General features: G+C 42.2%; 99 protein-coding genes, 6 tRNA genes and 1 other RNA gene (2 of these 106 running past the window's edge). 38 read left to right on the plus strand and 68 right to left on the minus strand.

Annotation, left to right across the window (positions count from 1 at the left end; all coding sequences use genetic code 11):
* The 3 genes from PQR79_RS06055 to PQR79_RS06065 form a co-directional block, all read left to right on the plus strand.
* Positions 1 to 177, plus strand: the 3' end of a protein-coding gene (locus PQR79_RS06055) for a bifunctional metallophosphatase/5'-nucleotidase (protein WP_238107056.1). Its footprint begins 1578 nt before the window's first position; the window shows 177 of its 1755 coding nt (coding positions 1579-1755); its start codon lies off the left edge, out of view; it ends in the stop codon at positions 175 to 177.
* A gap of 123 nt (positions 178 to 300) precedes the next feature.
* A complete protein-coding gene (locus PQR79_RS06060; protein WP_188923696.1) occupies positions 301 to 603 on the plus strand; it encodes an NrfJ in 303 nt (100 codons plus the stop codon).
* A gap of 57 nt (positions 604 to 660) precedes the next feature.
* Entirely contained in the window at positions 661 to 1161 is a 501-nt protein-coding gene (locus tag PQR79_RS06065) for a GNAT family N-acetyltransferase (RefSeq protein ID WP_238107055.1), read from the plus strand.
* A 14-nt stretch (positions 1162 to 1175) separates the two neighbouring features.
* On the opposite strand, the gene PQR79_RS06070 is transcribed toward PQR79_RS06065, so the two are convergent.
* Positions 1176 to 1388: a DUF3820 family protein gene (locus tag PQR79_RS06070; protein WP_124730169.1), complete on the minus strand. Its 213-nt coding sequence runs from the start codon at positions 1386 to 1388 to the stop codon at positions 1176 to 1178.
* Between the two features lie 422 nt (positions 1389 to 1810).
* Here PQR79_RS06070 and PQR79_RS06075 point away from each other — a divergent pair, with 422 nt between their 5' ends.
* The 4 genes from PQR79_RS06075 (at position 1811) to PQR79_RS06090 (ending at position 4567) form a co-directional block, all read left to right on the plus strand.
* Positions 1811 to 2557: an AAA family ATPase gene (locus PQR79_RS06075; RefSeq protein WP_238107054.1), complete on the plus strand. Its 747-nt coding sequence runs from the start codon at positions 1811 to 1813 to the stop codon at positions 2555 to 2557.
* Entirely contained in the window at positions 2517 to 2918 is a 402-nt protein-coding gene (locus tag PQR79_RS06080) for a CopG family transcriptional regulator (RefSeq protein WP_238107053.1), read from the plus strand. Before PQR79_RS06075 ends, PQR79_RS06080 begins: the two co-directional genes overlap by 41 nt.
* A gap of 166 nt (positions 2919 to 3084) precedes the next feature.
* Entirely contained in the window at positions 3085 to 3909 is an 825-nt protein-coding gene (locus tag PQR79_RS06085) for a M90 family metallopeptidase (RefSeq protein WP_238107052.1), read from the plus strand.
* 52 nt (positions 3910 to 3961) lie between these two features.
* A complete protein-coding gene (locus tag PQR79_RS06090) occupies positions 3962 to 4567 on the plus strand; it encodes a nuclear transport factor 2 family protein (protein WP_238107051.1) in 606 nt (201 codons plus the stop codon).
* 75 nt (positions 4568 to 4642) lie between these two features.
* Here PQR79_RS06090 and PQR79_RS06095 read toward each other — a convergent pair whose 3' ends face one another.
* From PQR79_RS06095 to PQR79_RS06120, 6 genes are all read right to left on the minus strand, one after another.
* On the minus strand, positions 4643 to 6097 hold the full coding sequence (locus PQR79_RS06095) for an HDOD domain-containing protein (protein ID WP_238107219.1): 1455 nt from the start codon (positions 6095 to 6097) through the stop codon (positions 4643 to 4645).
* Positions 6098 to 6452: 355 nt separating this feature from the next.
* Complete coding sequence (gene aceA / locus PQR79_RS06100; protein WP_238107050.1) at positions 6453 to 7769, minus strand: isocitrate lyase; 1317 nt, start codon at positions 7767 to 7769, stop codon at positions 6453 to 6455.
* Positions 7770 to 7866: 97 nt separating this feature from the next.
* Complete coding sequence (gene aceB, locus PQR79_RS06105; protein WP_238107049.1) at positions 7867 to 9519, minus strand: malate synthase A; 1653 nt, start codon at positions 9517 to 9519, stop codon at positions 7867 to 7869.
* A gap of 879 nt (positions 9520 to 10398) precedes the next feature.
* Entirely contained in the window at positions 10399 to 12186 is a 1788-nt protein-coding gene (locus PQR79_RS06110) for a tetratricopeptide repeat-containing diguanylate cyclase (RefSeq protein ID WP_274408421.1), read from the minus strand.
* Positions 12164 to 12376: a hypothetical protein gene (locus PQR79_RS06115; protein WP_238107047.1), complete on the minus strand. Its 213-nt coding sequence runs from the start codon at positions 12374 to 12376 to the stop codon at positions 12164 to 12166. The genes PQR79_RS06110 and PQR79_RS06115 overlap by 23 nt, the downstream gene beginning before the upstream one ends.
* Positions 12377 to 12406: 30 nt before the next feature.
* Complete coding sequence (locus tag PQR79_RS06120; protein WP_238107046.1) at positions 12407 to 13222, minus strand: SAM-dependent methyltransferase; 816 nt, start codon at positions 13220 to 13222, stop codon at positions 12407 to 12409.
* Between the two features lie 484 nt (positions 13223 to 13706).
* Here PQR79_RS06120 and PQR79_RS06125 point away from each other — a divergent pair, with 484 nt between their 5' ends.
* Positions 13707 to 14216, plus strand: coding sequence for an outer membrane protein assembly factor BamE (locus tag PQR79_RS06125; RefSeq protein ID WP_238107045.1), 510 nt, complete (start codon positions 13707 to 13709; stop codon positions 14214 to 14216).
* A 63-nt stretch (positions 14217 to 14279) separates the two neighbouring features.
* On the opposite strand, the gene PQR79_RS06130 is transcribed toward PQR79_RS06125, so the two are convergent.
* Positions 14280 to 14615 carry an RnfH family protein gene (locus tag PQR79_RS06130; protein ID WP_238107044.1) on the minus strand — a complete coding sequence of 112 codons (336 nt, stop codon included), beginning with the start codon at positions 14613 to 14615 and terminating at the stop codon, positions 14280 to 14282.
* On the minus strand, positions 14605 to 15042 hold the full coding sequence (locus tag PQR79_RS06135; protein WP_238107043.1) for an SRPBCC family protein: 438 nt from the start codon (positions 15040 to 15042) through the stop codon (positions 14605 to 14607). Before PQR79_RS06135 ends, PQR79_RS06130 begins: the two co-directional genes overlap by 11 nt.
* Before the next feature lie 265 nt (positions 15043 to 15307).
* Between PQR79_RS06135 and smpB the strand changes: the two genes are divergently transcribed.
* A complete protein-coding gene (gene smpB, locus PQR79_RS06140; protein WP_238107042.1) occupies positions 15308 to 15805 on the plus strand; it encodes an SsrA-binding protein SmpB in 498 nt (165 codons plus the stop codon).
* Positions 15806 to 15876: 71 nt separating this feature from the next.
* Positions 15877 to 16232: a transfer-messenger RNA gene (ssrA, locus tag PQR79_RS06145) on the plus strand.
* Positions 16233 to 17520: 1288 nt separating this feature from the next.
* Here the strand turns inward: ssrA and PQR79_RS06150 are convergent.
* Both PQR79_RS06150 and PQR79_RS06155 read right to left on the minus strand, forming a co-directional pair.
* Entirely contained in the window at positions 17521 to 18543 is a 1023-nt protein-coding gene (locus PQR79_RS06150) for a radical SAM protein (protein WP_238107041.1), read from the minus strand.
* A 48-nt stretch (positions 18544 to 18591) separates the two neighbouring features.
* Positions 18592 to 19113 carry an Rv1289 family protein gene (locus PQR79_RS06155; protein ID WP_238107040.1) on the minus strand — a complete coding sequence of 174 codons (522 nt, stop codon included), beginning with the start codon at positions 19111 to 19113 and terminating at the stop codon, positions 18592 to 18594.
* 233 nt (positions 19114 to 19346) lie between these two features.
* On the opposite strand from PQR79_RS06155, the gene PQR79_RS06160 reads away from it, so the two are divergent.
* Positions 19347 to 19571 (plus strand): hypothetical protein, encoded by a 225-nt coding sequence (locus PQR79_RS06160; RefSeq protein ID WP_238107039.1) that lies wholly within the window; start codon positions 19347 to 19349, stop codon positions 19569 to 19571.
* A 261-nt stretch (positions 19572 to 19832) separates the two neighbouring features.
* Here PQR79_RS06160 and PQR79_RS06165 read toward each other — a convergent pair whose 3' ends face one another.
* The 4 genes from PQR79_RS06165 to PQR79_RS06180 form a co-directional block, all read right to left on the minus strand.
* A complete protein-coding gene (locus tag PQR79_RS06165) occupies positions 19833 to 20177 on the minus strand; it encodes a zinc ribbon domain-containing protein YjdM (RefSeq protein ID WP_188917732.1) in 345 nt (114 codons plus the stop codon).
* A gap of 200 nt (positions 20178 to 20377) precedes the next feature.
* Positions 20378 to 20569: a ribbon-helix-helix protein gene (locus PQR79_RS06170; RefSeq protein WP_188738798.1), complete on the minus strand. Its 192-nt coding sequence runs from the start codon at positions 20567 to 20569 to the stop codon at positions 20378 to 20380.
* A 134-nt stretch (positions 20570 to 20703) separates the two neighbouring features.
* Positions 20704 to 22026 carry a protein kinase gene (locus tag PQR79_RS06175; RefSeq protein ID WP_238107038.1) on the minus strand — a complete coding sequence of 441 codons (1323 nt, stop codon included), beginning with the start codon at positions 22024 to 22026 and terminating at the stop codon, positions 20704 to 20706.
* Between the two features lie 402 nt (positions 22027 to 22428).
* Positions 22429 to 23472: an alkene reductase gene (locus tag PQR79_RS06180; RefSeq protein WP_238107037.1), complete on the minus strand. Its 1044-nt coding sequence runs from the start codon at positions 23470 to 23472 to the stop codon at positions 22429 to 22431.
* Between the two features lie 145 nt (positions 23473 to 23617).
* On the opposite strand from PQR79_RS06180, the gene PQR79_RS06185 reads away from it, so the two are divergent.
* Positions 23618 to 24202, plus strand: a complete 585-nt coding sequence (locus tag PQR79_RS06185) for a TetR/AcrR family transcriptional regulator (RefSeq protein ID WP_238107036.1) — start codon at positions 23618 to 23620, stop codon at positions 24200 to 24202.
* A 49-nt stretch (positions 24203 to 24251) separates the two neighbouring features.
* On the opposite strand, the gene PQR79_RS06190 is transcribed toward PQR79_RS06185, so the two are convergent.
* The gene (locus PQR79_RS06190) at positions 24252 to 24500 is read right to left on the minus strand and encodes a TIGR02922 family protein (protein WP_238107035.1); all 249 of its coding nucleotides are present in this window, start codon (positions 24498 to 24500) and stop codon (positions 24252 to 24254) included.
* A gap of 415 nt (positions 24501 to 24915) precedes the next feature.
* On the opposite strand from PQR79_RS06190, the gene PQR79_RS06195 reads away from it, so the two are divergent.
* Positions 24916 to 25641, plus strand: coding sequence for a YebC/PmpR family DNA-binding transcriptional regulator (locus tag PQR79_RS06195; protein WP_238107034.1), 726 nt, complete (start codon positions 24916 to 24918; stop codon positions 25639 to 25641).
* A gap of 60 nt (positions 25642 to 25701) precedes the next feature.
* Here PQR79_RS06195 and hpf read toward each other — a convergent pair whose 3' ends face one another.
* Positions 25702 to 26058, minus strand: coding sequence for a ribosome hibernation-promoting factor, HPF/YfiA family (gene hpf, locus PQR79_RS06200; protein ID WP_160053720.1), 357 nt, complete (start codon positions 26056 to 26058; stop codon positions 25702 to 25704).
* Between the two features lie 405 nt (positions 26059 to 26463).
* Here hpf and PQR79_RS06205 point away from each other — a divergent pair, with 405 nt between their 5' ends.
* Both PQR79_RS06205 and PQR79_RS06210 read left to right on the plus strand, forming a co-directional pair.
* Positions 26464 to 27114: a DsbA family oxidoreductase gene (locus tag PQR79_RS06205; protein WP_238107033.1), complete on the plus strand. Its 651-nt coding sequence runs from the start codon at positions 26464 to 26466 to the stop codon at positions 27112 to 27114.
* A 357-nt stretch (positions 27115 to 27471) separates the two neighbouring features.
* On the plus strand, positions 27472 to 27924 hold the full coding sequence (locus tag PQR79_RS06210) for an OsmC family protein (RefSeq protein WP_238107032.1): 453 nt from the start codon (positions 27472 to 27474) through the stop codon (positions 27922 to 27924).
* 142 nt (positions 27925 to 28066) lie between these two features.
* Here PQR79_RS06210 and PQR79_RS06215 read toward each other — a convergent pair whose 3' ends face one another.
* The 4 genes from PQR79_RS06215 to PQR79_RS06230 form a co-directional block, all read right to left on the minus strand.
* Positions 28067 to 31351 (minus strand): S41 family peptidase, encoded by a 3285-nt coding sequence (locus tag PQR79_RS06215; protein ID WP_238107031.1) that lies wholly within the window; start codon positions 31349 to 31351, stop codon positions 28067 to 28069.
* A 167-nt stretch (positions 31352 to 31518) separates the two neighbouring features.
* The gene (locus PQR79_RS06220) at positions 31519 to 32379 is read right to left on the minus strand and encodes a hypothetical protein (RefSeq protein WP_238107030.1); all 861 of its coding nucleotides are present in this window, start codon (positions 32377 to 32379) and stop codon (positions 31519 to 31521) included.
* On the minus strand, positions 32376 to 32921 hold the full coding sequence (locus PQR79_RS06225; RefSeq protein ID WP_238107218.1) for a sigma-70 family RNA polymerase sigma factor: 546 nt from the start codon (positions 32919 to 32921) through the stop codon (positions 32376 to 32378). Before PQR79_RS06225 ends, PQR79_RS06220 begins: the two co-directional genes overlap by 4 nt.
* A gap of 91 nt (positions 32922 to 33012) precedes the next feature.
* The gene (locus tag PQR79_RS06230) at positions 33013 to 34839 is read right to left on the minus strand and encodes a vWA domain-containing protein (RefSeq protein ID WP_238107029.1); all 1827 of its coding nucleotides are present in this window, start codon (positions 34837 to 34839) and stop codon (positions 33013 to 33015) included.
* A 295-nt stretch (positions 34840 to 35134) separates the two neighbouring features.
* On the opposite strand from PQR79_RS06230, the gene purE reads away from it, so the two are divergent.
* Both purE and purK read left to right on the plus strand, forming a co-directional pair.
* A complete protein-coding gene (gene purE / locus PQR79_RS06235; RefSeq protein ID WP_238107028.1) occupies positions 35135 to 35626 on the plus strand; it encodes a 5-(carboxyamino)imidazole ribonucleotide mutase in 492 nt (163 codons plus the stop codon).
* Entirely contained in the window at positions 35626 to 36708 is a 1083-nt protein-coding gene (gene purK, locus PQR79_RS06240; protein WP_238107027.1) for a 5-(carboxyamino)imidazole ribonucleotide synthase, read from the plus strand. Before purE ends, purK begins: the two co-directional genes overlap by 1 nt.
* 54 nt (positions 36709 to 36762) lie before the next feature.
* Here purK and PQR79_RS06245 read toward each other — a convergent pair whose 3' ends face one another.
* The 5 genes from PQR79_RS06245 to PQR79_RS06265 all read right to left on the minus strand — a co-directional run bounded on the left by PQR79_RS06245 (position 36763) and on the right by PQR79_RS06265 (position 43307).
* Positions 36763 to 37365, minus strand: coding sequence for a transglycosylase SLT domain-containing protein (locus PQR79_RS06245; protein ID WP_238107026.1), 603 nt, complete (start codon positions 37363 to 37365; stop codon positions 36763 to 36765).
* A gap of 133 nt (positions 37366 to 37498) precedes the next feature.
* The gene (locus PQR79_RS06250) at positions 37499 to 37951 is read right to left on the minus strand and encodes a hypothetical protein (protein ID WP_238107025.1); all 453 of its coding nucleotides are present in this window, start codon (positions 37949 to 37951) and stop codon (positions 37499 to 37501) included.
* Between the two features lie 2 nt (positions 37952 to 37953).
* A complete protein-coding gene (gene gshA, locus PQR79_RS06255; protein ID WP_274408422.1) occupies positions 37954 to 39579 on the minus strand; it encodes a glutamate--cysteine ligase in 1626 nt (541 codons plus the stop codon).
* A gap of 366 nt (positions 39580 to 39945) precedes the next feature.
* On the minus strand, positions 39946 to 42801 hold the full coding sequence (locus tag PQR79_RS06260) for a M16 family metallopeptidase (protein WP_303648329.1): 2856 nt from the start codon (positions 42799 to 42801) through the stop codon (positions 39946 to 39948).
* Between the two features lie 86 nt (positions 42802 to 42887).
* Positions 42888 to 43307, minus strand: a complete 420-nt coding sequence (locus tag PQR79_RS06265; protein ID WP_238107215.1) for a YqaA family protein — start codon at positions 43305 to 43307, stop codon at positions 42888 to 42890.
* A 309-nt stretch (positions 43308 to 43616) separates the two neighbouring features.
* Here PQR79_RS06265 and PQR79_RS06270 point away from each other — a divergent pair, with 309 nt between their 5' ends.
* Positions 43617 to 44867, plus strand: a complete 1251-nt coding sequence (locus tag PQR79_RS06270; RefSeq protein WP_238107024.1) for a dicarboxylate/amino acid:cation symporter — start codon at positions 43617 to 43619, stop codon at positions 44865 to 44867.
* Between the two features lie 81 nt (positions 44868 to 44948).
* Here PQR79_RS06270 and PQR79_RS06275 read toward each other — a convergent pair whose 3' ends face one another.
* The 17 genes from PQR79_RS06275 to recA form a co-directional block, all read right to left on the minus strand.
* Positions 44949 to 46112: an alginate export family protein gene (locus PQR79_RS06275; protein ID WP_372942834.1), complete on the minus strand. Its 1164-nt coding sequence runs from the start codon at positions 46110 to 46112 to the stop codon at positions 44949 to 44951.
* A gap of 169 nt (positions 46113 to 46281) precedes the next feature.
* A complete protein-coding gene (locus tag PQR79_RS06280) occupies positions 46282 to 47154 on the minus strand; it encodes an ABC transporter ATP-binding protein (protein WP_238107022.1) in 873 nt (290 codons plus the stop codon).
* Between the two features lie 10 nt (positions 47155 to 47164).
* Positions 47165 to 48097, minus strand: coding sequence for an ABC transporter permease (locus PQR79_RS06285; protein WP_238107214.1), 933 nt, complete (start codon positions 48095 to 48097; stop codon positions 47165 to 47167).
* Between the two features lie 72 nt (positions 48098 to 48169).
* Entirely contained in the window at positions 48170 to 49558 is a 1389-nt protein-coding gene (locus PQR79_RS06290; protein ID WP_238107021.1) for a CmpA/NrtA family ABC transporter substrate-binding protein, read from the minus strand.
* Between the two features lie 405 nt (positions 49559 to 49963).
* Entirely contained in the window at positions 49964 to 51094 is a 1131-nt protein-coding gene (locus PQR79_RS06295) for a sodium ion-translocating decarboxylase subunit beta (protein ID WP_238107020.1), read from the minus strand.
* Between the two features lie 9 nt (positions 51095 to 51103).
* Entirely contained in the window at positions 51104 to 52894 is a 1791-nt protein-coding gene (oadA, locus tag PQR79_RS06300; protein WP_238107019.1) for a sodium-extruding oxaloacetate decarboxylase subunit alpha, read from the minus strand.
* Between the two features lie 13 nt (positions 52895 to 52907).
* Positions 52908 to 53150, minus strand: coding sequence for an OadG family transporter subunit (locus PQR79_RS06305; protein WP_238107018.1), 243 nt, complete (start codon positions 53148 to 53150; stop codon positions 52908 to 52910).
* A gap of 1011 nt (positions 53151 to 54161) precedes the next feature.
* A tRNA-Arg gene (locus tag PQR79_RS06310) sits at positions 54162 to 54238 on the minus strand.
* A gap of 67 nt (positions 54239 to 54305) precedes the next feature.
* A tRNA-Ser gene (locus PQR79_RS06315) sits at positions 54306 to 54397 on the minus strand.
* A 7-nt stretch (positions 54398 to 54404) separates the two neighbouring features.
* Positions 54405 to 54481 (minus strand) — tRNA-Arg (locus tag PQR79_RS06320).
* Between the two features lie 26 nt (positions 54482 to 54507).
* Positions 54508 to 54584 (minus strand) — tRNA-Arg (locus tag PQR79_RS06325).
* A 27-nt stretch (positions 54585 to 54611) separates the two neighbouring features.
* Positions 54612 to 54688 (minus strand) — tRNA-Arg (locus PQR79_RS06330).
* Between the two features lie 23 nt (positions 54689 to 54711).
* Positions 54712 to 54803, minus strand: a tRNA-Ser gene (locus PQR79_RS06335).
* Positions 54804 to 55053: 250 nt separating this feature from the next.
* Positions 55054 to 55251 (minus strand): carbon storage regulator CsrA, encoded by a 198-nt coding sequence (gene csrA / locus PQR79_RS06340; RefSeq protein WP_238107017.1) that lies wholly within the window; start codon positions 55249 to 55251, stop codon positions 55054 to 55056.
* 426 nt (positions 55252 to 55677) lie between these two features.
* Positions 55678 to 58302, minus strand: coding sequence for an alanine--tRNA ligase (alaS, locus tag PQR79_RS06345; protein WP_238107016.1), 2625 nt, complete (start codon positions 58300 to 58302; stop codon positions 55678 to 55680).
* A gap of 245 nt (positions 58303 to 58547) precedes the next feature.
* The gene (locus PQR79_RS06350; RefSeq protein WP_238107015.1) at positions 58548 to 58790 is read right to left on the minus strand and encodes a regulatory protein RecX; all 243 of its coding nucleotides are present in this window, start codon (positions 58788 to 58790) and stop codon (positions 58548 to 58550) included.
* Positions 58791 to 59013: 223 nt separating this feature from the next.
* Positions 59014 to 60075 (minus strand): recombinase RecA, encoded by a 1062-nt coding sequence (gene recA, locus PQR79_RS06355; protein ID WP_238107014.1) that lies wholly within the window; start codon positions 60073 to 60075, stop codon positions 59014 to 59016.
* A 284-nt stretch (positions 60076 to 60359) separates the two neighbouring features.
* On the opposite strand from recA, the gene mutS reads away from it, so the two are divergent.
* Positions 60360 to 62936, plus strand: coding sequence for a DNA mismatch repair protein MutS (gene mutS / locus PQR79_RS06360; protein WP_238107013.1), 2577 nt, complete (start codon positions 60360 to 60362; stop codon positions 62934 to 62936).
* 94 nt (positions 62937 to 63030) lie between these two features.
* Here the strand turns inward: mutS and rpoS are convergent, their stop codons facing one another.
* The 13 genes from rpoS to rlmD form a co-directional block, all read right to left on the minus strand.
* Positions 63031 to 64002, minus strand: coding sequence for an RNA polymerase sigma factor RpoS (gene rpoS / locus PQR79_RS06365; protein WP_238107012.1), 972 nt, complete (start codon positions 64000 to 64002; stop codon positions 63031 to 63033).
* A 78-nt stretch (positions 64003 to 64080) separates the two neighbouring features.
* Complete coding sequence (locus tag PQR79_RS06370; protein WP_372941847.1) at positions 64081 to 65013, minus strand: peptidoglycan DD-metalloendopeptidase family protein; 933 nt, start codon at positions 65011 to 65013, stop codon at positions 64081 to 64083.
* 244 nt (positions 65014 to 65257) lie between these two features.
* Positions 65258 to 65893, minus strand: coding sequence for a protein-L-isoaspartate(D-aspartate) O-methyltransferase (locus tag PQR79_RS06375; protein WP_238107213.1), 636 nt, complete (start codon positions 65891 to 65893; stop codon positions 65258 to 65260).
* A complete protein-coding gene (surE, locus tag PQR79_RS06380) occupies positions 65890 to 66639 on the minus strand; it encodes a 5'/3'-nucleotidase SurE (RefSeq protein WP_238107008.1) in 750 nt (249 codons plus the stop codon). The genes PQR79_RS06375 and surE overlap by 4 nt, the downstream gene beginning before the upstream one ends.
* Before the next feature lie 3 nt (positions 66640 to 66642).
* A complete protein-coding gene (gene truD / locus PQR79_RS06385) occupies positions 66643 to 67740 on the minus strand; it encodes a tRNA pseudouridine(13) synthase TruD (RefSeq protein WP_238107006.1) in 1098 nt (365 codons plus the stop codon).
* A 22-nt stretch (positions 67741 to 67762) separates the two neighbouring features.
* Positions 67763 to 68248 (minus strand): 2-C-methyl-D-erythritol 2,4-cyclodiphosphate synthase, encoded by a 486-nt coding sequence (gene ispF / locus PQR79_RS06390; RefSeq protein ID WP_238107004.1) that lies wholly within the window; start codon positions 68246 to 68248, stop codon positions 67763 to 67765.
* A 36-nt stretch (positions 68249 to 68284) separates the two neighbouring features.
* On the minus strand, positions 68285 to 68986 hold the full coding sequence (gene ispD, locus PQR79_RS06395; RefSeq protein ID WP_238107002.1) for a 2-C-methyl-D-erythritol 4-phosphate cytidylyltransferase: 702 nt from the start codon (positions 68984 to 68986) through the stop codon (positions 68285 to 68287).
* Between the two features lie 48 nt (positions 68987 to 69034).
* The gene (gene ftsB / locus PQR79_RS06400; RefSeq protein ID WP_238107000.1) at positions 69035 to 69337 is read right to left on the minus strand and encodes a cell division protein FtsB; all 303 of its coding nucleotides are present in this window, start codon (positions 69335 to 69337) and stop codon (positions 69035 to 69037) included.
* Positions 69338 to 69435: 98 nt separating this feature from the next.
* Positions 69436 to 70737 carry a phosphopyruvate hydratase gene (gene eno, locus PQR79_RS06405; RefSeq protein ID WP_238106998.1) on the minus strand — a complete coding sequence of 434 codons (1302 nt, stop codon included), beginning with the start codon at positions 70735 to 70737 and terminating at the stop codon, positions 69436 to 69438.
* 277 nt (positions 70738 to 71014) lie between these two features.
* Positions 71015 to 72652: a CTP synthase gene (gene pyrG, locus PQR79_RS06410; RefSeq protein ID WP_238106996.1), complete on the minus strand. Its 1638-nt coding sequence runs from the start codon at positions 72650 to 72652 to the stop codon at positions 71015 to 71017.
* A 114-nt stretch (positions 72653 to 72766) separates the two neighbouring features.
* Positions 72767 to 73588 carry a nucleoside triphosphate pyrophosphohydrolase gene (mazG, locus tag PQR79_RS06415; RefSeq protein WP_274408423.1) on the minus strand — a complete coding sequence of 274 codons (822 nt, stop codon included), beginning with the start codon at positions 73586 to 73588 and terminating at the stop codon, positions 72767 to 72769.
* A gap of 93 nt (positions 73589 to 73681) precedes the next feature.
* A complete protein-coding gene (gene relA / locus PQR79_RS06420; RefSeq protein WP_238106995.1) occupies positions 73682 to 75889 on the minus strand; it encodes a GTP diphosphokinase in 2208 nt (735 codons plus the stop codon).
* A gap of 183 nt (positions 75890 to 76072) precedes the next feature.
* The gene (gene rlmD, locus PQR79_RS06425) at positions 76073 to 77440 is read right to left on the minus strand and encodes a 23S rRNA (uracil(1939)-C(5))-methyltransferase RlmD (RefSeq protein WP_238106993.1); all 1368 of its coding nucleotides are present in this window, start codon (positions 77438 to 77440) and stop codon (positions 76073 to 76075) included.
* 120 nt (positions 77441 to 77560) lie between these two features.
* On the opposite strand from rlmD, the gene barA reads away from it, so the two are divergent.
* From barA to PQR79_RS06455, 6 genes are all read left to right on the plus strand, one after another.
* Complete coding sequence (gene barA, locus PQR79_RS06430) at positions 77561 to 80395, plus strand: two-component sensor histidine kinase BarA (protein ID WP_424532311.1); 2835 nt, start codon at positions 77561 to 77563, stop codon at positions 80393 to 80395.
* Entirely contained in the window at positions 80385 to 80984 is a 600-nt protein-coding gene (locus PQR79_RS06435; protein ID WP_238106989.1) for a YjaG family protein, read from the plus strand. The genes barA and PQR79_RS06435 overlap by 11 nt, the downstream gene beginning before the upstream one ends.
* A gap of 109 nt (positions 80985 to 81093) precedes the next feature.
* Positions 81094 to 81267, plus strand: coding sequence for a DUF3319 domain-containing protein (locus PQR79_RS06440; protein ID WP_238106987.1), 174 nt, complete (start codon positions 81094 to 81096; stop codon positions 81265 to 81267).
* 201 nt (positions 81268 to 81468) lie between these two features.
* On the plus strand, positions 81469 to 82437 hold the full coding sequence (locus tag PQR79_RS06445; protein ID WP_238106986.1) for an AEC family transporter: 969 nt from the start codon (positions 81469 to 81471) through the stop codon (positions 82435 to 82437).
* A 129-nt stretch (positions 82438 to 82566) separates the two neighbouring features.
* On the plus strand, positions 82567 to 84225 hold the full coding sequence (gene recN / locus PQR79_RS06450; protein WP_238106984.1) for a DNA repair protein RecN: 1659 nt from the start codon (positions 82567 to 82569) through the stop codon (positions 84223 to 84225).
* Positions 84226 to 84291: 66 nt separating this feature from the next.
* Positions 84292 to 85428 (plus strand): hypothetical protein, encoded by a 1137-nt coding sequence (locus tag PQR79_RS06455; protein ID WP_238106982.1) that lies wholly within the window; start codon positions 84292 to 84294, stop codon positions 85426 to 85428.
* A 93-nt stretch (positions 85429 to 85521) separates the two neighbouring features.
* Here the strand turns inward: PQR79_RS06455 and PQR79_RS06460 are convergent, their stop codons facing one another.
* The 9 genes from PQR79_RS06460 to glyA form a co-directional block, all read right to left on the minus strand.
* Positions 85522 to 86013 (minus strand): phosphatidylglycerophosphatase A family protein, encoded by a 492-nt coding sequence (locus PQR79_RS06460; protein WP_238106981.1) that lies wholly within the window; start codon positions 86011 to 86013, stop codon positions 85522 to 85524.
* A gap of 10 nt (positions 86014 to 86023) precedes the next feature.
* A complete protein-coding gene (gene thiL, locus PQR79_RS06465; RefSeq protein ID WP_238106979.1) occupies positions 86024 to 86980 on the minus strand; it encodes a thiamine-phosphate kinase in 957 nt (318 codons plus the stop codon).
* 87 nt (positions 86981 to 87067) lie between these two features.
* Entirely contained in the window at positions 87068 to 87472 is a 405-nt protein-coding gene (gene nusB / locus PQR79_RS06470) for a transcription antitermination factor NusB (RefSeq protein ID WP_188917351.1), read from the minus strand.
* Positions 87473 to 87485: 13 nt separating this feature from the next.
* Complete coding sequence (gene ribH, locus PQR79_RS06475) at positions 87486 to 87962, minus strand: 6,7-dimethyl-8-ribityllumazine synthase (RefSeq protein ID WP_188917349.1); 477 nt, start codon at positions 87960 to 87962, stop codon at positions 87486 to 87488.
* A 123-nt stretch (positions 87963 to 88085) separates the two neighbouring features.
* Positions 88086 to 89189, minus strand: a complete 1104-nt coding sequence (gene ribBA, locus PQR79_RS06480; RefSeq protein WP_238107211.1) for a bifunctional 3,4-dihydroxy-2-butanone-4-phosphate synthase/GTP cyclohydrolase II — start codon at positions 89187 to 89189, stop codon at positions 88086 to 88088.
* 61 nt (positions 89190 to 89250) lie between these two features.
* Entirely contained in the window at positions 89251 to 89907 is a 657-nt protein-coding gene (locus PQR79_RS06485) for a riboflavin synthase (RefSeq protein ID WP_238106978.1), read from the minus strand.
* 59 nt (positions 89908 to 89966) lie between these two features.
* The gene (gene ribD / locus PQR79_RS06490; RefSeq protein ID WP_238106976.1) at positions 89967 to 91112 is read right to left on the minus strand and encodes a bifunctional diaminohydroxyphosphoribosylaminopyrimidine deaminase/5-amino-6-(5-phosphoribosylamino)uracil reductase RibD; all 1146 of its coding nucleotides are present in this window, start codon (positions 91110 to 91112) and stop codon (positions 89967 to 89969) included.
* A 72-nt stretch (positions 91113 to 91184) separates the two neighbouring features.
* Positions 91185 to 91634 (minus strand): transcriptional regulator NrdR, encoded by a 450-nt coding sequence (gene nrdR, locus PQR79_RS06495; RefSeq protein WP_188917341.1) that lies wholly within the window; start codon positions 91632 to 91634, stop codon positions 91185 to 91187.
* A 109-nt stretch (positions 91635 to 91743) separates the two neighbouring features.
* Positions 91744 to 92997 carry a serine hydroxymethyltransferase gene (glyA, locus tag PQR79_RS06500; protein WP_238106974.1) on the minus strand — a complete coding sequence of 418 codons (1254 nt, stop codon included), beginning with the start codon at positions 92995 to 92997 and terminating at the stop codon, positions 91744 to 91746.
* Between the two features lie 263 nt (positions 92998 to 93260).
* Here glyA and ettA point away from each other — a divergent pair, with 263 nt between their 5' ends.
* From ettA to PQR79_RS06540, 8 genes are all read left to right on the plus strand, one after another.
* The gene (gene ettA, locus PQR79_RS06505; protein WP_238106973.1) at positions 93261 to 94928 is read left to right on the plus strand and encodes an energy-dependent translational throttle protein EttA; all 1668 of its coding nucleotides are present in this window, start codon (positions 93261 to 93263) and stop codon (positions 94926 to 94928) included.
* Between the two features lie 300 nt (positions 94929 to 95228).
* Complete coding sequence (locus PQR79_RS06510) at positions 95229 to 96464, plus strand: hypothetical protein (RefSeq protein WP_238106971.1); 1236 nt, start codon at positions 95229 to 95231, stop codon at positions 96462 to 96464.
* Between the two features lie 200 nt (positions 96465 to 96664).
* Positions 96665 to 97768 (plus strand): efflux RND transporter periplasmic adaptor subunit, encoded by a 1104-nt coding sequence (locus PQR79_RS06515; protein ID WP_238106970.1) that lies wholly within the window; start codon positions 96665 to 96667, stop codon positions 97766 to 97768.
* Positions 97768 to 100872, plus strand: coding sequence for a multidrug efflux RND transporter permease subunit (locus PQR79_RS06520; protein ID WP_238106968.1), 3105 nt, complete (start codon positions 97768 to 97770; stop codon positions 100870 to 100872). Before PQR79_RS06515 ends, PQR79_RS06520 begins: the two co-directional genes overlap by 1 nt.
* An 18-nt stretch (positions 100873 to 100890) precedes the next feature.
* On the plus strand, positions 100891 to 101364 hold the full coding sequence (locus PQR79_RS06525) for a LabA-like NYN domain-containing protein (RefSeq protein WP_238106966.1): 474 nt from the start codon (positions 100891 to 100893) through the stop codon (positions 101362 to 101364).
* A gap of 119 nt (positions 101365 to 101483) precedes the next feature.
* Positions 101484 to 105314 carry an EAL domain-containing protein gene (locus tag PQR79_RS06530; protein ID WP_238106964.1) on the plus strand — a complete coding sequence of 1277 codons (3831 nt, stop codon included), beginning with the start codon at positions 101484 to 101486 and terminating at the stop codon, positions 105312 to 105314.
* 98 nt (positions 105315 to 105412) lie between these two features.
* Positions 105413 to 106225, plus strand: coding sequence for a substrate-binding periplasmic protein (locus PQR79_RS06535; protein ID WP_238106962.1), 813 nt, complete (start codon positions 105413 to 105415; stop codon positions 106223 to 106225).
* 23 nt (positions 106226 to 106248) lie between these two features.
* Positions 106249 to 106698: a thioesterase family protein gene (locus PQR79_RS06540; protein WP_238106960.1), complete on the plus strand. Its 450-nt coding sequence runs from the start codon at positions 106249 to 106251 to the stop codon at positions 106696 to 106698.
* A gap of 13 nt (positions 106699 to 106711) precedes the next feature.
* Here PQR79_RS06540 and PQR79_RS06545 read toward each other — a convergent pair whose 3' ends face one another.
* Together PQR79_RS06545 and PQR79_RS06550 are read right to left on the minus strand one after the other, a co-directional pair.
* Entirely contained in the window at positions 106712 to 108193 is a 1482-nt protein-coding gene (locus PQR79_RS06545) for a putative bifunctional diguanylate cyclase/phosphodiesterase (protein WP_238106958.1), read from the minus strand.
* A 151-nt stretch (positions 108194 to 108344) separates the two neighbouring features.
* A complete protein-coding gene (locus PQR79_RS06550) occupies positions 108345 to 109187 on the minus strand; it encodes an HDOD domain-containing protein (RefSeq protein WP_238106957.1) in 843 nt (280 codons plus the stop codon).
* A 249-nt stretch (positions 109188 to 109436) separates the two neighbouring features.
* Here PQR79_RS06550 and trhP point away from each other — a divergent pair, with 249 nt between their 5' ends.
* Both trhP and PQR79_RS06560 read left to right on the plus strand, forming a co-directional pair.
* The gene (gene trhP, locus PQR79_RS06555; RefSeq protein WP_238106955.1) at positions 109437 to 110801 is read left to right on the plus strand and encodes a prephenate-dependent tRNA uridine(34) hydroxylase TrhP; all 1365 of its coding nucleotides are present in this window, start codon (positions 109437 to 109439) and stop codon (positions 110799 to 110801) included.
* A 7-nt stretch (positions 110802 to 110808) separates the two neighbouring features.
* On the plus strand, positions 110809 to 111057 hold the full coding sequence (locus tag PQR79_RS06560) for a YfhL family 4Fe-4S dicluster ferredoxin (protein WP_238106954.1): 249 nt from the start codon (positions 110809 to 110811) through the stop codon (positions 111055 to 111057).
* 58 nt (positions 111058 to 111115) lie between these two features.
* Here the strand turns inward: PQR79_RS06560 and ubiT are convergent, their stop codons facing one another.
* Entirely contained in the window at positions 111116 to 111622 is a 507-nt protein-coding gene (ubiT, locus tag PQR79_RS06565; RefSeq protein ID WP_238106952.1) for a ubiquinone anaerobic biosynthesis accessory factor UbiT, read from the minus strand.
* Positions 111623 to 111762: 140 nt separating this feature from the next.
* Here ubiT and ubiU point away from each other — a divergent pair, with 140 nt between their 5' ends.
* The 3 genes from ubiU to PQR79_RS06580 form a co-directional block, all read left to right on the plus strand.
* The gene (gene ubiU, locus PQR79_RS06570; RefSeq protein WP_238106950.1) at positions 111763 to 112764 is read left to right on the plus strand and encodes a ubiquinone anaerobic biosynthesis protein UbiU; all 1002 of its coding nucleotides are present in this window, start codon (positions 111763 to 111765) and stop codon (positions 112762 to 112764) included.
* 8 nt (positions 112765 to 112772) lie between these two features.
* Positions 112773 to 113732: a U32 family peptidase gene (locus PQR79_RS06575; RefSeq protein ID WP_238106948.1), complete on the plus strand. Its 960-nt coding sequence runs from the start codon at positions 112773 to 112775 to the stop codon at positions 113730 to 113732.
* Between the two features lie 478 nt (positions 113733 to 114210).
* A protein-coding gene (locus PQR79_RS06580; protein WP_238107210.1) for a YjiH family protein crosses the window boundary here: on the plus strand, positions 114211 to 115343 show its 5' portion. Its footprint extends 145 nt past the window's final position; the window shows 1133 of its 1278 coding nt (coding positions 1-1133); its start codon is at positions 114211 to 114213; its stop codon lies beyond the right edge, outside the window.

The raw sequence follows: 115343 nt of genomic DNA on the forward strand, positions 1-115343 counted from the left end.
GGTAAAGAAGGTTACGACGCCTTACTGCACGCCCATTGGCAACAAGCCATGACCAGTCAAACCTTGCCAGAAGCCTTTATCGACTTTGTCAGTTTGCACGGACATCTAATTGAAGATCAATTATTTACTAATGTGCATTACATAAGCCACCGAGAAGACAAATCAAAGCATGAGTAACACGCTGCTCATTTAGCATTAACTGTAATACGCTCACGATAATTGGCGTTTGATCACAGACCACATGTCACTTAAATGATTAAATGCTGAAGTATCTTCTCAATCGTATTACAGGAAACCAATATGAAAGCTAAATTAATCGCATTTGCTGCCGCCGCTACCCTAGCGTTAGGGATTTCTTCTGTTTGGGCACAAGGCGCATTACATCAAGGCGAGGTGCTAGACACAATGAATGGCGGTGGTTACACCTACGTTCAAATTAAAGAAGCAGACAAAACCTATTGGGCTGCTGGTCCACAAACTCAAGTTAGCAAAGGCGATACTGTCGAAGTGTCTGAGCAAATGTGGATGACCGATTTTGCGAGTTCAAGCTTAAATAGAACCTTTGATAAAATTATGTTTGTTGGCAACATCGACAAAAAATAGTTCGTTTTACGCTTAAAAAATACCATAATTGACCAATCTTCAGGATTGGTCTTTTTTATGCAACATTCATTGCCTTACCACATTGTTGATTTTAGCCCAGCGTATGCACATCAAGTCAGCAAGTTATACCATCAGGCGGTACAGCACATACGCCATCCAAGATACCCTCAAGCCAAACTCGACGCTTGGTCATCATCGCCGCGTTCAAACAAATTTTGGCAATTAAAATACCAACGAAACCGCGCCTGGTTAGCATTAGATTCAGCACAACAAGTGATTGGATTTATCGGGGTTGAAACTCACTTTAAGCAGCAAGGTTACATTGACTGTTTGTATGTTGCACCGACTTGGCAACATCAAGGTATCGCACGGGCGCTATATCAACAATTACAATCTTGGGCACAACAACAGAATTACCCCCTGTTGAGTGTCGACGCTTCATACTTGTCTAAAGGTTTATTTGAACAACATGGCTTTGCCTTAAAACAGGTATGCTACCAACACAAACTCGGCCACAGCTTCACAGGGTTTTACATGCAAAAAGTATTAATGGAATAGCGTGTCATTGATCATTAGCGTTTTAACAATGGCTGCAGCATCTCTTCTAAACCATTGAGTTTAACTTCATACATAAGAGCCAATTGTTCACCTAATTTTCCTTCAGGGAAGCCTTTAGAGTGAAACCACACCAGATATGGTTCAGGCAGTTGCAACAACTTACGCCCAGCATATTTGCCAAATGGCATCGTTTGATTAATCGCGTCTAATAGTTGTTGTTCATTCATCACGTGGCCCTTCTGCTGTTTTTTAACGATCTTAACACGGGCAATGTACGCTTTTGCCCTGCTTTATGTTTACATTGACTATATTTATTAGCTATATAAAACAGGTTAAATAGCAAATTTAGCTATATAAAGTAAATTTACAACCGTACTGAAGCCAGTGATATCAGACAACTCAACACGGCTGCGGGTTAAATAAGGGGGGTAAGTGACTCTCACATTTAACTTTTAAGTAACATTGACGCTTAACCGCTATTAGCGTCAACTTTTTGCTACTCCAACAAAAACCGTCAATAAAATTTCGCAATGCCATTTATAAAAAAACGTCAAAAATCAGCTAATTGACGAAACTTAACAGAACTTTTACAGTTAAGTTATGTATTACTTTTGGCGGTGTATGCGGCCTGATAAAGAGGACAGTTTCGATGATCATATTAGTCGGCGGTGAAAAAGGCGGTAGCGGTAAAAGCTGTCTTGCACAAAACATTGCGGTGTTTCTCACCCGCGAAGCACAAGCTAGCGTGATAATGGTGGACTGCGACCCACAGCGAACCACATCAGACTGGATCCAAGCGCGTAATAATAATCCAGACTTACCAACCATCAACTGTGTGCAATTATACGGCAAAATCCGCAACGACCTACTCAGCTTAGAACAACATTATGATTATGTGATTGTGGATTGCGGCGGCCAAGATAACCTCGCATTGCGCGCTTCAATGTCGGTAGCATCACATGTACTCATGCCATTGAGACCCAAACGTCGTGACTTAAAAACGGTGAGTCACATGGACGATATTGTCGCAACCTGTTTAATGATAAATCCCAAAATGAAAGCATCATTTGTCATTACCCAATGCCCAAGCTTACCCAACCAAGCCAATCGTATTACCGAAGCTAAAGATGTTTGCCGCACTTACGACATCAATGTACTTGAAGCCGTAAACTATAGCCGAAACATTTACGACGACAGCGAAGAGTCTGGTCTATCTGTGTTTGAGTTAGAACCCAAAGGGAAAGCCACCGAAGAAATGCGCAGTATTGCTTGCGAACTACTCGAAATCAGCGATGCAAAACAGCTTATTGAACAACGAAACAAAGTATCTAACGTAACGACATTGAGAGGACATTATGGGACTAGCCGATCTCAAGAAAAACGCTTCGTTATGTAAAAACGAGCGCCCAATCGCAGTGTCGGTTGATGACTTTATCGCAGCCGCCGACTTATATGCCGCAGGCGTAAAAACTCACTCAGACTTCTCCCCCAAAGTACTGACCGAGTCTTGTAACGTGGTTGATTTTTTACAACGCAAATATCAACAACCTGATACGACGCAGTCAAATACTCAGGCGATAAAAAAGCCATACAAGCGTTGTACCTATACCTTAAGTGAGGCGGCAATAGAGCAATTAACAGTATTGAGCCAAAAAGGACAAGTGGCTAAATCAAAGCTCATTAGGCAGCTTATTGCTCATTATTTTTCATTAACACCTGAACAACAAAAACGTATTGACGCTAATTTTAACGACTAAACACAGCAAACTGTAAACCGTTTTCACCCTCTCTCCCCACCCTTCGCTGGCAGCAAATTGACCACTGTTATTTGTATGCCAGTATTTTTATCTTTAGGTCTCTCGCTTGAATTTAACCTAAGCCTCCCCCATAAATAGCTTATGAGTGTATTCATTAGGAAAGTCAATGGAAGCGATTGTCATTGTGATCACCGTGTCAATACTAGCAATCGCATGGATTGGTAGTAGCCGCTGGCGTAAACAGCGTCAACGAAAACGCATTACCTCAACGCCCTTTCCACATGCATGGCGCGCCATACTTAAAGCTCGATTTCCGTACTTTAAAGCCATGCCAACCGATCTACAGCTACAATTAAAAAAGCATATACAGGTATTTATTAAAGAAAAACAATTTGTTGGTTGTAATGGTTTTGTCATTAATGATGAAGTCAAAGTCACCATTGCCGCGCAAGCTTGCCTGCTTTTACTTAACCGACAAACCGATTACTATCCAAAACTGAAGCAAATTTTAGTGTATCCGGCCGCCTTTATTGTTGAGAACAATCGCACTGACATGGCAGGAGTGCAGTCAACACAACGCAATGTGTTATTGGGTGAGTCTTGGGGATATGGCAAAGTGGTGTTGTCTTGGAATAGCACGCTAGAAGGTGCTGCGGATCCGTTTGATGGTAACAATGTGGTGATTCATGAGTTTGCCCACCAGCTCGACCAAGAAGATGGCAGCGCGAATGGTGCCCCACCACTGGGTGACATTACGGCTTATCGTTCTTGGTCGCAAACGCTAGGCGACGAATTTAAACAACTTCAGCATTGCGCAGCGCACCATATGCCGTCATTATTTAACTATTATGGCGCAACCAACCCGGCAGAGTTTTTTGCCGTAATAAGCGAAACCTTTTTTGAACGCCCTGTGGAGTTTTACCAACAACATCAAAAACTATACCGAGAGTTAAGTCAGTTTTATCACTTAGATCCAATCCATTGGCATTAACGGTAACCCTATTGGCCAACGCGAAAATGCAATTATTAACGTAAGGGACACTATGCAATCTATTATTCACCGACTTGGCTTTATTGCCATGTTAGTTACGACAGCCGCAGCGTTCGACATACACGCAAGTCAGGCAGACGAATTAAGTGCAGATCAAGCACAAACAGAAAATAAAAATCAATCTATTAGCCAACAAGTGAGCTCAGAAAGCCCTGCCGTGATTAAAGATCTCAACCACGCCACTGATATAGTCGACAGTCAGGGATTATCTGCACAAGACAGTCAAGCAGTGAGTGCCCTGCTTAATAAGCTGCATGAAAGTGCAGCAAGTGCTGACTGGGCAACCTATTTCAGTTTATATCATCCACAAGCGGTATTTATCGGCACCGACAATACAGAGCGTTGGAACATGGTTGAATTTGAACGTTATGCTCAGCCGACAAAAGGCTGGCGTTATGAGCTTCAATCACGCCATTTATTGCAAATAGACGACACCATTTTATTTGATGAGCAATTATTCAGCCCAGCCTATGGTGTAAGTCGCGGCACTGGCGCATTAGTTCACACAGAACAAGGTTGGAAAATAGCCCAATATCATTTAAGTTTTCCAATCCCTAACGACAAGGCAAAGCGCATTACCAGCCTAATTATGCAGTAGTAAAGCATTAACAAAAAAGAGATGGCCATTTATTCGCAAAGATGAGCCATCTCTTTTGTTCACCCCCCCTCAGGATTAGCTCATCGATACGGCAAAACACACATTAGCTAGCTGGCAAAAGTGAGTAAAACTGTCGTTGTCTTGCTGTTCAAAATATCGACGAGTGCTGTGCCGATCAGCATAAAATAAACCTAATACTTTATGCCCAATAGCCAGCGGGGCAATTAAAAAGCCAAATTTTGACAGCTTTTCAACCAATACATCATCCATTTGAACAGTACAGTCTTTCGATGAAGGAGCATTCACCCAAAAACTGCGCTTTTGCTCTATACATTGGCTAAACACCGAGGCGTGATCATCGAGCGCTATCACAAACGCTTGTTTTAGCATTTCTGCATCGTCCCCCATCATCACTCTAGGTTGCAGTAGTTTACGGCTTGGCGACAATAGCAACACACCGCAACGATCAACGCCTACCCCACTTAAAATGCCTTCTAAAGTGGTTTGCATAATCTGATTAAAATCGGTTTTAACCACAGCATATTGGGTTAATTGCCGCAACTTTGCGAGCTGGTAACCTTGGTCGACTTGGCGAGTGACAGCCTCAATAACCGGTGACACAATGCCATCTGCGACTCTCGAAGGTTCTGGTAAATACGATACAATGGCTTTCGCGCCATATTCGATAGCCAACTTATGAGTCACCTGATTACATTGAATCACCCGCTGGGTCATATCATCAACACTGATATCGAGCATTTCTGCCGCTTGGGTTAAGCGTTTCTGTAATTCAACAGGATCAACCTGAGGTAACGACAACAATTCTGACAACTTATCCGCTAAAAAAATACAATGTATTTCAGGCATGCGTTCATCTGGTTGTGCTAACGACTTTTGCAACACCTCGCCTAAGCCCCAGCTTCTAGCAATACCTTGCGTAAGTTGTACAAATGAAGCCCCAAGCTCCGCTCTAATAAGGGCATTTTGCTCCGCTTTATCGTCGATAACAGAAAGCTTTCGATGCAGTTGATCGGGAATTTCACCGCCCATGCTCCAAAACGCACTTTCACCAATACGGTACAATAATGACGCAATAAATACTTCTTCACGCAATGACTCCCCGCGATCACTCATCATCATCCGCGCAAGCATTGCGGCTTGAAAAGACTGTGCCATCAGCTTTAGTAACCGGGTATAAACACCTTCAGATAAGTGCTTATTTTCTAGCAGACTAGTTAATAGCTTTGCGGTAATACAAATATTACGAATGGTATCAAAACCAAGCACTACCGCTGCGCGGCTAACGGTAGAAACCTGGTTAATGCCTTTATTGTATATGGCGCTGTTGGCCACACGTAAAATACGTGAAGTTAATGCGTTATCGTGCATCACACTGCGCCCGAGCAAAGCTAACGAAGACACATCATCTTTAGCAAGCTTTTCTAAGTCTCGTACGGTAGAGCATAATGCAGGCATTTCTTGGTCACTGATACGCTTAGTCCAGTAATCGGCACCTTTTTGTTGGGTCATCGACTTCAAAAACAATTAACCTAAATGTAACAAACCTGAATTTGAGTATACTCAATTTCAATAAAGAGTCGTAAATTGATTGCTGTTTGTTGTACGCAGGTCTAATAAATTGAAGTGTTCGATACTTTTTATACGCTGATGTTAAGGCAAAAAAAACGGCTCTAAGAGCCGCAATCACAAATATGTGGTTGGAAAAGCTTACGGGTAGGAAGTACCCAAACAATTAGAATCAACAACTAAGCGTTTGCTTATGATCCAACAGATTGGATAAAAATCCCGTGCGACCTGTAGGTGAGCCGCACGGGGTTACAACAGCCACAAAGTGACTAAACTTGTAAAATGGTAAAACTAACGATTAAAACTGTTCTTCTTCAGTTGAGCCTGTTAACGCTGTAACTGAAGACTTACCGCCCTGAATACAAGTCGTCACTTGGTCAAAGTAACCAGTACCCACTTCTTGCTGATGCGATACAAATGTATAGCCTTTTTCAGCGGCAGCAAATTCAACTTCTTGTACTTTTTCAACATAGTGCTTCATGCCTTCGCCACGAGCATAGTCATAGGCTAAATCAAACATGTTGTACCACATGTTGTGAATGCCCGCTAACGTGATGAACTGGTACTTATAGCCCATGTTTGAAAGCTCTTGCTGGAATTTCGCGATAGTGGCGTCATCCAAGTTCTTCTTCCAGTTGAATGAAGGAGAACAGTTATAAGCTAATAATTGGTCTGGGTATTGTGCATGAATCGCATCAGCAAATTTTTTCGCTTCTTCAAGACACGGTTTAGCCGTTTCACACCAAATTAAATCAGCATAAGGAGCATAAGCTAAGCCACGAGAAATGGCTTGGTCGATACCAGCCTTAACACGGTAAAAACCTTCACTTGTGCGCTCGCCGGTGACAAAATCACGGTCGTATTCGTCGCAATCTGATGTCATCAAATCAGCGGCGTTAGCATCGGTACGTGCAATAACCAGAGTTTGTACGCCACTCACGTCAGCCGCTAAACGTGCAGCAACTAGTTTTTGTACCGCTTCTTGAGTCGGTACTAATACTTTACCGCCCATGTGACCGCACTTTTTAACTGAGGCTAATTGGTCTTCAAAGTGAACCCCTGCCGCACCAGCATCAATCATAGATTTCATTAATTCGAATGCGTTAAGCACCCCACCAAAACCTGCTTCTGCATCAGCCACAATCGGTAAGAAGTAATCTGTGTAGTTATCATCGCCAGGATTAACGTCCTTGCTCCACTGAATTTGGTCTGCACGGCGGAAAGAGTTGTTAATACGACTAACCACTGCAGGTACTGAGTTAGCTGGATATAACGATTGGTCTGGGTACATTGTGCCCGCTAAGTTAGCGTCAGCAGCAACCTGCCAGCCTGAAAGATAAATCGCTTCAATGCCCGCTTTTGCTTGTTGTACCGCTTGGCCACCTGTTAGTGCGCCAAGTGAGTTAACGTAGCCTTTTTTAGCACCACCGTTAACCAAATCCCACAATTTTGCAGCCCCACGCTGTGCAATTGTGTTTTCTGGAACAATAGAACCACGTAATGCCACTACTTCTTCTGCTGTGAAAGGACGTTTAACCCCTTTCCAACGTGGATTTTCAGCCCAATCTTTTTTGATAGCATCGATTTGTTGCTGACGAGTTAATTGTGTAGTCATGGTATTGCTCCTTCCTGAGTAAATAAGTTGGCAAAGTGAATCAATTCAGCCTTGCGCTATATAATTGTTTTACAATAAATGGATTATTACATTGCCATTAAGCTGTTAATAATTCGTAACCAGGTAACGTTAAAAAGTCGACCAATTCATCTGAGGTCGTAATTTGTTCAAACAGTGCTGCGGCTTGCGTAAACTTGCCAGCATTAAAGCGATCGCTGCCCAACTCTTGTTTCACATTGGCAGTTTCTTGTTTCAGCATCGCTTTGAATAAGTCTTTAGTGACTAACTTGCCGTTAGATAAACTCTTTTGATGCTTAATCCACTGCCAAATTGACGTACGAGAAATTTCAGCGGTGGCAGCGTCTTCCATCAAACCATAAATAGGTACACAACCATTACCTTGGATCCACGCCTCGATGTACTGCAGTGCAATGCGAATATTTAAACGCATCCCCTCTTCGGTACGTTCACCTTCACAGGGCTCAAGTAATTCACTGGCTAAAATGGGGGCATCAACATCACGAGTAATGTGCAATTGATTGGTTCTGTCGCCGCCAATGTAATCATTAAAAATAGCCATAGCGGTATCAGCTAGTCCAGGGTGAGCTACCCAAGTACCGTCATGACCATTACGGGCTTCAAGCTCTTTATCACCACGTACTTTTTGTAAAACTTTGGCGTTGGTTTCTTCATCTTTTGCAGGAATGAAGGCCGCCATACCTCCCATTGCGAGAGCGCCGCGTTTGTGACAAGTTTTAATCAGTAGACGTGAATAAGCACTTAAAAACTTAGTATCCATCGTGACGGCTTGGCGATCTGGCAGAACACGGTCTGGATAATTTTTTAACGTTTTAATATAACTAAAGATATAATCCCAACGCCCGCAGTTAAGTGCCACAATGTTTGAACGAAGCTCATAAAGGATTTCTTCCATCTCAAACACTGCCGGTAGCGTTTCAATTAGGCAGGTACATTTAATGGTGCCTGGCTTTAGGCAAAAACGTTCTTCAACAAAAGCAAAAACCTTTGCCCACCAGCGCGCTTCAAGATGACTTTCTAGCTTAGGGATATAAAAATACGGTCCAGAGTTTTTGGCTAACAATTGACGGTAGTTGTGGTAGAAATACATGGCAAAATCGACCAGGCCACCCGGTACTGGGGTACCTTTATAAAGCACATGCTTTTCAATTAAGTGCAAACCACGTACCCGGGCAATAAGTACCGCAGGATCTGGATTAAGCGAATACTGTTTGCCGGTTTCTGGCGCAGTAAAAGAAATATCGCCATTGACCGCATCGCGAAGGTTAATTTGACCTTCAACCACTTTTTGCCAACTTGGTGCTAATGAGTCTTCAAAGTCAGCCATAAACACTTTTACATTGGCGTTTAATGCATTGATGATCATCTTGCGGTCTACAGGGCCGGTGATCTCAACTCGACGGTCGGTTAAATCTTCTGGCATGCCACGGATAGTCCAATCACCATCACGAATAGCACGTGTTTCAGGTAGAAAGTCGGGTAACTCACCATTATCAATTCGCGCTTGTTTTTGTTTACGCTTTGCCAATAACTCTGGTACTTCAGCAGCAAACTTGGCACAAAGTGAATCTAAAAACGCCACTGCACCAGAATTAAACACTTGTTGCTGCCCTTCAATTGTTGGGCCTACAAAAGTGATGTCGGTGTTTACCGTCTCTTCTGTTGCTGTTGTGGTCTTACCGTATTGAGCTACCAATTGTTCGGCGGTCATAATTTGGCTCCCTATGTGCTGCATGCGCTTGTTTGTCACTGTTAAAGGCATTTAATGACGCTGACGCTATATGGTTTGGGTAGTGACCCATTGATTATTTTATGTAGCGCTAAGTCGCTGTGCATATAACCAATGTCCATATTGTTCTGTGCAAATAAATAATCACCCTTTAACGCTCAAACAAACTTTCATATGTTTGTTTCGTACTAAAAACTAACCAGAAACGTTTGTAATTGCAACAGTCTTGAGTTGACCAAAATGGATGAAAAACTAGGCTGAACAACACAATCAATTGGTCTTACCAACACCAAGATTTAACGATAAGCAACTGATTATAAATAAAATAAATAATCAGCAAGCATTTAAAAAAATCACTTATAAAAATTCATCTTACCAATTGACCACAAATTAATAATGGTAAAAATAGTTGTTGCAAAATTACACCGTGCAAATAAAAGTTTACAGCACTTTAGTCTAAACCCCCTAATCAAACATTTTGCTCACGTTTTGAGCTTACCTAGGCGTAAAGGCAAAAAAGCACTTAAATACATATGGTTAACACCACAACCGTGCGAAGCGAATTCAAACAACTGTTTTAAATTGACGCTTACGTTAACGTAATAAAAAATAAGCAAATTGACATAAAAAGTGTGAGTTACGTCACCCGATCAACAAGCTGCAGTCGTTTGGTTTTTTTGAAAAAAAATTCACTTTTTTAAAAATAAATTTAAAAAAATGTCATAAATGGTGCATGTAAGAGGTTTTTAAGATTCAAAATGGTGCAGGAGCCATGGCACTAAGTGACACCGTGGAGGAAATATATTGATTTAATCTCGACTAAACTGAAGCATAGAACAATACAGTCTGTTGATTGAGGAGTTAACTCTGTGGGTGTTTCATTGACTCGTTGTAGCACACAACACAATTGCGGCCGTTATGCTTAGCACAATATAAGGCTAAATCAGCGCGGTGAATAAGGGGGTCAAGACTTAAGTCGTGTTTGTCGGCACAGCTTATGCCACAGCTCACCGTAATCGAAAAATCATGACCAGAGAAACGCGTATTGATAGCCTCTACCTCTGCTCTTAAGCGTTCGGCAAAGTCTGCTGCTGATTTAAGATCTTGTTTGGGCATAAATATCGCAAACTCCTCACCGCCCATGCGGGTAAATACATCATTAGGCCTGAGTAGCGACTCAATCACACTGGTAAACTTTTTTAATGCCCAGTCACCTGTAGCATGACCAAATTGGTCATTAATGTTTTTAAATAAATCCAAATCCATCAACAGCACAGAAAAAGGCTCGGCTACCGCTTGAGTTTGAATAAATTCGTTTTCAGCAAGCTCCTGGCCAGTACGGCGATTATAAATACCAGTTAACCCATCACGCTGTGCTTGCTTCATAAATTGATTGCGTTGCAGCCAGGCTGAAATCAGCAGTAATAATAAACCAACTGACACACCAACGAGCAATGTCGAAAACATAATTGACGAGCTTTTGTCTTTTATAAACAGATCTTTTTGCTTCATCAACAACTCGTGGTCTTGCATCAGACTGTTGTTTTCTCGGTTTTTCTCTACGCTGTCAAAACGAGCCATCTGATAAGCGTTTTCTTTCACTTTTTGCTCGTTTAATATCTGTAAACTCAGTGCATTAGCAACCACTTGGTACTGATAAGCTTTATCAAACTGACCACGTTTTCCTGCAACCAACGATAAGGTTTCATTAGCACGCTTTTTTACTAACAGGTTATTGGGTGCTATCGGCTTGTCATTGACTTTATTAGCATACTGCTCGGCTTCTTCAAAACGGTTTAAATAGAAGTAGGTCATGCCTAAAAACGAGTGAACTTCGTTAATCTCAACTTCAAATTTAAACTTTTTGTAGTTGGCTAACGCGTTTAATAATAATGATTCGGCTTTATCATAGAGGCTGTTTTCATATGCAACAATTGCCTGCCCTTTTGTGGACATTACGGCAATTAACGGGAAACCATGTTCACTACAGTACTGTTCTGTGTCGGTAAATAAATTTGAAGCCAAATCGAATTGTTTTGTGCGTAGATTCGCCACGGCATAATACAACATCGAATAACACTGGTTTTTAGGATTTTCACCTTGATTTAAATTCAGGGCCAATTGCGATATTCGCAACATTTCATCATAAGCTTCGAGCTCAAGATACACATTTAATAGCCGGTTGTAGGTCGCAATTTTAATGCTGTTATCTTGATAATTATCAATACGAGCTAAATTGGTTTCTAACAAAGTAAAGGCGCGTTTGTAGTCTTTTAAGCCAATACTGGTTGTTACCCGATATAAATATATACGAGTGATGATATCTTCAGTCGGATTAAAAGTTAACGCGGTGTCTAAAGCGTCATCTGCAGCAGCATACTCGGCTAAATAGATATGTTTTAAGCTAAGCAGCATGTACAAACGGCTTTTTTGTATCATCGACAGCTGGTCTTGACGCGCTAACATTGAATTTAATTTGGCGATGGCACTTTGAGTGTCAGTGTGCATAAAGTTTTCAACAATATCGAGCTCATCATCCATTTCATTGGCGAGCACAATTCCTGAGCTGTATAATATGAACAGCACAGTGATAACGACTTTAATGAACACTTGCATCAACAAGGTATTACGGCTTAGGTGTTGTAACAATCTGGAACATTTTCATCTCTTCGTCACCCGCTAATTGGCGGATACGCGCTATGTCACCCGACATTACCGCTTCAATTTCTTCTTCGGTAATGCCATTTGCTTGCATCACCCCAATAGGATCGTGTTGATACGCTTCTAATAATTCTGCATCTGTCCCTAACTGAGTAAAAAATTGACTTAAATTCGACATATCGTGCCCTTAGTGTTGTAGAAGTATTCTCTAACCAAGATCCATTTCACTGATGCCTAACTTTGCAAGCATGGCAGGGTTTAATGCTAATGCTTGCTGAGGCGGGATCAATAATGTGCTGATGGTCGTTAACCGAGCATCAGGTAAATCAGCCAAGGCAATATGCTCTACTCTTGGCGATTGCACTGCTAAGTTTGCAGCTTCATATATTATCACTTGATGATCAATAGGATACCACTGTGATAAATGTTCAACTAAAATATGTAATCTCTGCTTGGTTGTGGAAAATTGTGTCAATGTATGTTCGCCCGCGAGCGCTATTTGCCACAACACTACGTGAGTACAAGGGTTGGGGACATGTTGGTACAACATAAACTGGGTGGCTTCATAGCTTTGATAACCACTATTGCCGGGATCGATACCTAAATCCGCCCATAAACACGCCTCAGCTGAAACACCTGCAAGCATTTTAGCGCTAAAACCTAGCTGTTTAGCTTGTGCTATTGCTAAATGTGATACGCAAGAAAATACCCCCGGATGGCCGTACAAAGCACATACCACCCTTTTATTTGCTCGTACCTCATCTAACATAGCATCAACCATCTGCTGATAGGTGTTGCGACGGTTTTTTATTTCCCCTGCTTGTGCGTAATATCCTTGTAGCGAGCGCACATCAGCATTCAAGGTTGACAACCATCTATCGGCGAACCCATCGGGCACCAATGAAAAAACCACGTCAGCAAGCTCAATATAACTCATGGCTAACTGGCCTACTTGCCCAGCAAGTTGTACTCCAGTCCCCACACACACTAGCTGACCTTGTCCTTTTACGGCAGTTAGCTGCAAGTTACACCTCAATATGTCATCCTATTTTTGTTGATAATCAAAGCAACTAAATAGAAATAAAACAAAGACTAAATCACATATTTATTATACGAATATTTCAATTGATTATGCTTTTAAATTAAACAATTTAATGATTATTTACCAACTTTATTAACATATAAGTGGTACAAAACACGCTTTTGAAGGAATTGTGCTCATCACGATTACTGGATAAGCTATTTTCCAACATGTAAAAATGGCCTGAAAAGCCTTATAAAACTGAGTTTTTCAGCTACAAAACGATGACGTTAAAACTGACGTCACGTCTCACCGTAATATGTTGCGCGTAGAGAGTAACCATGAATCAGGATGGGTATTATTACAAAAAAGAAGGAACTTACGTCGCGATATTCACTCAAAGCCACAACATCTTCTAATCGGCCCTTGTCAGCATAGGGACAGCTTGGGTATGATGACCGACAGAATTTAGGAAGTAGCGCAGACAATGATAAACAAAAAACAAAGTCTTACCCTTGTAAGCGCAGTAGCGCTTTCACTCTCAATGAGCGGATGTAGTGTTTTCGACTGGTTAATTTATAAGCCTGATATACCGCAAGGTAACTACATGGAAACCCAGCAAGTTGAAAAACTTCGCATCGACATGACCAAAGAGCAAACGGAGTACATTTTAGGTCGTCCGGTTTTACGTGATAGTTTTTCTGATGACACTTGGTACTATGTATACCACTTTAAAAGTGGCCGTGATGCCAGCATTACCCATAAAGAGCTAATCATTCATTTTACGGATGATAAGATCGCTAGCGTCACAGGCGATTACGAACTAAGCAGTGAGTTTAATACGCCGCTTGAGCTAAGCTCTTTGCCAACAGTCAATGAGCCTGATTTAAAGCCATTACTGCCAGAAACACGCCCAGACTCAAAACCATTGGTTGAAGAAACGCGACCAACGTTAACCAACCAGCCTGAAAAATCTAACGACCCTGATAATCGTTAATCAATCAGAGCCAAGAAAAAAGCAGAATCAATTGATTCTGCTTTTTTGTATAGCGTTAAACAATTAACTGACCTTCGCACCAGTGATTTTATTGATCCGGCCTTCATCTTTTGCTTTTTCAGCCCGTTTGCGGCGCACATCTTTAGGGTCGGCAATCAAGGGACGGTATAACTCTACCCGCTGACCAGGCTGTATCACTTCATCATGTTTAACAACCCGGCTAAACACGCCTAATTTGATGTTATCTAGATCGATTTCGGGAAAAAATTTCACTATATTGCTTTGGATAACCGCATCAATAAACGTGGTACCTGGCGCAACCATCACAGTGATAATTTTTTGCTGCTTGGGTAATGCATAAATCACATCAACGGCAAATTGGTCTGTTTCACTTGTCACGATAAATCACCTTCGCTCTGTCGGTAAATGCCACCACCATTGACGACATTAACTCTTTAAAAATTTTACCAAATGCCAAGTCGACTAATGCGTTTGAAAATTCAAAATGCAAATCAAACTCCACCTTACAAGCTTCTTCTGTCAGCGCTGTAAATTTCCATAAGCCGTGCAAATGTTTAAAAGGCCCGTTTTCTAACTCTAGCGTAATGGATTTAGCTTCAACAACTTGGTTACGAGTAGTAAAGGTTTTACTGATCCCCGCTTTACTCACATCAACCGATGCCACCATGGTTTTACCGTCAAACTCTAATACTTTACCGCCAACACAGCCGGGCAAAAACACATGATACGACTCAACATCGTTGACTAAATCATACATTTCTTTGGCACTAAATCTAACCAGCATACTTTTGGAAATTTTGGGCATCGGACATCACTATCATTAAAACAATGTGCGGATTTTATCACGTTAAACAAAAAAGGCATCCGCCATAACGCTAAATCTCACCCTTAATAACACAATAGGCAAGAAACTAGGTATAATCGTTGAAATATCATAAATCTCCCCCATATCTTTTATATCAATGGTGTTAATTTATAACCTTAATATAATAGCGTTTATTAAATGGGCTCAGAGCTGATTACAAGTCGCCTTTTTATAGGCCGCGGCAGTAATCACAACGGTAAATATAATGGTAAAAAAGAATTCTAAATCAGCAAAAAATGCCCCAGCGACCATCGCACGCAACAAACGCGCGACCTTTGAATACCGCATAGAAGACAAAATTGAAGCGGGTTTAGAGCTCATGGGGTGGGAAGTAAAATCGATCCGTATGGGCAAGGTCAATCTCGCTGATTGTTATGTATTTATTAAAGGCGGTGAAGCCTTTATGCACGGTTGTACTATTCAACCATTAAACACTGCATCCACTCACGTGGTGTGCGATCCAATCCGTACTAAAAAGCTATTGTTAAAACGTAGCGAAATTGACAAACTAGCAGGCTTAATTGAACGCCAAGGCTACACTTTAGTGCCACTGTCGATGTATTGGCGTAAAGGAGCCTGGGTAAAAGTTGAAATTGGCTTAGGTAAAGGTAAAAAAGATCACGATAAACGTGAAGACACCAAAGAGCGTGAATGGAAAGTTGAACAGTCTCGTGTCATGAAAAAGAGTAGACTGAACGGATAATAACCAAACGATGATATTTTGTTAATAGTCACTAGGTATTCGCGAAACAACACGTTATGATATAACCAATTGGGGGCGATTCTGGATTCGACAGGATTCACGAAACCCAAGGAGCATGTCGAGGGGCGGTTGGCCTCGTAAAAAGCCGCACCGTTATAGTTGCAAACGACTCTAACTACTCTCTAGCAGCTTAGGCTAGCTAGCCATCAGCCACACGTTTAGCACTTGGGCAGTGGATTTTGATGGTCACCTTACATTGTGCTAGCGAGGGAACTCCGTCCGGGGGTGAACCGCGAAACAGTACCGGACTCACCAAGTAGCATCCTGTCTTTCGGAGACTGCTTGGTTAAATAAAAGAGAGACTAAACATGTAGCGCCGAGGATGTAGGCTTTCTGGACGCGGGTTCAAGTCCCGCCGCCTCCACCAAATACCGAAAGGGCTTAGCAGCAATGCTAAGCCCTTTTTCTTTGTCTAATAGCGACAAAGTGACGTCAACCACAAAATGTTCAAACTTCGTTTGAAATAGAATCGCAAGGTTCCACCCTGCACTGGCCAAAAGGGGATCAACAGCAATCCCCTCTTGGATCTGTAGCGGGTCGCGAGGTTTGAGAAATCAAATCGGTTGGTTTGAGACAAACAACATTGCTCAAATCTCATATTGAGTGGTGCCACTTGGTTTGAGAAATTGCCAGTATAAACGATAGAAGTTAACTACTTTTCTTCATTTAACTGATTATAAAAATCACTTTAAACGTTCTTTGTTAGCTTAATGCAGAACTTTCTTACCACACTTTACTAACCCCGCAACCTTATCCTAAATCAATTTTTCAAAACATTTATTAGCGAGCGTTCCCCTTATGATTAACGTTAAATTCCTTGCCGAATTTAAGCCGGTTGCGCGTTTTTATTTCCCATTTAAATTAATGAGAGTGACTTACTTGAAGCAAATAATTTTTAGGTTACTGTTTTGAATAACAACTTTAGGAGAACCTATGAAAAACGAGTACAAGAACCCTTTCGATCACTTAGATGATCTGCTTGTGATGTTATTAGACTTCTTTGAAGGTAAGTAGGTTGAACTGGTGTATACAATATTAACACCAACAAATTTCAACAACGCACTTAACTATAAAGCATTGAATTAATTCTTTAATTATTTCAAGCAAACAAACTTAAAACGCTTCTTTTTCACCCTTTGTATTAATCCAACCCGCTGCACTACTTTCATTAAGTACAACCTTGCCATCGTTGAACACGTCCGCACTTACAAGCAAATAGTTCAATGAACCCGTGTATGTTTCACTCCTTTAACCAGTTGCTATTATTGATTGTCTCACCTCAAAATTTGTTAGTCCCGAATGTGCTTTATTAAAACCATCATTTAAGCAATCAACAAAGTATGGGACTTTTCTGCGGGAGTAGTGCCAGAATCAACAAAAAAACTCATCGTGAACAGTCCGGGTTGGTGCTGTGCACGAAGTAAGAATTATAATGAGAGGCACTATGAGTAATTTTTCACGAATATACATCCATATTTTGTTATTAAATTTTTACTATACATGACCATCACTTCAGGCTTTCATAAAAACCCTTAACACTAACCGTTTCTTTGAATTTATTTAAAAGCCGTTTAAATAGTCCCAGAGAGACAGACATAAGATTAAACGCACCCCAGAGTTGCAAATGAATTTTATAAATTATTTCGATAATACCTCTATTTGGATAAAAAGGATATTGGTATAGCAAATTCAGACTTTTTTGTTAGAGGGCAAGACTGTGACTGACAAACAGAACCTGTATTTTGAGGGGCACCATAATTGAGAAGGAACTTACGACTTCTTTGGTAATTTACATTATTCCAGACATCGATAAGTTCATTCTCTAACATGTTGCCAATAACATATTGGTCTCCAGTTACTGTAGTACAAGGGGTAACTGAACCATCCCAATTAATCACCATACTATTGAATGGCTGCCTGCAAGCACTAATTACATTCTGTACGTTTTGATGGAACTTAATATCGTCAAACTGAGGGTGATGAGGCAATGGATAATATTGAGTTACCCAATCAGGAATATCAAAATAATGACTACTAGTATTATGCAGTGATGATTGCCAATCTGAACTACAAGCCAGTAACTTAAACCAAACCTTAATATTAAGTTCGTCTGCTAATCTTTTTGCTGACTCTATTTGATGTTCATTATACTTATGAACATAAAATGCAATTGCGAGGTTAGGTGTCGTTTTTCCAAGTTTTTTCTTGGCAGCAATTAAGTTACGTATATTTTGTAAACTACGATCTAAGCTAGCACCCACTCGATATTTTTGATAAATATCTTGAGTTGTGCCGTCCAATGAAATAAAAATTGATGATAGACCAGACTTAACTAACTTTTCACAATAATCACTATCCATATCCATTGATGATAAAGTACTATCAATATGGGTATGGATATTTTTTTGAGAGCAAAGGAAAACAATATCTAAAAAATATTTATTTAAAAATGGTTCACCCCAACTATATAAATCAATTTGACGAGCAAAAGGTTTTATTTTATCGAAAATAATTTTAAAATTATTTAAACTCATCGTTTTACGTTTAATACCAGGTGACCTTACTCCTGTAAAACAAAATGGACATTGTAAATTGCATATGTTGCCAATATCGATAACATAGTGCAATGGTAAAAAACAATGATAGTCATCTGTAACAAACTTAATTATTTCTGACATTTACTATTGAGCCTTGTAAAATAAATTAGGAGTAAAAGGTTAAAATGATCATATATACAAAACCTTATCAGGTTCACCCCATAAATCATTTACTCTACGCAGCTTTCCCGCCAAGTTAATTAACAAGTTCTGATTAACTTTTTGCCGTTTATTAATAGGTGCAACAATAACGACAACAATTAAACCAATGACATATGAAACTGGTAATTCCAAAGAAACACCATCGTCACCAACTTTAAAAAATTGATTATTATGTAAAACTAATCTTGCATCTAATTCCCCCTCATGCGCGATTGAACATCGAATATATTTATATACAATTTCGGGAAATGTCATATCACCAAAAACAATTTTTCCTCTTAAAGGGTTGTTCGACACTGCATGAATAATTTCTTCATTAGCTTCAATAAAAGCTTTTATCCTGTCTCCTACACGTTTGGTCTTTGGATATGTCAACTTAGCAGTTTTATCTAAAGCAGCGATTAAGTTTAACAATGCTTCTTCAGCATTTTTCCGATGTAAAGCATCTATAGCGGATTGAATCCTTCGACTAATACTTGAGTTTTCCATATTTAAAAATCCCTTTAAAAATTTGTCTAAACAAGTAGATACTAATAAATCTGATATGTAAACAATCATCTATATATCGATAACTTCTGAGAGTCAACTTATTCTCAATCAAATGAATAATTTCATTTATCCCAAATGGCGCGATACCCAAGAACGGCCTTGCCAACCCTCCCTTAAAATCAGAATGTTTTAAATAGAGTTTTCCATTTACACTAAACCAAATGGAGAATTACATGAAAAAGACACGTTTTACTGAAAGCCAAATTATCAACATCCTCAAAGAAGGCGAGCCCAAAAATTCGTTAGATTTTTTGATTACACTAGGTTACATCGAAGATAACGATACGACGGATGTAATCGCGACTATGACCTTCGAAAACATGGATGTTTTCACAGAGCGCCCAGGGATGGGTTTACCGCGTGTCATAGAAGTGATTTCATTTGAGTATCGCCACTAGACACCTAGCACCTAGCACCTAGCACCTAGCACCTAGCACCTAGCACCTAGCACCTAGCACCTAGCATTTCTCAAAATATCCTAAAAAGTAACATTTTTATAGATTATTGACGGCTTTCCCAGAAGTGGGTTCATATGAGGCGGCGGGACTTGAACTGGCGTCCATAAAAAATCCCCGTTGATATTGCTATCAGCGGGGATTTTTTTGTTAATCAGCCTGAAGCTGATTAATGGTCACTTATAACAACTAGGTTAATCGCTATCAGCTTTGTTTTTTCACAAACTTTGATTTCAACATCATTTGACCGTTGCCATCAACTTTACAATCGATGTCATGATCGCCGTCGACAAAGCGGTTGATCACGGCTTTGGTGCCGACTTTAAGCACAAGTGATGAACCTTTAACTTTAAGATCTTTAATTAAAGTCACTTTGTCGCCTTCTGCCAATAGATTACCCACGGCATCTTTTAAAATGATGGCGTCTGGATCAACCACTTCTTCATTTGGGTTCCACTCATTTGCACATTCTGGGCAAATTAATAATGTACCGTCTGAATAAGCATAAGGAGATTCGCACTTTGGGCATGGCGGGATGACATCACTCATAAATTCACTCTCTGTTTTTTAGCTTAAATCGAACAAGATAAAGGCACTAAGGCATTGTTCAAAAAGCGTTATCGATTGGCATGAGACAGCCACTAAAACCACCTCACCTTTAATTGTAATAGTATTATAATGCTATTATCACAAATTGACTAGCCTAAGCCGTTAAGCCCAGCTCACACTCCACCATAAAAAGTGATAGATTAGCTTTTCACTTGAGGGTTTGGTCGGCCTTGATTGTCACCAAAACTGACATCGTGTTTTTCAAGGTATTCACGAATAAGCTGACGGGTAACTTGCGATGGAGTGAGATCTTGAGCCGCACACAATTGCTCAAATGCCTGCTTTTTTAGCGGGTCCATTAATACAGTAAAACGTGCAGTTTTGTTTTCCACTGGTGATGACCTTTTATTGGAACATGATAATTTGATTATAATGCAGTGATAGATTAAAGGCCATATTTCACAGCGGATATTCAATGGCACTCAGCAATACGAGTCATATCGCTAAGCAAAATCATAGTGGCAGCTTATGCCATGCTGGTTAACTGTTGTTTCAGGGCATTAAAAGTCGGTCTTGCGCTTAAGCTAGGCTGTAAGCAATCTTGTACTAATTGATGTAGCACTTCCGTCTTGGGACTATGAGCGGGCTCAATTAGATTTAGCATGTCTTCAATCATGTACCCAAACGCCCTAACCTCAATAGCTTGCATTAACACACGACGTTCGGGGCTAAACTGGTTTAAGTTAGATGCGGCGCCAAAGTCACCAAATAACACATTGCCTTGCGGATTTATCATTGTGTTATGCGCATAAATATCACCATGACTTATTCCATTTTGATGTAAATGCGCCAAAATATCGGCCATCTGAGTTGCTATTTTAATGATACGTGGCTCACTAAATCGCGTGTTTGGCTCAAAGGTATCGCGGCTACAGGTTTGCAGCGATGGCGGTAAACCTAAATTGGCGTAACTTGGCGGAATAAGTTGCATCACTAGGCCTAATTGGTCGGCCTGGTTAATTTGTGCCAGTACATTGATTAAATTAGGATGCTCACCTGCGGTTAAACAGCAATCTAGCTCGTCAGCCGGATAACCATCACTGGTGACCATGCCTTTGAATAGTTTGACAGCAACCTCATCAGTACAACGAAATTCGCCAGTTCCGTGCTGCAAAGCGATATGTGATGCTTGATAAATTAAACCAGAAGCGCCCTGCCCGAGCAATTTACCTAACTGAAATTGGTTTAGCGGTACCGTTGGGACTCGTGTGTTATCACAATGCTCAACATGACTAAAACGATTACCCGAAAAAGCCAGCCAGGCCAATTGGGGTAATTTAAATAACCATTGCGGTAATTCAGCGAGTTGATTGGCAGATAACCTGAGTAAAGCCAATTGATGACACTTTGCCATACTGGCTGGCAATGAAGTTAAACGATTACCGGCTAGCGCGAGCTTTTCAAGACGATAACATTGCCCGATACTGTCTGGTAGTTGCTCAATCTGATTATCGGTTAAAATTAACCAGCGGGTTTGTGTTGGGATTGATGCGCTTGATACCGTTCTAATTTGGTTAGCTTTGAAGCCAATCATTTCTAAGTTGGGGCATTGGCCTAGTACATCAGGTAAATGTTCAAACTGGTTATTCGACAAAAACAGGATTTTTAATTGATGTAAATCGGCAAAGTTGTCAGGAAGCGACGACAATTGATTGTCGGTTAAATCGAGCACTTCTAACGTCTCTGCTAACTCAAATAATTTAGCTGGAAACTCACTCAGTCCTTGGGCGATTTTGACTCGTGTTTGTCCGTGCAATAAACCATCATTTAATTGTTGCAGTGTGTGCATAACGCTTCTCTGTGCCTAAAATTGTCGACATAGTAATAGACAGCACTCAGGGAGACAAATTTATGGCAAAAAAAAGACCACAGCAAAAGCTGTGGCCAAGACGGATGCTAAAAACACAAATTGGGGTTGATCATTTAGCGCCACTTATTGGCATTAGCATGACAATAAGTGGATTCCTACAAAAATGCGCTTATACGCAAACAACAAAAAGATTACCCTGTACCCAAACAACCTGAAGATGCTCGATTTCAGCAATAATTTACACGCGTTTAGGCAAGACATTGATTGCGGGTAATGGTTGTTCCCTTTCCAAAATCAATAACGCTGCATTAACGCGCCTAGCATTGAATACACGGTGAAACTCTGAAACACGTTTATTCAAGTTGATTGAATATAATTAGGTTAAATTAACTCGGTTAACATGGTGTCAGCGTAAGCAACTAGCTCATCACCGTTGCGCACCTTTGCCACATAGTCTGGGTTGGCAATAAACGGACGGCCAATGGCTAACAAGTCAAACTTGTTTTCGCTAATAGCTGCGCTGCCGGTTTCTGCGGTGTAACTTCCCACACCGACCAATGTGCCGGTGTAAACGCTACGAAGGTATGCCGATATGCTACCGCCTAGGTAATCAAACTCCATTGAGTCGTCAAAAATACCGCCATGTAAAAACGCTAAATTACGTTTAGCCAACTCAGGTAGTAAATAGTCAAATACATCACGATCTCGTGGGTCGGTTGCCATATTGAAATAAGCACCTGGCGATACGCGCAATGCAGTTCGGTCTGCGCCGATACGAGCAATAACAGCATCAACAACCTCTAAGGCAAAGCGTGACATGTTTTCAGGCGTTTGACCGTATTCGTCTTCACGACGATTACTGTCGTGATGTAAAAATTGGTCAATTAGATAACCATTCGCACCATGAATTTCTACACCGTCAAAACCGGCATCAATAGCGTTGGCAGCCGCTTGCGCATAATCGTTAACCAGTTGTTTGATGTCTTCAATTGTGGCGGCTTTTGGGGTTTGGTAAACCAGTTCGCGCATTCTTGGCACTGTGCCTTCAATCGATTGAGCTGAAGCAGACAATACATCACCACCACCAAAAAAGTGTGGGTGAGCCACCCGGCCGGTGTGCCATAACTGGGCAAATATTTTGCCGCCATTTTTGTGCACAGCGTCTGTCACTACACGCCAGCCATCTATTTGTGCAGGAGTAAATAACCCCGGAGTGTTTGGATAGCCTTGCCCGTCGGCACGAATAATGGTGGCTTCACTGATAATTAAACCGGCCTCTGCACGGCGGGCATAATAATCGGCAATCTGCTGGGTAGGCACAAGATCATCATCGGCCATACAGCGAGTTAATGGTGCCATTAAAATCTTGTTTGATAATGTTAGGGTGTCATTGAGCTTATATGGCGTAAATAAATTGGCCGTCATGTGACGCTCTCCTTAATTGAATACACATTCAAGAATAAAGATATTTGAATATACATTCAAGTATTTTTTGAATAGTCGGTCAATTTTGGATAGACTCAGAAAATATGAGCTATTGCGCTTTGTTATGAACTATAAGTGGCAGAATATGAGACACGCTGAATTTGATAGAGAACGAGTATTACGTGCCGCCATGTGTACCTTTATGGTGAATGGGTACGCGAAAACCAGCATGCAAGATCTCACCAAAGCAACAGGATTACATCCGGGATCAATTTATTGTGCGTTTGACAATAAAAAAGGCTTATTCATCGCAGCGATAGAACAATATCAGCAAGATCGGACCGCTCAATTTAGGCAATTGTTTGCCAATGGCCGCTCTGCTGTAGACAATTTAACTGATTACCTGGCGCAAATATTACAAGAATGCTTAAGTTGCGACGCTACCCAGGCATGTTTATTGACTAAGTCCCTCAGTGAAATGGGTGAGCAAGATGAGCAGATTAAGCAAATCGCTTGTGAATTTTTACAATCCTGGCACCAATCATTAGCACAAGTGTTCGACACAGCAAAAGCACAACAGCTTATTCCTCAAGAGAGTGATAGCCAGTTTTTAGCTCAGTATTTAGTCATGGGAATTTACGGATTAAGAACGGTAGCACACACTCAACCCAACGTAGAAGTATTACAACCCTTAGCAGATAAGCTGCTCGCGGATTTAATTAGACATTAAAAAAGACACTTGCGTGTCTTTTTTATTATTAACGACTCAACATGATTGATTAGCCAACAGTGCGCTGCGAATAAACGCGCTCACCTAGCGAATTCAATATTGTGCACTCACCTTCGAGTACCGCAATAATTGACTTACCACGACGGAATGACTCAGGGATCATGACTCGTCCAGATTGACTTACTGGTAAATCAGTCAATACAGCGTTGTACATTTCAAGACCTGCTGGAGCATCATAAAATAACACGGTGACTGTCGCATTTTGTGCTTGAACTGCTTTAGCAGATTCAGATTTCATATTAGGACTCTCATTTCTAGCATTCTATATCTAAGTGTAGAAATGATATTGATAGTTGCAAATCATCAATACATCTCAGGGTAAAATAAGGAGCGATCCTCAGGCATTACTCCTGAGTATCTCTCACAGAGAAGTCCTTTCTCCTATTATGTTTTTGGCTATCATTGATAACACATCAGCAAATTGTAGTATCGAATACACTTACTTGATACATAAACTTAACACATCAGAGGTGTAAATATGAGTATTTCTATGTGGCTCACATTCCTTCACAAAGCAAAATATGATGATACTTATCGCGTTATCGACAGTATTTCGACAATAATTATGCTCTGCACCTAAACACATCGGCTTATTCCTGCTAGAATCGGCGGCACTTTTACGACTTCCATTTCCGAAATATAACGAGATTAAGATGGGCAGAGCATACCAAAACCGTAAAGAATCAATGGCTAAAACAGCCGGTCAAAAAACACGCCTTTATTCGCGCTACGGTAAAGAAATTTACATTTGCGCCAAGCAAGGTGGTGTAGATCCAGATGGCAATTTAGCACTACGCAGCTTAATAACCCGCGCTAAAAAAGACCAAGTGCCAGCACACGTCATTGAACGTGCAATTGAAAAAGCGCGTGGCGGTGGCGGAGAAGATTACGACACTGCACGTTACGAAGGTTTTGGCCCTGGCGGCTGCATGGTAATTGTTGACTGCTTAACCGATAACGGTAACCGTACCTTTACTCAAGTTCGTCAAGCTTTTGTAAAAAATGATGCCAAATTAGGTAGCCCTGGTACTGTTGGCCATATGTTTGAACATCAAGCCGTATTTGTTTTTGAAGGTGAAGATGACGAAGCCATTCTTGAATTACTGATGATGGCAGAAATTGATGTCACTGATGTTGAATTAGAAGACGGTATGATCAGTGTATTTGCACCAGTATCTGAATTTAACAATATCAGAACCGCTTTAACAGATGAGTTCCCAGAAATCGACTTTAAAGTTGAGAACTTATCTTTTGTGCCACAAACAATGACAACCATTAGTGGTGAAGACATTGAGACATTTGATAAGTTTATTGCCGCATTAGAAGACTGTGATGATGTTCAAAACATTTATCATAACGCTGAAATTGACGAAGAATAATCAACTTTAGCAACAATCAAAAACGCAGCCCTTAGGCTGCGTTTTTTGTGTTCAAATGGATTAACGAAGGTCCATCTCTTGTACTTTTTCATAAGCAATTTCAGGCGCCGTAACATCAGGCTTTTCATGTAAATCTGCTTTAAGTTGACCTTTGCGGTGTTTCAAAGCTGCATCTAATTTTTTTGCAGCGCTGGTAATGGCTGGATACATGACTGCATTATTACCTTTTGCAGCAATTCGAGTTCCTTCATAGTTAGTACGAATTTCAACATCAAATTCACCGTGCTCTTTAGCAATAATGATGTCTAACGAAATAAGCGTTGGGAAATGGCTAGCTATTTTAGCGAATTTTTCTTCTACGTGTTGTTTGACAGTATCAGTAACATCAACATGGTGACCAGAAAGATTTATTTTCATAGATTGTCCTTAACAGAATTTACTTGCCAAATTTATCGCGTTGTACAAATGCATGCTGACATAAATAACTAAGTTGTACAAATGCATGCTGACATAATTAGACATGGGGCATGTGGGTAAAATCACAAGTGGTCAATTTAAAAATATGAAGTATGTACCACCAGCAAGTGTTTAAAACCAACTCGAATGGGCTATATCAAATAGACCTAACCCTTACATTGATTAAACATCAGATTACTGATTAAGTATAGACACATTTTTAACGACGTTGGTTGCAACTTTCGTGTTGTTTATACAAATGGTGATAAACCCATCAATTACTCCGTAAAAGCAGTTAATTTATAAGCAAATGTACCGATTTTATTTTTTTATATTAAGTCGAATTAATCATTATTAGGATCCATCATGGCATCAAAACAGCTCCAAATTGACATTGTTTCAGACGTAATGTGCCCGTGGTGCATTGTAGGATATCGTCGCCTTGAGCTTGCATTAAGCCAATTTGACGACCTTGATGTCACGTTAAAATGGCACCCTTTTGAGCTGAATCCCACAATGGGGCCAGAAGGCCAGCATTTAGGCGAACATATTGCTGAAAAATATGGTTCGACCCCAGAACAAAGCGCTCAAAACCGTCAACGATTAACCCAAATGGGGGCCGATTTAGGCTTTGAGTTTAAGTTTTCAGACTCATCGCGAATTTATAACACTCTACTTGCCCATCAATTACTGTACTGGGCAGCCGGCTCTGGTAAGCAAACTGAGCTAAAACTGGCATTGTTCACAAGCTACTTTACCGAGCAGGAGAACCCAGATGATATTGAAGTGTTAGTCGAAGCCGCCACTGGTGTTGGGTTAGATGCAGACGAAGCCCGCGCCATATTAACCGACAAGCGTTATGAAAAAGCGGTCAAAGAAGAAGAGCAATTGTGGATCAATCGCGGAATTCAAGCTGTGCCGGCCATCGTGTTTAATCAGCAATATTTAGTGTCTGGAGCGCAAGAGCCCGCAACTATTGCAGAGTTAATCGCTAAGCTCACTGCAGACGCGGCATAACTCAACATAGCTTAAGCCTAATGACTAATACCAGTCCGTATTAATAAGTGACCACTCAGAATGTGCTGCGTTTTTTGATTAAGGCATCGCTATGCCGTAATGGTTGTTCCCTTTCAAATAGCGATAACGCAGAGCAAAAACGGCTGGGCATTTCTTTCAGGCGAGTCATCACTGACTATCGCACAATGGTTTAACAGCAGTTTAAACGCATTTTTCGATCGGCTTCATAGACTTTTATGTGCGCTTGGTGTTGAATCTAGCATAACAAGTTATCGTTTCACTCACCTTCGCTCTGAAATTAAACGATACATTGAGTTGTAATATACACCACAACGTTAGTGGTTTTGGGAGTACAGAATGGGTTTTAAAACAACGGTAAATTGGCAGTCTTCACCCAGTGAAGAGGGTGAATTTAATCGCGACCATCAGATCAAATTTGGTACAGGGCAAACTATCGACGCATCTTCGGCACCTGAATATAAAGGCAATGCCGATAAAGTGAACCCAGAAGAAAGTTTACTGGCGGCATTATCGTCATGTCATATGCTGACTTTTTTAGCGATTGCGCATTTAAAGCGACTGCCCGTGTTGAGCTATGTTGACAATGCCACTGCCGATTTAGGCAAAAATGAGGCGGGCAAAATAGCGGTAGTAAAAATGACACTTGAGCCAACTGTCATTTTTGCTGAAGGCGTTGAAGTCGACCAAGAAACCTTAGATAAAATACATGAAAAAGCGCATGCAAACTGTTTCATTGCCAATTCAGTTGCCTGTGAAGTCGAGATTAAAACACCTCAAACAGCACACTAATTCTCGTTAGCTCAAGTATCATGTTTCATCATTGATAAAAATGCCCCTACCCAATTGGATTTGGCAGGGGCATTTTTTACTTACAGGCTGAGCTTACAAACCGAGCTGACTGCCTTTAATACAAGCAAGGCGAACAGCAAGCCTATTTGGCTTTGATGTCACCTGCTTTGCCTGTTTTTGGCATGGGTAGCCCTTGTAATGGCGAAATAGGTTGTTGTACCAATTCATCTTTCAAGTAACTGATTGCGGCCTCAAGCTGGGCATCTTTGCCACTAAAGGTTGCATAAGGTAAGTTATCCACTTCAATGTCTGGCTCAACACCGTGACCTTCTACAATCCAACGGCCATCGATTGCGTACTGTGGGTACTCTGCCACTCGTGCCATGCCTTTGTCGGTAACTGAGTTTCGTCCCGATAACCACACTCCTGCACCGGCAGTTTGTTTACCAATAATGGGGGCAATATTCAGTGCACGAATACCCGCAGAGAAGGTTTCGCCGTCTGAGTAGGTCATTTGATCGGCCAATACCACCAAATGGCCTCTAAACGTCTGTTGCATGTTCGCATTAGTGCTGCCATGGGTTGGCTGCCAAAATGCCCAAGCACGACGGAGCAGTTTTTCAATAATCCAACTGTCGATATTGCCACCACGATTGCGGCGCACATCAATGATTAAGCCGTCTTTGTCGTAATTGGTATAAAACTCGCGAGCAAAGCTTTCAATATCACCTGAGCCCATGGCATACAAATGTAAATAACCAATATTACCTTTAGACGCTTTAGCCACTTTGGCGCCATTGTGCTCAACCCAATCAAGGTAACGTAACTTGGCGTCTGTACCAATGTCGTGTGGTATTACTACGGTATTAAGTACCGTTTTGCCACGCTGTAGCCCTAATAGCACTTGCTTGTTGCCTTGGTTGCGTAGCAATTGGGTCACATCTGCTACGGAGTCGACATTTTTACCATTAATAGCGCGAATGATATCCCCCTCTTGAGCATCCACTTCAATACGTGCAAGCGGTGATCCAGACAAAGGTAACTCGCTGTCGGTTTGATAAATGTGGCTGATCACCACTCCTTTATCAGTTTGCGTGAGTCTTGCGCCTAACGCAGCAGCTTTAGCCGCATCTTTATCTTGGTCAATGTCACCGCCCCGCACTTGCGAGTGCAGTGAGTTCAGTTCTCCCATCATTTGAATAAAGATGTCATTAAGCTCATTTCGGTCAGTGAGCCTGTCGACCAGTGGTTGGTATTTGGCTTTGGCGGCCTGCCAGTCTACGCCGCGCATGTTAGGGTCAAAAAATGAATCACGGTGCATAAGCCAAGCATCTTCAAAAATCTGTTGCCATTCTTGTTGCGGTGAAATGCTTAACTGCCATTGTTCTGTGCTCACTTTAGCATTTGACACGTCACTCGGTAACTTATCACCGGCATCGACAATCATGATATTTTTAGGATCTGACTTTTTACGCAGCATAAGTTTACTGCCATCTTTTGCTAACGCATATTGACCAACATCGTCGCTAAAGGTGTCAACTTTTGGCTGCAGTGCATCAAACTTAACCAGCTTTAACTCGCTTTTATCTTGATGACCATCGAGCAGATACAACTTATCTTTAGTGGCGGTTAAGCTGCTGTAGTTGCCTGCATCGACTGGTACTTGCCATAAACGTTGATTTAATCCATCCCAATCAACTGTGGTTTTAGCGGGGTTATCTTGATCTTTCTTATCCGCGTTGTTCGTACCTTTGTTAACGGTAAGCTCTGTCGGTTTGGCAAATGGGAATGTCGCTTTAGCATCTAGGGCTAAAGCAAATATTTGGGTGCGTTTATCAAAAATAGGCCCCATATTGCGGTCACCCCAAGGCGAACCTGGATTGGCTTTAAACTCGCGGTTAGATAAAAAGTACAACCATTTTCCGTCATGACTAAAGCTAGGGGAAAACGACTCGTATTTGTCTGTGGTTAAGGTTTGTGCTTTAGACTCATTAATGGAATACAGCACAATTTGCGGACGCTGTTTGCCGATTTCTGATTTAGTTAACGCAATAAATTGGCTGTCGGCCGACCATTTAATGTCTTGATAAGGGCCTAAACCTTCACCGTTTTTGATAATTTTTTGGTTGTTATTGCGAGTTAAATCCAATAACCATACATTGCCCATGTAATCGTCGTGTACTAAATAACGTCCATTTGGCGATAACGTTAAGCTGGTACGCAATGTGTTGCCGTCTTTAGTCAGTTGCTTAGCACCTGCTGAGCCGTCTGCTGGATATTGCCAAATTTCTTGTTCGCCAGACGCATCGCTAATGCCATAGACCCACTTGCCATCGCTGCTTAATAACGCGTCCCGCACACGGCTATTGGCTGGTGAGTCTATTTGCACCAAACGACGGCCGTCGTTACTGGCAATCGCCACATGGCTGCGTGCGGTAATCACCACATTGTCACCTTGTTGAGCAAACACGGTCGAGGTGGCGTAATCCATTGGGTCATTGACCCATTGTTCACGGCGGTGAGCAAAGTCGCTGGTGAGCTCGATATCTAGGGTGCTTTCGGCCATGTCGGCTAGATTGAGTAGCTTAATGTCGGCGCCTTGCTGAAATACAATGCGGCCATTATCAAGTTGGGCATCACGCACCTGCCATTGGGTGTATTGGGTATGCTGTTTGATGTCTGTGCCATCAACACTCATTGACCAAATATTGTCATTACCGGATTGGTCACTCACAAAATACACTCGTTGTTGCCATAGCATCGGCTGCTTGACAGAACCTTCATGAGTGGTAGTTAATTGCTGTGCTTCTTGTTTACTGCCAATTTTATAACGCCAAATCTCACCTTTGGCGCCGCCACGATACACTTTGGCGTTGTCGCCACTGACCTGTAAGCCAAACTGAGTAAAATAGACATACTCACCTTTATCATCGATAACGCCTTCAACGGCGTCGGCTAATGGTAGATCAGTAACCGTTAATGTTTGTGGATTAACGGTTTTGAGTACCCAAAAATTAGCGGGACCGAAAGCGTTATCAGTGGAATATAAAACTTCACCTGCTGCAGTCCAGCCTTGCAGGCGCACACGGCTGTTTTCAAAACTGACTCGTTTGGCCACACCGCCCGCTATCGGCATCACATACACTTCGTTTGCGCCTTCATAATTGGCGGTATATGCCACCCACTCGCCATCTTTAGAAATGGTGGCATCGAGCTCTTCAGCTGTGAGGCTAGTTAAACGGCTGGCTTTCGTTTGATTAAGTTGCGTGCTCCACAAGTCGCCTTCTGCAGTAAAGACTAGCGTTTGGTCATGCAGTGCGGGGGCGCGGTAATAGCCTTGATTTGAGGCATTGGCGAAGATCATTGATGAACAGGCTAATGTGCTTAAAGCTAACATGCAATGGGTTACTGAGCGGCGAAGTTTCATGGTGAGGTGTTTCCTTTACTCGGTCTAAGGCCTTGGTATTATTTAACCTGAGCCCAGGTTATTTATTCACGTTATCAGAGTTATGTCATTTTTTGCAGTGCAAAAATGTAACGAAAAGCGGCTAAGCATTATTCGCTTAGCCGATGGTAGTGTTGTACGTTAATTAATTATTGCGAGGTTAGCTGCACTTTAATTTTTTGATATTGCTCATAAAGTGGATGCGCTGGGCTCAAAAGCTCAGGAAAGCGTTGCTCCATGGTTATCATATAACCTTCAGCTTGCTTTAGCTTATTGTCTGCCATTAACGCCTGCAATCGCGCAAAAGCGACTTCAGCAGTATCAAGCTCAATATGACCTTTAGGGTTACTTTCGAGTTGCTGCTTCATCAGTTTAAGCTCTTTTTCTTGCTGGCGTATCGGCAAAGCTGCTGCTTTTCGCTGCGTAGCTTCAGCATCGGCAACCTTTTTAGCCGCTTGGGCTTGCTGTTGTGATTCTGCTAGCGCTTGTTGTGAGACTTCGCGCGTTTGCATTTTGTCAGCGAGCACATTGTCGCTTGAGACAGCTTCTTCAGCAGAGGCGGGATTCACATTTTTATGCGTTGGTGTGACTCCCCCCTTCGACAAACCTTCAATGGCAATGGATTGTTCAACGGCGGCATTACGAATCGTTTCACTCGAAGATTTGCTCATCACGTTGTCAACATCAAACCGTTGAACGTCCATCTGCTGTTTAGGCAATCCTTTTTCAAGGTTTATGCCCACTTGTTGCTGTAGACTCGGGCTTAAAATAAACAACCCAACCACTATTATCACCGAAGCTGCTGTAGAAAATAGCCCAGCATTGCGTCGCCATAATGATGGTGTGACGTCACTTTGCTTAGCGACAACATGACGAGCAGCCCTGGCTTTTGCCAATATAGCCTCGTCTAACTCAGCTGAAGGCTGTTCCAACGATTGCTGATGATAAACTTGCTTGATTTCAGTATGTAATGCAGTGAACGCTGCATCATCTTGTTGTTCACTCATCATCTTGTCTCCTGCAGTTTATTAGCAATACATTGCTTAATACTCTGATAAGCATAACGAATCCGACTTTTAGTCGCTTCTAGGGTTACATCGGCAATGTCGCTGATCATCGCGGCGGTCATGCCCATTTCAATATTGAGTAAAAATGCTTCTTTTTGCACTGCAGGTAAATGAGCAATGCAGGCTTTCATCATATTGAGCTGCTGCTGTTGCTGTAATTGCGACTCTGGCGCATTGAGGTTGTCAGCCTCAAGGTTATCCATTTGCTGCTCATCCGCGAGTGGGCTGATGTTATCGAGCGGCTTTACCACTCGCACATGATCAATCAGCAAATTATGGGCAATTTTATACAACCAGGTGGTAAATTTAGCCTTAACTTGATATTGCGCCGCCGCATTCATCACCTTACTCCAGGTGTCTTGATATAAGTCCTCGGCCAATTGCAGATCATGTATTTGGCGGACAAAATAGCGATACAGAGGGCCTTTGTGTTTGCGATATAAGGTTTCGAATGCATTAATATCGCCAGTCTGGTAGTCGAGCATGAGCTGCTCGTCACTACCAACTTGAGGCACTACAGTGTCATCCTTTGGCTGTGCATCTTTTGACTGAGTGAATGTTGGCACCATTTTATCCTTAATGTGGGTTAACCCGCTTTGCAACCTGACTTGCTGGCATTGCCTCTGCTGACTGCATCGACAGCACCTTGGCGTTTTTTAATAGCTGTACAAATTCATGACGATAACCAAAACGGTCTTGGCCCATTGCGGATTCTGCAAGTGTAATTAACTTAGCATAATCAGTATCGTGGACATAATGATTATGGTTTAATAATTGACCAAATCCCGCCACTGCAGCGGCAAAACGAAGATCATCACTGGCTTGGTGCAAATGGCTTAATTGCTGCTGTTTAGTAATAGGGTAAGTTAATAATTGGCTTGCTTGGCCGCCAATGGCTTTATAGCGCAATTTTAAAAAAGCCACTTCATCACTTACCGCTCTTGCCTTGTCATCGGTCGTTGTTGATGCACGATAACGCAGCGGATCAATCAACTTGTTTTGGCTATCGTTATAGCGCAATTCGTATAATGCCGTGACACTGTGGCCCGCACCAATCTCGCCTGCATCAACGGCGTCATTATTAAAATCGCTGCGATTTAATAAGCGGTTTTCGTAACCAATTAAACGGTATTCAGATACCATTGCGGGGTTAAATTCAATTTGCACTTTAACATCATGGGCAATGGTTAATAATGTCGCACTGAGTTGGTCGACCAATACTTTACGCGCTTCATTTAACGTGTCGATATAGGCATATTGGCCATTGGCTTTATTTGATAACTGTTCCAATAGATGGTCATTATAACCACCATTACCAGAACCTAAGCCAAAACCTAATGTCGACAAACCGATACCTGTTTTACTGTGAGCCGCCACATAGTCCACCAACTGTTGATGGTTGGTCATCCCCAAATTAAAGTCGCCATCGGTGGCTAAAATAACTCGATTAATGCCATTTTCAATAAAATGCTTTTGCGCTAATTGATACGCCAACTGTAAACCTTGGCTACCATTAGTGCCGCCTTGAGCATTGAGTTGATTGAGTGCACTGCTGATGGCCGTAAAATCATTACCGGCAACCCCATCAAGCACCACCCCACTGGCACCCGCGTACACCACAATTGAGACTTTATCTTGCGCCGACAATTGCTGGCTGAGCATTAATAGTGCTTGTTTTAATAATGGCAGTTTATCGTTTGATGACATTGACCCAGATACATCTAACAACAACACCAGGTTACTGGCACCAAGTTGGCCTGTGGCAATATCATAGCCTTTAATACCAATGCGTAATAATTGCGTGTCTTGATTGTAAGGCGATGGCGCCAATTCTGTGGTGACATTGAAGGGCACGTCGGCATCGGTCGGTGCAGGGTAATCATAACTAAAGTAGTTAATCAGCTCCTCGACTCGCACACTATTTTTAGCGGGTAATTGGCCTTGATTTATTAGTCTGCGAGTGGTGCTGTAACTTCCGGTATCGACATCGATTGAAAACGTTGAAACTGGCGTTTCAGCCGCCACCATATTGCCGTTTTGCACCACTGAAGCAAATTTATCATTATTGATAGGTGCAGAGCTAAGGTGGCGCTCATCACGATGCATTGGCATGACACCGGCCATCGTCTTAGCTTGATTAAATTGCTGGCGCTCTTTAACTAATCTTTGAGCTTGTCCTGGTGCAGAAAGCTCCATTTCAGCATGGTGTGGCTTTAGTTGGTAGTCACTTACTGGTACGTCTTTTGGGGTGGCGATAGGCGCAGGATGACTCATTGCGGTGTGAGTCTGGGCTTGTTGGCGCTGAGTTGAATCGTTTGACTCTTGCGCGCAGCCGCCAACCATAGTGCTACTGATAATGAGCGCCAAAAGGCTCTGGTTAAATGCTTGCTGATAATCCTTCATAATCGTGCCCTTTTTAGAATGTTTGTTATGTCGCTACTGACTAATAACGAACGCAAATATAAAAAGGGTTATTTAAATGATATTTTTTGTCCGCCCTAAAACACTACAGAAGAGTTTTCGATTTTAGAAACTGAGTGTTAGCCTCAAGAAACACTGAAGTGAAGCCAATCGCGCACGGCTTATGCTATTATCTAGCCCCTTTTTTATCGCCTTAATATTGAGGTTAATCACTTGGGTTATTTATCCGGTGAATTAACAAAATATACTAATAGAATAAGTACGTTAAGGAGTTAACATGCAAGCCCTAGTTGCTGTTGTGATGGGTTCGAAAAGTGATTGGCCGACAATGGAAGCCGCCGCAGAAATAATGGATAAGCTAAAAGTGCCTTATCATGTTGAAATTGTTTCAGCTCACAGAACGCCAGACAAGCTAATGGAATTTGCAAGTTCTGCTGCAGATAAAGGCTTTAAAGTCATTATTGGTGGCGCAGGCGGAGCAGCCCATTTACCAGGCATGATCGCCTCAAAAACTCGCTTACCTGTACTGGGCGTGCCAGTACAAAGTAAGGCACTATCTGGCATGGACAGTCTATTATCAATAGTACAAATGCCAAAAGGTATTGCTGTGGGCACCTTAGCCATTGGTACTGCTGGCGCATTTAATGCGGGCTTATTAGCTAGCCAAATTTTGGCGGTCACCGACGCAGATTTAGCCGCTCGCATAGAGGCGTTTCGTGATGAACAAACTCGCTCTATTCTTGATAATCCCGATCCGAGAGAAGACTAATGACTTTGCCAAAAAATCTTTGGGTATTAGGCGATGGTCAATTAGGTGCCATGCTCTGCCACGCAGGTCAACCATTAGGTATTAATGTACGTCCGGTTGATATTATGACGCCATCGGATGTGCAATTGCCGCTATTGGCTGACGACATCATTACCGCTGAACGTGAACAATGGCCAGAATCGCAACTGAGTTTGCAATTGAGCCAGCACCCACATTTTATCAATGGCCCCGTATTTGGCCGTTTAGCAGATCGTTTTACTCAAAAAAGTCTGCTTGATGATTTGTCGGTTGCGACCTCGCCATGGCAACTTGTCGATGACAATACCCGCACTGACACACTGCACAGCGCTTACGGTGAACGGGTATTGTTAAAACGCCGCACCGGTGGTTATGACGGTAAAGGTCAACACTGGTTAAAACAAACTGAAGCGACTACGATTCCTGATGATTGGCGTAATGAAGCCATTGCCGAGCAAGCGATTAACTTTGATGAAGAAGTGTCGTTAGTGGGCGTGCGCACCCAAGATGGCCGCTGTTTATTTTATCCGTTAACACTGAACCTACATCAAGACGGTATCTTAATGGCATCGATTGCGCCACTAAGCCGTTTAGCACCACTACAAGCCGAAGCTGAAAACATGTTAAGCAAGGTCATGAATGGTCTTGATTATGTGGGGGTGATGGCAATGGAGTGCTTTAGAGTTGGCGAACATCTTATGGTTAACGAGCTTGCCCCTAGAGTACACAACTCAGGCCATTGGACCCAAGCAGGCTGTCATATCAATCAGTTTGAACTGCATTTACGCGCATTGTGTAACTTACCCATGCATCAACCACAGGTGAATTTTCAATGTGTGATGGTTAACTTGATTGGTGTCGATAAAGATGACCGCTGGTTAAGTCTGCCAAATGCTGAGCTGTTTTGGTACAACAAAGAAGTGCGAGTAGGCCGTAAAGTGGGCCACTTAAACTTGTCTGTGCACAATAAAGCCATGTTAGATGACAGCATTCAACAACTTAAAAGCTGGATGCCACAGCAATATCAAGCGCCTTTAGATTGGATTTTGGCCGAGTTTGCTTAGTACATCTGATTAACGACAAAAGGAGCCTAGGCTCCTTTTTTATTATGACTTAATTTACCACCACCAGGATGAATCTAAATCATCTTTGCATTTAGCATATTGAGCTGCGTAGCGTCTGGCACGTTGGTCGACTTTGTTAGCAACGGGTACCAACCATTTTTTCGCTTTGTAAGAGCCGCGCTTATAGCCCCCCCAACCTTCGTGATAATTTAAATATTGGTTTTTAGCATCCCATTTAGACACACCATTAATTTTATGGGTTTTATAAATAAACCAGCCCATGAAATCCATGGCATCGTCAAAGTCGCTGCGGCTTGACCAACTGTTTCCCGTTTCGCGTACATAGTCGTCCCAGGTCATGGTTTTCGCTTGCGCATAACCATAAGCATCACTGGCCCGCCCTGTAGGGATAATCCATAAAAAGTATTGCATCGGTGGTGCGGCATCATGCCTAAAACCACTTTCTTGATACATCATTGCTAAAGGGATATGCACTGGCACGCCCCACTTTTCGCGGGTGTCGACAGCGGCATCATACCAATCATCGTGTTCTTCAAAAATGGCACAGATATTATCAGGATCTTGCGGAGGTGAGGTGGCACAACCAGTCAGTTGCAATAACAAAACAGAGCTAACAACAGCTAAAATACGCTTCATAACACCTCGGTTTATACGTGAGGCTAACGGTTGTCGCTAACCCAAAAATAACAATTGAGGCATAGAGGTCGACAACGCCATCCCAAGCCTATGATGATACTATGAGTTTTACATCAATAAATCACTAATGCAATTAAGGTTCCGATTTCATCTCACATTGATGAGGTTCAGTTTGCCACACAACGGGCTGCCAATATCCCGTATTTTGACCAATATAAATCCGATCGATATTGAACTGAGCTGCAATATGATAACGCTGTTCAGCATTCACATCGATGCTCAAAACTTTCACTTTACGCGCCGCTAATGACACTTTAAGTTCTGGTGCGTTAATCAGTTCAGCAACAGTAAACTCATGCTTACCAGGAGTTAAGCGATAATTGGGTCTAGAGATAACCGGTACGCCATCAAGATGCGTCACCACTACGCGGTAAAGCTGGGCACTGTTATCTGGCGCGAGATAACTAGAAACAGTGCCACAAACGACAGTATCATCAGGTGAAGACGCGCAACCGTGCAAAACAGCAAATGCCAAACACATTGCGGTAGGTCGCGCTTTGTTTCGCCATGACAATCTGACGCTCATGATTACTTAGCCTCAAAGGTGCCTGCTGGCACTACGTCTTTAAAATACTGCTTTAAAAACTCACTAAAAGTGTCTTGGGGTTGCTGTTCAATCTTTTGTTGCTCAGCTAACGAGGCTTTGGCCTCATCTGCATAACATTGCTCAGTTTCATCGCTAAGCGGGTAATGGTTCAAAAACTCATGATAATCTTTTGCTAATTGGTGAACCCAAACACTGTGATCGGTACCTTTAACAACAACTTCATGAATCACACGACCTGACAAGGTTTTATCTGGTTCATCAATGGCTTCAGCCCAAGTATTTAGTGCAATTTGATATGCATGACTGTCTTCGCCGTCAAGTAATACCGCAAGGGTTGAAAGCTCAGCAAATAACTCATGCATCCACTCTTTTAAACCAATGGTTTGACCATCGCGTTGTAAAGTTAATCCCGGTTTGCGACCTTCAAGCACCACGGCTTTTAAGTTAGCAGCAATTTCAGCTTCGCCGGCTTCATCAGTGTCTTTTGACGGTGACAATAAGCAATGCAATAAAAACAGGTCAAGAAAACGCACTTGGGTAGCATCAATGCCGACAGGACTAAAAGGGTTAACATCTAATGCTCGCACTTCGATGTATTCCACGCCAGCACGCGCTAATGCTTGCGAAGGCTTTTCGCCTGATTTAGTCACACGTTTTGCCCTAATTGGCGCATAAAATTCATTTTCGATTTGCAAAATATTGCTATTCAGTTGACGGTAATCACCATCAACATTAACACCAATTTGGGCAAATTTTTTCGACGGCATTTTAATCGCAGCGCCCACACCTTCGAGGTATTCTGGTAATGAGTTATAGCTGATATTTAAGGTGTCTTGTTCTTTGTTGGTATAGCCTAAATCACTCATGCGTAACGAGGTTGCATAAGGTAAATACAAAGTCCCTTTGCCGGTTTTTTCAAACTCAAAATCAACATCTTGATCTTTAATAAATGATCCACATAAGGCAGGTGATGATCCAAATAAATACGGTAACACCCACACTAAACGGCGATAGTTACGGATAAGTCCAAAATAAGACTCAGAGATAAAGTCTTCAAAAGTAATACTCTTGCTGCAGCAAGCATTGCCATTGCCGTTAGCCATTTTGTCATCATACAGGCGCTGCCATAACTCATTTGAAACCGAAAAATTAAAATGCACCCCAGCAATAATTTGCATTAAAGCGCCATAGCGGTGGGTTAACCCTGTACGATATAGTGTTTTCATTTTACCGGTATTAGAGTTGCCATAACGCGCAACCGGAATATTGGCAACATCGCCGACATAACACGGCATGCTCACAGGCCACAGTTTTTGACCATTAAGATTGCGCACTGTGTAGGCATGAGTTTGGGTTAAGCCTTCAAGCAAATCATCGATACTGTGATTCACAGGGGTAATAAATTCAAGTAATGCTTCGCTGTAATCGGTGGTAATTCGCGGGTTAGTCAGGGCTGAGCCTAATGCTTTTGGGTGTTCGTCTTGAGCTAGATGACCGTTATCGTCAATACGCAATGCTTCACGTTCAATACCACGTAACATGCCCAATAATGCCTCACGGCCTTGAGTATTGTTTAAGTGTTCGACTTTTTCATTGAAAGACTTCAATTTACTACTCTCTTTTTTGGATTCGCATTGCGAGTAAACAGCTAGACCTGATAATAAAGGATATTGTTACTAATTTCGCAAAAAATGTATCACTACGTCAGCGAAACATCACGCTAACGACATTAAATAAAAACGGCAACACGTTGCGGTTACCGTTCATAAGGTCTAACTCATTAACACTGTCGGTATAATGCAAAACTATCTAGCCTCGACTTACCCATTCAACGTAAATTCGACACCAATATAGTTTGATCTATTACATTAAAAAAGCCAGCTAACTTAGTAAGCTGGCTTAATTTTACAATATGAGGTTAACACTGAGTTATTTCAAGTGCCAGTGTTAACCAAAGCGTATCAATTGTTCAACTACTCAGCAAGCGTTACTGTTTCAACCTGATACCCTAGCGCTTTTAAGTTAGGTTCTACACTGGTTTTATCACCCACAACCAAGATCACCATATCATCAATGTTTAATAACTGACTCGCAAGTTGATTTAACTCTTGAGCTGAAATGTTATTGACAATTTTATCTTGCTCCGCAGTAAAGTTTTTGTTGAGTTGATAACGTTGAATCATCCGTAAAAAGCCTGCTTTTTGATACGGTGTTTCATACTCAAGCGCTTGACCTTGGGCAATTGAGTTGCGCATAAAGGTCAGCTCATCATCTGTCATGCCTTTTGCCTGGTACTCGGTCAGCTCATTAACAAACTCCATTAAGGCATCGGCGGTCACATCACTACGTACACTAGCGTAAGCCATAAACTCACCCGTGTCTTCAGCACCTACAAACATCGTGCGCGCCCCGTAGGTGTACCCTTTGTCTTCACGTAAGTTAAGGTTAATACGACTATTAAATGCACCACCTAATGGGTAGTTCATCAGGTATGCTTTAAAGTAATCGCCAGTGGCATCGTAGGCTAACGATGTTTTACCTATGGTTATTACAGATTGCGCCGCTCCCGGTTTATCAATCAAATAAACAGTGTTTTTAGGGTGCGTTGGCGATGCGGCTAATGGTGCAACTTGAGTCGCCTCTCCTTGCCATTGTGAAAATAATGACAATTTAGGCATTAACTGTTGTTGATTTAAATCAGAAACCACCACCATTTGTGCATTACCTGCACGATATTGTTGTTGGTAAAATTGTTTTACATCCGCTAACGTTAGTGCAGACAATGACTTAACTGTGCCATTGCTGCTAACCCCCATAGGACTGTTGGTGCCGTAAAGTAATGCTTTAAAGCCTGTGCTGGCAATGTAGTTAGGATCGGATAATTGGTGCTGTAATCCCTGGATAGCTTGTTGTTTAACGCGCTTAAAGTCAGCCTGTAAAAAACCTGGGCTGAATAAGCGCTCTTCCACCAACGCCAAGGTCGCATCGAGATTTTCAGTTAAACTCGATACTTTAATGTAGCTTTGAGAACTGCTCGCGCCAAAAGAAATACTTGAACCTAGCATGTCTAATGCACCAGCAAGCTCTTCACTGCTGCGTTTAAGGCTTGACTCGTTAAGCATTGACGCCGTTAAATCGGCAACACCGGCTTTATCTATTGAAGCTAAACGATGACCACCATCTAGGTATATTAATAGCTCGACAGTTGGCGTTTCGTTGCTTTCAGTGCCCATCACGCTGATGCCATTTTCAAGCTTAGCTTGCCAAAGTTGTGGCACAGTAAGCAACGGTGCAGCAGAAGATGTGGGCATTTTACTGCGGTCAAAAGATGATTTAGCAAATGTGGTACCCGTTAATCCGGTAACCGCTTCTTGTGCTATCGGCATCACCTTAGGTGTAAAGTTGTCTTCATGAGCAATTAACTGTGTTTGCCCTTCAGGTACCACACTCATTACCACCATAGGTTTGTTTTTTATGTAGGTGTTAAATACCCGCATAACGTCAGCTTTGGTGACGTTGGCATACCGAGCGAGATCTGATGCCACCATGTCTGGCTGCCCAAAAAAGGTTTGGTTGGCCGCTAATGTCGACACCTTCCCTTGCACACTTTGCATGCCAAAAATGGTGTCGGCTTCAAACTGTACTTTCACTTTTTGTAAGTCGTCATCGGTCACACCGCGTTGCTCAAACTCAGCGATGGTCTGGTTGACTTTAGTTTCAATGTCAGCAAGGTTGCCTCCTTTTGCAGGATTGGCAACTGCATACAAGGACATCTGGCATGCAAGCTCTTGACATGGATGACTGACACCGGCTTGTACAGCAAAACCTTCTTTGACTAAATTTTTATAAATAAGCGATGTTTTGCCACCCCCTAAGATATTAGCCAATAAGTCGAGCGCGGCTTCATCTTTATGTTGTGCATATACGGTAGGGAAGCCGATATAAAGTAGCGGTAAATGGACTTTGTCTTCCATCGAAATATAACGCGTTTTGTCTAACGTGACTGCTGTTTTTACATCGGGCTTAACGTCAGGGCCGCGTGGGATTTCGCCAAAGTATTGATTAACCCAGGCTAAGGTTTGGGCTTCGTCAAAGTCGCCACCAATGGTCAACGTTGCATTATTTGGCCCATACCAACGTTGGAAGAAATGCTTAACATCACTTGCGGTTGCACGGTCTAAATCTTCTGGCCAACCAATAACTGGCCACGAGTAAGGATGCCCAGCAGGATACAACGCTTGATTGAAACGTTCATTTAAACGGCCATATGGGCGGTTATCAATACGCTGAGCGCGTTCATTTTTCACCGTTTCTCGTTGTACTTCAAACTTTTTTTCGGTTAATGCGGGCAGTAAAAAGCCCATGCGATCAGACTCTAACCAGAGCATTTTTTCAAGCTGATTACTTGGTACGGTTTCAAAGTAGTTGGTGCGGTCAGTGTTTGTGGTGCCGTTAAGCGTACCGCCAGATTCTGTCACCACTTTAAAGTGTTCTTCATCTTCAACATGTTGTGAGCCTTGGAACATCATGTGCTCAAATAAATGGGCAAAACCACTGCGCCCAGCAAGTTCACGTGCAGAACCAACATGGTAAGTCACATCAACATGCACTAACGGGTCTGATTTATCTTGATGTAAAATCACCGTTAAGCCATTAGCAAGTTGATACTTTTTATAGGGGATACTGACTTGATTTTCTACCTGGGCAACGGATTCAATTAAACTAACACCTTGAGGCAATGCAGCTACTTGTTGTACTTCGTGGGCACAGCCTGCCAATGCTGCACTAATGGCACTGGCCAACAACCATTTTTTTAAATGTAATTTCAAAATCGAGTCTTCCTTTTAACAAAGCGTCTAACGCACAACGGATACGTTATGCATTAGCCGGTTAATTCTAGATTCATTTTATCTTGTCATACCGACATAAAGATGAAAACAATCACACTGTAACGTAATATTTTACCGACGAATATCAGTAATGTTGATGCCATCAGTGGCCACTTTAACCAGCCCGCAAGTAGGCATAACACATCACCAATTAATGGCAACCAGGAAAATAACAACGCCCAGATTCCGTAGCGCTCAACCCACCCTAAAGCGGTTTGATGAGATTTGCTCTGAATGTCTTGTGGATTTTTTGCCAGCCGACCAGCACGTCCTAATCCATAACTGGTCATGGCACCTAAGGTGTTGCCTAGCGTGGCCATTAATAATAGTTGCCACCACATAGAGGGCGCATCATTGAGTAACGCCACCAGCAGCACTTCTGAACCGCCTGGTAATAAAGTGGCTGCTAAAAAGGCGCCAGAGAACATCATCCACAAATTTGTCATCACTTATTTTTATCTCGTAAAAAGAGTATGCGTTAACGAGCGATACCTTCGACCAACAAAAGCCGGTTTTGTTATTGAAATAAGTTTAAAAACAGCAAAAAATTAAAGTTATAATAACAAATCCACTTATTCTTATAAGTTATAACAAAATAACGTTGTCTGCTATGAGTTCAGTTCATACAATGCGATTAATCTTTATTAACCTTATGCGGGATGACAGGACGTTTTACAACGCCTCGCCCCTCTATATTAGCCCATTTAAATGCTGACCACTTGGCATAACACCGTGGGTTTACACTTGGAATTTACATGATATTGCAAACGCTCAATCGCATTCCGTTTTGGCAAAAAGTTATTGCTGGTTTTGTTTTAGGCACCTTAACCGGTATAGGGTTGGGTGAATCAGCCATTATATTAAAACCGCTTGGCGACTTGTTTATTAGTGCGATAAAAATGCTGGTCGCGCCGTTAGTCTTTTGTGCAATTGTGGTCAGCATTACCTCTCTAGGTTCACAATCAAACTTAAAAAGATTGAGCTTTAAAACGTTGGCCATGTTTATGTTTACGGGAACGGTTGCGTCGTTTATTGGCTTAACCATAGGCAGTCTTATCGACATGGGCGGTAACCTTGCGCTGGCCACATCTGAGGTGCGCGAACGCGATATTCCTGGGTTTGCCCAAGTGTTATTAAACATGATCCCAGTTAACCCATTTGCCTCATTGGCTGAGGGTAATGTGCTGCAAATTATTGTATTTGCTGCGTTGGTAGGCATTGCGATTAATGCTGTAGGCGAAAAAGCCGTGGCATTAAAAAATACCATTGAAGCGGGCGCGGAAGTCATGTTCCAGTTAACGCGTATGGTACTTAAATTAACCCCTATCGGTGTATTTGGTTTAATGGCTTGGGTGGTAGGCGAGTATGGCTTAAGCACACTTTTGCCGTTAGGTAAGTTTATTATGGCGATTTATATCGCTGCGCTTATTCACATTATTTTTGTTTACGGCGGCTTAGTCAAATTTGCTGCGGGTTTAAGCCCATTACAGTTTTTCCGCAAAGCCATGCCGGCGCAAGTGGTGGCGTTTAGTACCGCATCGAGTTTTGGTACTTTACCAGCCAGTACACGCTGCACTGAAGCTATGGGGGTGTCAAAGCGCTATAGCGCGTTTGTGTTGCCATTGGGTGCAACCATGAACATGGATGGATGTGGCGGTATCTACCCTGCCATTGCTGCAATATTTATTGCGCAAATTTATGGTATTCCATTAAATATGACCGACTACATGCTCATTGCGGTAACCGCAACGGTGGCTTCTGTGGGGACAGCAGGTGTGCCTGGCAGCGCAATGGTAATGTTAACCGTTACATTAGGCGTAATTGGTTTACCCCTTGAAGGTATTGCTTTTATTGCGGCCATTGACCGTATTATTGATATGATCCGCACCGCGACGAATGTCACAGGCGATATGATGACGGCGGTTGTCATTGGCAAAAGCGAAGGTCAGTTAGATGTAGACCAGTTTTACGCAGATGAATCGACCGCGCCGCAAACTCAGTCATAAAATACGTGTGCGATACAATCAACAAAAGCAAAAAAGCGAGCATCAATTGATGCTCGCTTTTTGTTATAGGGCACTGATAAATTAGAACTTAGCGTTTGCCCATAACCATACTTTATCTGCATCCACTTTACCGGCACCGGCATCACCCGCAGAATAAGCGGCATATTTAACACCAACAGTGTAATGCTTATCAATTGGTAAACTGAATACTAGATCGATTTCGTCACCTAAATCGTTAACAGTGGCACTTGCGTCATCGGCTTCAAAATCGTGATAAACCACTGCCCATTTACCACCTAAAACACTGCCGCTGACTGATACATAAGTATCTGCCAATCCTTGTGCTGGTGTTGCCAAGAATTGATCTGCCCAACCATTAAATGCATGCAAGGTCGCTAATGGCGTAGAAAATCCATATTCGCCGTCGTCAGAACCCAATAGCTCATAACCAAGCTTAACCGTTAAACCGCTAAAGCCTACACCGACTTCTGCAAGCATATAATCAGTAGAATATGATGTCGTTGCGGTATCTGTGTCTTGAGTTGCATAATCTACGGTATAAAGTAGTTTTACGTTATCAAAATCTTTGGCCCCCACAAAGCGAATACCATAGGTGTCAATACCATTTTCTACGTTGGTATCTTCTTCAAGTAAGTAGCCATATGCACTTAGCTTACCTAAATCTAAATTGTAAGATGCATTAAACACGTGATCTTTTGAGTCAATGTCTTTTACTTCTGCAAAAATACGGTTACGTTTGTATATGTAGCCATAATCAACGCTAAAATCGTTAATAGCATATTGCATGGTCACAGCATCAAACGTTTGACGATCTTGACGCCAACCAACATGTCCAATGAAGCGCATGTTATCAAGAGCCATGACTTGACGACCCACTTTAGCTTTAAAGCCATTACGTTTATATTGCAAGAAAGCTTGGTCTAACTCAGTGGTTTCTGGATCAGCAATAACAGAGTAAGCAGCATTGTGACCAATAGCATCATTGTAGTCATTTACCCCGGCAACACTGCGAGAGTCTTCAAACTCAACTAACGCGCTTAATCCATCATACTCGGCCGTAGCAAACGTTAAACGAGTGCGTAAAGTCAACGCATCAGCATCTTTTAACGCATTATCTTGTTCGACTGATTCATAACGTAAATTTAGGTCTATTTTTGCTGTGCCTTGGGTAATGGCATCTGCAACTGAATTAACATTGGTGTCAGCGGCATTTGCGCTGCCCATGGCTAATAATAATGAACAGGTTAATGCTGATAGAGTCGCTTTTTTAAAAGAGGTTAAATTTAAACAAGCTTTACCCGCAACTTGACTAGCAAGCAGTTTATTCTTCATCTTACATCCCTTGAATATTTGATTGTTACACGTTGTTGTGTGTACTTAAGTCGCTTGCAAGCTAACCGTTATTAATGGTAACGACTTTGTTAATTTTTTGCCGTGACATATCTTGCATTTTATTTACTTGTTTAGTTTGAGGCAGTGGTTCAACCTTGCGCTGCTTTTCATACAGGAATTTAAGCACTTCAGAACGCAATCGGTTATATTCAGTATCTTGAGCTAAGGCCAAGCGGTTTCTGGGACGCTCAAGCTCTACAGATAAAATATCACCCACGGTGGCTTCGGGGCCATTGGTCATCATGACAATTTTGTCTGACAACAATACGGCCTCATCGACGTCGTGGGTGATCATAATCACTGTGTTATTGAGCTGACTTTGGATCTCCATTAATGAATCTTGCATATGTGCTCGGGTGAGTGCATCAAGTGCGCCAAAGGGTTCATCCATTAATAGTACTTCTGGTTGCATGGCAAGCGCACGCGCAATACCGACACGCTGTTTCATACCGCCAGAGATTTCACCGGGGCGTTTGTGCATAGCATGATCCATGTGTACCAACTGCAAATTATGCTCAATCCATTGTTTCATTTCGATTTTATTCATTTTTCCAGCAAAAACCTGCTTTACCGCCAACTCAACGTTTTGATAGGCACTTAGCCAAGGCAATAATGAATGATTTTGAAACACCACCGCCCGCTCTGGCCCAGGGACTTTGACTTCAGTGTTTTTTAAAATCACTCCACCAGAACTGGCTTGATATAACCCGGCGACAATATTTAATACGGTTGACTTACCGCAACCAGAGTGACCAATTAACGAGACAAACTCACCCTGGTTTATTTTCAAATTAACGTCTTTGAGGGCAGTAAATGCTCCCTTAGGTGTTGGAAAAACCATATCAACACCACTGATATCTAAAAATGTACTCATTGTGTTTTCCTTATTGGTCCCAAGAAACCCAGCGTTGTAATGCTAAAATGCCTCGGTCAAGTAAAAAGCCAATAAAGCCAATCACCACGACGGCTGCCATAATGCGCGCTAATGAGTCAGAACTACCATTTTGAAACTCATCCCAAACAAACTTACCTAACCCTGGGTTTTGAGCTAACATTTCGGCGGCAATCAATACCATCCAGGCCACACCCAGCGATAAACGCATTCCGGTAAAAATCATCGGAATGGACGCCGGTAACACAATTTTTTGCACATGGGTGATGGCCGACAATCGCAGTACTTTACTGACATTAATTAAGTCGCTGTCGATACTCGACACCCCAATCGCGGTATTGATAATCATCGGCCACACGCTACATAAGGTGACGGTCAACATCGAGTTAATAAATGATTTTGATACTATAGGATCTGGCGACACATACACCGCACTCACTACCATAGTGACCAAAGGCAACCAGGCTAGCGGTGATACCGGTTTAAAGATTTGAATAATGGGGTTGATTGCCGCTTGTAAGCTGCGGCTTAGTCCCATCCAAATACCTAAGGGGATAGCGATAACCGCAGCCAATATAAAGCCACTCATCACTGTCACTAAACTCGTGACAATCTGATCCCAAAAGGTTTCTTTACCGGTGTAGCCTCGAATTTTTGCTTCATAACTTGGATCTTTTGCCAGCCGAGCCGCATTACGTGTTTCTTGGCGCTCAAAAAATGCCTGTGCTTTTTCGCGCTCGTTAACATGTTCTTGATATAAATTTTCAAACTGTGTCACTACCGCAACCGGTCCAGGAAACTGACCCAAAGACGTTTCGATGCTATTAGCTGTCACTGTCCATACGCTTAAAAATATGGCAATACCAATAAACGGTAGCAAGATCACTTTACTGAGTTCAGCCATTTTCACCATCACTCTTGCCATCCAGCCCCGTTCCATTAAGCGATTATGTGTCATCGACGTTAGACTATTCATGCCAGACTCCTTAGGCGTGTATTACAGCTTGTCACCTTGCTTTAAACCAATCGTAAATGAATTAATGTACGCATTGGGCTGGTTACCGTCGTACACTAAATTATCGATAAAGTGAGTTTGCGGCGCTTTAAATCCACTTTCGGTGCTAAAGTCAGGAAACGCACTCGCAGGAATTAATTTGTCGTCGATAAGCGATTGTGCAGCTTTGGCATAAAGATCAGGACGGTAAACCTTAGCTGCAACGTCTTTGTACCAATCGTCTGATTGATCTTGCTCAATTTGGCCCCAACGGCGCATTTGAGTTAAATACCAAATTGCATCTGAATAGTATGGATACGTGGCGTTGTGTCTAAAAAACACATTGAAGTCTGGCACTGCACGCTTGTCGCCTTTTTCATATTCAAAGGTGCCAGTCATACTGTTGGCAATCACGTCGTAATCTGCGCCCACATAGTTAGGTTGTGACAATATTTTTACCGCTTCTGGTCGGTTAGCATTGTTATTGTCATCCAACCACTTTGCTGCGCGGATGAGTGCACGTGTTAAACGTATGGTGGTATTAGGGTATTTTTCAGCAAACTGTGCAGTGATACCAAAGACTTTTTCTGGGTTATTTTTCCAGATTTCATAATCGGTCACTACCGGTACGCCAATGCCTTTAAACACCGCCTGTTGGTTCCAGGGCTCACCAACGCAATATCCGTAAATAGTGCCAGCCTCAAGTGTTGAAGGCATTTGCGGTGGCGGCGTTACCGACAATAACGCTTGTGCATCTATTTGCCCTGAAGTATCACCTTTGTGCGGCGCATAAAAACCAGGGTGAATTCCCCCTGCTGCCAGCCAATAGCGTAACTCGTAGTTGTGAGTCGATACAGGAAATACCATGCCCATATTAAATGGCTTACCCGCCGCATTAAATTCTTCAACAACCGGCTTTAATGAGTCGGCAGTAATTGGATGAACTGGTTTTCCGTCAGCTTGCTTGGCAATGTTCGGCTTCATTTTGGCCCACACATCATTTGAAACCGTAATCGCATTACCGTTTAGGTCCATTGAAAATGGGGTAATAATATGGGCTTGAGTGCCATACCCTATAGTGGCTGCAATAGGCTGGCCCGCGAGCATGTGCGCACCATCAAGGCGACCGTCGATAACGCCATCAAGTAAGACCTTCCAGTTAGCTTGTGCTTCGATGGTGACGTACAGTCCTTCTTCTTCGAAATAGCCTTTTTCATACGCGACAGCTATCGGTGCCATATCGGTTAATTTGATAAAACCAAATTTAAGCTCTTCTTTTTCTGGATAGCCGATTTCAGCATTGGCTGAAGCGATGCACAAGCTAGTGCCTATCGTTATCCCCAAGATGAGCGGCTTAGTCATCTGCTGTGTTATCGATGTTGCCCAAGTCATGTTAATTCCCCATTGATGAAAATTGCCCACAAAAAAGGCGCCTCGGATATCCGTGAAGGAATATCTCGATAGCGCCTTTGCTAAAAACTAATTTTTACACGTTATATATCATACGGTTAAATAAAAACTTAATACCTAACCACTCATACAATACTGTTAACACGTATAAAGAGTAATATTCATCATTCGTGCCAATCTGTTAAATGCATGATTTAACTTAAATTGTTAAATTTCAGTTAACAACGCGTAATACCATAACAGTGCAACATTACAGCATTAATGCACCAATATGTTCCAAAAGAGGTAGGCCATAAACGAATAAAGCCAGTGCAAGACACTGGCTTTATTTAAGATAAAATCTTGGTGTTTAAACAACCATTTTATGGTTGTATCGACAACTTGGGATTAACCAAGCACCGCAAGCAAGACACCAGCAGCGACCGCGCTGCCCAAAACACCTGCCACGTTTGGCCCCATTGCATGCATCAGCAAGAAGTTTTGATTGTTGGATTCTAAGCCCACTTTATTGACAACCCTTGCTGCCATTGGCACAGCTGATACTCCCGCAGCACCGATAAGCGGATTCACCTTGCCGCCAGATAGCTTACACATCAATTTAGCCATTAATACTCCTGCGGCAGTGCCAATACTAAATGCCACTGCACCCAAGACTAAAATACCTAGCGTTTCAATACGTAAAAACTGCTCAGCAGACAATTTAGAGCCCACAGCAAGTCCTAAGAAAATCGTCACAATATTGATTAATTCGTTTTGCGCTGTTTTAGACAAACGATCAACCACGCCTGATTCACGCATTAAGTTACCAAGACAAAACATGCCCACTAATGGGGTAGCTGCAGGTAAAAACAAAATGGTCATTCCCAATACCATCAATGGGAAAATGATTTTCTCTTTTTTACTGACCTCGCGCAGCTGCTCCATTTTAATTTCACGTTCAGCTTTGGTGGTCAGTAACTTCATAATAGGCGGCTGAATTAACGGCACTAATGCCATGTAAGAATAAGCGGCAACCGCAATAGCACCCAGTAACTCAGGGGCCAGCTTAGAGGCTAAGAAAATCGCGGTTGGGCCATCGGCCCCCCCAATGATGGCAATAGCAGCAGCATCTTGCATGCTAAACTCAAACCCAGGCACTAAGTTAAGCGCAATGGCACCCAGTAAAGTTGCAAAAATACCAAACTGCGCCGCCGCACCTAATAATAATGTTTTAGGGTTGGCAATTAAGGCCCCAAAGTCGGTTAAGGCTCCCACGCCCATGAAGATAAGCAGTGGAAAGATGCCGGTCTCAATACCAACATGGTAGGCGTAATAAAGTAAGCCCCCCTCTTCTGTAAAGCCCGCATTTGGAATATTCGCTAAAATCGCACCAAAGCCAATGGGTAATAGTAAAAGCGGTTCAAAGCCTTTGGCGATGGCTAAAAATAGCAATAAACAGCCTACGCCCATCATTAATAGTTGGCCACCCGTAAAGTTGGCGACCCCAGTTTCTGACCAAAAGGCCATTAATCCTTCCATTTTGACCTCTTATGCTAATGCAAGTAATGCTGAGCCCACTGTTACACTGTCACCTTGCTTAACGGCGAGGTTTGTCACAACGCCGTCTTGCTGAGCACGAATTTCGGTTTCCATTTTCATTGCTTCAAGAATGATCATGACTTCACCTGATTTAACCGCTTGACCATTGTTAACCAGTACCTTAAAGATGTTGCCTGACAAAGGCGCCGCCATAGTGCACTTAACTTCACCCGTAGGTGCAGAGGGAGCCGCTGCAACCGGGGCTGGGCTTGCCGATACAGGTGCTGCTGTTGGGGTGATTTGACTGATATCACCGCCTTCGCTCACTTCAACAACAAAGCTTTGTCCTTCAACATTGACCGTATAAGTTTGTGGCCCTTTATCAGTGTTAGCGTTTACTTGAAGATCCTCAGCACTTGGAACAGGTTCAAACGCATCTGGATTACCGCGATTTTTCAAGAACTGCAAACCAATTTGATTAAATAGTGCGTAAGTCATAACATCATCATCAGATTCAGTTGCTAACACAAAACCTTGCTCTTTGGCTTTTTCTGCTAATTCTGTGCGTAATTTATCAAGCTCAGGCGCAATTAGGTCAGCAGGACGACAAGTAATAGGCGCTTCACCTTTTAACACTCGGGCTTGTAGCTCAGCATTGACAGGTGCTGGCGTGGCGCCATATTCACCTTTTAATACCCCCTCGGTTTCTTTGGTCATCGATTTGTAGCGCTCGCCCATTAGCACGTTGATCACTGACTGTGAGCCAACAATCTGAGATGTAGGGGTCACTAGAGGTAAGAAACCCAAATCTTCACGCACCCGTGGGATCTCTTCAAGTACGGCATCCATCTTGTCTGCTGCGCCCTGCTCTTTTAATTGGTTTTCCATGTTGGTTAACATGCCGCCAGGCACTTGAGCACGTAAAATACGTGAATCAATTCCTTTTAATGCACCTTCAAAACGGACGTACTTTTTACGCACATCACGGAAATAAGCCGCAATTTCTTCAAGCAACACCATGTCATAACCGGTTGCTCTATCGGTATCTTCAACCATAGCAACAAGCGTTTCAGTTGCACTGTGACCATAAGTTTGACTCATTGATGATATCGCGGTGTCTAGAACATCCACTCCAGCTTCAATGGCTTTTTGATAGGTTGCCGTGCTTAACCCTGTGGTGGCATGACAATGCATTGAGATCATTAAGTCGGTTTGTGATTTTAAGCGACCAATCAGTTCATAAGCTTGCATAGGTTTCAGCAAGCCGGCCATGTCTTTAATACATAAAGAATCTGCGCCCATGTCTTCTAAACGCTTAGCCATATCCACCCAAGTATCGATAGTGTGCACAGGGCTTGTGGTAAATGAAATGGTGCCTTGTGCGTGTCCACCAACGTTCTTAACCGCTTTTACAGCTGTTTCAAGGTTACGCACATCGTTCATTGCATCAAAAATACGGAACACATCCACACCGTTGGTATGAGCGCGTTCAACAAAACGAGTTACCACATCATCAGCGTAATGGCGGTAACCTAATAGATTTTGCCCACGTAATAACATTTGTTGTGGGGTATTAGGCATGGCTTTCTTTAATTCACGAATACGATCCCAAGGATCTTCGCCAAGATAACGAATGCAAGAGTCAAAGGTTGCTCCGCCCCAAGACTCAAGAGACCAGAACCCCACTTTGTCTAGTAAAGGGGCTATCGGCAACATATCATCAATACGTAAACGTGTTGCGAGTAATGATTGATGGGCGTCACGCAGTGCGACATCGGTTAATGCTAATGGCTTGCTCATAATGACTCCAAAATTATTTTGCGCGGTATTGATGTATCGCAGAGGTGATTGCTGCAACTAACTTAGGATCTAAGCTAGTGTCTAACGCAGTATTAGAAGGTGCTTGCGGTGCGGGAATATACGCCACCGGTGCAGGAAAAAGCTTTGCTACAATGCCAATACCTATGATTAAGATACTTAAAAAAGTAAACACTAAGCCCATGCCCATTATCATGATGCCCAGCGCATCCGATAATTGCTCAGATATCGATGTCATGTTTCCTCACTTTTTATCAAACAATTAAAATCAGCAGATTTGACCAATATGTTTTAAATCAATGCGATATAGATATTTATCCCGCAGTTAAATCTCAAAAAAATCACACATTGTCCCAAACATTAACAGCAAGCTAATTAAGCAAGCATAAATATTCAAATCAAACGTCATTCAACACCGTGGTTTATCTAAGTTAAACGGCTTATTTAAACACGTTAAACTCAAAATCTTGTCACAAAATATAAACAAAAAATGGCTACAATACTATCCCTTTGTAAATTGGTCTTACCATAATAAACGCCCAACATCGGTGCAGGTTAATAAAACCCAAAATAAACACCATAAAAATAAAGATTCAATAATATTTATGCCTTTTTTTAGTGATACACAATAAAATCGTTAAAATTAACGATTAAGCAACATGATAAAATAGTGCAAATAAATTTTTACCTTCGTTAAAAAGCGTTTATTTAATCACTTTATATGAATATAAATACACATCAACTAAGTATTGCCCCTTTTTAGATCTAGATATCATTCATCAACCTCATCCTTTCATCTTCTAGAGAGAGAAATGACTTGATTCGTTCAGTAAACAGGTTGAAAGGCATAGCAGATAGTCGTTAAGCATGTCTAAGTATTTAAAGTGGGTAAAGTGGGTATTGTAGATATTCTGGGTTAGTGGGTAACAGGAGGTGATAGCGAATACGGAATTGCAGTGATACCAATCCGCATTAGAATTTGCTCTTTTAGCGAAAGTTATCAGTGAGGTATTCGAGGCAGCCTTTTGAGGGCATAGTGCACTATGTTAAGAAAGGCTAACAAAGAAGACCACGCTGATAAATTCGCCCTTCGGGGTTGCGTCACAAACCCCATTACGGCTTCAAATGAATTTGATGTAGATAACTACACCTGCAGTCATTTTCATTGTACTGGGGCTAATGGAATACGAGACATCATATATTTTATTCATAAAAAAACGCCCTGTAATCATACAGGGCGTTTTTGTTATGGTGCGCGTGGGAGGATTCGAACCTCCGACCGCCTGGTTCGTAGCCAGGTACTCTATCCAGCTGAGCTACACGCGCAAAATCGGTAAAACATGCCATTCAAAATTTTATCTTAACCATTATAGCTAGTAAATAAAATAATGAATGGCGGAGAAGGAGGGATTCGAACCCTCGATGGGAGTTAAAGCCCATACTCCCTTAGCAGGGGAGCGCCTTCGGCCACTCGGCCACCTCTCCGCAAAAATGGTGCGCGTGGGAGGATTCGAACCTCCGACCGCCTGGTTCGTAGCCAGGTACTCTATCCAGCTGAGCTACACGCGCGAAATTTGGGTTTTGTTGCAATATGATGGTGCGCGTGGGAGGATTCGAACCTCCGACCGCCTGGTTCGTAGCCAGGTACTCTATCCAGCTGAGCTACACGCGCAATCATATTTATCACATTAATAGTTAATGGTGCGGATGGGAGGATTCGAACCTCCGACCGCCTGGTTCGTAGCCAGGTACTCTATCCAGCTGAGCTACATCCGCATCGATTTAACTATTGTAAGAAATGGCGGAGAAGGAGGGATTCGAACCCTCGATGGGAGTTAAAGCCCATACTCCCTTAGCAGGGGAGCGCCTTCGGCCACTCGGCCACCTCTCCGTTTTCTTGGCGCACATATTACTGTTTGACGAAAATAAGTCAAACCCTTTTTAGGAAACCTAACTTCATTTGGACTGTTTTTAATCACATTGGAGATAATAGCCTCAAATACTCATGAAAACTGTATTCTTTTTTACGAATATTATTTTAAAAAATGATTTTGAAAGACTTTTTAAAAAAGCTTATTTGCCCAAAAAACAAAAAAGCCAGCAAACGCTGACTTAGTTTATATCGGACCAATAATCCGAAATTAGTAGTTTCCACCTTCAGAAGATGAACCTGACTTCTCAGATTGAATACGTTGGTAGATCTCTTCACGGTGAACTGATACTTCTTTTGGTGCGTTAACACCAATACGTACCTGGTTCCCTTTAACACCTAAAACCGTAACGGTGACTTCATCACCAATCATTAATGTTTCGCCTACACGACGAGTCAAAATTAGCATTCGGTTGCTCCTTTAGTTCAATCTGCATAACACGCTCTGTCCGTAATATGCGTTCATTATAAGGTCTGCACTTAATAAAATCATAGTATCTATTTCAAAATACGTCCGTTTATAAGGCATTATCTATTCGGAAAACTTAAAAACCTTGGCGATAAACCATTTATTCATACATGACGACTTAAAATAGGCCGCATTTATCATCACGTCGTTAAATCAATCTAAACAGTAAAATCAAACGCAAAACATCCGATATAACACTGGAGTCTAAAGACGCTAAATTAACACTAGTGCAAAGCTCAACAAACTCTTCTACCGCTAGCGAGTCACTTCACTATGCCAAATCTACTGTTCGCACTCAAGTTATAAAGTTGAATATCATAGACTTTATAACTTAAGTGTCGACTAAATCATGAAATCATGAATAAATCAGCTCAAACGCTCAGAAATCCATGGTTCAACAGATGCTAATGCAGCAGCTAGGTTTTCAGGTTGCGTACCACCTGCTTGCGCCATATCAGGGCGTCCACCACCTTTACCTCCCACTTGTTGAGCCACCATTGCAACCAATTCACCCGCTTTAACTTGTTTAGTTAAGTCATTGCTGACACCTGCAATCAGGTTAACTTTGCCGTCTTTGGCGGTGCCAAGCACAATAATGGCTGATTTAAGCTTTTGCTTTAACTCATCTTGTAAACCGCGCAGTGAACCCGGATCTACACCTTCCATCATTTTTACCAACACTTTCACGCCATTAACATCAATAGCATCACCGGCCATATCTGCACTTGCCGCAGCAGCTAACTTATCTTTAAGTTGCGATAAATCTTTCTCAAGCTGTTTCACTTTATCAAGCTGGGCTTTTAATTTAGCCACGACTGACGCGTTGTCAGATTTTAGTAATTGTGCAGCTTCATCCAGCATCGCTTGTTGCTCGGCAACATAACTCATTGCCGCAGCACCAGTAACGGCTTCAATACGGCGAACACCCGCAGCAATACCGCCTTCTGATGTGATTTTAAATAACCCAATATCACCTGTACGGCCAACGTGGGTACCACCACATAACTCGATAGAGAAGTCGCCCATTGTGACTACGCGTACCTGCTCATCGTACTTTTCACCAAACAGCGCCATAGCACCTTTCTCTTTGGCTTCATCAATGGCCATTTCAGCTGTTTTTAATTGATGATTACGACGGATTTGAGTATTAACAAGATCTTCAATCGTTTTTAACTCTGATGGCTTTACGGCTTCAAAGTGTGAAAAGTCAAAACGTAAACGCTCAGGATTTACAAGTGAACCCTTTTGCGTAACGTGAGAGCCTAATACTTGACGCAATGCGGCATGCAATAAATGAGTCACAGAATGGTTTAATTGCGTACGGTGGCGTAATTTTTTATCCACTTGTGCTGACAACGTTTGGCCGACGATTAATTGACCTTGAACTAATTCGCCTTGATGACCTGTCGCTTGACCAAATTTTTGAGTGTCGTTAACGGTAAACTCAATGCCTTGAGCACTTAAAACACCCTTGTCACCAACCTGTCCGCCTGACTCAGCGTAAAATGGGGTGTTGGCTAACACAACAATAGCTTGTTGACCGGCTATAACACTTTCTACTGCCTTACCATCAACATATAGCCCTGTGACAGTCGACTCACCAGTTAACTCGCTATAACCACAAAATTCAGTTTCAGCATCAATGATTAAATTGCTGTTGTAGTCTGCACCAAAGTTACCCGCCGCTTGTGCACGACTTCTTTGTTCGGCCATCGCGGCTTCAAAACCGGCTTCATCAACATTAATGTCACGTTCGCGACAAACGTCAGCGGTCAAATCAACAGGGAAACCATAAGTGTCATACAATTTAAAGACGGTTTCACCATCTAAGGTATCGCCTTTAAGGTCGTTCAACGCGCCATCTAGAATAACCAAACCACGCTCAAGAGTGCGGGCGAATTGCTCTTCTTCTGCTTTTAGTGCTTTTTCAACGATAGCTTGCATGGCTTTTAAGCCGTTTGCAGCATCGCCCATCACGCTGATTAATGTTGGGACTAATTTATAGAAAAATGCTTCGTTAGCGCCCAACTTGTTACCATGGCGGACAGCGCGGCGAATAATACGTCGTAGCACATATCCACGGCCTTCGTTTGATGGCATAACGCCATCTGCAACTAAAAACGCACATGAACGAATATGGTCAGCAATAACGCGGAGCGATTTATTTTCTAAATCAGATACACCTATAATTTCAGCTGCTTTAGCAATTAATTGCTTAAAGATATCGATCTCATAGTTTGAATGAACACCTTGCATAATGGCCGCAATACGCTCAATCCCCATGCCGGTATCCACCGAAGGCTTAGGTAGAGGTAACATTTCGCCGTCTGCTTGACGGTTGTATTGCATAAATACAATGTTCCAAATCTCAATAAAACGATCGCCATCTTCTTCAGGTGTGCCGGGACGGCCTCCCCAAATGTGATCGCCATGATCATAGAAAATTTCACTACATGGTCCACAAGGACCAGTATCACCCATCTGCCAGAAGTTATCTGATGCGTAAGCGGAACCTTTATTATCACCAATACGGATCATGTTCTCAGGTGCAATACCAATTTTTTGAGTCCAGATATCATAAGCTTCATCATCGGTTTCATAGATAGTGACGCATAGACGCTCTTTTGGCAGTTTTAGGGTTTCAGTTAAAAAGGTCCATGCAAAACGAATGGCGTCTTCTTTGAAGTAATCACCAAAACTGAAGTTACCTAGCATTTCAAAAAAAGTATGGTGACGTGCGGTATAACCTACATTGTCTAAGTCATTGTGCTTACCACCTGCACGAACACAACGCTGAGAAGTGGTTGCGCGCGTATAATTACGCTTATCCATGCCTAGGAACACATCTTTAAATTGGTTCATACCCGCATTGGTAAATAACAGTGTTGGGTCGTTTGTGGGAACGAGTGAGCTGCTATCAACAACCTGATGTCCGTTATCTTCAAAGTACTTTAAAAAAGCACTTCTTAACTCTGCTGTAGTCTGAAACATGAAATGGCCCTGAAATAGAAGAATACAAAAGTAACCAGCTTGACACGCAAGCCAATAAATGAAGGCATTATATACTGAATTTAAGGAAATAAGCGAGACGAGTAAACCGATTATCATCTGAGTAAAAAACGATAATTACTCAATAATTTTATCGTAAAAATGGCGCAATAGCGCGGATATTTGCAACGACCATGGTATTAAGGAGGTTTATTAAAGATGACTTGGGTCATCTTAAGGCGTTATCGTTATAAATCTGACTCGTAGGGGTCAAAATCAAAGGCATAAGCAATATGTTCAAATAAAGCATTGACCAATAAGATAAAGAATACAACGCGATTATTCTTTTTTATTATCTGCAGTTGATATGCCATATTTTCTAAGGCTTTTGTTTTACACATCTCAAGCCAATCACAATCGCAGCGGTCAATGGCCGCTTCAATGCTCTCTTTGGCTAAACCTTTTTGAGCCAAAGCTTGCTTGAGTTTCACACTTTAATGACCTTTATTGATGTGGTTATTAATCAAACTAACGGCATAATGGTAATCGTTTACGTCATCATGTGTTTCGCTGCAATCCAGAGCTTGTCCTATATTCTTGCTTATCAAAATAATGTCACTTTTGCTTAAGCCTAAAACAACAAAAGTCGCGGCGCACAATAAACGCAACCGCGACTGATTAAGCACACAGGCTCATAAACTAGGCAAACCTAGATTAAAATACTTCACCCGTTTCTAAATCGATATTTTCATCACCGTCATCAGCATTTGATAAACTGCCGCCACTTGCTAACAATAATGAGCGTAGCGTGGTATCAATTTCTTTAGCGACTGCTGGGTTTTCGATTAAGTATTTACCTGCATTAGCACGACCTTGACCTATTTTGTCACCTTTATAGCTGTACCACGCACCGGCTTTGTCCACTATTTTGTGCTGTACACCTAAATCAACTAATTCACCGGTACGATTGATACCTTGGCCATAAAGAATTTGAAATTCAGCTTGTTTAAATGGTGCTGCAATTTTGTTTTTAACCACTTTAACGCGAGTTTCGTTACCCACCACTTCATCACCGTCTTTCACTGCGCCAGTACGACGAATATCTAGACGAACTGAAGCGTAGAATTTAAGTGCATTACCACCTGTTGTGGTTTCTGGATTACCAAACATAACACCAATCTTCATACGAATTTGGTTAATGAAGATAAGCAAAGTATTTGACTGCTTAAGGTTACCCGCAAGCTTACGCATTGCCTGGCTCATCATACGTGCCGCTAAACCCATATGTGAATCACCAATTTCGCCTTCGATTTCAGCTTTAGGTGTTAATGCCGCAACCGAGTCAACAATGATCACGTCAACAGCACCAGAGCGTGTTAGTGCATCACAAATTTCAAGCGCTTGCTCACCCGTGTCTGGTTGAGAACACAGCAAGTTATCGATATCGACACCAAGCTTTTTAGCGTAGATAGGGTCTAGCGCATGTTCGGCATCAATAAACGCACAGGTCTTACCTTCACGTTGTGCTGCAGCAATCACCTCAAGTGTTAAGGTCGTTTTACCTGATGACTCTGGTCCGTAAATTTCAACGATACGGCCCATTGGTAAACCGCCTGCACCTAAGGCGACATCTAATGAAAGTGAACCGGTAGAGATAGTTTCAACATCCATTGTGCGATCTTCGCCCAATTTCATAATTGAGCCTTTACCAAATTGCTTTTCAATTTGGCCTAAAACGGCGGCTAGTGCTTTCTCTTTGTTTGGATCAACCTTCATTGTAAAACCCTCTTAAGGCATTCAATACGTTTAGTAAAATGCGTTTTGTATTTAGGTGAAATGCTGTCACTCATCTCAATATGTTCATCAGTATACTGTATAGTCATACAGTATCAAGTGCTGATCGTAATTTTTTTTATTTTGAGTTAATTTGCCTTTGGACATCAATATTTTATCTCACAAGCAATTTTTATTATGAATTGATTTATACCCTGAAGATAAAAATTGTTAAGATTAGCGCCATAAAGTTTCATAGCCAAGATTGATAGAGTGAAGTGTCCATAATGACTGTAATTGATACCAGCGATTTAGAAAAACATACCCCGATGATGCGACAGTATTTGAGTTTAAAAGCCGCTCATGCTGACATGTTGCTGTTTTATCGAATGGGCGACTTTTACGAATTATTTTATGATGATGCTAAAAAGGCCTCTGAGTTGCTGGGCATTTCATTAACGGCTCGAGGTAAAAGTGGTGGCGACCCAATCCCAATGGCCGGTATTCCTTACCACGCAGTTGAAGGATATTTAGCTAAATTAGTTCAAATCGGTCAGTCGGTGGCTATTTGCGAGCAAATTGGCGATCCGGCGACCTCGAAAGGTCCAGTTGAGCGTCAAGTGGTACGCATTGTGACCCCAGGCACTTTAACCGATGAAGCACTATTGCAAGAAAAACAAGACAACTTACTTGCGGCGCTTTATCAGGGCAAAAGCGGTTTTGGCTATGCCACACTTGATATTTCATCTGGGCGTTTTGTCATTACCGAATTGCCAACACGCGAAGCATTAGAAGCTGAACTGCAACGCACCCACCCTGCAGAGCTACTCTACAGCGAAGATTTTACCGACATGTTATTAATCAATAATATGAAAGGTATTCGCCGACGCCCCGAATGGGAGTTTGATTACGACACCTGCGTTAATTTACTGCTTAATCAATTTGGCACTAAAGATTTACATGGTTTTGGTATAAGCGATGCGCGCTTGGCATTACAAGCTGCGGGTTGCTTAATGCAATATGTCAAAGACACCCAAAAAATGGCCTTACCGCACATCAATTCAATTGTGAGATTCAATCAGTCTGAATCAATCATATTAGATGCTGCGACACGTCGAAATTTAGAGCTAACCCAAAATTTATCAGGTGGACGCGACAACACTCTTGCTTGGGTACTTGATAATACTGCAACCCCAATGGGCAGTCGCATGCTGCAACGTTGGATCCACGAACCGCTTCGCAATCGTCAAGCGATTCAATTACGTCACGGTGCGGTCAGTGAATTAATTGAAAACGACCTTTATCATACTCTGCATGAACAACTCAAAAGTTTAGGTGATATTGAACGTATTATGGCTCGTCTTGCCCTGCGAAGCGCCAGACCACGAGATTTTTCACGTTTAAAGCAAGCGTTAGCATTATTGCCGACAATCCAGCAAACATTGTCTCAATGTCAACAGCCACAAATGATGACATTAGCGACCCAATTGGGCGAGTTTCCTGAGCAGCATGACCTGCTCGAACGCGCGATTGTCGATAATCCACCGATGCTGATTAGAGATGGCGGTGTGATTAAAACTGGCTACCATGCAGAGTTAGATGAGTGGCGTAAGTTGAGCGAAGGCGCGAGTGATTATTTGGTTGAACTTGAAGCCCGTGAAAAACAACAAACTGGGATCAGTACCTTAAAAGTGGGCTATAACCGCGTGCATGGTTATTACATTGAAGTCAGCCGCTTACAAGCTGACAAAGTCCCTTTAAGTTACCAACGACGCCAAACATTAAAAGGCACTGAACGCTACATCACTCCAGAGCTAAAAGAATACGAAGAAAAAGTGCTTTCGAGTCAAGGTAAAGCACTCGCGTTAGAAAAACAGTTATGGGAACAATTATTTGATTTACTCTTGCCTAAATTGCAAGCGCTACAAAGTTTTGCAACCGCCGCTGCACAGTTAGATGTATTAAGTAATTTTGCCGAGCGTGCAGAAACGCTCAATTATCAATGCCCACAGATGACAAGCGATATCGGAGTTCATATCGATGCTGGCCGTCACCCTGTTGTTGAACAAGTCAGCCAATCTGCATTTATTGCCAACCCAGTCAGCTTGACCCCACAACGTAAAATGTTAATTGTTACCGGTCCCAATATGGGCGGTAAATCAACCTATATGCGCCAAGTTGCCTTAATCACCTTAATGGCTCATATTGGTTGTTTTGTGCCAGCAGATGCCGCGCAAATAGGGGAAATCGATCGGATATTTACCCGTATTGGCGCATCGGACGATCTGGCGTCAGGTCGCTCAACCTTTATGGTCGAGATGACCGAAACCGCCAATATTCTCCATAATGCCACCGCCAATAGCTTAGTATTAATGGATGAAATTGGCCGCGGAACCTCAACCTATGACGGTTTATCACTTGCATGGTCTGCTGCAGAATATCTCGCTAAACAAGTCAGTGCCCTTACCTTATTTGCGACCCATTATTTTGAGCTAACCCAATTGCCTGAAATATTGCCTGCTGTAGTCAATGTTCACTTAGATGCAATTGAACATGACGATACCATCGCCTTTATGCATGCCGTTCAGGAGGGTGCTGCCAGTAAGAGTTATGGTTTACAAGTTGCCGCGTTAGCCGGTGTACCCAATCAAGTGATTAAAGCTGCCAAACATAAACTGCACCAACTCGAAAACCGCGATATAACCATAACAGAACAAGCGCCTAGCCAAGTGAGTATGAATTTACTCGCTCCAATGCCTGAACCCTCTCCAGCAATGGATAAACTGGCACAAATAAATCCTGATGACTTAACACCTAAGCAAGCCTTGGATTTATTATATGAGCTAAAAAGATTAGCCAATTAATGGTAAATATAAGCAATAAAAAAGGACACAATGGTGTGTCCTTATGTTGTTTCTATTGTATGCGGCTTAGCTTAGGCGCATAAATTCACACTAACTAGTCTCTAAAAAGCGCTTCCACTGACAAACCTTGTGAGCCAAGTAAGTCTTTTAAGCGTTTTAATGCTTCTACCTGAATTTGACGAACACGCTCACGGGTTAAGCCGATTTCAGCGCCGACATTTTCAAGTGTTGATGGCTCATAACCTAATAAACCAAAGCGTCTTGCCAATACTTCACGTTGCTTTGTGTTGAGCTCGTTTAACCAACCTACAATTGAGTTTGATAAGTCTTCGTTTTGTACGCGATGATCTGGCCCCACAGCATCATCATCAGCAATCACATCTAACAATGCTTTTTCGTTGTCGCCACCAAGAGGTGAGTCTACCGAAGTGATTTTCTCATTCAATTTGAGCATGCGGCTAACATCACCGGTTGATACATCAAGTTTTTCAGCGATTTCTTCTGCTGTGGGTTCGTGGTCTAGTTTTTGCGCCAACTGTCTTGCCGTGCGCAGGTAAACATTTAATTCTTTCACCACGTGGATAGGGAGTCGGATAGTGCGTGTTTGATTCATGATCGCACGTTCAATGGTTTGTCTGATCCACCAGGTCGCATATGTTGAAAAACGGAAGCCGCGTTCAGGATCAAATTTCTCTACCGCTCTGATCAGGCCTAAATTGCCTTCTTCGATAAGATCGAGCAATGCCAAACCACGATTGTTGTATCTTCTAGAAATTTTAACAACGAGACGCAAATTACTTTCGATCATGCGGTTGCGTGATTTTTCGCAGCCTTTGAGGGCTTTACGTGAAAAATAGACTTCTTCTTCAGCTGTAAGGAGCGGAGAAAAACCAATTTCACCTAAATATAGTTGAGTGGCGTCGAGATTTTTTTGAAGATCGTCTTGGACCTTTTCTTCTATTTCGAGTTGCTGCACCAAATCGCCATTATTGGTTGCAACCTCTTGTGGTTGTTTAGCTAGATCGACAAGTTGTTCTGCTAAAGCAGTACTTTTTTTGCGGCTCATAATTGCTCTCCCAAACCTAATTTGTGGTATGTAATCTACTGCACTAGCTTATCCTCCGTTATTTATGTTGCTAAACTATTACTGTTTAGGTAGATATCGTAATGGGTTGACTGACTTACCGTGATAACGAACTTCAAAATGAAGCATCACTTGGTTTGTCCCGGTACTGCCCATTTTTGCAACTGTTTGCCCAGCGCTAACATATTGCTTTTCTTTAACCGTTATCGTGTCTGTATGAGCATAAGCACTTAAATAATCATCATTATGTTTAATAATCACTAAGTTACCATATCCTCGTAACGCATTACCCGCGTACACGACCCTTCCATCAGCAGCGGCTTTAATAATATCTCCGCGGTTACCAGCAATCTTAATACCTTGATTGCCTTGTTCCGATGTCGAAAAATATCCAATAATTCGACCTCTAACTGGCCAGTGCCATTGCTGAACTTGTTTTGGCAAGTTGGGGCTGGCACTGATTGCACTTTGGTTAACATTTTGTTGGGTAGTTGTTACAGAATACGCAGGCTTTATATTGTGATCAAGATCTTTTTTTGTTCTGTCTGAAACAGGTGCTGCACTTGCATTTGCCGGAGAGTTTGAAACGATTGTTTTATTTTCTGAACGGCTAGGGGCTGAAGGATATGGTACGGTTGCCGCATTTGTTTGCACTGAAGGCACATAAGGTTGTGAAGATTTTTGGCTCGACAACGCCGTTTTATTTGCCGCAACCAAATTAAGCATTTGCCCTGGATAAATGGTATAGGGAGCATGCAAATTGTTCTCACGCGCAAGCTCAACAAAATTACGTCCAGCTCCCCACGCTATCGAATATAGGGTATCGCCCTTTTTTACCTGATATTGATGAGTTTTTAACGAGCCCTTGTGGTACCGAGGACCGTATTTATTAGATGATAAACTATCAACCGGCGCAGGACGATCTGCTTGAAAACTACATCCTGTCAGCATAATTGCTAAGACCAAACAATTTGGCCAACCGGTATTCATCAAACAATGTCCTTTAGAAAATACACAAAAATAAGGTGGAATGTGAGCGAGACTTCATCACTCACTAGGTCATCGCGATACAAATAACATTTTAGCCTAACCTACTCGGCTGTGTTTGTCGTTTGTTTTACTACGATATTACTTGTTCAAGTAGAATACGAGCTATGACACATTCAACCTTGGATTAAATTGTTATAACTCATTGATTAATAGATAACAAATAGTTCTAAAAAATTGAAAAGATATTTTAAGCTAAATCACCATTGATTAGAGGCACAAATTTAACGGCCTCAACTATTTCAGAATGAAACTCATGCCCCTTGCGAATGATCTTAAGCAACTGCTGAGTATCCTCGCCTACCGGTATGATTAATACGCCGTGATCAGCTAACTGTTCGAGCAAGGCTTGAGGAACAGACGCTGCAGCTGCGGTAACCATAATGCCATCAAAAGGGCCACGATTAGGCCATCCCCGCCAACCATCGCCATATTTAAACGATACATTGTGTAAGTCTAAGCGTTTTAATCGTTGCCTGGCTTGAATTTGCAACGCCTTAATTCGTTCTATGGTACACAGTTCAGGAATTAATGAAGCAAGTACAGCAGCTTGATACCCCGAACCTGTACCAATTTCGAGTACTTTTTGCGGATTATGTTGCAATAACAGTTCGGTCATACGCGCTACGATATAAGGCTGTGAAATCGTTTGTCCCTGCCCAATAGGTAACGCAGTGTTTTCATAAGCTTTATGCGCTAAAGCGCCGTCGAGAAATAACTCGCGCGGTGTGGTTGCCACCGCTTGTAATACTGCGGGGTGGCGGATGCCTGCATCAGACAATTTTTTTGCTAAATTCATTGCAGATGTTGATGCTACCCGGGTCATATTTTTGTTATCCACTCAGCTAATCCGTTTAATTGATTGTAAGCAGTTAAGTCTACTGTTAAAGGCGTTATGGAGACATAACCTGCTGCTATAGCACCAAAATCGGTACCTTCGCCAGCATCTTGCTCACTGCCCACCGGACCAAGCCAGTAGATATCTCTGCCAGCAGGGTCTTGGGTTTTAACCATACCTTCGGCTTTATGCCTTGCCCCTAAACGTGTCACTTTAATACCTTTAATTTGCTCTACAGGCAAATCAGGTACATTCACATTTAAAATTTGATCGCTATTCACGGGGTGAGCCAGCAATCCCTTAACTATTTTTGCAGCATAAATTGCGGCACTATCATAATGAGTTAACGATTTACCGACTAGCGAAATTGCAATAGCAGGTAAGCCTAAAAAGCGCCCTTCCATCGCTGCTGCCACGGTGCCGGAATACAAAGTATCATCACCCATATTGGCTCCCGCATTAATACCAGAAACCACAATATCAGGCTCATGTTGACATAACTGCCTAATCGCTAAGTGAACACAATCGGTAGGCGTACCATTGACTGAAATATAACCATTATCTAAGTTATTAATTCTTAATGGATTAGTCAAGGTTAATGAGTTACTCGCTCCAGAACAATTTCGGTCAGGCGCTACAGTTAACACTTGAGCAAACTCACTCAATGCTTGCGTTAACGCAATAATGCCAGGAGCATGTACACCATCATCATTACTGACCAAAATATTAATCATTTTTTATGACTCTTGTTGAGATTGTGATTCAGATTGCGCTAACCGCTGTGCTTGCTGCTCTGCCACCATAATTTTTCTTTGTTGTTCTTGAACATCTTGATAGTAAGCAAGTTCGCGCAGTACCGATGTCGCATAACTGCCCGCAGGCAATATAAACTCAAGGGTGAGTACATCTGCATCAACGTGCCATTTCATTCCTTGAGGCTCAAGCAGTAAAGGGCGTCTTTCTTGCGATAAACCTGCATTCTCAAGCCCAGATAAATCATGTGAATAATCAACCAATGGCGCCATTTCTAACTCAAGAGCAGCATCTTTAGCCAGTGGTACGCCACGTCCCCAAAGTGGTGCAGACAATTGAATGTCTTTTTCAGCTAAGCGCTTATTCAGTACGTCATCCCAAGTATCGACGGTAAAATAACTTTTACTGCCAGCGAGCATCACACAATCACCGACTAACGTTTGTGTTTGATGTGTGGCTAAGCGGTGTGATGCAACGAGGTTAAATATGTTTGAGCGCACGGCAGATAAATACATACTGCGCTTATTACGATCTTTAATATTACGACCGCCATTTAACATCTGGCGTCCCATTACTAAGTTTTTACCATCATGACCAAAGCGTTGTTCGCCAAAATAGTTTGGCACTCCGGCGGCGGCTATTTGTTGTAATCGAGATTCAATGTCAGCCACATCGGTAATATTGCGAAGGGTCAATACAAATCGGTTCCCTAGCAATGCGCCAATTCTTAATTTTTTACTGTGTCGACTACTCGATAACACCATGAGTTTATCGTTATTTAATTGCGTCCACTCGGGCGTTTCTTTACCGGGAATACGCACACCAAACCACTGTTCAGTAACAGCATTTTTATCTTTTTGCCCTGCATAAGTCACTTCTTTGGGGTGAACTTTAGCAAACTTTGCAATGACTTCAGCGACATAGACGGTATTCAAGCCATTTTTTTGGATATGCAACATATGATGTTCACCCTCGCCCGTTGGGGTAAAAGGCAAAATTTCTTTGACAATAAAATCACTATTGTGAGTTCGTAAATCGGCTTGGCTTAAAGGTTTACCGAACAGGTAATGTAGTTCATTCATCTAAGTAGCATTCTCTATGTGATTAACGCAACTGACTTACCATCAGTACGACAGCTTCTACAGCAATACCTTCTTTACGCCCGGTAAAACCGAGCTTTTCAGTGGTGGTCGCTTTAACATTTATGTTGTCGAGCTCAGTTTGTAAATCGTCACTTAAACATTGACGTATTGCCTCAATATGTGGGGCCATCTTAGGCGCCTGGGCAATCACTGTGACATCAAGATTACCAATGACAAACTGTTTCTCAACGGCCAATTGATAACAATGTTTCAAAAGCACTCGGCTGTCTGCACCCGCAAAATTAGCATCAGTATCTGGAAAATGCTTGCCAATATCGCCTAATGCCATCGCACCAAGGATAGCATCACTCACAGCGTGTAATACGACATCACCATCAGAATGTGCAATTAAACCCGTTTCATAAGGGACAACAACACCACCTAAAATAAGCGGTTTATCGCCACCAAATTTATGTACATCAAAACCATGGCCAATACGTATATTCATGTTAATCCTTGCGGCAAAGTTATCTTTACAATGTGGTTATTGTGCTTGCGACATAAACAGTTGGGCAAGCTGTAAATCATCAGGGTGAGTGACTTTAATATTATCAACACGCCCTGTGACCAAGCCGGGCATAACACCTGCCCACTCCATTGCACTCGCCTCGTCGGTAATGTTAACGTTGGCTTTAAGGGCATTAGCAAGGTTAGCCTGTAACGTATCAATAGGAAAATATTGTGGCGTTAATGCATGCCATAATAAGGCCCTTTCAACTGTATTAGTGATTAAGCCACTCGCGTCACTGCGCTTCATGGTATCACGAACTGGTGCGGCTAAAATGGCCCCTTGAGGGTAACGTGACTGTGATCCAAGTAGCCTATCAATGTCACTATGGCACAGACATGGCCTAGCGGCATCGTGAACCAATGCCCAAGCCGTTGGGTTAATGCTTTTGGCCATATTGAGAGCAGCCAATACAGAATCAGCCCGTTCCCCACCCCCGACCACTTGGATCAATTTAGGATGTTGAGACTGAGTTAAATGTTGAAAGTATTGGTCTTGTGGATGAAGCGCGATAACGACTTGCGAAATACGTGGATGTGACAATAAAACATCGAGAGTGTGCGCTAAAATGGTTTGCTGGCCGAGCTGTAAATATTGCTTAGGTTTATCTGCTGCCATACGGCTACCAATACCTGCAGCAGGCACAATCGCAATAATAGAATCAGAGTTGTTTTGCATAGTAGACCATTGTTATCGTTATTATGGCGTGGTTAAAGCGAATCTCATTTATGGGTTAAACGGTTGTTGCTCACGCAGCTCACTGCCCACCACACGGTAAAAAGTCTCACCTTCTTTGACCATGCCAAGTTCGTTACGAGCACGCTCTTCAATGGCTTCGGTGCCACTTTTAAGGTCGATGATTTCTTCTTTAAGAATTTGATTGCGAGCCACCAGCTTTTCGTTGCTTTGTTGCTGTGCTTCAATCTGGGCTTGCAGCACGACATACTCTGATAAATTGTTATCGCCCAGCCAAAGCCGGTATTGCAAAATTGCCAATAAACCTATCATTAATAATATTAGTCGTTTCATAATATCAAGTTACGTTGTGTTAACCCCTAAATGTCTGTTGGATATAGTACAACAAAAAAGGCCACCGAGTGGTGGCCTTTTTAAACTAAAGCAAAAATTTATCCTTGGCCTTTCACTTCTTTAAGGCCATTGAATGGCGCTTTTGAACCTAGCGCTTCTTCAATACGAAGTAATTGGTTGTATTTAGCAACACGGTCACTACGGCTTAACGAACCCGTTTTGATTTGGCCAGCAGCGGTACCTACGGCTAAATCGGCAATGGTTGAATCTTCAGTTTCGCCGCTACGGTGTGAAATCACTGCCGTAAAGCCAGCATCTTTAGCCATTTTTATTGCAGCCAAGGTTTCAGTTAATGAACCAATTTGGTTGAATTTAATTAGGATAGAGTTGGCAATACCATTGTCGATACCACGCTTAAGGATTTTAGTGTTGGTTACAAATAAATCGTCACCCACTAACTGAATTTTGTCACCTAACAATTTGGTTTGGTGCGCAAAACCGTCCCAATCTGATTCGTCTAGGCCATCTTCAATCGATACGATTGGGTACTGGTTAACAAGATCTTCTAAGAAATAGTTAAACTCTTCTGAAGTAAACTGCTTACCTTCACCTTTAAGGTCGTAAATGCCTTCTTCTTTGTTATAAAACTCAGAAGCTGCACAGTCTAGTGCAAGAGTAATATCTTTGCCTAATTCGTAACCCGCATTTGAAACAGCCACTTTAATAGCAGCTAACGCGGCAGCATTTGACTCAAGGTTTGGTGCAAAACCACCTTCGTCCCCCACAGAGGTTGAATGACCTTGTGATTTTAATACTTTAGCTAAACTATGGAACACTTCTGCACCCATACGTAAAGCTTCACGGAAGTTTTTTGCACCAACAGGCTGAATCATAAACTCTTGAATATCAACACTATTATCTGCATGCTCACCACCATTAATGATATTCATCATAGGAAGCGGCATAGAGTAAACACCAGGTGTACCGTTTAAGTCAGCAATGTGTGCGTATAACGGCACGTTTTTAGCTGCAGCAGCCGCTTTAGCAGCAGCAAGAGAAACCGCTAGAATTGCGTTAGCGCCAAACTTAGCTTTGTTCTCAGTGCCATCTAAATCAATCATGATTTGGTCAAGTGCTGCTTGGTCTAATGCATCTTTACCTTTAAGCGCTTCAGCAATTGGGCCATTTACAGCTGCAACCGCTTTTAGTACACCTTTACCTAAATAACGCGCTTTGTCGCCGTCACGTAGTTCTAATGCTTCACGACTACCGGTAGATGCGCCAGATGGTGCTGCAGCCATACCCACAAAACCGCCTTCTAAATGTACTTCTGCTTCGACGGTTGGGTTGCCACGCGAATCCATAATTTCGCGACCAATCACTTTAAGAATGTTAGCCATAATTTCCTCGTACTGTGTCAGTAAATTAAAAAATTTATATAAAAGTTAAAAGCCAATACCAATATAACCGCGAAATACGTTAAAACTGTCGACTTATTGGTATTTAACTTTCAGTTTGGTAATTTTATTCTATCTACACTTAGGATAAATCGAATTGGATTTAGCTTCAACTTAGTTTTAACCACTGTAAGGCATCAGATTGACGTTTATTTGATCTTACGCATACATCATAGATAAAAAAGCCGCTAATGCATCAACATTAGCGGCTATTTTAAATTTAGCTGATATCGCGTTTTTGATACGCTGAAGAAGCAGCAATAAACCCTTCAAACAATGGATGTCCGTCACGTGGGGTTGAGGTGAATTCTGGGTGGAATTGACCCGCAACAAACCAAGGGTGATTTGGCAATTCGATCATTTCAATTAATTTACGATCAGAAGACAAACCACTAAACACTAAACCTGCTTTTTCAAGACGTTCAATGTAATTGTTGTTCACTTCATAACGATGACGGTGACGCTCAATACAGCTAGTTGAATTGTATGCTGTTGACGCTTTAGTACCTTCTTTTAAGTGACATAATTGTGCACCTAAGCGCATTGTGCCACCTAAATCAGAAGACTCATGGCGTTTCTCAACATCACCTTCTTCGTTAATCCACTCAGTGATTAAACCAACCACTGGATGTGGTGAATCTGGGTTAAACTCGGTTGAATGGGCATTTTCTAAGCCGGCAACATTGCGAGCAAACTCAATCAAGGCAACTTGCATACCTAAACAAATACCAAAGTAAGGTAAGTTGTTTTCGCGGGCAAATTGTGCGGCAAAAATTTTGCCTTCAACGCCACGCTCACCAAAGCCGCCCGGTACTAAAATACCGTCCAGGCCTTGCAACACTTCTTCACCTTTAGCTTCAACGGTTTGTGAATCAATGTACTTGATATTCACTGTTACACGGTTTTTTAAGCCAGCATGTTTTAATGCTTCGTTAACTGACTTATAAGCATCTGGTAGTTCGATGTATTTACCGACCATACCAATGGTGACTTCACCGTTTGGATTCGCTTCTTGGTAAATAACATTTTCCCACTCAGATAAGTCGGCTTCGTTACAATCTAAATGGAAGCGCTTGATAACTAATTCATCTAACCCTTGTGAGCGTAATAGTGCAGGGATTTTGTAGATGCTATCAACGTCTTTAAGTGAAATGACTGCACGTTCTTCTACGTTACAGAATAACGAGATTTTAGATTTTTCGTTGGCAGGTATTGCACGGTCACCACGACAAACCAATACGTCTGGCGCGATACCAATCGAACGCAACTCTTTTACTGAATGCTGCGTTGGCTTGGTTTTGATTTCACCTGCAGCACCCAAAAATGGCACTAAGGTTAAATGCATAAATAGTGTGCGATCGCGTCCTAGCTCAGCACCTAATTGACGAATGGACTCAAGGAAAGGCAATGATTCGATATCACCGACCGTGCCGCCAATTTCTACGATTGCAACGTCATGACCTTCGCCACCTTCAAGTACTTTTTCTTTAATCGCATTAGTAATATGCGGAATAACCTGAATGGTTGCACCTAAATAATCACCACGGCGCTCTTTACGAAGTACTTCTTCATAAATACGGCCTGTAGTGAAGTTATTGCGGCGGTTCATTTTAGTGCGAATGAAACGTTCATAGTGACCTAAGTCGAGGTCGGTTTCAGCGCCATCTTCAGTCACAAATACTTCACCGTGCTGAGTTGGGCTCATCGTACCTGGATCGACGTTAATGTATGGGTCCAGTTTCATAATGGTTACATTGAGGCCACGCGCCTCTAAAATTGCTGCTAGCGACGCTGCTGCAATGCCTTTACCTAGTGATGAAACAACGCCACCAGTAACGAAGATATACCTTGTAGTCATGCTGAACCTGAGAAAATGTGTTGGAAAATACGTGCTTGTAAGAAAGCACTAGGACGGGGCGATAGTATAACAAAGCCACTTCGATTCGACAAACTTAAACATGCTAATTTTAGCTTAATTTGCCTTTTCGTCTTGCTTTACCTTATCCCAGTAGCCATCTAACTCAGATAAAGTATGTTGCTCAATGGCTTTTCCGCTGTCGGCAACATAATGTTCTACGCCTCTAAATCGGCGCTCAAATTTGTTGTTGGCTTGGCGTAAGGCTTGTTCTGGGTCGACCTTTAAATGTCTGGCTAAATTGACCACGGCAAATAATAAATCTCCCATTTCATCTTGAATATGAGCTTGCGAGTATGCCGGATCGTCATGGCTTTTATTTACCTCGAAAAGCACTTCATCAATTTCTTCATGTATTTTTGCCACTACAGGTTCAAGTTCGGCCCAATCAAAGCCGACTTTAGCGACTCGATGTTGAATTTTACGCGCTCGAGATAATGCTGGTAATGCTTGTGGAATATCGTCTAATGCGGAATGAAGCTGCTTTTGCTGACGCTCATTGGCTTTTAATTTGTCCCAAGCTTGGCTTAACTCTTGGGTATTAGTGATAGCGTCACTGATTTGGCCATCAGCCCGCGCAAACACATGTGGATGACGTCGGGTTAATTTATCGCTAATTCGCCCTACGACCGTGGCAAAGTCAAACATGCCTTGCTCCTGAGCAAGCTGGCAATAAAACACCACCTGAAACAATAAATCGCCTAATTCATCGGGTAATTCCTGCCACGCTTGACGTTCAATGGTATCAACAACCTCATAGGCTTCTTCTAGTGTAAAGGGCACTATGGTGGCAAAGTTTTGAGCAAGATCCCACGGGCAGCCAGTTTGCGGATCGCGCAATTGCTTCATAATATCCAATAACGATTGAATGTTTGCCACGTTGTTTTTCCTCTAAATTGAACGACACTTTAATTAAAAAGGCACCCAGATTAAGGTGCCTTTGTGCCGAGTCTTTTGTTGATTCTTACGGTTTTATAATCTACGAGACTCAATGACACCGTCAACTTGCGATAATTTCGCAATGATGCGCGATAATCCATCTAAGTTGTATAGCTCAAGTTCAAGCTCCACGGTTGCCGTTTGAGTTTTTACATCTGATGATGAGCTCATGGCCATTACGTTAGACTTCTCAGCAGCTAGCACCGTCGTTAAGTCACGTAACAAGCCGCTGCGGTCATGGGATAATACTCGTACGCGAATGCGGTATCCGCCAGAATAGTTTTCGCCCCAAATGACATCAACACTGCGCTCAGGGTGTGCGCGCATTAGTTCTTTAACTTGTTCACAATCACTACGATGCACAGAAATACCACGTCCCATGGTGATATAACCAAAAATTTCATCACCGGGTACAGGTTGGCAACAACGGGCAATATGGCTCATTAAATTGCCGACACCGTTAACTTCAACCTGGCCTTTGCTTGATTTTTTAGGTTTGTTAGAGGCTTTTTTAAGAATGTCTTCCACTAAGTCTTCGTCGGTATCTTCTACTTTTCGGACTTTAGTTTCAGTAAAGTTAACCACTTGGTTTAGGCGTAAATCACCGCCGCCTATGGCTGCTAACATGTCGTCCATGGTATTTAAGTTAAAACGTTCAACCGCCACGATAGCATCTTTGATTTTTAAGCCAACGCGGGATAATTCAGACTCGAGCATTTCTTTACCGGCGGCAATATTTTTGTCGCGGTCTTGCTGTTTAAACCAATGTTGGATTTTAGAGCGAGAACGAGATGACTTGATGTAACCTAAGTTAGGATTGAGCCAGTCACGTTTTGGGTTAGGCGTTTTTGACGTAATAATCTCGATGCGCTCGCCGGTTTCAACTTGGTAAGTAAACGGCACAATACGGCCATCCACTTTGGCTCCAATACACTTATGCCCAACTTGTGAATGAATATAATAAGCAAAGTCGAGCACGGTCGAGCCTAAAGGTAAATCGACGACTTCGCCATTAGGGGTGAAGACATAAACTCGGTCTTCAAATACCTGGCTACGAACTTCATCAACCAAGTTGCCACTTTCGGCGACATCTTCTTGCCACTGTAAAATTTTACGTAGCCAGTTAATTTTTTCTTCGTAACCGGTTTGTTTCGCATTACCCGCACCTTCTTTGTACTTCCAATGCGCAGCCACACCAAGCTCAGAGTCTTGATGCATGGCTTCAGTGCGAATTTGAATTTCGACGGTTTTGCCTTCAGGGCCAACCACGACAGTATGGATAGATTGGTAACCGTTCGGTTTTGGGTTCGCGACATAGTCGTCAAACTCGCGCGGAATGTGATGCCATAAATCATGCACCACGCCTAACGCACCATAACAATCTTGTAATCGTTCAGTCACGATACGCACTGCCCTTACGTCAAACAGCTCATCAAATTTAAGATCTTTGCCCTTCATTTTACGCCAAATGCTGTAAATATGTTTGGGGCGGCCATACACTTTGGCGCGGATCTGATCCTTATCTAAACGCTCTTGTAGTTGGGTGACAAACTTGTCAATAAACACTTCACGGTCTACGCGCTTACCATCTAACTGTTTGGCAATATCTTTATAAACGGTTGGGTGTAAATAACGGAACGAAATATCTTCGAGTTCCCACTTAAGTTGACCAATCCCTAAACGGTTAGCTAATGGTGCGTAAATGTCGGCAATTTCTCGAGCCAATAACACACGAGTTTCTTCGTCGGCATTTTTCACTGCCCGCAGTAAACACACGCGCTCTGCAAGCTTAATCACGACTGCGCGTACGTCTTCAACCATCGCCAATAACATTTTGCGAATATTGTCGATTTGAGGCTCGGCATCACGTGAATTCTCACTGACTTTAAGTGCACCAATCGCATTCATGGTGACCACACTAGCCACCAACTTTGCTAAATTGTCACCATACTTTTCAACTAATTGTTCATCACTTAGCACGCCAGCTTCATGCATTAAAAACAGCACTGCAGCTTGCAGTGTTTCAATGTCCATATTCAGTGGCGCTAAGATTTCGATCATTTCACGGGCACGGGCAAGCAGTTCGGTATGCGCCAGTTTGTTTTTGACCGGTAAGGACTCAACTTGCTGGATCAACGCTAATAATGTTTGAGCGTCGTCTTTGTCGTCAATATAACGGGCGACCCACTCATCTAATTGGAATGCTTGCGTATTAAAATGTGCTTCGCGAACAGATACCATGAACCCTTCCTTAGCCGCATGACCGACTGATACCCACCTTCATTTCGCTGATTCATGGCGAAATGAGGTAAAAACGACAACTGAATACGCTATCTTGAAGCCCTAGGCACGTTTGTCAATTCAAACATGTTTAGTTGAACAATTTTATAGCATACCAGTTGATAATACTGAAAAAGCTGACACTTATTTACCTAACTCAAATAAAACCATCGCCTCAATATGATGCGTTTGAGGAAACATATCAACCAAACCGACTTTAGCAATTCGATAACCATTTGCTAATAATACACTACTGTCGCGAGCTAAACTTGCCGGATTACACGACACATAAACCACCTTTTTAGGCTGCATTTTTTGCAGCCATTGCAGGCTTTCATAGGCGCCAGCTCTTGCGGGATCAAGTAACAACTTATCAATATTACCCAGCCAAGGTTGCTCAGATAAATCAGCACTTAAGTCGGCATGATAAAAGGACACATTGGTTAATTGATTATCGAGTGCGTTTTGCTTAGCCTGTTCAACCATTTCAACCACACCTTCAACCGCAATCACTTGCGCCGCTTTTTTGGCTAACGGTAAACTAAAATTGCCTACTCCGCAGAACAAATCGAGGATCTTCTCGCCGGCTTGAGGATCTAGCCAGTCAATAGCTTGCTCAACCATAGCTTGGTTTATCACACCATTAACCTGGACAAAGTTACCTGGCGTAAACGAGCAACGAACACTGTTGTCCGCTAAAAGGTAAAACGGTAATGTCACTTTATCTTCGTCAGATAACAAAGCTGGATAAAGCTGGGTTAATTGGCCAGCGTCATCTTGCAACAACACATTAAGTTGATGTTTTTCGGCAAAGCCACTTAACCAACGTAAATCTGAATTAGGTAAAGTTTTCGTTATTCTCAACACAGCAAAGTGACCATTGTCAGCTTGGGTTAATTCTACATGGCCTAAACTGGCTTTGGCTTTTAATTGATTTAAGTTAACCGCCAGTGGTGTGATAAGGTCAGACAGGGGCGCAGCAAGCACTGGACACTGATTAATTTCAACAATTTTATTGCTGTTTGCAGCGCGAAACCCCAATTGTAAACGTTGGGTGTTTTTATCAAAAACGGTTGCAAGCCTTGCCCTACGCCGATAATGCCAGGCATCATCGACAATAGGTGTGACAACAAGGTGTTCAGCAATCCCCTCGGTGCTAGATAGCTTAGTAATAAGGTCAACGAGTGCAATTTGTTTATGTTCACGCTGTGCCTGCGTGTCCATATGTTGTAAATCGCAGCCGCCACATTGCACATAATGCGGGCAATGCGCTTTAATTCGGCTAGGGGCAGGACTAACAATATTGATTAATTTAGCTTTGGCGTAACTTTTCTTTTGCTCAACGAACTGCACCGTCACACGCTCGCCTGGCAACGCCCCGGCGACAAACACAACTTTACCTTGATGCTGAGCAATTCCGGCACCTAAATGGTCTAACTGGGTAATGTCTAATGTCAGCTTGGCAGATAATTGTTTAGATTTGTTCGGTTTTTCTTTGAAAAATTGTGCCATTTCGGCCTCAGATGTCGAATAAAAAACTAGTCAAGAGTGCGCTATTTCTGGCAGTCTAGACGCAATAGTAGCGATTTAGCATCAGGAACACACCTAACTGACATGAAAAGTGCCAACAATATGACCAAATACAGCCTACGTTCTTGGGTTCTGGTACTAGCGTTAGCGCCCACAATTGTAGTGGGTATTCTACTTGGAAGTTATTTCACGATAAACCGCTTTTATGAATTGGAAGACACCTTAATTGTCAAAGGCAGCAATATTGTTGAACCTTTGGCCATCGCCAGCGAGTTCGGCATCATTAATCAAGACAGAGACTCAACCAAACGCTTACTGGCAGCCTCGCAAATAAACAACGCATCACTCATCCATTCTATTGCCGTATTTGATGCCGAAAACCAGCTGTTTGTCACCTCGCATTACCATAAAGATTTTGAAACCATGCGTTATAAACAGCCTCTAGCTCAATTAATTGGCGTGGATCACGAAACCATTGATGACACCATGGTCATTAGGGTGCCTATTATTTCGCATACCGGCTATGAAGCATCGTTATTAAGTAGCTTAAACCGCTCAAAAGATAATGATGCACAACCCATCACTCAGCATCTCATAGAGCCCATTTATAATAGCCAACAAGAACAAGTCTTAGGGTATATCTCGGTGTTGTTGAACAAAGAAAATGCCCTTCTTGAACAACATAGAGCCGCTATTGCCGCATTTATTATTGTATTGATTGGTGTGCAGTTTAACTTATTTTTCACTTTCCGTTTAGTGAAGCATGTTAACCATCCAATTACAGAAATGGTTCGGGTAGTGGCAAAAATTCGTGAAGGAAAACTCGACACACGTCTTGAAGGTAACTTGATTGGTGAATTGGATTTATTAAAACGTGGCATTAACGCCATGGCGAGTTCATTGTCTGAATACCACGATGAAATGCAACAAAATATTGACCAGGCCACCTCCGATTTACGCGAAACTTTAGAGCAAATCGAAATTCAAAACGTCGAGCTAGATTTGGCCAAAAAACGCGCATTAGAAGCCAGCCGCATTAAATCTGAATTTCTTGCCAATATGTCCCATGAATTACGCACACCGCTTAACGGCGTCATTGGCTTTGCAAGACAGTTACTTAAAACGCCTCTGCACACCAGTCAACTCGATTACATTAAAACCATTGAGCGAAGCGCCAGCAACTTACTGGGGATTATTAACGACATCCTCGATTTCTCTAAACTCGAAGCCGGTAAAATGGTGCTCGAAAAAATGCCTTTTGCGCTCCGAGAAACGCTGACAGAAACCTTAACCATTATTGCCGGTAGTGCCCATGAGAAAGGGTTAGAGTTGGTTATCGACATTGATGAAAATGTCCCCGAAAGTGTCAGTGGCGATGCAATGCGAGTAAGCCAAATCATTACCAACCTCGTTGGAAATGCAATCAAATTTACCGATATTGGTAGCGTAATCCTTAAAATTCACCTTGTAAGACAAGATGAAGATAATATCACCCTACGCTGCGAAGTGATCGATACCGGGATTGGCATTGATGAAAGCCAACAAGAATATTTGTTCCAAGCTTTTGGCCAGGCAGACTCTTCAATTTCACGCCGTTTTGGCGGCACGGGGTTAGGATTGGTGATCACTAAACGCCTTATTAATCAAATGGGCGGCCAGATAGGGTTTACCTCTGCACCGAATAAAGGCTCTAATTTTTGGTTTATTTTACCTCTTGGACTTAGTCAATTTGAAATTGGCGAGGTGATTCCTGTTGAAGTCCTTCAGCATAAATCGGTTTTACTTTATGAGCCTCGCGAGTTAACCCGTGACATGCTTAATCGCCGCTTGGTGTCATGGCAACTTATCTTAACTAATGTGACTAATCCAGATAACCTCACGTCAGCACTCAAAAGTCAAAACAGCAAATTTGATTACATTATCATCAGCTGCCATGGCTTTGCAGACAATGCAGCCTTTATCGAACTATTACAACAAGCTCGCCAACATACTGACTGCCTTATACTCTTACACGATTGCATTAACCAAGATGTGATTATCAATGTACTCAAAGCCAATGCCGACATTCTGCTTAGTACACCCGTAAGCGATTTAACCCTAGCGCATCATCTTATTTATCCGCCAACACCAGCAACGCTATTCAGCTTGCCAGAACCCGCTAAAATTGATGCTCCAAAACGACTTAATGCATCTGTTTTAGCGGTTGATGACAACATCGCCAACTTAAAACTCATCGATACATTATTAAAAGAATTGGTCGCCAATGTTGTCACGGTGAACAACGGTAAGGAAGCCATCGCACAGGCCAAAGCCCATGCATTTGACTTAATTTTTATGGATATTCAAATGCCCGGCACCGACGGGATAACAGCCACCCAGCATATACGCGCACACTCACTGAATCGCCACACCCCCATTATTGCTGTGACAGCCCATGCAATAGCTGAAGAGCGAGAAAATATTTTAGCCAGCGGAATGGACGGATTCTTACCAAAACCCATCGATGAAGTGTCATTAAAAGGCGTGATTAGTCGCTGGATTGCTAAACCCCAATTTACTCACTTTGACAGCCATATCCTCAATTGGGATTTATGCCTAACCCAGGCAAACCAAAAACCTGATTTAGCCTTAGATATGCTCAAGATGCTTGTGAGTTCAATACCCGAAACAATCGAGACCATTACCAACGCATTAAACGACCGTGACAGCAGCACGTTATTACAAGCTGTGCATAAACTGCATGGTGCAACTTGTTATTGCGGTGTACCAACAACCCAAAAGCTTTGCCAAGACATTGAGTCGGGATTAAAGCACAAAATTAACATCGATGATTTAGAGCCAGAAATACTAGAGTTACTTGATGAGTTAACTAAGGTAGAATCAGCGGCAAATCAAGTGATAAACCAGCTATCAGTGGATATACCTCATGACCAGTAAAACCGGCTTTTTTAAACGCCTTAAGGCACTTTCTTTACCACAAAAGCAACTTTTTGCACTTGCGCTATGCCAACGCATGCTACCTAATTACCAACTATTTTCTGAAGTTTGCGAATTTGGTGAGCCACAAGTATTAAGCACAGCATTAGAATTATTATGGCAAAGCCAGTACGACAAAAAAATTAAATTCAATATTGACGTGCACCTGCAACGTCTTGATGAAAACACCCCTGATCCAAGTAATTTTGAAGCCTATGGTGCATACCCCGCAATGGATGCCGCAGTTGCCATTGCAACTTTAATGAGTGCGATTAACAGCAAAATTGAAGAAGACATCACTAACATCAGCAAATTGTCATCAAGTACCGTTGCTCACTATATTGAAGCCATTAGCGACGAATCGTTAATGGATGAAGAACTTGATGAGTTTGTTTTTTCACATCCAGTAATGGAACAAGAAAAGGAGCTTCAAGGTATGCTACTCGATATTATCGAAGCCAACCCTGATATTGATAGCGAGCTAGTGAAAGGTTTGCGCAAAGACATTATTGATGCCGGTGTATCTAATATTGGCATCAGCATGCAGTGATCCGTTTTAGGCCACTATGAGCTAAACAAAACAGCAAAATAGTCACAGCACTCAATCTGTTGTCATCTAAACAGCCTGAAGCGATTCAGGCTATATAGAGTAATCGTCCATGAAAAAGATTTTTTACCAAGGTTACACCTTTACCAACCCTGACGGTAAAACAGATAATTGGACCTTAGTGATTGGCAACCAAGTTCGTGTTGGCTCATTGTTTGAATTAAGAAGACAAGTGCATTTTTTTACTGAACTTGGTATTTTACCCCCGCCAAAAGTCACCAAATAACCCGCAAATGATAAGCCACAAGGTAAACACTGATACTGAAAGAAAAGTGTTCAAACCTCATCAAACGTTAACCGATTAAATGCTGACGCAATAAACGCTAGTCTCATTAAAAACATCATCTTTATCATTAGTCTAATTGCATCACGACAGACAAAAGCAGTAAAGTGACACCTCTATCATTTTGCGAAGGAATTGCGAGGGATGTCCAGTATTCTTACCCCGCTTATTGCTGTATTCACCATCATGCTGCTAGGTAGCTTATTTCAAAAAAGCAGAATCTTGCCTGCGGATACCGATGTCATTCTCAATCAATTTGTTTATTACGTTGCGTTCCCGGCGATTTTATTGATTGTTTTAGCAGAGACCCCGATTGAAGATATTGCTCAATGGGGCTTTATTGCAGGGTTTAGCTTAGCAATGGTCATCACCTATTCGGTAGGGGTATTACTGTCATTGTGGCAATCGCCCAAACAGCAAGCGATCGCAGCAATGCGCGCATTAAATTCTACATTTGGTAATACTGCATTTATCGGTATCCCACTAATGAGCTTAATGTTTCCCGGTAATAAAATGGCCTTGGTTGCCGCAGCTATTGCAAGCTTGTTATCGGTGATCATGTTTGCCTTTGCGCTGGTGTCAATTGAACTTGCTAGCCGCAGTAAACAATCAACTGAACCAGCCATGTTAATTATGGCAAGCGCACTGGGTAAAAACCCCATTGTAGTAGGAAGCGCAATAGGTATCACATTATCGGCATGCCATATAACCTTACCTTCGAGCATATCTTTAATGCTGCACCAAATAGGCAATACCTCAAGCCCTTGCGCCCTATTTGCTATCGGCATGGTACTGGTTAAAGCCTTACGCCAACAAAGTGGCCGTAAAGTATTTAGCACAGGATTAATTGTCGAACTAAACGGCATTAATTTGCTAAAACTTGTGGTTCAGCCACTGATTGCATACGCCCTATTGAAGACATTTGGTGTTACGCCGCAATGGTTAACCATGGGAGTGTTATTAGCGTCATTACCCACGGCAGCAAGTGTTTACTTACTGGCAGAGCGTTACCAAGTCCATGCCAACGTGAGTGCGCAAGGGATCCTATACGGCACCTTAATGACCTTTTTGAGTTTACCGATAATAGAAACGCTATTAAAAACGTATGGTTAATCATTACTCCATTTTCTGGTTAACAATTAAGCAAAGATAATTTTAAGTCAACTACTTTACTGTATAAAAAATCAGTATATACTGTTTATCAATACAGTACTTTGGTGGTTTCATTGACAGGAATTCATTATGCTTTGCCAACTCAGCATTAACAATTTTGCTATCGTACGTTTTTTAGAACTCGACTTTAAAGCCGGTATGACAAGCATTACCGGTGAAACCGGTGCAGGTAAATCGATTGCTATCGACGCTCTGGGGTTATGTTTAGGTAATCGCAGTGATGCTAATACCGTAAGGCCAGGCGCCACTAAAACTGAAGTTAGCGCTCGCTTTACCTTGCACGATGTACCTCTAGCTAAACGCTGGCTTGAAGACAATGATTTGGACGCCGAAGATGAATGCATACTGCGCCGTACCATCAATAATGATGGCCGATCACGTGCCTATATCAATGGTAATCCAGTTCCTGTGACACAATTAAAAGCAATTGGTCAGTTGCTCATTGGCATTCATGGACAGCACGCCCATCATGCAATGCTGAAAAGCGAACATCAATTAAACTTGCTCGACAGTTACGCTAACCATAAATTACTCCTCGATAGTGTTAGTGCCAGTTACCAGCGTTGCAAGCAGGTTGAAAATGAATTAAAACAACTTGAACAAGCACAGCATGAGCGTATCTCTCGTCAACAGTTGCTGCAATATCAGGTAGAGGAACTCAACGAGTTTAACCTAGGCTTAGAAGAGTTTGATGAAATAGAGCAAGAGCACAAGCGTTTAGCTAACGGCACCGATCTAATTGAACGTTGCCAAGCGGGTTTGCACTTACTTACCGAAAGCGATGAGGGCAACATTGAATCATTGCTCAATAAAGTGACCAATATCGCAGACACGTTACAAGGTTATGATGACTCACTTGCGCCCATTAGCACGATGTTGAATGAAGCACTGATCCAAGTACAAGAAAGTGCCAGTGAAATCGAAAGTTATTTAAGTCGCTTAGAACTCGATCCTGAACATTTTGCCTTCCTTGAAAAGCGCTTATCTACAGCAATGCAACTCGCTCGAAAGCATCATGTCAGTCCAGACAAACTCGCATTACATCATCAAGAGTTGATGGCCGAATTAGCCGAGCTAGCGGGGGATGAAAGCAAGCTAGATGAAATAAGAATGCAACTTGAAGCCAGCCAAAAGGCTTATTTAACCAATGCACAAAAGCTCAGTCAAAGTCGGAGTCGTTACGCCAAAGAATTAGATAAATTGGTCACCCAATCGATTCATGAGCTCAACATGCCTAAGGGTAAATTTAGTATCCAAGTTATTAATGACCCAGCCAATATTTCAATGAATGGCAGTGATAGTATCGAATTTATGGTGAGCACTAACCCAGGGCAGCCTTTACAACCCATTTCAAAAGTCGCTTCTGGCGGTGAATTGTCTCGTATAGGACTCGGTATTCAAGTGATAACCGCTAAAAAAGTCGCTACTCCAACACTAATATTTGATGAAGTTGATGTGGGTATTTCTGGACCGACGGCATCAGTGGTTGGCAGGATGTTACGCAGCCTCGGAGAATCGACTCAAGTCTTGTGTGTGACCCACTTACCACAAGTGGCAGGTAATGGTCATCAGCACATGTTTGTGAATAAGTTTAACAAGGCTGGTCACACTGAGACAACCATGCAAGCATTAGATAAAGATCAACGAGTAAATGAATTGGCACGCTTACTAGGTGGAGACGTGATTACTGAAAACACCTTAGCCAACGCTCGAGAATTATTACAATAAAGCTCATGATTTATCAAATGGCAGCAACATGTTACCATTGTGTTAAATGGAATTTACGGATAATGAATGATGATGACGTTGTTAAAAACGATTGGTGTGCTGGTTGGGATAATGAGCAGCTTGTTGGTATTTGTCGTTGTTTGCTTAGTGGCAATCAACGCGTCTGACAGAACAAAATCGCCAAATACATTATTAGTTGAAAGCTGGCTAAAGCAGCAACCTGTTGCATCGAGCACAAACGGGTTTGAATATGCCAAAACTATCGTTGGCACTACTGAAGATAATGCATCGCTTCAACAAAAATCATTGTTAGTCCTGAGTACAGAAGAAGTTGAGTTAACGCGTGGTTTTAAAACCGCTTGTTATCAAACTGATATCGTCACATGTAATCAATTTATAAATGATAACGATACTTATATTCAGGATGTTGTAGGTAAATACAATGCTGAGATAGAGCAATACAATACTTTATTAAGCATGCCTGATTGGCAAGAAAGTGAGCAGTCTCTGACACATCAGAAGCAAATCCACTGGAGTAAACTTTTTAAACTTAGAGATTTAAGCATACTGGCAGCGATAAAAGGAGTTAACGCTAATGCAAGTATAATCGATATTGATGGTGTTACAGCATTCTTAGATAGAGACGCTCATTTTTGGAATAATGTGTACCACTCTTCTCGCTCGTTAATGAGCCATACTATTGCCTATAACATGCTCAAGCTACAGTTAAACTTGGCTAACTCTATTAGCCCTGAAAACAAAGAATTTTCGAAAAAAATTAGCACCTGGCAATCTCCTTTCATATTAACTCAAAGCGACTTTAAGCGAATATTTTCAGGTGAATGGCTCTTTGGTCGTAACATCATGCAGCAAATGGAAATAGATGCTCAACAAGAGAGCGCGCCATTTTACGAGCAATGGTTAGTCAAAATGTTTATTAAATCCATTGATGATGATAACTTGCGGGCTGAATATTTCGTTAACATGGCCAAAGAGCCCGCTTCTACAGATGCTACGTTTACGCTTATACAACCAGAATATTGCGATAACGACAATAGCTTGCTGCAGTTATGGCAATTACGCTACAACCCGATCGGTAAAGTATTAAGCTGCACTTTTTATGAAACAGATCTTAAGTTGCGCATTGTCAATATGAATAATGAAATTGAACAGCTACGCAGCAATTTAATGATGACTCAATAAATGTCAGTATCGTTAAGTTTACAACCACAAGAATCAAATATAAAAAAGAGCACATTGTGCTCTTTTTTAAAATAGTTAAAGTTTATAGCTACGTTATAAATAATAAACCGCAAGCTGTACACCAATTAATGCAAATACACCTGCTAAGACATCGTCTATCATAATCCCAAAGCCACCGTGAACTTTGGCATCTAACCAGCGAATAGGCCAGGGTTTAATGATGTCAAAAAAGCGAAATAATATAAAACCAAGTACTAACCACACAAAGCCTGCAGGCGCAGCGATCATGGTGATCATTAACCCAACCACTTCATCCCATACAATTGCACCGTGATCATGTACGCCCATGTCTTTTGCGGCTTTGCCACAAATGTAAAAACCAGCAAGCATACTTAACACTGTAATAAGCAAGTAGGGAGTTAAACTCAACTGTTGCATCAATAACACCAAAGGTATAGCTGCTAGGGTGCCAAAGGTGCCTGGTGCTTTGGCAGCTTTACCACTGCCAAAACCCAATGCCAAAAAATGAATTGGGTTAGCAAGCGACAGTTTGTTCACGAATTTATCTTGAGTCAGTAGTTTCATAGTTCGTCATTTAAAAGTGTTCAAAACCATGCGATACCGGAACAAACGGTTCACCTTGGTCAACCAACTTGAGTTTATCGCCCGCACAAATTTGACCAATTTTGACAAATTTAACCCCAGCATGGATCAGCGCAGTATCAATCGCTCCGCGTTGAGACTCTGGTACAGTAAATAATAATTCATAGTCTTCGCCGCCTGTTAGCGCATAACTCAGCGCCTCTTCACGGCTTAGGTTTGTTTTAATGGATGATGATAATGGGATTTGGCTAACATCGATAGTCGCGCCCACTTTCGAAGCTTTAAGCACATGCTGAATATCAGACACCAACCCATCAGACAAATCGATAGCACTGGTGGCTAAGTTTCGTAAAGCTTGTCCAGCTAACACTCGAGGAGTGGGATAATAATGGCGGTTAATCAGGTATTCTTTATCTTCGGTATTTACGATTTTAGCACCACGTAAAATATCTAAACCTAAAGCGGAATCCCCTAACGTGCCTGTCACATAAATCCAATCACCATTGCGAGCGCCTGCGCGAGTCAGTGCACTGCCCTTTATCACTTGGCCATTAATGGTAATGCTAATACTGCGAGGACCACGAGTGGTGTCGCCACCAACTAACGCAATACCGTAATATTCGGCAATTTCAAATAAGCCATCGCTAAAGCGTTCAAGCCATTCAGGCTCAACACTGGGTAAAGTGATCGCTAAAGTAAACCACGCAGGCTCTGCCCCCATGGCCGCTAAATCTGATAAATTCACTGCCAGAGATTTATAACCTAAAGCATGGGCTGGAATGTCAGCTAAGAAGTGAACGTTTTCGACTAACGTGTCACAAGATATCGCAATCGATTTATTTTCTGCCGGATTCACTAAGGCACAGTCGTCGCCAATGCTCAGTTCAACATCGCGTCTTTTTTGGCCTTTATTGCGGAAGTAATGTTCGATGAGTTGAAATTCTTTCACATTCAGTTTGGTACGGAAAACCGACCACCTTAATTTAGAAACAATTAATGGATATGAAAAACGGCATCCGAAGATACCGTTCTGGTGTTACTTGTGTTTCACTAATTTATCAAGCAAGCCGTTTACAAATTTGTGGCTATCATCGGCACCGAATGCTTTGGCTAATTCGATACCTTCGTTAATGGCGACTTTAAACGGCACATCTTTACGGAAGGTCAACTCGTAAGTTGCCAAACGGACAATGGCTTTCTCTACTGGTGAAACATCTTCAAAATCACGATCTAAATGTGGCTTTAGTAAATCATCAATCTGTGAGGTTTTAGACGCCACACCAGATAATAATTCACGAAAATAGGCAACATCTACACCGTCTGTGTTCTGTTCAGTTAAAAACTCATGTTCTACGTCAGCAACATTGTTTTTGCTCAACTGCCATGAATAAATGGCTTGAACGGCTAGACGGCGGGCCTTACGGCGCTCTGAAGGTTTCATACTTTTCCTACTATTACAGCTGTTGTTCTAGTTGTTGCAGTACATTAACCATTTCAAGCAGACCAAGGGCAGCTTCGCCACCTTTGTTACCTGCTTTAGTACCTGAACGCTCAATAGCTTGTTCAATGGTATCGGTTGTTAATACACCAAATGAAACAGGTAAGTCATAGTCTAAAGCAACTTGAGCTAGACCTTTGTTACATTCGCCGGCAACAAAATCAAAATGAGGAGTTCCGCCACGGATCACAGCACCAAGTGCGATGATTCCGTCGAATTTTCCGCTTGCTGCAACACGTTTTGCTGCAAGTGGCAATTCAACTGCGCCAGGTACACGCACAACGGTAATGTTGTCGTCGCTTACCTGACCGAAACGCTTTAATGTGTCTATTGCACCGTCAAGCAGACTTTCAACTAAAAAACTATTGAATCGCGATATTACGATCGCCACTTTGGCATTTTTCGCTTCGATATTACCTTGAACTACGTTCATTCTATCTTACCTAAATTAGCTAAAGCACCCGGCTCGGGGCAAAAAGAGGCGCTATGATATCACAGCCATTAGCCCTGAGCGCTATGCAATTAATGAAATTGTTAAATTTACCGATTATTCGGTTTATTCACTTATATAATCAGTGACTTCTAAACCAAAGCCTGACAACGAATGATAACGCTTTGGCGAACTTAATAGCCGCATGGTGGTGACCCCTAAACTGGCTAAGATTTGTGATCCAACACCCACTTGGCGTGATGTACCCTGCCACATTGCTGACACAGGTGATTCACCGTTATCTTCAGCTTCAAACGCTTTGACTTTTGCTAGCAATTGGCTTGGACTTTCAGTATTACCTAATAACACCAACACACCGCCATCGGTAGCAATTCGCTCCATAGCTTGCTCTAACGGCCAACTGCGTTTTTGATCGCGCTCAGAATGCAATAAATCGTTAAAGGTGTTTTGCAAATGAACGCGGACTAAACAGTTTGGTTTAATTTCGTCTTTAACCATTGCATAGTGTAGTTGATTATCGATGGTGTCTCTAAAAGTAACCATGGTAAATTCCCCAAAACGAGTGGGTAATTTACAGGTTGCTTCACGCACAACTGTGGTTTCATTGGTATTACGGTATTCAATAAGATCAGCAATGGTACCCATCTTAATACCGTGTTTTTCACTGAATATTTCTAAATCTGGACGACGCGCCATGGTGCCATCTTCATTTAAAATTTCAACTATCACGCTCGATGGTTCACATCCTGCTAAGCGCGCTAAATCGCAACCCGCTTCAGTGTGACCCGCGCGCGTTAGTACGCCACCCTCTTGTGCCATTAACGGAAAGATATGACCGGGTTGCACTAAGTCAGATGCTTTAGCCTCTTTTGCCACGGCAGCTTGCACGGTTATGGCACGATCGTGGGCAGAAATTCCCGTTGTGACTCCCGTAGCCGCTTCAATTGACACGGTAAAGTTAGTTGAAAACTGAGCGTTATTATTGGTGACCATTAACGGTAAATTTAACTGAATACAACGTTCTTTGGTCATCGTTTGGCAAATGAGCCCACGCCCATAGGTTGCCATAAAATTAATTGCTGCTGGCGTGACTTTATCAGCCGCTATTATCAAATCGCCTTCATTCTCTCTGTCTTCATCATCCATCAAGATAACCATTTTACCTTGACGAATATCTTCAATGATTTCTTCTATGCTGTGTAGCGCCATTGTCAGACCTTTATTTATCGATTTATAGTATTTGAATGTTGGGTACAATTTTTATATGTCATTAACGTAAAAATCCAGACTTAGCGAGCAGCTCCATTGTCACCCCTGAAGTGGGTTCAGGGTTTACCTCAGGCTGCATTAATCGCTCTAAATATCGGGCAATTAAATCCACTTCAATATTAACGCTATCGCCCACTTTTAATGCCACAAGAGTGGTTTCGCTTGCGGTATGAGGCACTATCGTTAATCGAAAACGCGTTCCATCCACTTCGTTTACAGTTAAGCTTACGCCATCAATGGTAATTGAGCCTTTATGAGCAATATAGCGGCTCAGCGATGCCGGTGCCGTCAACCAAAACTCCAACGCCTTACCTCGAAAAGCACATTGTTCAACTTTCGCCATACCATCAACATGGCCACTGACCATGTGACCACCTAACCTTGTGTTAGCAGTAACCGCTTTTTCAAGGTTTACTTTTTGGCCCACTTGGTAACGGCTAAAACACGTTAGTGCTACCGTTTCAGCGGAAATGTCAGCAACATAGCCATCCGCTAGACACTCAACAACAGTTAAACAAACACCATTCGTTGCAATGCTGTCGCCCAATTTAACGTCGGCTAAATCTAATTTTCCACTCGCAACCGTTAGGCGTATATCATTCCCTTTACGATCAATTTTACGTAATGTACCAAGGGCTTCAATTATCCCAGTAAACATAATGACTCACTTTTGACTTTTATTCTTTGCTGTCGCTCAGATTTTACAGTTTGCAACAATTAATAGGTTTTATTATATCTGAGGATATAACGCTTATCTTTACCAACACTCCGCTCATCAATAAGTTGCAACGAAGGGGTTTGTTCAATTGCAGTATAATCGGGTAATTGCAGCATGTTCCGCCCCTGACTACCCAGTATTTTAGGCGCTTGATATAACACCACATCATCGGCTAAATTTTGCGCCACAAACGCTCCCGCCAGCGTCGCACCAGCTTCGACTAATACTGAGTTTGCAGTGTTGCCTAAATACGTTAACAAGGCCTGTAAGGGGATTCTGCCCGACGAATCACACTCTAGAACTAAAAATGACACATAATCAGGTAAAGCAGCTTTAACGTCTGCGGAATACTCACACCCTGACACCAACAAAATCGGGCTTTCAATGGCAAAGATTTGCTGATTTTCGGTTAATCTTGCACGGCTATCTAACACCACTCTAAGAGGCTGAAAAATCTCATCTGGTGTATGGCGAGTGATTAACTCACCTAATGACTCAAAACGTACATTTAAACTAGGGTCATCGGCTAAAACAGTTTCAACGCCGGTAATTAATACACAGTGGTTAGCGCGGTATTTTTGCACATCTGCACGCGCCGCAGTACCTGTTATCCATTTAGAAACGCCATTAGACAATGCTGTTTTGCCGTCTAAACTGGCCGCAATTTTTACCGTCACCCAAGGTAAGCCCGTTTTCATCCGCTTCATAAAGCCAAGATTTAATCCGTAAGCTTGATCGGTTAATAAGCCAACATCAACTTCAATACCCGCTTCTTTTAACATTGCAATACCACGACCAGACACTTCCGGGTTAGCATCGGTCACAGCCACGACCACTCTAGCGACCTTGGCATTAATGAGTCCCAATGCACATGGCGGAGTACGACCATAATGGCTACATGGTTCTAATGTGACGTATGCCGTTGCACCTTGAGCTGATAATCCTTTATCTTGGATCATCTTAAGTGCGTTAACCTCAGCATGCCCTTGACCTGCACGTTGATGGTAACCCTCGCCAATAATCTGCCCCTGTTTGACAATAACGCAACCAACACAAGGATTAGGCCTTGTTGTATAGCGACCTCGTTCTGCCAGCATAATGGCTCGGCTCATCATTTCAATATCGATGCTAGACCAGTTAAACATGGTTGGACTCTCTTTGAATGCCATTCAACATTACCCATTAGTGCAATGGGTAATCGTGGCCTGAATCAATGATTATTTTTGTAATTTAGCAATAGCTTCGCCAAATTGAGATACATCTTCAAATGCACGATAAACTGAAGCAAAGCGAATATAAGCCACCTTATCGAGGCTCATTAACTGCTCCATCATCAAATTACCAATCATTTCAGAGTCGACTTCACGCTCACCAGTAGCACGTAATGTTGATTTAATTTTACTGAGCGCCTGTTCGATTTCATCAATAGATACTGGACGTTTTTCAACCGCACGCAGCATGCCACCACGCAGTTTTTCTTCATCAAAGGGTTGTCTGGTGCCATCGCGTTTTATTACCCGAGGCATCACTAACTCGGCGCCTTCAAAGGTTGTAAAGCGTTCATGACATTCAGTACATTCCCGGCGACGACGTACTTGGTGACCGTCGGCCACTAAACGAGAATCGATGACTTTGGTATCGGTCGCGCTACAAAAAGGGCAATGCATTGAACCTCCTGCAGAAAACAAAATGGCCGCTAAAAATTAGCGGCCATTAAAGTTTATCCTATTTGTGGCACAAGGTTAACCTAAACCTCAATACCAAAAACAAACAGGATTAACCGTATACAGGGAACTTAGCACACAATGCCAATACTTGGCCTTTAACGCGTTCAATAACCTCAGTGTTAGATGCATCATCTAAAATGTCACAAATCCAGGTTGTCAGCTCTTTTGCTTCTGCTTCTTTAAAGCCGCGGCGTGTAATGGCTGGCGAACCAATACGAATACCCGATGTCACAAATGGTGAACGAGGATCGTTAGGGACAGAGTTTTTGTTAACGGTAATGTTGGCACTACCTAAAGCTGCGTCAGCTTCTTTACCGGTTAAGTCGCGACCAATTAAGTCAACCAACATTAAGTGGTTTTCAGTACCGCCAGAAACGATTTTGTAACCGCGGGCTAAAAACACTTCAACCATGGCTTTGGCATTGTTAACCACTTGCTGCTGGTATACCTTAAATTCTGGCTCTAATGCTTCTTTAAATGCTACCGCTTTACCCGCAATAACATGCATTAATGGGCCACCTTGGCCACCAGGGAATACAGCAGAGTTTAACTTTTTATATAGGTCTTCATCGTCAGCTGCAGAAATAATAATGCCGCCACGTGGACCGGCTAATGTTTTATGCGTAGTTGAAGTTACAACGTGTGCATGTGGTACTGGCGTAGGATAAACGCCGGCAGCAATCAAACCTGCAACGTGTGCCATATCAACAAATAGATAAGCACCAATTTTATCTGCAATTTCACGCATTTTAGCCCAGTCAACAATGCCTGAGTAAGCAGAGAAACCGCCAATCATCATCTTAGGCTTATGTTCAACGGCTAAGCGTTCCATTTCGTCGTAGTCAATTTTACCCGACTCGTCGATACCGTAAGGAATAATGTTATAAAGTTTGCCAGAAAAGTTAACTGGAGAGCCGTGAGTTAAATGACCACCGTGCGCTAGGTTCATGCCTAACACTGTGTCGCCTGGCTGTAATAACGCCATGAAAACAGCGCTGTTTGCTTGTGAACCTGAGTGTGGTTGCACGTTGGCATAAGTGGCGCCAAATAATTCTTTTGCGCGTTCGATGGCCAATGTTTCAACAACATCAACATACTCACACCCACCATAGTAACGCTTACCTGGATAACCTTCAGCATACTTGTTTGTCAACTGAGAACCTTGCGCTTCCATCACTCGTGGACTGGTATAGTTTTCAGACGCAATCAATTCGATGTGCTCTTCTTGACGACAAGTTTCATCTTCAATGGCTTTAAATAATTCAGGATCGTAATCCGCAATATTCATCGCTTTCTTCAACATGGTAGCTCCAACATCATTATCTATATAGTAAGGTTGCGCGGTATTCTACTCTGCAACGATAATTATTCACAGTATAAACAACATGAAATTCACTGTGTTCTCAATACAAAACGATTCATGTTGAATCGCTAATACACAACCTCTCCCCTCAGCCCTATGTACGCACATAACGTCTCGATAGAAAACCTGCAATAGACAGTTGAGTTAAGCAAAGAATTCAGTAGAATTATCAGCATCATTGTTGACAATTAGACTGAATAAACATGGCTCAATTTGTATACAGCATGCTTCGTGTGGGTAAAGTGGTTCCACCTAAAAAGCAAATTTTAAAAGACATTTCATTAAGCTTTTTTCCCGGCGCAAAAATTGGTGTGCTCGGCTTAAACGGCTCGGGCAAATCCACCCTATTACGGATCATGGCAGGCCTTGACACCGAAATTGAAGGTGAAGCCCGCCCAATGCCAGGACTTAAAATTGGTTATTTACCGCAAGAACCACGCTTAAATGAGCAGCAAACAGTACGTGAAGCCATTGAGGAAGCGGTAAGCGAAGCTAAAAACGCACTAACCCGACTTGATGAGGTCTATGCTGCCTACGCAGAACCTGACGCCGACTTTGACGCACTAGCTAAAGAGCAAGGCGAACTAGAAGCAATCATTCAATCACAAGATGCACATAACCTTGAGCATATTCTAGAACGTGCCGCCAATGCGCTACGTTTACCTGAATGGGATGCCAAAATTGAAGTACTTTCAGGTGGTGAGCGTCGCCGTGTCGCAATTTGTCGTCTGTTACTCGAAAAGCCAGAAATGCTATTACTTGACGAACCAACCAACCACTTAGACGCAGAGTCAGTGGCGTGGTTAGAACATTTCTTGCAAGAATATAATGGCACCGTGGTCGCAATTACCCATGATCGTTACTTCTTAGATAATGCTGCCGGTTGGATTTTAGAACTTGACCGCGGCGAAGGCATCCCGTGGGAAGGCAACTATTCATCATGGCTTGAGCAAAAAGATGCACGTTTACAGCAAGAATCATCAACAGAAAGCGCGCGCCAGAAAACCATTGCTAAAGAATTAGAATGGGTCCGCCAAGGTGCTAAAGGTCGTCAATCAAAAGGCAAAGCGCGTATGGCACGCTTTGAAGAATTAAACACCAATGATTATCAAAAGCGTAACGAGACTAACGAGTTGTTTATTCCACCTGGACCTCGTTTAGGTGATAAAGTTATCGAAGTCACTAATTTAACCAAGTCATACGGTGATCGAGTATTAATTGATAATCTTAGTTTTACCGTACCTAAAGGTGCCATTGTCGGTATTATCGGTGCTAACGGCGCAGGTAAATCAACGTTATTTAAAATGATTTCTGGAGCGGAGCAACCTGACAGCGGCAGTATTTCTGTTGGCGACTCAGTACAAATTGCATCAGTTGAGCAGTTCCGCGACTCAATGAACGACAAAAATACCGTCTGGCAAGAAATCTCAGGTGGCCTTGATATCATGCGGATCAACAACACAGAAATTCCAAGCCGCGCTTATGTTGGCCGCTTTAACTTTCGCGGTGGCGACCAACAAAAAATCATTGGTACCTTGTCAGGTGGTGAGCGTAACCGAGTTCACTTAGCAAAGTTATTACAAGCGGGCGGTAACGTATTATTACTCGATGAACCAACCAACGACTTAGATGTAGAAACATTACGTGCACTTGAAGAAGCGCTACTTGAGTTTCCAGGCTGTGCAATGGTGATCTCCCATGACCGGTGGTTCCTAGACCGTATCGCGACCCATATTTTAGATTACCGCGATGAAGGCCAAGTGAACTTCTATGAAGGCAATTACACTGAATATTCAACGTGGCTTAAAAACACAATGGGTACCGATGTCGTCGAACCGCATCGTTTAAAATATAAACGTATTAATAAGTAACGTTTGATTCTTTATCAATAACGTTTGACACTAAAACAGAGACTTCGGTCTCTGTTTTGTTTTATACCTGTTTATTTCCGTTTATATTTATGAATTTTCATTATAAACTCGAGACTATATCTGCATGTGTCAAAATTTTGTCAATTTATTGTGAGCAATGCACCACAATCTGTTTGTAAAGGCAAAATAACTTAAGTATTATAAAATATTAACGGATTATTTTGCTCTTTGCTGATTACACTCAGCGCATTACAGAGTGTCGATGGTTCCAGCTTGTAGAGAAATATAATGGAGAGATCAGTGAGATACGGTTCAATTAGCCTTGCTTTATTGTGCTTATACGCAAGTAATTCATTTGCGGCACTCGAAGTCATCACCAAATCAGAAAAACAGACACTTAACCAAATCGAAACCGAGTATGATATCGACAGTCTGCTGATAAGTGTTAATGACAAATTCTCTCAACTTAACAAGAAAGCCTACGACGTTGAAGGGCTTAAAAAAGCCATCGCATCAGAACAACAACGTTACGATGAGCTAATCGAAGGGTTACCAGACGCAATCCGAACAAAAATTACCTTGCCAAACACCTACAAGCAAATTGAAGAGTCTGTCACTTTGGTTGATGAGTTAACGCAAAAAGCAGAACAAGACAGTCAGCGCCTTGAAGCTGAAAAAGAAGAAATTCTTTCAGAATACGAAACCATCAATAAACAACGTGCGACCAAAAGTCAGCAATTGTTTAAGCTTAAAACCGATATTACTAATCGATTAATTGCTGATTTGTCTAAATCGAGCAGTACGCTACCAATTAATATCAACGGTTCGACTGAGTGCTCTAAATATCAAACGATTGCAGATTGTTTAAAAGAATCGAAAAGCAGTATTTTAAGCAGCACCCGTAATGAGTCACCCTTTTTAAATGATAAAAGTGTGCTGCTCTCTTACGAAGTCATCGACGCCAACATGAACATGAAAGGCGGTTTACAATATAAAGTGGCAATGAAATTCAAGCCGTCTTATAACAACAAAATCGATGAAATGCTTAATGAAGAGTTAGGCTTAAAATCGGCCATGGTAACATTAGTCAGTAACGTGCCTGCTGATTGGTTTGTTAATGGTGTAAAAGTCGGTACCGGTAAAAAGCTGTTCCACGAAATTCCATTAGGCAAGCATGGCATTTTGGCTTCTTACCAAGACCAAGACCAATCAAGTGTCGAAAACATTGAAGGTAATGGCGTATTTAACTACAAGTTCAACAATGTTAAAACAGAAAAAACGCCAAGCAGCCAAACCCCATCTGCAGTGGCAGAGGTGCCTAAAGGGATCCTCAAGCCAACAGCAAAAGCAACACCCAAAACCGCTGACAAACCTAAAGCGAAATACACACTGTTTTCAGACCAAACCAGCATTAAGCTCAGTGATGAAGATGCTAAAAAGACTTCTTCAGACAAAGGCTACGAATACTTTATGGGCGTATCGCCAGCAACGAAAAAGCAAAATATTGAGTTTACTAACGAGCCTATCGAAAAGTAATCCTTAACATTTTGCTTCACCCTAAAGCCATATCACCTGATATGGCTTTTTTATTGCGCGAATAAAAAGTGCCTTGTTACAAACAAAACCAAAAGCTTTACATTACTTTACGATAAATATTACAAAAAATAATTACAATATAATCATAATCTAATTCACAATTTGCGCTCCCTGCGCATTGTTCATAGAGAATTCCCAACATGATAAAGAAACTCGGCTTAAATACGTTTTCAGCAGCCTTTGTGATCGTCACTAGCAGCGTATTGAGTACCAGTGTTTTTGCAGCTTCAAAGCCTCAACGGGTTGAAAAAATCATCCCCGTTATGACGGCAAATGTAGAGCAACATGAGTTGTCACAATCAGTCACACTTATTGGTAAACTCGTTGCCACCGATTCAGTAATGATTGCACCGCAAGTTGGCGGTAAAATTGATTCAATTGAAGTGAGTTCAAACCAACATGTCAGCAAAGGGCAAACGTTACTCACTCTTGATAACAGCAAAGCCAAGGCCAATGTATTAGAAGCGCAGGCTTATCACAAAGATGAAGTCCGTAAGCTCAACGAGTTTTTAAAGCTTATCAACGTTAATGCCATCACCCAAACCGAAATTGAAGCCCAAAAGGCCAGTGTCGACATTGCCCTAGCCCGCCTGCAATCAGCACAAACCGATTTGGCCTATCACACCGTAACAGCCCCTTTTAGCGGCAACACCGGCTTAGTCAATTTTAGTCGAGGCAAAATGGTCAGTATGAATGAGGAATTACTGTCATTAGATGATTTATCGGTACTGCAATTAGATTTACAAGTGCCCGAACACTACATGTCACTATTAAGCACAGGTATGCCGGTTAAAGCCAGCAGCAGGGCGTGGGCAAACACCACTTTTACCGGCAAAATCATTGCAATTGATCCTAGGGTTAACTCGCAAACGCTCAACCTCAACATTCGGAGCCAATTTGATAATAAACAAGGCCAACTAAAACCCGGCATGATGATGTCTGCAACATTAACTTTCCCCAGTGTTTCAGCTCCAATCGTCCCTGTACAAGCACTTGAATATTCTGGCACCAAACGTTTTGTTTATGTCATCAACCAAGACAATGTCGCTCAGCGTAGAGAAGTTGTGTTAGGCGCAAGGATCAAAGATCAAGTATTGATTGAGTCTGGCGTCGACATCGGCGATAACATCGTAGTGCAGGGGTTAGTGAATATGCGAGACGGAGTTAAGGTCAATGACCTGAGTAAATCAGTATCAACCGTAAAAAAAGACACTTCAGTGTTGTCTACTCAGGAGTATAAGTAATGTGGCTAAGTGATACTGCAGTTAAGCGCCCTGTAGTCGCTATTGTACTCAGCTTACTACTTTGCGTATTTGGTATAGTGTCGTTTTCTAAACTGGCCGTACGGGAAATGCCAGATGTGCAAAACCCAGTTGTCACTGTAATGACAACTTACAGTGGCGCTTCTGCCACCATTATGGAAAGTAAAATCACCAAAACGATCGAGGATGAACTCACCGGGATCAGTGGCATTGACGAAATCACCTCAACCACACGTAATGGCATGTCGCGTATTTCAATTGAGTTTGAACTCGGTTGGAATTTAACAGAAGGTGTGAGCGATGTTCGAGATGCTGTTGCCAAAGCGCAGCGCCGCTTACCAGATGAAGCTGACGACCCTATTGTGTCAAAAGACAACGGCACTGGCGAGCCATCAATTTACGTTAATTTAAGTTCTGAAAACATGGACCGAACGCAATTAACTGACTATGCACAACGTGTTTTAGAAGACAGATTTAGCCTCATTACCGGCGTAAGTTCAGTGAATATTTCTGGCGCCTTATACAAGGTAATGTATGTGCAATTAAAGCCACAGCTGATGGCTGGCAGAAATGTGACCACCAGCGACATTATCAATGCCCTCAATACCGAAAACCTTGAAACCCCGGGTGGTGAGGTTCGAAATGACACCACGGTCATGTCAGTGAGAACCAAACGCTTATATTTTAGCCCCGAAGACTTTGAATACCTTGTTGTGCACACCGCATCAGATGGTACCGCGATATACCTTAAAGATGTCGCCAATGTGTTCATTGGTGCCGAAAATGAAGACTCAACATTTAAAAGTAACGGTATCGTTAACCTCAGCTTAGGGATTGTGCCGCAGTCAGATGCTAATCCGCTGGATATTTCAAGGCGAGTACAACAAGAAGTCGACAAGATACAAGGATTCTTGCCAGAAGGAACCCATTTAGTGGTTGACTACGATGCCAATGTATTTATCGACCGCTCAATTAACGAGGTTTACAACACGCTGCTGATCACCGGAATTCTGGTGGTTTTAGTACTGTATATTTTTATCGGTCAAGTTAGGGCAACATTGATCCCTGCGGTTACCGTTCCTGTGTCTCTCATCGCAGCCTTTATAGCAGCTTACAGCTTGGGCTACACCATTAACTTATTAACACTTATGGCATTAATCTTGGCCATTGGATTAGTGGTTGATGATGCGATTGTGGTCGTTGAAAATATTTTCCATCATATCGAAAAAGGCGAGCAACCCATACTTGCCGCTTACAAAGGGACGCGAGAGGTGGGATTTGCGGTCATTTCAACAACACTTGTACTGGTGATGGTCTTTTTACCTATTTCGTTTATGGATGGTATGGTCGGCTTATTATTTACCGAGTTTTCGGTGATGTTAGCCATGTCGGTCATTTTCTCATCTTTTATCGCACTAACATTAACCCCTGTGATGGGCAGTAAACTACTTAAAGCCAATGTGAAAAAAAACCGATTTAACCAATGGGTAGACCGTGGATTTTCTCGATTAGAACACAATTATCGCCGTATGGTTAGCTGGGCACTAGCATGGCGAGTTGCCGCGCCAGTTGTCATTATTTCGTGTGTTGCCGGCAGTTACTTTTTAATGCAACAAGTACCATCACAACTTTCACCACAGGAAGACAGAGGGGTCCTTTTTGCCTTTATTAAAGGCGCTGAAGGTACCAGCTACAACCGAATGATTGCAAACATGGACATTGTTGAGAGTCGCTTATTGCCACTGCTTGGCCAGGGTGTAGTGAAGTCATTTAGCGTTGAAGCGCCCGCATTTGGCGGCCGCGCGGGAGACCAAACGGGCTTTGCAATTATTCAACTTGAAGATTGGGCCGACCGCGACATTGATGTTAAACAAGCCTTAGGATTAATCAGCCGAACCTTAAAAGACATTCCCGATGTGATGGTACGCCCTATGTTGCCGGGGTTTAGAGGTCAATCAAGCGAACCGGTTCAATTTGTGCTTGGTGGCTCTGACTACCCAGAGCTGTTTAAGTGGGCACAAGTTTTACAACAAGAAGCCGATGCTAGCCCAATGTTAGAAGGCGCAGATTTAGATTATGCCGAAACGACTCCCGAGCTTGTAGTCACGGTAGATAAACAGCGCGCTGCTGAATTAGGTATTAGCGTATCCGAAATATCAACCACCCTTGAAATCATGCTAGGCGGTCGCAGCGAAACCACCTTTGTTGAACGAGGTGAAGAATACGATGTTTACCTACGTGGTGACGAAAACAGTTTTAATAGCGTTAGTGACCTTAGCAAAATTTATTTTAGAAGCGCAAAAGGTGAGCTCATCACCCTAGACACAGTCACGCATGTAGAAGAGATAGCATCACCACAACGTTTAAGCCATACCAATAAGCAAAAATCGATTACTATTAAAGCAAATCTAGGTGAAGGCTATACACTGGGTGAAGCGCTGGACTATTTAGAGCAACGCGCCATCACTCTTTTACCTACCGATATTTCAATTGCTTATACTGGCGAGTCAAAAGACTTTAAAGAAAACCAAAGCAGTGTATTAGTGGTGTTTGCCCTTGCCCTATTAATTGCTTATTTAGTATTAGCGGCGCAATTTGAAAGCTTTATTAACCCCGCGGTAGTGATGTTTACCGTACCAATGGGAATTTTTGGCGGCTTTATTGGTCTAGCGCTCACCAATCAAGGTATGAACATATACAGCCAAATTGGCATGATCATGTTAATCGGAATGGTGACCAAAAACGGCATTCTAATTGTTGAATTTGCCAACCAACTTCGCGATCGTGGCCTTGCACTTGATACCGCCATTATTGATGCCTCCGCCCGACGTTTACGCCCTATTCTAATGACCGCTTTTACCACACTGATTGGCGCTATTCCGCTGATAATGTCAACAGGAGCAGGCAGCGAAAGCCGCATCGCGGTGGGAACTGTGATATTCTCCGGCATGGCATTTGCGACTTTTGTTACTTTATTGGTAATCCCTGCCATGTACCGTTTAATCTCGGCATCAACTCACTCACCCGGGTATGTTGAAGCTCAACTTAATGATGCTATTGCCGCACAAACGGCAACGCAACGATAATAAATCACAGGTGTAATAATGACCAAGCTTGCAGTATTTGTAGACGTACAAAACATTTATTACACCTGTAAACAAGGCTTTGGTCGCTCATTTAATTACCGCGCGCTGTACAAGCAATTAACCAAGCGCGGTCACATTAGCCATGCAATCGCTTATGCCATAGCCCCTGCCGATGACGGACAAGTTAAGTTTCAAGATGCTTTGAAACATATCGGATTTACGGTAAAAACGAAGCCTTATATTCAACGCAGCGATGGATCGGCCAAAGGTGATTGGGATGTGGGGATCACTATCGACATGCTCGAGATCGCCCCTACGGTTGATGAGGTGATATTGTTGTCTGGCGACGGTGACTTTGATTTATTATTGAAAAAAATAAACCAAAGCAGCCAATGCTACACCCATGTTATTAGCGTTGAACGCTTAACGGCCAAGTCCCTCAGTGATCAATGCCACCAATTTACCCCTATAGACAACACGTTATTGTTGTAATAATTTGCGCCTAAGCCTTATTTAAGATACAACTTATCGACAGTTTTTTACAATACCTCATATCGTATGGGGAGTTGAATTAACACGGTAAAGCATCGTTGCTGAAGATAAGGTTTTTAATGGTTTTCTCTTTTCATAAATTAATACATAACCTATGTGGAATATTCATTTCACTTTCCGTTGTATTCAGTGTCTCAGCAAATCAATATCAAATTGAACGCTTAAATATTTCCGACGGCTTACCATCGGCATTAGTGACAACGATCTATCAGCAAAAAAATGGTTTTTTATGGTTTGCTACTGACTCAGGAGTCAGTCGCTACGATGGGCAAGCATTTATTCACTTCCAATTTTCTCCTGGCTCTAAAAGGCATATATCCAATAATTTTGTTACCGATGTGATTGAAGATAGCCAGGGAAATATTTGGTTTGCTACCGAAGATGGGCTAAATCAATTAAACCCTGACGATCACTTAACCATTTATCCATTAAATCCTGAACCATTCGACCAAAATACCAATTGGATAACGAAACTCTATCAAGACTCAAGCAATAATTTATGGGTAGGCACTGGCAGCGGATTACAATTTAAACCAGAAAATTCGGATCGATTCACTGCGCTGCCTCTATACCTCAATAAACAAAAGGTGGCAGTAGAAACCTCAATTTACAGTATTGTCGCAGACCAACAACAGCGGTTATGGGTAGGCACTGATTTTGGTTTAGCCGTAGTGGAACCAGACACTCATGCATTACATTTATTTGAGCCTAATGTAACGGATAATAGTAGTGAAGTACCTGGAACTATTGCAGCCAAAACATTGTTTAACGACTTCATTCTTAGCAGTGAAGTTGCCGACGATGGCATAATTTGGTTTGGCACGCAAAATTATGGCTTAATCCGCTTTAACCCTTTAGATAAAAGTTATCGGCACTATTATGCTCAAGCCAAGCCACAACAAGGTACTATAAAGAGTAATTATATCAGTAGTATTGCCGTGGAGAATCCACAAACCATTTGGGTAAGCACGAATAAAGGTGTTGGGGTGCTTTCGCTAGCCACTGACACATTTGCTTGGATTACGTCCCAAGCCTTTAATGAGCACTCCTTACCAAGTGACTTTGTCGATGACGTACTGATTGATTCATCTGGTCTCATTTGGTTTGCATCGACTCAAGGCGTGGCTTACTACAGCCCTTTAAAACAAGCCAGTCGTATTTATAAACCGCTAGCAAATAATTCTGAACTGTCGGGCGACAATGTTTTTGCTCTTTCAGCCAACAATAAACAGCATGTTTGGGTCGCATCAAACAATGGTTTAGATACTATCGATTTACAGTTAAAAACGGCCACTTTATCCCCTCTAACCAACGAGTCAGATAACACATTAACGGGTAATATTTGGAACGTACAAGTTGATGACGCTAATAATGTGTGGGCATCGCATGATAAAGGATTAAGTTATTTCGATGCTAACAGCAAGCAAATCACCCACTTCAGTAATGCGCCTGGCAATCCTTATGGGTTTCCTAACACCGACTTTTACACCGTCACACCAGACAATAAAGGTAACGTTTGGGTCACCGGCTATTTAAATGCTGGAGTCATGTTATTTAGCCCAACAGAAGGATTACTAAAGCATTATTTTAATCATAATGAAAACCTCTATACCTCTGGTGGAAACTTCACCTTTGATGCCATGATTATTAATACTGGAGAGTTATGGCTTGCCACCACAAATGGCATTTTTATTATTGATTCAAACAGCGATAAAACCACACACTTAAGCCTCGGCAATGACCGCGAAAATATTCGAATAAGTGGTATTTACCAAGACGAGCAAGGCATTATTTGGGCGTCCACTCAAGGGCTTGGTTTAGCAAAGATAACCCCAACAAAAGAAAACGCCTCATTCAACATTGAATACATTACCCGCAAAGACGGACTCACAGATAATCGTCTCAAAGCCGTAACCGGTGACTCACAAGGCAATTTATGGATTACCAGTCGCCAAATGTTAACGAAGTATGCCACCCAAACTGGCTCCATCACTAATTATCCAAGTGCAATTAATAACAATAATTTAATTTTTAACGAAGCGGCAATTGGGCTGATTGGTAATCAACTTGTGATCGGGTCTAATAAAGGCGTGATTCAAATTGATGTCACCCAAATTAGTCAAAATCATTTTATTCCACCAGTGCACATTACCGCTGCCAATATCGCCAACAAATCTTACGTCAATATCAACAACAATAAAGCCGTTGAAGCTGTCACAGTGGATTATGATCATAATATGATTCAGTTTTCATTTACATCATTAGATTTCACCGCACCTGAACAAAATAAATATCGCTTTATGTTAGAAGGTTTTGATCAAGACTGGATTACAACCCAACAACACAATGCCATGTACACAAACCTCCCCGCAGGTGACTATACCTTTAAAGTGCAAAGCACCAATAGCGATGGGATCTGGAGCCCACAACAGGCGGAGTTTGCATTTAGCATCAATCAAGCATGGTGGTTTTATGCATTAATTGCCTTGGGCATGACGGTTTGTTTAATGCTAATGTTGTTTGCACTCTCTCGATTTAAGCAAATTAAAGAGTTGAGCAACCGCGCCAATTACGACAGCTTAACCGGGTTAGCCAATCGCTTTTATTTTAATCAACAGTTATCAATGTTAATCAATACTCCCACCAAAACCGCAGCGGTAGTGTTTATCGATTTAGATCACTTTAAAGAAGTGAATGACTCCATGGGACACGACGTTGGTGATGAACTGATCATCCAGGTAGGAAAACGCTTACAACATTGCTTAAAACATCAAGACGTACTTGCCCGCTTAGGCGGCGATGAGTTTGCATTAATTATTCAATATGCCCCAGACGACAATAAACTCAACCAAGATTTAATCAACATTATCGAACGGATTCGAACCTCACTGAACGCGGGCTATCAAATTAATCAACATTGGTTAAGCAGTTCAGCCAGTATTGGCGTTGCCTGTTATCCAAACGACGGTAAAGACGCAAAAACATTATTAAAGCATGCCGATACTGCGATGTACGCCGCCAAACAAAATGGTCGTAATGGCAGTTATTTTTTCAACGAAAAACTCTCGACAGCACTATTAGAGCGATTGCTCATTAAAAACCAGCTTAATAATGCCCTTCCGGAAAACCAATTGGTGGTACATTACCAGCCTAAATGCTGTGTTCATACTCAAAGCATACTCGGGCTCGAAGCCCTAATCCGTTGGCAGCATCCTACCGATGGTTTAATTTCTCCTACGCGGTTTATTGAACAAGCAGAAGACAGCGGGTTAATTATCGACATCGGATTATGGGTATTGGCTCAAGCTTGTCATCAAGGTTATCAATGGCACCAGCAAGGTATTCTTCAGGGCAATATTTCGGTTAATATATCACCACTGCAGTTATCTCAACCGACCTTTATTGAAGACATTGCTCAAATTTTGCAACAAAGCCACTTTCCGCCACATATGTTAGAGCTTGAAATAACTGAATCATTATTAATTACCGATATCAAAGCTGCTAAAGCCGTGTTATTTCAACTCAAGCAGCTTAAAGTACGTATCGCACTCGACGACTTTGGTAAAGGCTACTCTTCATTAAACTACTTAACTCAATTTCCCATCGATACCCTAAAAATAGATAAAGCTTTTATTCACTCAATGCTACCGATAGAAACCAGCAATATTGTACTAAAAAATATTATTAAATTAGGTAATGAACTGCAGTTAGATGTTATTGCCGAAGGGGTAGAAACACACGCTCAACTGGTTAAGCTTAAGCATTACCAATGTAAAATTGTGCAAGGTTTTTTATTCAGCCCAGCGCTTAACGCACTCGCGACACAAAACTTACTTAAACAAAGTCACATCATGAAGGATCCATTAGAGTTAGCAAGTCCAGCAATTTGAGTCTTTATGCCGATTGAACTATCGCGTTGAAATATCCCTTTATCAATAATAGTGTTATGATCCCTGCGAAACGAATGGATTATTGAATAAAGGAATATATGCTGGTTATTGCTTTTCAAAACGCCCTATTGGCTTTTTTTACAGCGTACAACTTTTGTCTCAAACAGGCTAAGCAAATATCGTCGACATTGATGCTTTGCTGCATGTTGGCGTTACCTACAATGGTATATTCTGAACCGCTCAATATCACATTAGCTGCAGAAGACGGTTGGCCTCCTTTTGCCGATGAATTTGGCCGCGGTATTTCTCATCATTTAATTGAACAAGCCTTCAAAGAAGTTGATGTCGTGGTATCAACTATCGTCGTACCTTATACCCGAGCCTTGGTGATGACCGACCGCGGCTCTGTCAATGGCGTCTTTAATGTCACTAAAGAGCAAAGTACAGTAAAACGTTTTGTTTTTGGTCAAGAACCCTTATTTACCGTTAAAGCCTCTTTTTTCTTTGCCAAAGAGCATCCCGCCAACGTCAATGATAAATGGCATTTACCAATAGGCAGTGTTGTGGGTATTATTGATGGCTATGAATACGGTGATGAGTTTATTCAACTGATTGAAAAGCGGCAGTTACGCATTACTAAAGTAAATAGCCAGCGTCAATTGATTAACTTGTTACTGGTTGGCCGCATTGACACTGCTATTATGTTTGACATGGTCGCCGATGTGTATATTGAACAAATGGGCGTAGCCAAAGATATTAACGCTGAATTTAATAACCACACCAGTGAAATATTTGTCGCTTTCTCAAAGCAAGATCCTCGAGCAAAGCAATGGAGTACTTTGCTCGACAAAGGGCTGCAAATATTGAAGCAACAAGGCCACTATCAGCAATTATTGGTTCCGCTAGATTAATGATTGACCAAGGTTAACCCACAATGAGTGCGACAACGTTACCTACCACACCACGTTATAGCCCAGAATATCGCTTTAATGTGCAAATTTATTATGAAGATACTGATTTTTCTGGTGTGGTATATCACCCCAATTTTTTGAAATATTTTGAGCGCGCGCGTGAGCATGTTATTGGCGCAGAAATATTGCATAACTTATGGCAGCAACAACAATTAGGCTTTGCAGTGTATCGCACCGACATGGTGTGTCATGACGGAGTTGAATTTGCAGATATCATAGAGGTGCGTACGCAATTTTATTTTGAAAGTAAATTCCGCACGGTATGGAAGCAATCTATTTGGCGACCAAACGCCACTAAAGCAGCAGTCACCGCCACAATAGAGATGGTATGCATGAACCAAAAGCGTCAGTTAGCACCAATGCCAGCGGCGTTAATCACCCTGTTATCATCAGGCATAGAGTCACACAAATGAGTGCAAAAACCGTTTAAGCAGATAAGTGATTAAGCTGCGGGTAAATGTGCTCAAACTCTTCTGCGGTGGCAGGCTTAGCAAAGTAGTCACCTTGAATAGTATCAACGCCATAGGAACGTAATGTGTCTAACACCGACTTAGATTCAACTCCTTCAACCGTCACTTCAAAGCCTAAGCTTTTAGCCAATTCAATACTGGTTTTAACCACTTGTTTAGCGGCAAGGGTTGTTTCAAAATCATCTAAAAAAGCTTTGTCGATTTTAACTTCATCAACCGGTAAAAAGCGTAAATAGGCTAACGATGAATGGCCGGTACCAAAATCATCTATGGCAATTTTTACCCCTATGGCGCGCAACTGATTTAATGTCACTATAGTTTGCTCTAACGACACCATTAACGCGCTTTCGGTAATTTCAATCATGATGCATTCAGCAGGTACCAAGTATTTAGTCAGTTTGGTCGCAACATCATTGGCCAGGTTTGGATTGTCGAGGTCGGTTGACGACAAATTTAACGCCACCTTGACATAAATCCCTTTTTCCCGCCACCGAGCTTGTTGAGCAACAACGGCATCTAACACCCAGGCACTTAATAAATCAATCATACCAGTTTGTTCAGCCAGCGGGATAAATTCACTTGGCGAAAGCAGCCCTAACCCTTGATGTTGCCAGCGAATTAATGCTTCGACTTGTTGACATTGGCCGCTTTGAATGTCGAGTTTGGGCTGAAACACCATATACAATTGATTATGCTTCAACCCGTTGGGCAAGCTATTAATAATCAATAACTCACGATATTGAGCTTTGTCGTCATCTTGGTCATAAAAAGCAATGGGCTGTTTTAATTGCTTGGCTTTTTTCAGTGCTAAATCGAGGCGTCTTAACATTAAACTAACGTCTGCATGGTGGGCACTGAGTGATAATATCCCCAGCTGAATTTTGATACTGATGGGTTGTTGTTCTATTTCAAAAGGCTGCTGTAAATCATTTTTCATGGTTAACATTTCAGTTAAGGTTAACTCATTAGGAAAAAACAATAGAAACTCATTGCCATTCATTCTGGCAATAAGTTGCGGTTTATGGACCAGGTTTTCGATGCGCTTGGCAAACGCTTTAAGGAGTTTGTCGCCAAATATAAAACCAAATAGATCATTTACAAATCGAAATTGCTTGATGTCCACCAGCACGAGCATGCCCTCTGACAATGGCATTTTTGCAAGCATTTTGCGCTTAAATCCAACCCGATTAGTTAACCCGGTTAATTTATCTTGTTCGGTGCTAAACAGGCTAGATTGATGTATCTGATTAAGGACAGAAGTCAGGGGTTTTAACGAGGAGAAGGACGTATCTAGAGTAAATAAATCTTGGTTGAGCATTTGTAATTGCAGGGCATGAGTTAATTGCTGCAAAGCGCGATGTTGACGAAAATACATCCCCCCGATAATCGCGGCTATGACTCCGGTCAAACACAGCAAAATGAGCAGCAAATTGTCCATTAACATATCATCATCAATAAAGTGTCCTGCTAATCAGCATTCAGGGTATACCATCATTTAATATCAACCTAGAAACGAATATCATTTATCGACTAAAGTGCTATCGACGGTAAGCGAGTTGCACACCGCCGAGACGCCATTTCAAACAGGACTACTCGTAGCTTTGTTTAATAGAATGATACATATCAATGAACTCATCACTGGCTAAGTCTTCTGGTGTTACCGGTAATCCGCGCTCAGCAAATACCCCCAAACGTTCATCTAACTCTTCGCCCGCACGTAACTCTCCGGTATAAAATGCTGCCGAGCGAATAAAGTCCAAATAAGTGACTTTTTCTGGCATGTAATGCAAGTCAGCCCAACGTTCGACGACTTCCATTACTTCTGGGGCAAAATCCCATGTTTTTAACACTGCACGACCTATTGGCCCTTGCATTTTACGCACAAGACTACGTAACTGTTCAATTTTACTACAAAGTTCAGGGTGAATCTCAGCTTCAGTTAACACAGGAAGCGCACCAATATTATGCACTAATCCAGCCAACGTTAAGGTGTCACGATCGAGGCGTTTTGTCGGGTTACGCTTATTGTATATCTCTAACATCGCACAAGATGAAGCGGTAACTTCAATTGATGTTTTCCATACTTCATCCATGACTTCCCATACCATTTCGTTGGTCGAGATAAACAATTGCTCCATTGCAACTGAAGTCGTAATAGATTTAATTTGCACTAAACCAATACGATTAACTGCAGCACTTATGCTCTCGGCTTTATTGCCACGAGAATATAACGCGCTATTAGCCACTTTAATAATTCGCGCTGAAATTGCCGCATCTTGGCCGATAACATCGCCAACTTGCTTGAGACTTGAATCTTTACGCGCTACCACTTCTTGAACTCGCATGGCCACTTCTGGCAAGGTTGGTAACACTAAGGCATCGTCTTTAAGCTTTTTTAATAATCCAACCAAGAGTTGATGTTCGGTAGACATGCGCTCTCCATAAAATAAAATTCACTAATACCAAGATTATATACCCAAACACATTCAGTTTGCGATGACTCAAAAACGGCAAGCCCAATTAATTGCGCATTTTTAATGATTGCGGCACGCAGGATCTCAATCGGCCATCAAAAGTACAACCCACCTCACAATTCCTGCGGCTATATTTGTTCTCACTAATGTCCTTAAGTAAGCTTGCGTCCCCTGAAGATGTCAACCTTGTTCTAGGCCGAGAAAACTATGTTTAAACCTGAATTATTATCGCCTGCCGGTACGCTTAAAAATATGCGTTATGCCTTTGCTTATGGTGCCGATGCTGTTTATGCTGGCCAACCTCGCTACAGCTTACGGGTGAGAAATAATGACTTTAAAATGGAAAACCTCGCCACAGGGATAGAAGAAGCACACGCGCTAGGCAAAAAACTGTACGTTGTCAGTAATATTGCACCGCATAACGCCAAACTGAAAACCTATATTAAAGATATGGATCCCGTTATTGCCATGAAGCCTGACGCAGTCATTATGTCTGATCCAGGATTGATTATGATGGTTCGTGAGGCGTTTCCTGAGCAAGTGGTACACTTGTCTGTACAGGCCAATGCCATTAACTGGGCATCAGTTAAGTTTTGGCAACAACAAGGGATTAAACGCGTCATTTTATCGCGTGAATTATCATTAGATGAAATAGAAGAAATCCGTCAACGTTGCCCAGACATTGAACTTGAAGTGTTTGTTCACGGCGCACTTTGTATGGCGTATTCTGGTCGCTGCTTATTATCAGGATACATCAATAAACGGGATCCAAACCAAGGCACTTGCACTAATGCATGCCGTTGGAAATATGATGTTCACCAAGCAGAGCAAACCGAAACGGGTGACGTTATCGCCCTTGCTCCAGAAGTACAAATTGAAACGCCAACATTAGGGGCCGGCAAGCCGAGTAATGATATTGTGTTATTACAAGAAGCTGGGCGTCCTGGTGAATACATGCCAGCGTTTGAAGATGAGCATGGTACTTATATCATGAATTCTAAAGATTTACGGGCGATTCAGCATGTTGACCGTTTAACCCGTATGGGCATTGATTCATTAAAAATTGAGGGCCGTACCAAGTCTTTTTATTATGTCGCTCGCACCGCTCAACTATATCGTCAAGCGATTGAAGATGCTGTTGCCGGTAAAGACTTTGACCGCACCTTAATGAATAACTTAGAAGGCTTGGCACATCGCGGCTATACCGAAGGCTTTTTGCGTCGTCATGTGCATGATGAATACCAAAATTACGAATATGGTCACTCTGTCAGTAACAATCAACAATTTGTGGGTGAGTTTACTGGTAAACGTAACGCTGAAGGGCAAGCCGAAATTGACGTCAAAAATAAATTCTCCGTGGGTGACAGCGTTGAAGTAATGACAACTGAAGGCAATTTTGTTATCTCTATTGCATCATTAGTGAATCGCAAAGGTGAGCAGATAGACGCGGCTTTGGGTTCGGGCCATTTTGTGTTTATGGATATTCCGCAAAACATCAATGTTGAACGAGCTATGCTAATGCGTAATTTACCCGAGGGAGTGGATACACGGAACCCTCATCAACCAGGTTAATAATTAAATGGCATTAATCATCGATGACAGTTGTATCAACTGCGATATGTGCGAGCCCGAGTGCCCTAATGAGGCAATCACTATGGGTGAAGAGATCTATGAAATCGATCCGGCACTATGTACTGAGTGTGTTGGCCATTATGACAAACCCACCTGTGTGTCGGTTTGTCCAATTGACTGTATTGATCCAGATCCACAGCATATTGAATCACATGATGAATTATTAGTTAAATACGCCACAATTACAGGACGATAACTAAAATAATTCAATAAAAAACGGCGCAAAAGCGCCGTTTTTTTAGCCCAAGTTCTGATTATTTAGTTTCTGAACCTTGGATTAATGCTTGTAACATGCTCGCCAGCTTGTCTACGGTTAACCTTACCGGCTTAGGAAGCGCATCAAGCTCTATCGATAACAGCATGTTTTTCACTTCAAGGCCTAATTCGGTATCACCTTCAATACGCAGCTTACGTTGAAAAAATAACGTGTCAGGATCTTCTTTAGCCGCAGCAACTAACAACAGTTCAGGTACATTGGCACTAAAAATTACATTCGGTTTAGTCATCGGCTTAACATGTAACTTGGTATCAACACTCACCTGAAATTGTAAATTGATATCATCAATACAAATGCCCACCCACTTATTTGCTAAAAAAGCGAATTCACCGCTATTAATTTGCTCAGCTAATACTAAGTTTAACAGCTGATTAATCAGGGTTATTTTAAGTTTTTCAGGCATTATTGCTAATGAACGACGACTAAATTGAGGAGCAAACTGTAAAATATGTTCAGACATACGTTGTTGTAATACTTGAGCCATGAAGAGTCCCTACGTGCAAACAGAGCATTTAATCAAGTGAGTTTACTGGCAATTTATGCAACGAAACCTGTTTTAAATCAATTCATGTTAACTCAATCACATTTACACTCCTTTTCTTTAAAAAAAATGAGAACAGTGACATGGAACTCTTATGCCCAGCAGGCAACCTCGCCTCTTTAAAAGCTGCCTTAAATGCTGGCGCCGATGCGGTCTATTTGGGGCTAAAAGATGACACAAATGCCAGGTCTTTTGCCGGGTTAAACTTTTCAGTAGAGCAGCTCACCCAAGCTACCAAGCTCGCCCACAGTCAAGGACGTAAAGTATTTTTAACGTTAAACACCTTCCCTAAACCAGGACAAGAACACCGCTGGTATCAGGCTGTCGATATTGCTGCGCAACTGAATATGGATGCGCTTATCGTGGCCGATTTATCATTATTAAACTACGCTCACCAGCATTATCCACATCTACCGCTACATTTATCAGTGCAAGCGAGCGCAACCAACTTAGGGGCACTCTCGTTTTATAAAGAAGCATTTAACATAGAGCGTGCTGTACTGCCTAGAGTGCTGTCAATGAAGCAGGTAAGAGATTTAGCGAAGGTATCCCCAGTTGATTTAGAAGTCTTTGCCTTTGGTAGCTTGTGTATTATGGCAGAAGGTCGCTGTCACTTATCATCTTATGTTACAGGACAATCACCTAATACTGGCGGTTCATGCTCACCCGCAAATCACGTACGTTGGCAAGACAGCGGTACAGACAAACTCACTCGCTTAAATAATGTGCTGATTGATAAAGCTGACGCCAGTCAACAATTAGGTTATCCGGTAGTCTGTAAAGGTCGTTATGTGGCTGAGTACGAACACGACGCAAAATATTTATTAGAATCACCCACCAGTTTAAATACCTTAAGCCTGTTACCCGATTTAGCCAAAGCAGGTGTGGCGTCACTCAAAATTGAAGGTCGCCAACGCAGTCCTGCTTACGTAAGCCAAGTGACTCAAGTATGGCGTAAGGCAATAGACACTTACTTTGCCGCACCGGATTCATTTGCTGAACAACCGCAATGGTCACAGGCTTTAGCTAAAGTGTCAGAAGGACAAATTACCACATTAGGTGCTTACGAGCGCCAATGGCAATAAGGGTTACTATGAAAATCTCGCTCGCCCCCATCAGCTATTGCTGGTCTAAAGCTGATGTTGAACAATTTTACCAACAAGTGGCCAACAGTAATATCGACACGGTTTACCTTGGAGAAACCGTTTGCGCCCGTCGCCGAGAGCTAAAACTCACCGACTATTTAGATCTCGCCAATATGTTAAAGTCACACGGTAAGCACGTGGTCTTATCGACGATGGCATTGATTGAAGCTCAATCTGAACTTAATGAATTAAAACGCGCTATTGATAACGGTGACTTTAGCATTGAAGCTAACGATATGGCGGCAGTGTTTTACGCTCATCAAGCTAAAGTCCCTTTTGTTTGTGGTTCAACTATCAATAATTACAATCGAGCTAGTTTGGACTTATTGCATCAAAAAGGCATGTACCGCTTTGTTATGCCTTGTGAATTATCAAAAGATTGGCTGCAAGCGGTGATGAATACCGATACAAAACCCTCATTCGAAATTGAAGTGTTAGGCCACGGATATATGCCATTAGCGCATTCCGCCCGCTGCTTTACGGCGAAACACTACCAACTCCCCAAAGATAAGTGCCAAACAATTTGTCAACGTCACAGCAAAGGGTTACTGGCTCAAACCCAAGAGTCGCAACCGTTATTGAGATTAAATGGCATTCAAACCCAGTCTGCAGCACAAATTAATTTAATTAACCACATTCCTGAGATGATCACTATGGGCGTCGATTATTGGCGAATCTCACCCAGCAAACTCGCTGATGTGAGTTTAGGTCATGATCTGGCAGAACTATTAGCTAACTTAACCGCCACTGATACTAGCCAAACAGGCGAATTACCCACACAGCTAGAACAATTTTTGCCAGCCATAGACAAACAACAGCATTGCAATGGTTATTGGTTAGGACTACCCGGTATGCAGTTCACAGAATCAGCTCAGTTAGCACCTTGCTCGTCCAATAACGAAAGGTAACGAACCACTTTACGTTAAACCTTTCATCCCAAGCTCACTGCGCGGCTAAGTCAATATCGCGCAGTAAGCCTAAACACTTTTCGGTTAAGATGGCTGTTTATCGCCTATTGCTTCATTCACATCTTCGCAAAAACACTTTACAAACAAATATAAAACAACAAATTAACACGCTGATTATTTTATGTTTTATATGATCTACAACACAAAAATATATCGCGTATATCTACCCACATTTATCTAATAACTATTCGGTACAGTTATCATTTTACATACGGCAGATAAGGGGGTAACCTTGCCTTCCAAAAATACGCAACTGAATGGACATTCACTACTATGTCCATGTTCGATAGTAGGCAAGTGCGACTTGCTCACTCAAAAAGCACATACGTAAGGTGTAGTTAACGTGACACAAAAAAAACATAGTCTTAAAACAATACTGACTTTTATTATTCCGTCTCTGATTGGTCTGCTTCTGTTTATGACCCCTATCAGCATTGACGGTGCTATCACTATTCCGATCGCTATCGTTTCAAAAGCATTGCAAACTGAAATGGGCAGCACGATTCAGTTAATCGTAACAGCCATCGTTGTCTTAATGGCTATCGCCTCTGTACTGACAAAAGTGATTAACCCTCAATTTATTCGTAAAAATCACTTCTTGCGTACCCTATTAAAAGTCAATTTATTTTGGCTAACGACTCGGGTGCTTGGAGCGATATTTATCGTGATGGTTTATCTGCAAATTGGGCCTGAAGCTATCACCTCTTCGGCTACGGGCGGCTTAGTATTAAACGACTTAGTGCCAGTATTGTTTTCAGTATTTATTTTTGCAGGAATGCTTTTACCGTTATTACTTAACTTTGGATTACTTGAATTTTGTGGCACTTTGTTGACCAAAATTATGCGACCCATTTTTAACTTGCCAGGCCGCAGTGCCATTGACTGTATGGCATCATGGTTAGGTGATGGTAGTGTTGGTATTTTAATGACCAATAAACAATACGAAACCCGCTTTTATACCGAAAGGGAAGCGGCGGTGATTGGCACGACATTCTCAGCGGTATCGATTACATTTAGCTTAGTGGTTATTTCGCAAGTCAAACTTGAACACTTGTTTGTGCCGTTTTATTTAACGGTTTGTTTAGCCGGAATTGTCGCGGCGATAGTTGTGCCAAAATTACCACCGTTGTCATGGAAAAAAGACACGTATATCGACAACACACCACGTCATGAAGATGACGAAAGTGTACCTGCAAATCACGGCGTCATGTCTTGGGGGTTTGAACAAGCCATGCAACGTGCATCAGGCGCTGGTGGCGTTAAGCAAGTATTAGTTGAAGGCGTTAAAAACGTTATCGACATGATATTCGGAGTTATCCCGGTCGTCATGGCCATTGGTACCGTGGCATTAGTACTTGCTGAGCACACACCATTGTTTAACTACCTTGGTATGCCATTTATTCCATTACTAGAACTACTGCAAATTCCAGAGGCGACAGCAGCCTCTAAAACCATTGTGGTTGGTTTTGCGGATATGTTTATTCCCTCTATTTTAGCCAGTTCAATTGAGTCTGACTTAACCCGCTTTGTGATTGCTGCGTTATCGGTTAC

Origin of the sequence: Shewanella metallivivens, assembly GCF_028750675.1 — a bacterium.
Classification (GTDB): Bacteria; Pseudomonadota; Gammaproteobacteria; order Enterobacterales; family Shewanellaceae; genus Shewanella; species Shewanella metallivivens.

Excerpts from the sequence above, each read along its gene's own strand:
- oadA (WP_238107019.1), bottom strand. The coding sequence starts at position 52,894 with ATGAGCAAGCCATTAGCATTAACCGATGTCGCACTGCGTGACGCCCAT.
- PQR79_RS06265 (WP_238107215.1), bottom strand. The coding sequence starts at position 43,307 with ATGACAAATTTGTGGATGATGTTCTCTGGCGCCTTTTTAGCAGCCACT.
- PQR79_RS06575 (WP_238106948.1), top strand. The coding sequence starts at position 112,773 with ATGAAAATCTCGCTCGCCCCCATCAGCTATTGCTGGTCTAAAGCTGAT.
- PQR79_RS06180 (WP_238107037.1), bottom strand. The coding sequence starts at position 23,472 with ATGACGGCCAATTTATTTACGCCATATAAGCTCAATGACACCCTAACA.
- PQR79_RS06530 (WP_238106964.1), top strand. The coding sequence starts at position 101,484 with ATGGTTTTCTCTTTTCATAAATTAATACATAACCTATGTGGAATATTC.
- rpoS (WP_238107012.1), bottom strand. The coding sequence starts at position 64,002 with ATGAGCCGCAAAAAAAGTACTGCTTTAGCAGAACAACTTGTCGATCTA.
- ispF (WP_238107004.1), bottom strand. The coding sequence starts at position 68,248 with ATGAATATACGTATTGGCCATGGTTTTGATGTACATAAATTTGGTGGC.
- PQR79_RS06550 (WP_238106957.1), bottom strand. The coding sequence starts at position 109,187 with ATGTCTACCGAACATCAACTCTTGGTTGGATTATTAAAAAAGCTTAAA.
- PQR79_RS06270 (WP_238107024.1), top strand. The coding sequence starts at position 43,617 with ATGATATTGCAAACGCTCAATCGCATTCCGTTTTGGCAAAAAGTTATT.
- PQR79_RS06185 (WP_238107036.1), top strand. The coding sequence starts at position 23,618 with ATGAGACACGCTGAATTTGATAGAGAACGAGTATTACGTGCCGCCATG.
- trhP (WP_238106955.1), top strand. The coding sequence starts at position 109,437 with ATGTTTAAACCTGAATTATTATCGCCTGCCGGTACGCTTAAAAATATG.
- smpB (WP_238107042.1), top strand. The coding sequence starts at position 15,308 with ATGGTAAAAAAGAATTCTAAATCAGCAAAAAATGCCCCAGCGACCATC.
- ftsB (WP_238107000.1), bottom strand. The coding sequence starts at position 69,337 with ATGAAACGACTAATATTATTAATGATAGGTTTATTGGCAATTTTGCAA.
- PQR79_RS06195 (WP_238107034.1), top strand. The coding sequence starts at position 24,916 with ATGGGCAGAGCATACCAAAACCGTAAAGAATCAATGGCTAAAACAGCC.
- ribH (WP_188917349.1), bottom strand. The coding sequence starts at position 87,962 with ATGAACGTAGTTCAAGGTAATATCGAAGCGAAAAATGCCAAAGTGGCG.
- recN (WP_238106984.1), top strand. The coding sequence starts at position 82,567 with ATGCTTTGCCAACTCAGCATTAACAATTTTGCTATCGTACGTTTTTTA.
- ribD (WP_238106976.1), bottom strand. The coding sequence starts at position 91,112 with ATGTTTAACTGGTCTAGCATCGATATTGAAATGATGAGCCGAGCCATT.
- barA (WP_424532311.1), top strand. The coding sequence starts at position 77,561 with ATGACCAAATACAGCCTACGTTCTTGGGTTCTGGTACTAGCGTTAGCG.
- csrA (WP_238107017.1), bottom strand. The coding sequence starts at position 55,251 with ATGCTAATTTTGACTCGTCGTGTAGGCGAAACATTAATGATTGGTGAT.
- PQR79_RS06525 (WP_238106966.1), top strand. The coding sequence starts at position 100,891 with ATGACCAAGCTTGCAGTATTTGTAGACGTACAAAACATTTATTACACC.
- PQR79_RS06250 (WP_238107025.1), bottom strand. The coding sequence starts at position 37,951 with ATGAGCGTCAGATTGTCATGGCGAAACAAAGCGCGACCTACCGCAATG.
- PQR79_RS06230 (WP_238107029.1), bottom strand. The coding sequence starts at position 34,839 with ATGAAGGATTATCAGCAAGCATTTAACCAGAGCCTTTTGGCGCTCATT.
- PQR79_RS06280 (WP_238107022.1), bottom strand. The coding sequence starts at position 47,154 with ATGAGTACATTTTTAGATATCAGTGGTGTTGATATGGTTTTTCCAACA.
- glyA (WP_238106974.1), bottom strand. The coding sequence starts at position 92,997 with ATGTTGAAGAAAGCGATGAATATTGCGGATTACGATCCTGAATTATTT.
- PQR79_RS06155 (WP_238107040.1), bottom strand. The coding sequence starts at position 19,113 with ATGGAAAACTCAAGTATTAGTCGAAGGATTCAATCCGCTATAGATGCT.
- PQR79_RS06220 (WP_238107030.1), bottom strand. The coding sequence starts at position 32,379 with ATGATGAGTGAACAACAAGATGATGCAGCGTTCACTGCATTACATACT.
- PQR79_RS06085 (WP_238107052.1), top strand. The coding sequence starts at position 3,085 with ATGGAAGCGATTGTCATTGTGATCACCGTGTCAATACTAGCAATCGCA.
- PQR79_RS06095 (WP_238107219.1), bottom strand. The coding sequence starts at position 6,097 with ATGACCCAACAAAAAGGTGCCGATTACTGGACTAAGCGTATCAGTGAC.
- PQR79_RS06125 (WP_238107045.1), top strand. The coding sequence starts at position 13,707 with ATGATAAACAAAAAACAAAGTCTTACCCTTGTAAGCGCAGTAGCGCTT.
- PQR79_RS06135 (WP_238107043.1), bottom strand. The coding sequence starts at position 15,042 with ATGCCCAAAATTTCCAAAAGTATGCTGGTTAGATTTAGTGCCAAAGAA.
- PQR79_RS06485 (WP_238106978.1), bottom strand. The coding sequence starts at position 89,907 with ATGTTTACTGGGATAATTGAAGCCCTTGGTACATTACGTAAAATTGAT.
- hpf (WP_160053720.1), bottom strand. The coding sequence starts at position 26,058 with ATGAAAATAAATCTTTCTGGTCACCATGTTGATGTTACTGATACTGTC.
- purE (WP_238107028.1), top strand. The coding sequence starts at position 35,135 with ATGCAAGCCCTAGTTGCTGTTGTGATGGGTTCGAAAAGTGATTGGCCG.
- PQR79_RS06205 (WP_238107033.1), top strand. The coding sequence starts at position 26,464 with ATGGCATCAAAACAGCTCCAAATTGACATTGTTTCAGACGTAATGTGC.
- PQR79_RS06065 (WP_238107055.1), top strand. The coding sequence starts at position 661 with ATGCAACATTCATTGCCTTACCACATTGTTGATTTTAGCCCAGCGTAT.
- PQR79_RS06275 (WP_372942834.1), bottom strand. The coding sequence starts at position 46,112 with ATGGGCAGCGCAAATGCCGCTGACACCAATGTTAATTCAGTTGCAGAT.
- ubiU (WP_238106950.1), top strand. The coding sequence starts at position 111,763 with ATGGAACTCTTATGCCCAGCAGGCAACCTCGCCTCTTTAAAAGCTGCC.
- PQR79_RS06375 (WP_238107213.1), bottom strand. The coding sequence starts at position 65,893 with ATGACCCGGGTAGCATCAACATCTGCAATGAATTTAGCAAAAAAATTG.
- PQR79_RS06070 (WP_124730169.1), bottom strand. The coding sequence starts at position 1,388 with ATGAATGAACAACAACTATTAGACGCGATTAATCAAACGATGCCATTT.
- aceB (WP_238107049.1), bottom strand. The coding sequence starts at position 9,519 with ATGACCGCCGAACAATTGGTAGCTCAATACGGTAAGACCACAACAGCA.
- PQR79_RS06165 (WP_188917732.1), bottom strand. The coding sequence starts at position 20,177 with ATGAGTGATGTCATCCCGCCATGCCCAAAGTGCGAATCTCCTTATGCT.
- ubiT (WP_238106952.1), bottom strand. The coding sequence starts at position 111,622 with ATGGCTCAAGTATTACAACAACGTATGTCTGAACATATTTTACAGTTT.
- PQR79_RS06560 (WP_238106954.1), top strand. The coding sequence starts at position 110,809 with ATGGCATTAATCATCGATGACAGTTGTATCAACTGCGATATGTGCGAG.
- PQR79_RS06150 (WP_238107041.1), bottom strand. The coding sequence starts at position 18,543 with ATGTCAGAAATAATTAAGTTTGTTACAGATGACTATCATTGTTTTTTA.
- pyrG (WP_238106996.1), bottom strand. The coding sequence starts at position 72,652 with ATGACTACAAGGTATATCTTCGTTACTGGTGGCGTTGTTTCATCACTA.
- truD (WP_238107006.1), bottom strand. The coding sequence starts at position 67,740 with ATGAATGAACTACATTACCTGTTCGGTAAACCTTTAAGCCAAGCCGAT.
- PQR79_RS06520 (WP_238106968.1), top strand. The coding sequence starts at position 97,768 with ATGTGGCTAAGTGATACTGCAGTTAAGCGCCCTGTAGTCGCTATTGTA.
- PQR79_RS06175 (WP_238107038.1), bottom strand. The coding sequence starts at position 22,026 with ATGCACACACTGCAACAATTAAATGATGGTTTATTGCACGGACAAACA.
- ispD (WP_238107002.1), bottom strand. The coding sequence starts at position 68,986 with ATGCAAAACAACTCTGATTCTATTATTGCGATTGTGCCTGCTGCAGGT.
- PQR79_RS06295 (WP_238107020.1), bottom strand. The coding sequence starts at position 51,094 with ATGGAAGGATTAATGGCCTTTTGGTCAGAAACTGGGGTCGCCAACTTT.
- PQR79_RS06060 (WP_188923696.1), top strand. The coding sequence starts at position 301 with ATGAAAGCTAAATTAATCGCATTTGCTGCCGCCGCTACCCTAGCGTTA.
- PQR79_RS06160 (WP_238107039.1), top strand. The coding sequence starts at position 19,347 with ATGAAAAAGACACGTTTTACTGAAAGCCAAATTATCAACATCCTCAAA.
- ettA (WP_238106973.1), top strand. The coding sequence starts at position 93,261 with ATGGCTCAATTTGTATACAGCATGCTTCGTGTGGGTAAAGTGGTTCCA.
- PQR79_RS06440 (WP_238106987.1), top strand. The coding sequence starts at position 81,094 with ATGAAAAAGATTTTTTACCAAGGTTACACCTTTACCAACCCTGACGGT.
- surE (WP_238107008.1), bottom strand. The coding sequence starts at position 66,639 with ATGATTAATATTTTGGTCAGTAATGATGATGGTGTACATGCTCCTGGC.
- PQR79_RS06245 (WP_238107026.1), bottom strand. The coding sequence starts at position 37,365 with ATGAAGCGTATTTTAGCTGTTGTTAGCTCTGTTTTGTTATTGCAACTG.
- PQR79_RS06210 (WP_238107032.1), top strand. The coding sequence starts at position 27,472 with ATGGGTTTTAAAACAACGGTAAATTGGCAGTCTTCACCCAGTGAAGAG.
- PQR79_RS06460 (WP_238106981.1), bottom strand. The coding sequence starts at position 86,013 with ATGAAACTACTGACTCAAGATAAATTCGTGAACAAACTGTCGCTTGCT.
- aceA (WP_238107050.1), bottom strand. The coding sequence starts at position 7,769 with ATGACTACACAATTAACTCGTCAGCAACAAATCGATGCTATCAAAAAA.
- PQR79_RS06225 (WP_238107218.1), bottom strand. The coding sequence starts at position 32,921 with ATGCTCGACTACCAGACTGGCGATATTAATGCATTCGAAACCTTATAT.
- PQR79_RS06515 (WP_238106970.1), top strand. The coding sequence starts at position 96,665 with ATGATAAAGAAACTCGGCTTAAATACGTTTTCAGCAGCCTTTGTGATC.
- PQR79_RS06080 (WP_238107053.1), top strand. The coding sequence starts at position 2,517 with ATGGGACTAGCCGATCTCAAGAAAAACGCTTCGTTATGTAAAAACGAG.
- PQR79_RS06090 (WP_238107051.1), top strand. The coding sequence starts at position 3,962 with ATGCAATCTATTATTCACCGACTTGGCTTTATTGCCATGTTAGTTACG.
- PQR79_RS06545 (WP_238106958.1), bottom strand. The coding sequence starts at position 108,193 with ATGGACAATTTGCTGCTCATTTTGCTGTGTTTGACCGGAGTCATAGCC.
- PQR79_RS06290 (WP_238107021.1), bottom strand. The coding sequence starts at position 49,558 with ATGACTTGGGCAACATCGATAACACAGCAGATGACTAAGCCGCTCATC.
- PQR79_RS06435 (WP_238106989.1), top strand. The coding sequence starts at position 80,385 with ATGACCAGTAAAACCGGCTTTTTTAAACGCCTTAAGGCACTTTCTTTA.
- recA (WP_238107014.1), bottom strand. The coding sequence starts at position 60,075 with ATGAAGGTTGATCCAAACAAAGAGAAAGCACTAGCCGCCGTTTTAGGC.
- PQR79_RS06075 (WP_238107054.1), top strand. The coding sequence starts at position 1,811 with ATGATCATATTAGTCGGCGGTGAAAAAGGCGGTAGCGGTAAAAGCTGT.
- PQR79_RS06115 (WP_238107047.1), bottom strand. The coding sequence starts at position 12,376 with ATGTCGAATTTAAGTCAATTTTTTACTCAGTTAGGGACAGATGCAGAA.
- PQR79_RS06305 (WP_238107018.1), bottom strand. The coding sequence starts at position 53,150 with ATGACATCGATATCTGAGCAATTATCGGATGCGCTGGGCATCATGATA.
- PQR79_RS06540 (WP_238106960.1), top strand. The coding sequence starts at position 106,249 with ATGAGTGCGACAACGTTACCTACCACACCACGTTATAGCCCAGAATAT.
- purK (WP_238107027.1), top strand. The coding sequence starts at position 35,626 with ATGACTTTGCCAAAAAATCTTTGGGTATTAGGCGATGGTCAATTAGGT.
- nrdR (WP_188917341.1), bottom strand. The coding sequence starts at position 91,634 with ATGCATTGCCCTTTTTGTAGCGCGACCGATACCAAAGTCATCGATTCT.
- nusB (WP_188917351.1), bottom strand. The coding sequence starts at position 87,472 with ATGAAACCTTCAGAGCGCCGTAAGGCCCGCCGTCTAGCCGTTCAAGCC.
- PQR79_RS06190 (WP_238107035.1), bottom strand. The coding sequence starts at position 24,500 with ATGAAATCTGAATCTGCTAAAGCAGTTCAAGCACAAAATGCGACAGTC.
- eno (WP_238106998.1), bottom strand. The coding sequence starts at position 70,737 with ATGGCTAACATTCTTAAAGTGATTGGTCGCGAAATTATGGATTCGCGT.
- PQR79_RS06455 (WP_238106982.1), top strand. The coding sequence starts at position 84,292 with ATGATGATGACGTTGTTAAAAACGATTGGTGTGCTGGTTGGGATAATG.
- PQR79_RS06215 (WP_238107031.1), bottom strand. The coding sequence starts at position 31,351 with ATGAAACTTCGCCGCTCAGTAACCCATTGCATGTTAGCTTTAAGCACA.
- PQR79_RS06445 (WP_238106986.1), top strand. The coding sequence starts at position 81,469 with ATGTCCAGTATTCTTACCCCGCTTATTGCTGTATTCACCATCATGCTG.
- PQR79_RS06535 (WP_238106962.1), top strand. The coding sequence starts at position 105,413 with ATGCTGGTTATTGCTTTTCAAAACGCCCTATTGGCTTTTTTTACAGCG.
- mutS (WP_238107013.1), top strand. The coding sequence starts at position 60,360 with ATGACTGTAATTGATACCAGCGATTTAGAAAAACATACCCCGATGATG.
- PQR79_RS06285 (WP_238107214.1), bottom strand. The coding sequence starts at position 48,097 with ATGGCAAGAGTGATGGTGAAAATGGCTGAACTCAGTAAAGTGATCTTG.
- relA (WP_238106995.1), bottom strand. The coding sequence starts at position 75,889 with ATGGTATCTGTTCGCGAAGCACATTTTAATACGCAAGCATTCCAATTA.
- rlmD (WP_238106993.1), bottom strand. The coding sequence starts at position 77,440 with ATGGCACAATTTTTCAAAGAAAAACCGAACAAATCTAAACAATTATCT.
- alaS (WP_238107016.1), bottom strand. The coding sequence starts at position 58,302 with ATGTTTCAGACTACAGCAGAGTTAAGAAGTGCTTTTTTAAAGTACTTT.
- ribBA (WP_238107211.1), bottom strand. The coding sequence starts at position 89,189 with ATGGCGCTACACAGCATAGAAGAAATCATTGAAGATATTCGTCAAGGT.